This is a genomic window from Rhizobium sp. YAF28, from assembly GCF_052113285.1.
In the GTDB taxonomy this organism is placed as follows: Bacteria; Pseudomonadota; Alphaproteobacteria; order Rhizobiales; family Rhizobiaceae; genus Rhizobium.
Genome location: NZ_JBFRCX010000008.1, coordinates 115,344 through 230,686 on the forward strand (window position 1 = coordinate 115,344; position 115,343 = coordinate 230,686).

The window sequence follows — 115,343 nt, forward strand, 5'->3', positions numbered from 1 at the left end:
CCGGATCCTTGCTCGCAGACGCATTAAGCAAGTCGTAGAAACCTTGCGGCGTGGAGACCGCAAAAACAGGCGGATCGATCAGAGCCATCCGCCAGACGTTGCCGTCGGGCGCTGCGATCTGCACGCCAATGCCCCGAACTCTAACTGTCGGATCGGCAGCATTCGGGTCCGGCGTTGCGAGGTTGAAGCGGCCAAGGACGGGGTACTGTCCGGCGGCAAGCATTGACGCCCGTGAAATCGCAGTACCGTTCCCGTTCGCTTCGAATGTGCCAGTGAAGCAAACGCCCTTTGCGTGGTTTCTCCGATGTCCGAGAGCCGGTCCGCCAGGAGGCGCCAACGCATTTACGAGCTTCGTCGACGTAAGGCGGTCAGGGCTGAGCCATCCGGCAGTGTAGGCAAACGCGCCGACGCCGAAACCTATGACGGCCGCTATCAATACGAGGGATCCTAGGGCGGAACGCTGCGGGCCAGGCATCCAAGACTCTCCCTTCGTGCCAGTTCAACGCGGTGCGGGGGCTTCGATTTCAGTACACAATGAGAAGTAGCCGGATTCTATGCGCAGGGCGCACAGGGAAGATGCCACCGTCGAGCTGCCAGGTCAAACCCTCGCCGCGAACAGCGCAGGAGCTCGGCCGGCGTGCCGAGGATTTGCATCAAGATTGCGGTGCATCTTCGGCAAACCATTCGGGCTTTCGCGTCGGACTGGCTTCCGAGAATGCCTTTCGAACCCCCTGGAGATCGAGATTTGCCCCGTATACCGCTCCTCCGACTATGACCGCGCTTCCCAGTACCCATCCCCAAAAGGAATGGGCGCCTATTTTGGCCGCCTGACGAAATTCCATGTTCGTATAATCTTGTGTCGCCTTGGCACGTGCAGGCTCTACTCTCGATGCACCAGCATCGGGGTGCACGACCCGCCATCGGGCCAAAACTGTCGGCGCCGTAGCGCCTTTCGGTTGGTGGCATTTGCGACAACATTCGGGTACGTGCGGCCGAAGGGGTGGAAGGGCACACGTTCCACATTCCACCTACCATGCTCAAACCCTGCGCGCCCGCCGGTCGCCTCCCATTACGCAGGCACACACCTCACCTCATCCGCCCGCCAGCAACGCCCTTGCGCTCTCCTCATCCGTGATCAGCGCGGTTGCGAGGCCGGCGCGTACGGTGGCGGTGAGGATGGCGTGTTTGTGGATACCGCCCGAGGCGACGATGCGGCAGGGGATCCTGCGGTAGTCGGTGAGGTCGGGGGCTAGCACCTGTGCGTTCAGCGGGTGGGCGACGGGGCGGCCCTCGGCATCGATATAGCGGCCCAGCAGGTCGCCGACGGCGCCGACGGCGATGAGGTCACCGATGTCGGTTCCGGCCGGCAGGCCGTAGCGTACCTGCAGGGATTGCCTGGTCACGTCGCCGACACTCAGGTAGGAAATATCCACTTCGCAGGTCTGGCGGAAAATGCGCTCGAAGACCGATTGCGTGATGATCGCCTCGCGCGATTGCGGGCTCTCGGCATAGATCGGTGCCGCGAAATAGTGGCATTGCGCCTTCAGGACCTGCGCGAAGGCTCGCACGATCTCGAACGTGTTAATCTCCGAGCCGCGTGTCAGCCCGCCCATCATCGAGCGCAGCTCGATCCCGGGCTCGCTTGCCGGCGTCATGTTGGTGACGGTCTCGCGCAGCGTCGCGCCCCAGCCGACCCCGATGGAGCGGGGCTTGCGGGCCTGGATCAGCCGGTCGAGATAGGCGGCCGCGCCGCGGCCGAGCGCCTGGTGCAGAAGCTGCGGATCGGCAGGGGTGGGCACGACGACTGCCGCCTCCAGGCCGAAACGTCCCTGCAGGCGCGATTCCAGCTCCATGCCGGCGGCAAGCGGCGAGGCGAAGCTCACCCTGACGATGCCTTCCTCAAGGGCTGAGGCCAGGAACTCGTTCACCCGGCGACGGGTGAGGTACATGCGCTCGGCGATCTGTGCCTGCGTCAGCCCCTCCACGTGATAGAGCCAGGCCGCCCGAATTTTCAGTTCATGCGATTCCATCAATCCCCATCCCGAAACGCCTCGGCGTTACATATTTCACATTGGTGTAACATATGTAACGTAATGCCGTCTGCATGACGATAGAACTTCTGATCTTCTATTGCGACGGCGTATTGATCGACAGCGAGCCGGTGGCGAGCGGCACGCTGGCGCAGGCCCTGCAGCGCGCCGGCGTTCCCTTGAGCCACGCTGAGGTTCACCGTCGCTTCACCGGACTTTCGAGGGAGGCGGCCGGCCGCCTCTGTCGCGAGGAACTCGGCCTTGCCGATCCGGATCGTGTCTTCGCCGATGCCAAAAGCGCGCTCTACGCGGAGTTTTCCCGTTCGCTGCGGCCGATGGCCGGCATGGAAGAGCTGGTGCGGAAGGTGAAGCAGCGTAAATGCGTCGCGTCCAACAGCGACATGGAGAGGCTGCGCCGCAGCCTCGGTCTTCTGGATCTGTGGACGGAATTTGCACCGCATATCTACAGCGCCGAGATGGTGGCGAGGCCCAAGCCTGCGCCTGACCTTTTCCTTCTCTGCTCCGAAAGTCTCGACGTGGCGCCGCACCGCTGCCTTGTCATCGACGACAGCGCGCTCGGGATTACGGGTGCCGTGGCGGCCGGCATGGCGGCGATCGGCTTCGTCGATCCGGCCGATCCGCGCAGCGGACGGCACGCGGCGCTGAAGGCGGCAGGCGCTCTGCAAACGGTGGAGGGAGCGGGTGAACTGGCGCGCGCGCTCGAAGCGTTTTCGGCGGGAACCGCCGCTTCGCCTGCAAGCAAACCGGTGGTTCCTGTCGCCGGCTGATCTCGTCGCGCGGGGGCCTTGCCTCACGCGCTGGAACGGCTCTTCGCGGCATCCGCGACGGGCGCCTTTATTGAAAAATTCATGAAGCCGTCAATGCGGCGACATCTAGCTGATTTTAACAACACAGACCACGAGCGGGGGCTCGTCGGTCAAGACACAAGGAGTTTCCGATGATTTCGATCAATCGACGCGGCGCGCTCGGCCTTATCGGCGCCACCGCCGGCACGCTCGTTCTGCCGCGCCTCGCTTTCAGCCAGGGCAAGCGCCCGTCCATCACCATCGCGGTGCAGAAGATCACCAACAACAACTCGCTCGACGTCTATCACGAGCAGTCCAACGTCGGCGAGCGCATCTTCTTCCCCAACCTCTGGGAAGGCCTGATCCTGCGTGACTGGATGGGCAATCAGGGTCCGGTTCCGGGTCTTGCCACCGAGTGGAAGCGTATCGACGACAAGACGCTCGAGCTGAAGCTGCGCCAGGGCGTCAAGTTCCACAACGGCGATGAAATGACCGCCGAGGACGTCGCCTTCTCCTTCTCCAAGGAACGCGTGTTCGGTAACACGGAGCCCGCCGGTGGCAAGACCATTTTCGAAGCTGACCACAAGCCTGCGACCGCCAAGGAACTGCCGGCAACCGTTCCCGGCGTCGGACGTCGCCTGTGGCCGGCGCTCGCCGGCATCGAGATCGTCGACAAGTACACCGTGCGCCTGCACAACACGACGCCCGACGTGACGCTGGAAGGGCGCCTCTATTCCGGCGGCAGCCAGATCACCAACCGCCGCGCCTGGGATGAGGCCGCGAGCTTCACCGAATGGTCGCGCAAGCCGATCACGACCGGCCCCTATATGGTCGGCGAATACAAGCCGGACGTTTCGCTGACCCTCGTCGCCTTCGACGAATATTGGGGCGGCCGCCCGCCGCTCGAGCAGATCCGCTTCGTGGAAGTTCCGGAAGTCGCCTCGCGCGTCAACGGCCTCTTGTCTGGCGAATACGACTTCGCCTGCGACCTGCCGCCGGATCAGATCGCCGCCGTTCAGGCCGCTCCGGGCTACGAGATCCAGAACTCGACGATCTGGAACCACCGCATTTCGGTCTTCAACACCCAGAACGAGATCCTCGCCAACCCGCTGGTTCGCCGTGCGATGACCCATGCCATCGACCGCCAGGCGATCGTCGATGCGCTCTGGGCCGGCAAGACGGTCATCCCGGCCGGCCTGCAGTTCGAATCCTTCCGCAACAGCGACATGTTCATCGATGGCTGGGCGCCCCCGGCCTACGATCCCAATCTCGCCAAGGACCTTCTGAAGCAGGCCAATTACAAGGGCGATGCGATCCCCTACCGCCTGCTCAACAACTACTACACGAACCAGACGGCCAACGGCCAGATCATGGTCGAGATGTGGAAACAGGTCGGCCTCAACGTCGAGATCGAGATGAAGGAGAACTGGGCGCAGATCCACGATCCCCAGGGCATCAAGGGCGTGCGCGACTGGTCGGCTGGCAACTCGATCAACGACCCGATCACGCCGATGGTCGTGCAATTCGGCCCGAACGGCGAAGTGCAGCAGAAGAAGGACTGGACGAACGCAGAGATGAACAAGCTCGCCGTCGTCATGGAAACCTCCACCGACCGGGCGCAGCGCAAGAAGGCCATCGCCCGCATGCTGGAAATCGCCGAGCGCGAAGACCCGGTCTATCAGGTCCTGCATCAGAATGCCGTCTTCACCGGCATGAAGTCGTCGCTGAAGTGGAAGGCCGCTCCGGCCTTCGCCATGGACTTCCGCGCCACCAACTGGTCGATCTGATCGGTCCGTCACTCCGGTCTCCGGCGGCTGAAGGGCTGCCGGAGATCCTGTTTTTGATGCAAACGAAGAGCGGGGATGAAAGATGGGCTCGACCGGCTCCAATCTCGTGGAACTGCGTGACCTGAGGGTCGCCTTCGACGGGGTGCAGGTTCTCCACGGCATCGATCTCGATGTCGCCAGAGGCGAGGCGCTCGGCCTCGTCGGCGAATCCGGCTGCGGCAAGTCGGTCACGTGGCTTGCGGCCCTCGGCCTGCTGCCCGGCAAGGCGGGCGTTTCCGGCTCGGTGCAAATCGAAGGCCGCGAACTCATCGGCGGATCGCGCACGGTGCTCGAAAGCGTGCGCGGCAGCCGCATAGCCATGATCTTCCAGGATCCGTCCAGCTCGCTCAACCCGGTGCTGCGCATCGGCCGGCAGATCGCGGAAGCGCTGTGGGTCCATCGTGGGCTCGGCGGCGGGGCGGCAAAGGCCGAGGCGCTGCGGCTGATCGACATGGTCGGCATTCCCGATTCGCGCCGCCGCTTCGATCTCTATCCGCACGAGTTTTCCGGCGGCCAGTGCCAGCGCCTGATGATCGCCATGGCGCTGGCCGGTCAGCCCGATCTTCTGATTGCCGACGAACCGACCACCGCGCTCGATGCGACGATCCAGGCGCAGATCCTCGATCTCTTGATCCGCCTGCGTGCCGAAACCGGCATGGCGACCGTTTTCATCAGCCATGATCTCGGCGCAGTCAGCCAGGTCTGCGAGCGCGTCTGCGTCATGTATGCCGGACGCATCGTGGAGGAGGGCAGTGTCGAACAGCTATTCTCCGAGCCGCGCCACCCCTATACGCGCGGCCTGTTCGATGCCATTCCGCGCCTCGACGGCGGCCGCGAACGGCTGATCCCTATTCCCGGCACCGTTCCCAATCCCAAACATCTGCCGGAGGGCTGTTCCTTCTCGCCGCGCTGTCCGCGCGCCGTCGAGTCCTGTCGCAGCGAGCGCCCGCCGCTCGTTTCCCTCGATGGCGGCCGCAAGCTCGCCTGCACGCGCCCGGTGCCCGTCGCGGGTGCCGTCGAGACCCGGTCGTCCCGTATCGCCGAAGGCCTGCTGCAATGACGCCGCTCATCGAAGTCCATGATCTCGTCCGCATTTATCAGATCCGTCGCGGCCTCTTCGGCCGCCCGACGCCGGTGCGCGCCGTCGACGGCGTTTCGCTCTCGGTCATGCCGGGCGAAACACTCGGGATCGTCGGCGAATCCGGCTCCGGCAAATCGACGCTTGGGCGCATGCTGCTCGGCATAGATGACGCACAGCAAGGAAGTGTGCGCTTCCAGGGGCAGCCGATGCCGGCGCGCCATACCGCGGAATGGCGGGCACTGCGCGCCAACATGCAGCTCGTCTTCCAGGACCCGCTCGCAGCGCTCGACCGCCGCGTAACGATTGCGAAGCAGATCGCCGAGCCGCTTGATATCCACAAGCTCATTCCTAGGGAGCATCAGGGGTCGCGCGTGACGGAACTGATGCGGGCCGTCGGCCTACGCGATGACCAGGCCGACCGCTATCCCCACGAACTTTCGGGCGGCCAGCGCCAGCGCGCCGTGATCGCCCGGGCGCTGGCTTCGCGGCCAAAACTGCTCGTCTGCGACGAGCCGGTTTCGGCGCTCGACGTCTCCATCCAGGCACAGGTCGTCAACATGATGCGCGACCTGCAGGAAAAGAACGGCATTGCCATGGTCTTCATCAGCCACGACCTGAAGGTGGTGCGCAACATCGCCGACCGTGTCGCGGTCATGTATCTCGGCCGCATCGTCGAGGAGGCTTCTTCCGACGTCATCTTCCGCGCCCCGCAGCATCCCTACACGAAGGCGCTGGTATCCAGCGTGCCCATTCCCGGCAAGCCGCTGGAAGGCCGCGTCATCCTGCAGGGCGAGCCGCCGAACCCGGCCAAGCGCCCCTCTGGTTGCGCCTTCCATCCGCGCTGTCCGCTGGCCCGCGACATCTGCCGTTCCGTCGTGCCGGAGCTCCAAGGGATCGGCGAGTACCGCACCGCCGCCTGCCATGTCGTGGCGGGCGAGACCACGCCGGTGGCGGCATAGGGGAGGGTTCCATGATCCGTTTTGTTCTCGTCCGCCTGTTCCGTGCGATGGTGACCATCATGGCGGTCGTCACCTTCGCCTTCGTGGTCCTGCGCATGTCAGGCGATCCCGCCATGGTGATGCTCGGGCCTGACGTGCCGCGGGAGGCGGTCGATGCCTTCCGCAAGGCATGGGGCCTCGACCAGCCGCTCTGGATCCAATATCTCGCCTATATCAAGTCGATCTTCACCGGTGATTTCGGCGTCTCGATGCGTGACAAGGCATCCGCAATCCAGCTGGTGCTGGAACGTGTGCCGGCGACACTGCAGCTGACGGTGCCGGCCCTCATCCTGAAGCTCGTCTTCGGCATTCCGGCCGGCGTCTACGCGGCGCTGCACCGGCAAAGCTTCTCCGATCGCGGTGTCATCCTGCTAGCCGTCCTCGGCTTCACCATTCCCTCCTTCGTGATGGGACTGCTGCTCGTGCTGCTCTTCTCGGTCATCCTCGGCTGGCTGCCCTCGGGCGGGCAGGATACCTGGGTGCACGGCATTCTGCCGACGCTGACCATGAGCATCGGCGGCATCGGCATCCTCGCCCGCTTTTCGCGCAGTGCCATGATCGAGGTGATGGGCCAGCCCTATATCCGCACCGCCTCGGCCAAGGGGCTGACATGGCGCGACGTGGTCTGGAACCACGCATTGCCCAATGCGGCGGTGCCGATCGTCACGATCGTCGGCTTCATGGTCGGCTCGCTGATAGCAGGCGCGGTCGTCGTGGAATCGATCTTTTCCTGGCCCGGCATCGGCCGCCTGCTGGTGGTCTCCGTCAGCAATCGTGACCTCGCCGTCGTTCAATGCATTCTGCTGATCATCGCCGCCGTCATGGTCCTGTCGAACCTCGTTGTCGACCTGCTCTACGGTTGGCTCGATCCGCGGCTTCGCTCGCACGCGGCCGGACATTGAGGAGAAAGCCGATGGCAACTGTCGATCTCGCCGGTACGCCGGCTTCCGGAAAGCCGAACCGTCTCGTCTCCTTCCTGCGCCGCAACGTGCCGCTCTCGGTGGCGTTCGGCCTGCTGTGGCTTGCGGCAAGGGTGCTGACGGCCATTTTCGCCGATACCATCCGCCCGTTCAACATCACGGCCATGGATCTCAGCAGCCGGCTTTCGGCGCCGGGCGGGCTCAAGCATCTGCTTGGCACGGACGAACTCGGCCGCGACGTGCTTTCGCGCCTCATCCAGTCGATCCGCGTCTCGCTCGTCATCGCCTTCGGCGCGACGATCCTGTCGGCACTCTTCGGCACGCTGCTCGGGTTCCTAGCGGCGCAGCTGCGCGGCTTTGTGGAGCATCTGGTCCTGATGCTCGCCGATTTCCAGGCGGCACTTCCCTTCCTCATCATGTCGCTCGCGGTTCTCGCCTTCTTCGGCTCCTCGATGCTGCTGCTCGTCTGCCTCATGGGTTTCTACGGCTGGGAGCGCTATGCGCGCATCGCCCGCGGCCTCGCCATTGCCGCCGGCGCGCAGGGTTATGCGGCGGCGGTGGTGCAGCTTGGTGCCACACCTTCGCGCGTCTACCTGCATCATATCCTGCCGAACGTCGCCTCGACGCTGATCGTTTCCATGACCCTCACTTTCCCGGAAATCATCCTGATGGAAAGCGGGCTCTCCTTCCTTGGCCTCGGCGTGCAGCCGCCAGAAACCAGCCTCGGCAACATGGTGGGCTTCGGGCGTGAATATCTGACGCGCGCACCCTGGATCATGCTGGCGCCCGCCGCCGTCATCATGCTGACGACGCTTTCGATCTCGCTCGTCGGCGACTGGCTGCGCGACAAGCTCGACCCGACGATCCGCTAATGCTTATGAAATCAACAGGTTGAAGGATATTTCATGACGCTTATCACCGGCCACCGCGGTGCCCGCAACCTCTGGCCCGAAAACTCGCTCGCCGGCTTCCGCAACGCGACCGCGCTCGGGGTCGACGCCATCGAATTCGACGTGCACCTGACGCGCTCGGGCGAACTCGTCGTCATCCACGACGCGACGCTGGAACGCACCGCCGAAGGTGTTGGCCCGGTGCAGGACCTGTCGGTGGAAGCCGGCAAGTCCGTCAGGTTGAGAGGCACGGACGAGGCCATTCCGATGCTCGCCGATGTGCTCGACGTGCTTGCCGTCAACAAGGGCATCGACCTACATGTCGAGATCAAGATCGACGAGACCGGTACGCCTTATCCTGACATTGCCGCGCGCGTCGCAGCCGAGCTTTTTCGCTTCGGTGTCGGCGAACGTTCCTACCTGACCTCCTTCGATCCGTCGGTACTGGAGGAGTGCCGTCTTCACGCGCCTGATGTTTCCCGCCTCGTCTCCGTCAACGCCGCCTGGGCCGACAAGCAGGGCGGGCTCGCCGCCTTCATCGACCGCCTGGACGGGCTGGTGGAGATCGTTGCCATTCATCACGAGCTGATGGAAGCCGAATGGGACTTGATCCGCGGCCGGCTGCCGCTCGACCGCCTCTGTGTCTGGACCCTCAACGACGAGCCCGGCATCCGCCACTGGCTGGAGCGCGGCATCGGCAGCCTGACCTCGGACAGCCCGGATCTGGCGCTGAAACTGCGCGCCGGCATTGCTGCGTGAGCTATGGCTTTGCCACTTCGCCCTAGCGGGGAACGGCCCGCTAAGCCTGTGCCATTGGATCAATGACGCGGTCATGGCGCTGTGCTTTCGGCTGGTCGGCTTGGACATCATGCGAAATGGTCGACGGCCAGCTTTCGTCCACATATCGAAAGCGGCACCACCGGTGACGCATCCGCCGTATCGAGGCAGGCCGTATCAATCTCGGCTTCATACGGCCAGTGGAGCTACTGGCTCGAGCGGCGGTTCCCTGCGTCCAGAGTGGGATACAATAACGCCGAAGACCAACACCGCGAAGATAACTGCCGGAGTCGATTTCGATGTCGTCTTGTGCCGGCGTTTTCGCGCCATACCAACTTCCGATGGAATGCCCGCGATTATGACATTCTTGCCATTGCACCCTCAAGCCGATCGGAGAGTCGGACTTTTTTGGTGGATTGGCGTCCGCATCCACAGCTTTAGGTAGTCCGGTCGCCGGGCCGGAACCGTTTATCCGCCGCCTGGAAGGATGTTCTTGCCGACACAGATTAACCGTGGTGAGCGATTAAATTCCGCTCGTTGACGCAGCTGCTGGACCGATCACAACCTCTGAGCTACGCATTACAAGTTAGGATTTCCGCAACCATGTTTCCGATGAGGACGCATTGCCGTTTGAAGCACTAAACAAGCTCTGGACCAGTGTTCGCGAATCCAGTCACGACTTCCGCGCATCCACGGAGATTTTCGCGTCACTCGATACGGACAAACTGGTCCAGACGCTGGAAGTCCGGGAGAAGGGTGCTGAAAACGGAAAGGCTAACCGTCCCGCACCGTCGGCACAGTCGCTGGACGAGGTCGAGCAGCGTATCGTCGGCCGCATCGAGCAGGAAAAGGCATCGGCCTATCAAGTGCTGGAGGATCAATTCCAGACCTTCGACGGACGGCTTCGCAATCTCGATTTCGAGGGGCAGTTCGGGCTCATCCGGCAGGCGAACGCGTCCAGTCTTTCCGATTTCAAGGCCGAGATCGCAAGCGGCGTCGACGAACTCCATGGCTTGCGCCGCGATCTCAAGATCGCCGAAGACGAGATGACGTCTTTCAAGAGGCAGCATCGGCTGGATCGGGCGGCGAAGGTACCGAGCGCCGGAGCAACAAGCGTCAAGATCGCGTTGCTCGTCGTCTTGGTGCTCATCGAGATCGTCATGAACGGCAACTTCCTGGCCAAGGGCAGCGAACAGGGCATCATTGGCGGCATCACCGAAGCGGTAGTCTTCGCGGTGCTCAATATCGGCGCTGCGCTGTTGTTCGCCTTCTTCTGCGTTCGAAATCTCGTCCACCGGTCATGGCTACTGAAGCTCGGGGGATTGCTTGGCCTTGCAGCCTATATTGTCGTTGCGCTGGCCGTGAACCTTGCTCTAGCCCATTATCGCGAGGTGTCGGCCACCATTCTGGAAGGGGCGGGGACCGAGGTTATCAGACGAATACAAGAGAATCCGCTCGGTTTGACCGAGTTGAATTCCTGGATGCTTTTCGCCATCGGGATTTTCTTCTCGATCCTGGCATTTATCGACGGCTGCATGTTGACCGATCCGTATCCGGGTTTTGCCGGCGTCCAGCGCCGTCTGGACGATGCGCGGCAAAATTACATTTCCGGGAAGCTGGACCTGATCGACAACCTTCGTAAGATTCGCGACGACCACAACGACAAGATCGAAGAGATCGTCAGGGATTTGAGCTCGCGCCGCCAGGAATCTGCTGCCATCATCGCCCATCGTGCGCGGAGCACGGGACTTTTCGCGGAGTACCAGAGCCATCTCGAGCGCACGGCAAATGCTGTTCTCACGGCCTACCGCGAGGCGAACCGGGCTGCGAGAACAGAGCCGGAGCCTCAATATTTTACGAGCGCGTACAAGCTGGAGCGAATAACGCCCGTCCTGAAAACGAGCGAAGAATGGGACGATCGCGTTCTGTCCGAACGCATCCAGGTCGCCCAAGCAGAACTCAGCGATCAGATCAGAAAGATCGGTTCCGCGTTCGAGATGGCCGTCGAGCAGTACCACAGACTGGACAATCTATTCCCGGAGGCAGGCGTTGGCGCGGAACAGGCGGCGTAGCAGTCGTTCCAGAAAAGGCGGCTTTTCGACGGGCGCTGTGGTGGCGACGATTGCACTTTCGGCAGTCGCGCTTGCCATGATCGGAGCCTTTGGTTGGCTCAAGTACCAGGCGATGTCCAGTGTTTCGCTCGATAAGGCATCTCTATGCCCGACGACGGGTCCGACCAGCGAGACGGCCATCCTGCTCGATGTCACTGACCCGATTTCGGGCACGACATCGCTTGACCTCAAGAACCAGTTCCAGCGCTTGGTTTCCGGCGTTCCGGTCAACGGAGCGATCGACGTCTACGCGCTGACCGAGAAGGAAGGTGAGCTTGAAAGAACCTTCCACGGCTGCAATCCGGGCAGCGGCGATCTGGCCAACGAGTGGACCAGCAATCCGAAGCTGGTGCAGCAACGCTGGGAGAAGGGTTTCCAGAAGCCCCTGGATGAAATCGCGGGCAAACTCGGGTCTGGCGCTTCGGGTGAATTCTCGCCGATCATGGCGGGTATCCAGCGCATAAACCTCGAAGCCTTCCAGCCCTTGCCTGCAGGCATTCCGAAGACCTTGTATGTTGCCTCGGATATGGTCGAACATACTGCGGCGTTTTCCAGCTATCGCGACGGCGTTTCGATCGCCAAATTCGAAAGCAGTCCTGCACGGGAGAAATTCCGGACGTCTTTGGATGGGGTGCAGGTCAAAGTCCTAGCTTTCCAGCGGCCGGGCCAGAAGTTCAAGATGGAGGACTTGGCTGCGTTCTGGAAATCCTGGGTAGAGAAGAATAACGGCGAGTTCGCGGGTTTCACCCGTCTGGAGGGACTGGAGTGATGGCATCAAACGACACGGGAAGAACTGCGTTTCGGGACTGGGCTCCTATCGTGCTGTTCGCGGCGGTGACGATCGGGGGAATGATCTTCATCTGGTCGGCGAAACTCGCCGCCTGGTCGACATTTGTTGTGACGGCAGTGCCCCTGGTGCTAATGGCGATCTACTTTCTGGCGTCGATAGCGCTGGCTGGCTTCCGGCTGCACAATGAGCAGGCGGGCGACAACCTCTACTACATGGGGTTCCTGTTTACGCTCTCGAGCCTTGGTGTATCCCTCTACCTGTTCGCCGGGGAGACTTCGATCGAGACAATCGTCCGGAACTTCGGTATCGCGGTGACATCGACAATCGCGGGCGTGACGCTACGCATCCTCTTCAACCAGATGCGCCGGGACCCGATCGACATCGAACGCAGCGCCCGCCACGAGCTTGCGGAGATGACGCGGCGGGTCCGAACCGAGCTGGACACGTCCGCTCGCGAGTTCTCGAACTACCGCAGGGTCAGCAATCAGATGCTGACGGAGGGCTTTGAGGAGATCGGTCGTCAGGCGGAAAAGAACGGCGAGGAAATCCGCAAGGTCATCGAGTCGATCTCCAAGGAGGCCATTATCCCGATCCAGGAGGCCGCGACCAAGCTTTCATCGATCATCGAGGACCACAACAGGTCGGTGACAGATCAAGCAGCGGAAGCTACCCGCAAACTGAGTGAGACGACGGATAAGCTCTCGACGATCATCGACAAGTTCGGTGTCGCCGTGGAGGGCGTCGGTACCCGTCTCGGAGAGATCAGGTCACCCGAGGATGTCATCCGTTTCGAGCTGACACCGACAATCGACGCGATCAAGGATATGACCGCTGCCCATCTCAGGCGGATGGAGGAGGGGATCGCGGAAACACGCTCGCAGTCCGCCAAGGTGGATGATGCATTGAAGCCCCTGACCAGTATAGACAATAAGCTGGATCGCATCGCGGAAGCGCTTGAGCGTGACAGGGAAAATCCGCCATCGTCCATCTCTTTGAAAACGGCAGACGTTGTCGAGGCGGTCGGGGCGAGCGAGAGTACGACGGTGGATGCCGAAGCGGTTGTCCTGGATGGTGAGAAGACGGAGACCAGCCCGGCACTAGACGAGCCGAAACGGCGGTTGTTCAGATGGTGACCCAGGCAAGCGGAAGCCCAAGGCTGGAGCACAAGGGCTATAACCGCGGCCTCATCCTCGGGCTGACGATGGCGGAATCCATGCTTCTGCTGGTGTTCTGCCTGCTGCTGGTTGCCGCCGCCATGATCACGGCCGAGCGGAAACAACGGATGGACGCCGAGCAGCGCCTCGCGCAACTGGAACAGCAGAATAAGGAACTGTCCGCCCAGCTCGTAGAGGTGCAGTCGAAACTCGGCTCGAACATGTCGGCGACCGATCGCGCGAAATTCGAGAGCGAATGGCGCGAGCTGGTCTCTGCCCGGCAGATCATCGACAGGTTGAAAATGAACGACGCCAGCCCCGCTGATCTGGCCAAGCTGGCGGCGGTCGCAAAGGTACTGGCAGCGAACAACATCCCACTCGACAAAGCTCCGGACCAGCTCGCGCAACTGCTGCACGGGGACATCAAACCCCATGAATGGCCGCCTATCATTAGCCTCTCCGAAGCCGGCGGATATTACTTCACGTCAGGCAGCGCCGCGTTGACGCGGGAATTCGAGGACAAGCTTGAGACCTCGATCGCGGACCAGATTGCCGACAACCTCGAGCGTTACCAGGTCGACGTGGTCGAGGTGATCGGACACACGGACGAGCAGCGCGTTGCCAGAAGCACATCCAATCTCGACAATGCGTCGATCGGCGTCATCGACGGCCAGTTACCTGTCGATTTCCTCCAGCCTGCCGATAATGCCGGGCTTGGACTCGCGCGGGCGATCGCGGTTGCGAATATTCTGAAGGAAAATCCGAAGCTGAAGGACGTGACCGTGTTGCCGATGTCAGCTGCCCAGCTGGTTATTCCGGGTGATACGCTCACCAGCGGGCAGGCGGGAGACGTCAAGGAACGTCGCCGCATCGAGATCAGGATCAGGCGTCGGGCCGAGTCCCTGCAGCCCTGACCGGGAGCGCAGCTAGCAGCTTGCACGTATGGTGAGTGACCATAGTGGCTCCAACGGAAGCCTGTTGCTAGCCCGTCCGATTGCACCGCGGGACGGGCGGGTCTGGTCGCTGAACGTGCCATTCAGGATATAGCGCCACCGTTTATATCGTTAGCGGCTTAGAACGTGGTCTCCTGCACCAACCACCAAACCGGGAGAAATCCCAGCGCAATAGCAGCCAACCATACGGACGCGAACTTGATCAGGTACCGCCTGCGTGCCTTCGCCTCGCTCCACTCGTAATACATCGCTGCCTACTCCCTCTCAGCAGCGGAAATTGAACCATTGAGTACCACGGGAGTCGAGTGCGAAACTGCAACACCGAATTAGCGAAAGCGATCGGATGAGGGCGGCACTTGTCTGAGCAGGTTGAGGGGAGACGGGCCGGAGGTTGGGCGACTGTCCGTTTCAAGTCACAGCTCTTTAAGAGAGCCGCCCGTGCGAACCAAACTCGACGCCATGTTGTCGCAAGCGCCTACCTTACGGACATATCGGGAGGCTCCGAGACCAGGAAATTTCCGTTGACCATGGCCGCTGACCATGGCCGCTCCGGGCCAGCGTCATTCGCTCTACCACAGCGCCTGGACGGCGATGACGACGAGAAAAGCAACTACCACCACGGAAACCATCCGTAAAACCGTGCGATTGGCCTGGGCGAGTACCTGTGGCTTCGGGTCTCGCTTGGGATGGAATTTGTGGCGACGTTTCTGTGGCGCTCCCGCTTGGGACGATTTGTTTGCTGCGGCCATGGCTGTTTCGCTCGACGTGGTGGATTTCCGGAACGCCAATCTAGCATGAAAGCTGTCTGGCGCTTAGTGCAGCGACACTGCGCTCACGCTCCACGAAGGCTTGGTAGTGGTGTGGGCCTTCTGGCCAGAACAGCTTGCGTTGTACGGGATGAGATTCATTGAGAAGGAGGGTGCCGCCATCCGCCGCAAGCTCTCGCATCACTCCAAAAAAGCGGTCCAAGTCTTGTGGTGGCGCAAAGGGCCCCGCGGACCGTACTGTCTGATTTGACGCGTTCAGTCAGGCGTAAGCAGCAACAGCGACGTTGGAATATGCTGGGAAAGTCTAGGCTTGGTTCGAGACATCCCGATGCTCTTCGGATTGACGTATTTGAGGGTCGGCGGCGCTGGATGCACCGTCCGTGTCCGTCGTCGCTTTGGCCGTCCGGGAAGCGCGCCATTGGGCGGGGGTCAATCCGAGATGCTGCTTAAAGGCCCGCTGGAAGGCAGCTTCAGATCGATACCCGGCCAGATCGGCCGCCGTAGCGGTCGACGTCGTCGGCATCCGCAGCGCATTGGCTGCCAGGGTGATGCGAACGTCTTGAAGAAGTTCGCTAGCGGAGCGACCCAAACTGCTCTCGAAGTAGCGGGCCAAAGTCGCCCGAGACAAGTTGCAAAGGCTTGCCAGTTTTGAAAGCGTCCATGGGCGGGCAGGTTCGAAGAAGATCGCGTTGAGCGCGGGAGCGAGCCTGACGTGGCTCGCAAGGGCGACCAGCCCTAGTGGCGCATCGTGGGATTGACTTGCCAGTCGCAGCGCCAGCGTGAACAACGCTGCCGAAAACGCGTTGAGCATCGCCTGACCGCCAATCCCCTCGACATTTGCCTCAGCCCGCATGAGGCCAACAAGGGCCTCCATCTGTTGGCGCGTCACGGATTGTGGCGATATCGCTGATTTTGATGTTCCTCGTACGATCATCCGTGAACGCAGATAAGTCCCCAGCAGACGGTCGTGAGGAGGGGCAAGCACAAAGCGGCCGCAAAGCATGTCCAGCCGTTCGCCCTGACCGGAGTTCTCGCTGATCACGACGTTCAGCCCTTGCCTTTGCGTCGCCTTCACCGGCTCGGTGCCGCTGCCATCGGTGAGGACGTGCGGTGCTCCAGCGGGGACCAGGAGGATGTCGCCAGACGTGAGACGCTGTGCTTTGTTGCCATGGCGATCATTCAGCCATGCCTCGCCGCTCAATATCACGTGATAAACGATGTCCTGGGCGGCCCCCTGCTCATACGCAACCCGCCAAGGTGCACCATAAAGGCAATGAAGCTCCAGCTTGCCGGTGACCGGCATCATTTCGAGCAGACGGCTAAGCCAATCGATGCGCTGCGACATGTCGATCTTTCCAGAATGAGCTGATCAAGCATGAATATGAGCTAAATTGGCATTAATCAAATCATGCTGCCGTTATAGCCTCCTCCCATTGTCATCGCAGAGGCAGATCGCATTCGACGCGCTGGGCTTCTGCCAGCCGAAGGGGAATTCCTATGCACGATATTGAGAATTTCGACACACTGATCCTTGGTAGCGGCCAGGGCGGCAAATTGCTTGCTTGGCACCTGGCTCGTTCCGGTGAGAAAGTTGCGGTCGTCGAACGAAGATGGGTCGGCGGTTCCTGCCCGGCGGTCGCCTGCCTGCCGAGCAAAAACGAGATCTGGAGTGCGCGGGTCGCTCATCTGGCTCGCCATGCGGCAGAATTTGGTACTGCGACTGGATCGGTGACCACCGATATGGCGGCCGTCCGCCGGCGCAAGCAAGCGATGGTCGATCGGGAGAGTGCGTTTCACCTTGATGCCTACAAGGCGAGCGGTGCCGAACTCATCATGGGGGAGGGAAAATTCGTCGGGCCGAAGACCATCGAAGTCAGCTTGAATGACGGCGGCCAGCGCAGGCTTTCCGGTAACCAGGTCGTGGTGAATGTCGGCAGTCATGCTGCGATACCGGATATCTCTGGCCTGTCGGCAGCGCGCGCAATGACCCATATCGAGGCGCTGGAGCTCGACTACCTGCCGTCGCATCTGATTGTGCTCGGAGGCGGCTATGTGGGTATCGAAATGGCGCAAGCGTACCGCCGCTTCGGCAGTCGCGTGACCATTGTCGAACCCTCGCAGCGATTGATGGGTCGGGAGGACGCCGATGTTGCCGAGGAGATACAGCGTATACTTGTTTCAGAGGGTATCGAGGTCCTTTTGGGTGCAAAACCGACACAAGTGTGGGGCTTGTCGGGGGACGCTGTTGTCGTCGAAGTTCATACCGACGCCGGAAACCGAACCGTCGAGGGTAGCGACTTGCTGGTGGCGGCTGGCCGGGTTCCAAATACTGCGGACATCGGACTTGAGAAGACCGGCGTCGAGCTGGATGATCGCGGGGTCATTCGCGTCAGTGAGCGTCTGGAAACTACAGAAGAAGGCGTTTGGGCGATCGGTGAGTGCGCCGGCAGTCCGCAGTTTACGCATGTGTCCGTTGACGATTTCAGGATCGTTCGTGACAACATGGCGGGAGGCAACCGTCGCACAGACGCGCGCCAGATCCCCTATGTAATGTTTACAGATCCTCCGCTTGCTCGTGTTGGCATGGGCGAAAGCGAGGCCCAGCACCTGGGCATTGCCTATCGTGCCGCGACGCTGCCAATGGGAAATGTGTTGCGCACCGAAGCGACCGAGGAGACCCAAGGCTTCATGAAAGCCGTGGTAAGCGCGAATGATGATCGCATCCTGGGCTTTACGATGATCGGCTCCGAGGCTGGAGAGGTCATGGCTGTGGTTCAAACGGCAATGATGGCCGGACTGCCATACACCCAGCTTCGCGAAGCGGTGATCGTGCACCTGGCGATGGCGGAAGGACTCGGCCCGCTTTTTGCTCGTATTCCCCCACTGCGATAGTTGCTCAGGGCGTTTTGGGCGCACAGAGAATACGCCGTCAGGCTTTCACCAACCGACATCGATAAGGTGAGCATTCGGCCAGGTGGTACATCTACGATTTTCCAGGTCGATCGAGCATTCAAAGAGGAATGACCTATCGCCGCCCTAGAGTTCGACGTGTCAGAAACCTTTTTTCCTGGGCCGGGACGTTTCCCGGTCCAGGCAAGCTGTCACGCGTGCTGATCGCTTCAATCCTGAATGGAGGGGGCGCTTCCCGGCTTGAGTTTGGCGTCGATGACGGGGACCACGACCTTGGGTCGGCGCACCGGCAGGACGAATGTCAATTGATCGTCGGCGACGGGGAATTGGGTATTCGACCATAAGGTATTGGCGGACGGCTGCAGCCAGGTGACCTCGCTGCCGTCATGCAGGAATTGCGCATATTCGATCTTGCCCGCCAGCGCATCGAAATGCAGATGGCGATAGGGCCAGTTGAGGAGGTGGATGTAGAGGCGATCGCCATTCTGGGTCAGCCGGCAATCGAGCGGCGCGGAGAAATCGGACTGGATGCAGCAGACGATGCTGCGCTCGTGCAGCGCCATCCACTCCTCATAAGTGGCAAGGCTGCAATCGCGCGGTGGTCGAGCGTGCCGCGCGCCGTCGGCCCGACATTCATCAGGAGATTGCCGTCCATGGCAACGGTGCCGACCAGCATCTGCACCAATTGTTCCGCGCTCCAAGTATCCTCGTCGCGGTGGTAACCCCAGGAGCCGCTCAGCGTATGACAAGCTTCCCAGACGCGCATGCCGCAATTGCGCGGCGGTGCCGTGCAAAAGGGTATTGAACTCTTCGATCTGTCCGGCAAACGTGCTCTGATTACCGGATCCAGCCAAGGCATCGGGTTTAGCCTGGCTCAGGCCCTGGCCGCGGCGGGTGCCGAAATCGTGCTCAATGGCCGCGATGCCGAAAAGCTCGCTACCGCGGCCGGGCTCCTGAGCGCGGCCGGCACGCCGGCGCAAACGCTGCTGTTCGACACGACCGACGCCAGGGCCGTACGTGCAGCCATCGACGCGTTCGAGCAATCCACAGGACCGATCGATATTCTCGTCAACAATGCCGGCATGCAGCATCGCGCCCCGCTAGAGGAGTTCGAGCCCGACATGTTCGAACTGCTGATGCGAACGAATGTCTCCGGCGCCTTCAACGTCGGCCAGGCCGTCGCACGCCACATGATCGCACGCGGGCGCGGCAAGATCATCAACATCGCTTCGATCCAGACCGCGCTTGCCCGGCCCGGAATTGCGCCCTATACCGCAAGCAAGGGCGCGCTCGGCAATCTCACCAAAGGCATGGCGACCGACTGGGCCCGCCATGGGCTGGCAGTCAATGCCATCGCCCCCGGATATTTGATACGCCGCTCAACGCAGCGCTCGTGGCCGATACCGAGTTTTCGAGCTGGATCGGGCGGCGCACGCCGGCCGGCCGCTGGGGCAGACTGGGAGGAACTGACGGGCGCCTGTATTTTTCTTGCCTCGGACGCCTCAAGTTATGTCAATGGTCACATACTTTACGTGGATGGAGGCATGTCGGCATGTCTGTGAGAGCCAATAAGACACTGGCGATTGGGCCGGCAAGCCGCTGATCGGCATTCTATCCACCTGGTCCGATCTCGATCCGCGTCACGCCCATTTCAGGCATCTGCTGCCGATGCTGAAGGCGCTGCTGCCATCCCGATATTCCCACGCTCATTGACCAAAGCTGTTGATTGATATATGAGGTAGACAGGTCTGTCTCACTTGGATTTTCGCGATGCCACGCCGCGCCATTGCCATCGAGAAACGTCAGCACATCATTGAAACTGCCTATACCCTGTTCAAGCGCGACGGCTTCCACGCCACCGGCATAGACCGGATCATTGCCGAGGCGGAGGTCGCCAAGATGACGATGTATCGGCATTTTCCCAGCAAGGACGGCCTGATTGTGGAGGTTCTGAACTGGCGGACGGATCGGTTCAAACGCCAGCTCGACCGGCTTTCGGAAACCGCAATGACGCCAGATGAGAAGATCATGGCGGTTTTCGATTGGCATGAACGCTGGTTCGACAGTCCGGATTTTCACGGATGCCTGTTTCAGCATGCGCTTGCGGAGTTCGGCGAGCGGGATCATGTGGTATTCGGGGCCGTCATGCGCCAGAAGCGCGATCTTCAGGACCGCATTCGGGACATCCTGGCGCCGTCGATGCAGGAGGGTCGAGAGCCGCATATCGCCATGATCCTGTTCATGCTGATCGAGGGGGCAACGATGCTCGCTCAGATGGGCCAGGGGAAAGAGGCGATCGACAATGCCCGGAACGTCGCCGCCGATCTGCTGGCGACGAGGACGCGGCAATGAGCGCCGCCGTCATCGGCCTGGCGCTTTTCGCCGCAGTCCTTCACGCCACATGGAACGCCTTCCTGCGCAGCGGCGGCGACCGGCTCTGGACCGTCACCGTCATGAGCTTTGCGAGCACGGTTGTCGCGCTTCCATTCCTGTTCATTTATCCGCTGCCGCCGTCGGCCGCATGGTCCTATATCTTCCTCTCTGCCCTCCTCCAGGTCGGCTATAGCGTCTTCCTCGTCGCGGCCTATCGTTATGGGCAACTGGGGCAGGTCTATCCGATCGTTCGCGGAACGGTGCCGCTACTCGTGGCGCTCGGCGGATTCGTCATCGCTGGCGACCACCTGGACCCTTTCCAGATTGCAGGTGTCATTCTCATTACCCTCGGGATCATGAGCCTATCCTTTGGTAAGGGCAGATCCTCCACTTCGTCTATCCTGTTCGCTTTGGCGACAGGAGCGATCATCGCCGCCTACGCAACGGTCGACTCCATCGGCGTACGACTGGCCGGCCAGAGCGGCGCCTATACTGCCTGGGTGCTCGTCCTCTATGGCACGTTCCTGCCTGTTGCGTTCATTGGTATGCGCCGGCGGCTTCGGGTCGATTTTCGAGCGCCGGACACATGGAAGGCTCTCGGAGGTGGCTTGGTTGCAATGATCGCCTACGGTGTGGTGATTGCCGCCTTCTCACTCGGACCGGCCGGCCCAATCACGGCGCTACGGGAAACAAGCGTTGTATTCGCCGTTTTGATCGGCTGGCTATTCCTTGGCGAAATCTTGACCGCTCGGCGCATTCTCGCCTGCATTATTGTTACGGCAGGGGCGATCCTGCTCGGGAGTTGAACCCTGTCGCGAAAATCCCAAACCTCTCGCCAGCGCGCCTCGCTGGCATTTTTCGCCAATCTATTTCCTGAACACAAACTGCGCGAGGCAACGGGAGAGGCAGCACGCGGGCAATGCGCTTGCCGTCAATGATTTTGATCGACTGGCTGCTCCAAATCCGAGGGAGGTTCTGCGAGCATATCTCGCATGCAAAATCTGCACTAAGGTGCGATTGGTTCGGACCGCAAATCGACCTATGTTCAGCGTCTGACGTTTCTCATCGCGTCGCCCTTGACCGCGGCGTCAAAGCACACAGGCACCTTCCATGACCAAAGGCTCGGATCTCCTCATTGCGGCGCTTGAGAACGAAGGCGTGGAGCGTATCTTCGGCATTCCAGGCGAAGAAAACCTCGATGTCGTCGAATCCATTCGCAAATCGTCTATCCAGCTCGTGCTCACGCGACACGAGCAGGCAGCTGCGTTCATGGCAGCGACCTACGGACGGCTGACGGGTAAGCCTGGCGTATGCCTGACGACGCTCGGGCCAGGAGCGCTGAACCTGTCGACTGGAGCAGCCTATGCTCTTCTCGGCGCAATGCCCATGGTGATGATCACCGGCCAGAAGGGTATTCTTTCATCGCGCCAGGCCCGCTTCCAGATCGTTGACGTCGTCGCATCGATGAAGCCGTTGACGAAGCTGACGCGTCAGATCGTTTCGCCGCAGATGATCCCGACCCTGGTGAGGGAGGCGTTCAGGATCGCGCAGGAGGAACGGCCTGGTCCAGTTCATCTCGAACTGCCTGAAGACATCGCAGCAGAAGAGTGTGAAGACATCGCGCTGGTAGCGCCGCATCAGCTTGAACTACCGACCGCAAGCGACGCTGCGCTTGATCGTGCGGCTGCGCTGATTGCATCGGCCAAGCGTCCATTGCTCATGTTCGGAGCGGCAGCCTCGCGTCCTCGATCCACGTCGGACATCGCCCAGTTCGTTATTCGAACGCGCATCCCTTATTTCACGACCCAGATGGGGAAGGGGACGGTTCCAGGGGGAACTGAGCTCTATATGGGCACCGCGGCCCTCTCGGAGCGAGACTATGTCCACGAGGCCATCGAGCAGGCGGACCTGATCGTCACGATCGGCCATGACACGATCGAAAAACCTCCGTTCATCATGGGCAAGGGCGGCCCCAAGGTCGTCCATGTCGGATACCAGCCGGCGACGGTCGAGCAGGTCTATTTTCCTCAGACCGAGGTCATCGGCGACATCGGACCGTCACTCAAGGCGCTCGCCGATCGCCTGGAAGGCAAGCTCCCAAACGCGCAGGCGCTTCTTCACCTGCGAGAGCGAATTCTCAATCGCATTGCAGACCGGGCGACCGAGGAACGGTTTACGCCCCAGAGGCTCGTCCACGACATCCGAGAGGTCATGCCCCACGATGGCATTCTCGCTCTCGACAACGGCATGTACAAGATATGGTTCGCTCGCAATTATCGCACCAAAATGGCGAATACTCTGCTTCTCGACAACGCGCTTGCGACGATGGGGGCTGGCCTTCCGTCCGCGATGGTCGCGTCGATGCTTTACCCGCAACGGCGGGTCATGGCGATCTGCGGCGACGGCGGGTTCATGATGAATTCGCAGGAGCTGGAGACCGCCGTCCGGCTGAAATTGAACCTTGTCGTTCTCGTGATTGAAGACGATGCCTATGGGATGATCCGTTGGAAGCAGGCCGTCGACGAATTTCCGGACTTCGGCATGACATTCGGCAATCCGGATTTCGTCAAATATGCGCAATCCTACGGCGCCAAAGGAACGAGGGTCGATGATATCGGCCAGCTCAAGCAGGTTCTCGAGGATGCGTTCAAAGGTGGGGGCGTGCATCTGGTCAACGTCCCCGTCGACTATTCGGAAAATGAACGTGTGCTGGTGAAAGAGCTGCGCGAACGGCTCCCGGCAATTCTGGAGGCATGAGATGTCGCATAGCTTAACGGTTTATCAGGCGTTTGATCGAGCGATCATCACCGAGTTACCGACCGATGCCGCCGCCGCGCTTGATCGCAAGCTGGATACTGCCGCGAAAGCCTTTGCCGATCGCGATGGGTGGTTGCCTGCGTATCAGCGCATGGCGATCCTGAGAAAGGCGTCGGAACTGCTGCACGACAATAGGGATCGTTTCGCGATGATGATTGCGCGGGAAGGCGGCAAGCCTCTAGCGGACGCCATCGTCGAGGTCACACGGGCAATCGACGGGCTGATCAACGCCGCCGATGAAATCCGCAACTTCGGCGGCAAGGAAATCCCGATGGGGTTGACGGCCGCGAGCCTGAATCGCCTGGCGTTTACAACGAAAGAGCCGATCGGTGTCGTCGCGGCGATCTCGGCATTCAACCATCCCCTCAATCTCATCGTCCATCAAATTGCGCCTGCGATCGCCGTCGGGTGCCCCGTCATTGTAAAGCCCGCGGCAACAACGCCAATTTCATGCGTCGAAATCGTGAAGTTGATTTGGGAGGCCGGCCTGGACGAGCGCTGGTGCCAGACCTTCGTCACCGATGACAACGCGCTTGCTGAATCCTTTGCGACCGATCCCCGCGTCGCGTTTTTAAGCTTCATCGGATCTGCGAAAGTCGGCTGGTATCTCAAGAGCAAGCTGCCGCCAGGCACGAGATGCGCGCTTGAACATGGCGGTGCCGCACCTGTTATCGTTGATGGAAGTGCAGATGCGGCCGCAGTCGTCAGTCCCATCGTCAAAGGTGGCTACTATCATGCAGGCCAGGTCTGTGTGTCGGTCCAGCGGATATTCGTGCACGAAGATATCCTGGAGCCGTTCACCGAGAGCCTTGCCGCTGCGGTCGCGGCCCTTCGGGTCGGCGATCCGACCCTCAAGCAAACCGAGGTGGGGCCACTGATCCTGCCACGCGAAACGGAGCGGGTAGCGAACTGGATCCGGGAAGCCGTTGATGCCGGAACAAAACAGCTCGGAGGCGGGCGCCTGTCGGAAACGACGCTGCTGCCGTCGGTGCTGCTCAATCCGCCGGCGGACGCAAAGGTGTCGCAACTCGAAGTCTTCGGTCCGCTGACCTGCGTCTACGGTTACCGAAACCTCGACGATGCAATTCAGAGTGCCAACTCGCTGCCTTATGCGTTTCAGTCGAGCGTATTTTCCTCTGATATTGCCGTTGCACTCCGGGCGGCGAAGCGTCTGGATGCAGCCACCGTTCTCATCAACGACCACACTGCGTTTAGGACGGACTGGATGCCGTTTGCAGGTCGCCGCCAGTCCGGTTATGGCGTCGGCGGTATCCCTTGGACGATGCAGGAGATGGCCGATGACAAGATGGTCGTTCTCAATGGGGTAAGCTAGGCGCTTGCCTCTTGCGCGGAGGGGAGTGCCCAGCACCGGGGCAGCGTTTCCCTTTCTCCTTCGGATCGTTATGCCGAACTTGCTTCGGTTGACATTGTCGATGAGGCCGGCGCCATCTTCGATCTGGATGTTCGCCTGTAGGCTTTCAGCAGGAACTCAGCCGACGCGTGGCTGGGTTTCTGCTCTCAAGTCACGGTAATGCGCCGTCAGTCGCTCGAGGCCGAAAGCTCTGTTAAGCCCGCTGGGGTTCGGCAGAACCCAGGTGTTGGCGCCGGCGAATAGCTCGCTCTGCCTTCCCCAATCGCAGTCCGCCCGTGCGGTAATCGCTGCGAAGGCAGCCTTGCCGAGAAAGGCGAGGTTGGCCGGCGCGAACTTGGTTATCTTCGCTTCGAGCAGAGGTGCTGCCTTTTTATAGTCGTCCAGCCGCAATTCGCTGGCGCTCTTCGTGGCTCGCGAGACGGCGGCCGTGATGCCGCATCCGTACTGGAGCAGTTCCTGCTCTTCGTCGGCGCGCAAGAGGCGCGATGTAAAGCCGGAAAGGTGTAGCACCCTCCAGAAGCGGTTGCTGGGAGACGAGAAATTATGGCCGTCCCGGACTGCCGACAGTGCAGGGTTCAGCCCACAGAAAACGACGGACAGGCCCAAGCCGAGCACGTCCGAAAGCCCGGCTGGCGTTTGTTTCACATCCCCGCCGCGATCCATCTGCGCAGACACCAGCCGATCTCCCTTCAATTGATTGATCATACCCGGCGCGCTCCCTTTGCCCATAGCGTCGTTCTGACCACGAGGCAATCACGCTTCACCCCGTAGGCGTGGCACGTCAGGGTCTTGCACTGTTCGACATGCCGGCAATCTGCATCATGACGGGGTCGCTGACAGGACTGTGACGATTGTTACTTGCAATGTTTATAAAAATGTCTATCACTAAACATATTGCTAAACATGAGGGTTGAGGAGTTCATGTAGGCATTCTCTGAAATTGGTGGACTTGCATGTCGGCGGGGAGCCGGCTTTGGTTCTGGGAGGAACGTATGCAAAAGAAATCGAAAGCCCTTCTCGGGCTGGCATCGGCATTCATCATGTCGTCGGCGCTGCCCAATCTCGCAAAAGCTGATCAACTGACACTCTGCTGGGCGGCCTGGGACCCGGCCAACGCGCTTGTCGAACTCTCGAAAGATTTCACCGCCAAAACCGGCACCGAAATGAAGTTCGAGTTCGTGCCGTGGACCAGCTATGCGGACCGCTTTCTCAACGAACTGAACTCTCACGGAAAGCTCTGCGACCTGATCATCGGCGACAGCCAGTGGATCGGCGGCTCGGCTGAAAACGGCCACTACGTCAAGCTCAACGATTTCTTCGACAAGGAAGGCATCAAGATGGATGACTTCGTGCCGGCGACGGTGGTTGGCTACTCGGAATGGCCGAAGAATACGCCGAACTACTGGGCGCTGCCTGCCATGGGCGACGTGGTCGGCTGGACCTATCGCAAGGATTGGTTCGAGCGGCCGGAACTGCAGAAGGAATTCAAGGAAAAATATGGCCGCGATCTCACCGCGCCCAAGACCTATGACGAGCTGAAGCAGATCGCCGAGTTTTTCCAGAAGCGTGAGATCGACGGGAAGACAGTCTACGGCGCTTCGATCTACACCGAGCGCGGTTCCGAAGGCATCACGATGGGTGTGACCAACGTGCTGTATGACTGGGGTTTCCAGTACGACAGCCCTGAAAAGCCTTATGAAATGGAAGGATTCGTCAATTCACCCGATGCGGTGAAGGGGCTGGAATTCTACAAGTCGCTCTATGATTGCTGCACTCCGCCCGGCAGCTCCAACGTCTACATGGTCGAGTCGGCCGATGCCTTCAAATCCGGCCAGGTCGCGATGCAGATGAATTTCGCCTTCACTTGGCCTGGCCTCTACAAGGACGAGAAGGTGGGCGGCGACAAGATCGGTTTCTTCCCCAACCCGGCTGAAAAGAAGCACTTCGCTCAGCTCGGCGGACAGGGCATCTCGGTCGTTTCCTATTCCGACAAGAAGGACGCTGCCCTCCAGTATATCAAGTGGTTCGCTCAGCCCGAGGTGCAGGCGAAATGGTGGCAGCTCGGCGGCTATTCCTGCCTGAAATCGGTGGTGAACGCTCCTGACTTTGCTTCCAGCCAGCCCTATGCCCAGGCTTTCCTGGACTCGATGGCGATCGTGAAGGATTTCTGGGCCGAGCCGAGCTACGCGACCCTCCTCCAGGACATGCAGAAGCGCGTTCATAACTATGTCGTGGCCGGCAACGGCACCGCGCAAGAGGCGCTTGATGGCCTGGTGAAGGACTGGACCGAAGTCTTCAAGGACGATGGCAAGATCTAGTGTCCGGCTGGACGCACAACCTTCTTGTCAGAATGGCGGCCCGGCTCGCCAAGACTGCCGGGCCGCCACATGTCTCATATACGCAAAGACCAGGTGACACCTTGAACATTTCTTCTTCCTCTATGGTCGAGAAGGCTGCAGACGCAACTGCAAGGGCGACGCCGACATCGCTTGCCCGCCGCGTCCGCGGACTATCCGATCGAGCAATCGCCTGGGTATTTATCGCGCCCACCATTATCCTGCTTCTCGCCATCAACATCTTTCCGCTGATCTGGGCGATCTATCTGTCGTTCACGAATTATCGCGCCAACCGTCCGAATGCGCCGGTCCTGAACGTTGGATTGGGCAATTACGAGCGGGTGCTCAACGACCCCGACATCTGGCAGGCGATGCAGACGACGGCGCACTTCGTCTTCTGGACGATCCTGCTGCAGACCGTCATCGGTTTTACGCTCGCCTATCTGATCGACCGCAAGTTTCGCGGCCACGCCTTCTGGACGACGCTGATCCTGATCCCGATGATGCTGTCTCCAGCCGTCGTCGGCAACTTCTGGCGCTTCCTCTATGAGCCGCAGATCGGTCTCTTCGCCTATGCAGTTTCCCTGGTCACCGGCATCCCGACAGCCGACATACAGATGCTCGGTAGCGTTTCGCTTGCACCCTGGGCGATCATTATCGTCGACACCTGGATGTGGACGCCGTACGTCATGCTGATCTGCCTGGCAGGCCTGCGTTCCATCCCCGACTATATCTATGAGGCGGCCGAGGTGGACCGCGCCTCCGCCTGGCGGCAATTCTGGTCGATTACCGTGCCGATGGCGCTGCCCTTCATCATGCTTGCGGTGCTGTTTCGCGGCATCGAGAATTTCAAGATGTTCGACATGGTGACACTGCTGACAGGTGGTGGCCCGGGCTCGACCACCGAGGTTGCCTCCATCACCTTGAAGCGGGCCGCCTTCGAGAGCTGGGCAACCGGACGGGCGTCGGCCTTTGCCATCGTCCTCTTCGTTGCCGTGTTCGGTCTCGCAAACATCTACGTCAAGGCACTCAACAAGGTGAAGCAGCGATGAGCTCGGTTACCTCAGCCCATTCGGTCGTCGAGCCGAGCCCGACCAGCAAGAGGATCGCCGGTGCTATCGTGATCCTCTACGCCCTGATCACGATGATCCCGCTCGTGTGGATCTTCCTGACCAGCATCAAATCTCCGCCGGATTCCATCAGCTATCCTCCGAAGATCGTCTTCACGCCGACCTTGGAAGGCTACTGTAATCTGCTGACGACGAGAACGCGTCAGACGCCGGAATACATCACCTCCCTGCCTGCACCGACCGGCACCTGTGATGGGGTTACCCGCAAACGAAACATGGTCATTGCGGGTCCCTCGAATTTCCTGCCACGCTTTGCCAATTCTCTGGTGATTGCCTTCGGCTCGACATTTCTGGCCGTCTCGTTGGGCACCTTGGCCGCCTACGGTTTTTCCCGTTTCAGGATACCGCTCGCCGACGACCTTCTGTTCTTCATCCTGTCGACGCGCATGATGCCGCCCATCGCGGTCGCCATACCGATCTATCTGATGTACCGCGAGCTTGGCCTCTCCGACACGGCGCTGGGCATGATCCTGCTCTACACGGCAGTCAACGTGTCGCTCGCCGTCTGGCTGCTTAAAGGCTTCATCGACGAGATCCCGCGCGAATATGAAGAGGCTGCGATGATCGACGGCTACACCCGGCTGCAGGCCTTCTGGAAGGTCGTCCTGCCGCAGGCCACCACCGGCATCGCCGCCACTGCGATCTTCTGCCTGATCTTTGCCTGGAACGAATATGCCTTTGTCGCATTGCTGACCTCGGGTGAAGCCCAGACGGCACCGCCATTCATCCCGACCATCATCGGCGAAGGCGGCCAGGACTGGCCTGCCGTTGCTGCGGGAACAACGATCTTCCTGATCCCGATCCTCGTCTTCACCATTCTGCTGCGCAAGCAGCTCTTGCGCGGCATCACTTTCGGAGCGGTTCGCAAATGACCCATCTCATCGAGACCCCACGCCCATCCCGCCCGAAGCGCCCGTTCTTTTTGCGCCGAGGCCCCATGGAGAACATCGCGACCGCCTTGATCGCCATCGGTTTCCTCATGCTCTTCCAGCCGTTCCTTCTCGTGCTCTATACCTATTCGTTGGTGACGCTGCTCGCAGGCACCGCCATGTTCATCATCGTCTCGAAGTTTCCGGAGTGAGCCATGGCGGACATCAGGATAGAAAATCTCCGCAAGCAGTTCGGCGGCTTCGTGGCGGTGAAGGATTCGAGCTTCGTCATTCATGACGGCGAGTTCCTGGCGCTGCTCGGCCCCTCTGGCTGCGGCAAGACGACGACGCTTCGCATGATCGCCGGCCTGGAATTGCCGACCAGCGGCAAGATCTATCTTGATGGGGAGGATGTCACCTTCAACCGCGCCAGCGCCCGCGACATTGCCTTCGTCTTCCAGCTTTTTGCGCTCTATCCCCATATGAATGTGCGCAAGAACATCGGCTTCCCACTCCTGTCGCAAGGTATGCCGAAGGCGCAGGTCCGCCAGCGCGTCGAGGAGACCGCGCGGCTGCTGCAGATCGATCATATCTTGAACCGGTCCGTCTCAGGACTTGCGGGTGGCGACCGCCAGCGCGTGGCTCTCGGCCGCGCGATCGTGCGCCGTCCGAAGTGTTTCCTGATGGATGAACCGCTTGGCACGCTGGATGCCGAATTCCGCGAGGTGATGGTCCATGAGCTGCGCGAACTGCATAACCGCATCCACGCGACGACGGTTTACGTGACGCATGATCAGCATGAGGCGATGGCGATGGCCGACAAGATCGCGGTCATGAACCATGGCGTCATCGAGCAATTCGGCACACCGCAGGAAATCTACAGCAAGCCGGCCACCATGTATGTCGCAGATTTCATCGGCTCGCCGCCGATGAATTTCATGCGCTTCACGTCGGGTCTCAAGGCGGGAGCGCGGTCGATATCGCTTAACGGCGTCGACGTCAGCATTCCCGAGGTGCACCAGGATATGGCCGAGGCGGAGCTTGCGCTCGGCGTCAGGCCCGAACATATCCGCTTCAGCGACGCGTCACCCTTGCGCGGAGCCGTCTACGGCAGCGAATATCTCGGAACCAATCAGGTCGTGGCAATCGAGACATCGAGCGGCGTGATCAAGGCACGCGTTCCGGCAAACCGCGATTTCCGTATCGGCGAGACTGTTGGCCTTGAACTCAATCCGGGAAAGCTCGCGCTGTTCGACTGCAAGTCGGGCCGCGCCGTCGCCTCGGCACTCTACGCGGAGGCTCAGCATGGCTGACGTCGTTCTCAAGGGGCTCAATAAGCGTTTCGGTGACACTCAGGCTCTGGCCGATCTCAACCTGTCGATCCGAGACGGTGAATTCGTCGTTCTGCTCGGGCCGACGGGTGCTGGCAAGACGACCACGTTGCGTCTTATTGCGGGACTGGAGCACCCCGACGCTGGGCGTATCGAAATCGGCGGCCGCAATGTTGCAGGCGAAGCTCCCGCTGAACGGGATGTAGCCTTCGTCTTTCAACAATACTCGCTGTATCCGCATATGACGGTCTACGACAACCTTGCCTTTCCGCTGCGGGCCCCGGCGCACCGACTTGCAAGCGAAGAAATCGACCGCCGTGTCCGCGAAATTGCGCGCATGGTCAGGATCGACCACAAGCTGGAGAACCGTTCAACGCGTCTGTCGGGCGGCGAAATGCAGCGCGTTGCGATCGGCAGGGCGCTCGTGCGCCGACCCGCCATTTATCTGATGGACGAACCGCTCTCGTCGCTCGATGCGAAACTGCGCGCAGAACTGCGCCTGGAACTGAAGCGCATCCAGAAAGAACTCGGCTCGACCCTACTCTATGTAACCCACGACCAGGTCGAGGCGATGACCATGGCGGATCGGATCGGCATTGTCTCGGAAGGACGACTGTTGCAGGTCGGAACGCCGCGCGAAATCTATGGCAATCCGGCCAGCCTTCATGTCGCCGCGCGCCTTGGCCAGCCACATATCAACCTGTTGCCGGCCGATCTTCTTCCCGGTGCCAATCCGCCGCCGGGAACGAAGACGATCGGCGCGCGAACCGAGCATCTTGATATCATCGTCGATCAGAACGCCGATGCGAAGATCGATTGGATCGAACATCTGGGGGACCAGAACCACCTTCACATCAAGGTGCGGGACCACAAGCTGGTCACGCTTGCCGATCCATATCTCGCGATCCGGCCGGGTGATCGAATAAGCCTGACCCTGCGCGATCCACTCTATTTCGACGCCAGCGGTCAGCGTCTTTGATAAGCAACTGAAAGAAACGAACTCACTGGCATAAAAGACGGGTCTGTCTCCATGAAACATTTCTTCAATCGCCGGGAAACCATTGTCACCGAAGCCCTGGACGGCCTGATCCAGACAAGCAGTGCCGGTCGTCTTGCCCGTCTCGACACGTTCCCGGAAATCAAGGTGATACTGCGTGCCGATTGGGACAAGTCGAAGGTCGCCATTATCTCGGGCGGCGGGGCGGGACATGAGCCTTCGCATGCAGGCTTCGTCGGCAAGGGCATGCTTACCGCAGCCGTATCCGGCGAAATCTTCGCCTCGCCGAGCGTCGATGCGGTGCTGACGGCGATCCGCGCCGTAACCGGCCCCAAGGGCGTCCTGCTGGTTGTCAAGAACTATACGGGCGATCGCCTCAATTTTGGTCTCGCCGCCGAAAAGGCCCGTGCCGAAGGTTTCGACGTCGAGATGGTCATCGTTGCCGACGATATCGCGATCCCCGGCATCAATCAGCCCCGCGGCGTTGCCGGCACGCTGTTCGTACACAAGATCGCCGGCTACCATGCCGAAGCCGGCGCCGGGCTCAAGACGTTGGCGGGCCTGGCGACCGCCGCAGCGGGCAGCATCGTTTCGCTTGGCATGTCGCTTTCAACCTGCAGCGTGCCGGGCCAAACGCATGAGGATCGACTGGGCGCCAACGAAGGCGAACTCGGCCTTGGTATTCACGGCGAGCCCGGGGTCGAGCGTATTTCCTTGCAGCCGATTGCCGATCTGGTCGCGACGATGACCGGGCGACTGGCGGCCAAGCTCGATGGTGCGGGAGATCATGCGCTGCTGATCAACAATCTCGGCGCTGTGCCGCCGCTCGAAATGGGCGTCATCGCCAACACTGTGCTGTCGTCACCGATCGCCAACCGTGTTCGGTTGATCATTGGGCCGGCACCGATGATGACCGCTCTCAACATGAACGGCTTTTCCCTGTCGCTCATTCGACTGGACGCCGACCGTGAAGACGCCCTGAGGGCCGCCGTCGAACCCCATGCCTGGCCGCCCGCGACCGAACGACACGAGATCGCTATCCTTCCCGCGCCACAACGTGTCTCGGCGCAGAGCGAAGCGGCACCCGCCAGCGAAGATCGGGATAATCGTCGTCTCCTGACCGCACTTTGCGAGCACCTGATCTCGCTCGAAAGCGAGCTCAACCGCCTGGATGGCCGGGTTGGCGATGGCGATACCGGCTCCACCGTTGCGACCGGAGCCCGCAGCATTCTTGCCCGCATCGACACACTTCCCTTGAAAGATCCTGCCGCGACGATGGCCTCCATCGGCGAAATCCTGAGCACGAGCATGGGCGGCTCCAGCGGCGTTCTTCTCTCGATCTTCTTCACGGCCGCATCCAAGTCCGTGGCCGAAAAGGAGGATATCGCCGCTGCCCTGCTTGCCGGGCTTGATCGGATGACGTTCTATGGAGGCGCCGTTGTGGGTGACCGCACTATGGTCGACGCACTGGCTCCCGCGCTTGCGGCACTTTCATCGCAGGGGGTTGCAGCCGCGGCAAGAGCGGCGACGGCAGGTGCTGAGTCGACAAGAGCGATGCGACGGGCCAAGGCCGGTCGTGCCTCCTACGTTGGCGAAAGGGATCTGGAAGGTGTGCCCGATCCGGGTGCCGTGGCCGTGGCAGGCGTATTCGAGGTAATGGCAGCGCTCGTATGAGCTCTGCAGGCGGGAGGGTTTCGGGTGCTGGCTGAACCGGTTCTTCTCATGGGATTGATCGAAGCTTGCCGTGCGACGATCGCGGCAAACAGCGAGCACCTGTGTGCGCTTGATCGCGCCATTGGTGATGGCGATCATGGAACGAACATGCGCCGCGGCTGCGAAGCGGTGAGCGCCGAGGACGCCTTCGTTTCTGCCCTTCCCTTGCCTGACGCGCTTGAGAAAATTGGCCTGACGCTCGTGATGAACATCGGCGGAGCGGCAGGCCCGCTTTACGGGACGTTGCTCATGGAGATGGGCCGCGAGCTCCGTGCCCCGGACGAGGAGAAGGATTTTCCTTCGGCACTGAAACAGGCTATCAACGCCGTCGCGCGTCGTGGCCGCTCACATGCTGGGGACAAGACGCTTCTTGATGTTCTCTATCCCGTTCAGGACGCGCTCGCACATCGATTGCCTCTGACGGACATCGCGCGCCGGGCCGAACTTTCTGCCGAGCTGACGGCAGCGATGAGAGCCATGCGCGGGCGTGCCTCCTATCTCGGAGACCGGTCGATCGGTCATGTCGATCCGGGCGCCTCAAGTTGTGCACTGCTGACAACTGCGATCTGCCGCTACCTCGAGGAGTACCGACCTGCATGAATGGGAAGAGGCCCAACGTTGGGATTGTGATTGTTTCCCATTCGCCGCTGGTTGCGCGTGGTACTGCCGACATGGTGCGGCAGATGGTCGGCGACAGTGTGCCGCTTGCCTGGTCGGGCGGTAACAGTCACGGCGAACTCGGGACGGATGCCCGCGGCATTCTCAAAGCCATCGAGGAGGCTTGGTCGGACGCAGGCGTTGCCGTCTTCGTTGATCTTGGGGGAGCTGAAACCAACAGTGAAATGGCGGTCGAAATGCTCGGCCTGCCGCGGTCGAAGCTGGTATCGATCTGTAATGCACCCGTCGTGGAGGGAGCTGTTATCGCGGCGGCCGAGGCCTCCGGCGGCGCATCGCTGGGCAAGGTGATTGCGACGGCAGAGGAGCTATCACCCTGATGAGCAGCGGTTTGCGCGTGGGAGGCCGTGAGGGCGAACAGATGCATGCCAACTGCCAGACGGAGGTAGAGGTCAAGCATGGCGTTGGACTGCATGCTCGGCCCTCGGTGACATTCACGCGGCTTGCAAAGTCGTTTCCCTGCTCGATCGAAGTCGCGATCAACGGCAGCGATGTGTGGCTGAATGGCAAGAGCATCATCAAGATCATGGGTGCCAGGATCCGTAAGGGATCATTGCTCAAGATTCGCGCCGAGGGGATCCTCGCCGAGGAAGCGATTCGCGCATTGAAAGGCCTCGTCGAGCGTAACTTCGATGAGGAAAAGAAGCATGGCCGCACCGCCTAGTCTGAAAGCCATAGGTGCATCGCCGGGCGTTGCAACCGGGCCGGCCTATGTCGCGAGGCCGATGGCCGCCGCTTCGTTCCCGCCATCGAGCCTTTCGGGCCATGCCGAACTCGGCGATGCCATCAAGAAGGCCATACACGAATTACGCAACATTGCGGCCGGGACAGACCCTGAGAGCGGAGAAATCATCGAGTTTCAGATCGAAGTGCTCGAGGACCCGACGCTGATGGAGACGGCCGGCGCGCGGATCGACGCGGGCGAAAATATGGCGTTTGCCTGGGCCGGGACACTCGATGGCTATATCCGCGAACTGGAAGGCGCGGAGGAAGACCAAGTGCAGGCGCGTGCCGTCGACATTCTCGACGTCAAGAATCGCGTCCTGTCGATCCTGACCGGGGCGCCGATCGACGACTTTCCGGCCGGCTCCATCTATGTTGGAAAAGACATGGAGCCCAGTCGCTTCTTGGCACATGACTGGTCGGCCGGTGGGGGTATCGCCCTTTACGCGGGCAGCGCAGTCGGCCATGTGGCGCTGCTTGCCAGGTCTCGCTCGGTCCCGATGGTCATCGGCGCTGGTCGCTTCGCGACGGAGAAAGGACAATACATCGGGGTTGATGGCGATTCAGGTATCATCATGCTTCAGATAGCCAATCAGAGGGCGACGCCGGCTCCGCGCGACCATCGCCTGACAAGCATGGCATCGACAACCGACAACGGCACTTTGTACACGGCAGACGGCTCGCAGGTCCTGCTGGCCGTCAACGTCAACGCTCCCGACGAAGTCGATGCGATCGACGTTGCGACAACCGCCGGCATCGGGTTGATGCGCTCGGAATTCGCCCTGACATCGCTTGGAGATGCCGCAAACGAGGAAAAGCAGTTTGCAATCTACCGCCATCTGCTGGATTGGGCGGACGGTCGGTCAGTTACAATTCGCATGCTGGATATAGGCGGCGACAAGCCGCTCGCCGGACTTGCCGAAGTACCCTCGCTACGCGGTATCCGTCTTCTGCTGGCCCGGCAGGAGATCGCGCGTGTTCAAGCCCGCGCGCTTTTGCGTGCGGCAGTCTTCGGCAGTCTTCGCATCTTGCTGCCGATGGTGATGTTTCCATCCGACGTCGATGATATCAGGCAGATCTATCGCGAAGAATCCGACGCGCTCGCCCGACGCGGTGTGCCGCATCGCACGCCTCCCATCGGAATGATGGTAGAGGTCCCGGCCGCAGCCCTCATGCTGGACGAGTTCGAAAGCGCTGACTTTTTTTCGTTCGGGACGAACGACCTTGCGCAATATCTCGTCGCCTCGTCACGCGAGAATGCCGACTTTACGCTTTACCAGGCCAAGGCAGTGCCGGCCGTACTGCGCCTGCTGACCCAAACCATAAGACTCGCCGGACGCAAACCGGTCAGCATCTGCGGCGACATGGCCGGGGATCCATCCCTGACCGCGGATCTGCTTGCCGCAGGCATACGGCATTTTTCCGTGGCACCCACTCAACTTCCCGCGATAAGATCGGCAATCGTCGGCCTGAAGGCAGATGGGACAAAGGCAGCCGGAGAATAGGATGGCGCGCGAAGACACGGAAGACGCCATTATCGCCTACAAGTCCATTCTGGCGCAAATCATCGACAACAGGCCTTCTGGAACACGCCAGCGGCTTGCGACGGAACTTGGCAAACATCGCAGTTTCGTCACGCAGATAACGAGCCCGACCTATGCAACGCCGCTTCCTGCCCGGCATCTCGCGACGATCTTCCGGGTGTGCCATTTCAGCGCCGCTGAACAGGAGCGCTTTCTGGATGCCTATCAAGCTGCGCATCCAGGCAAGCTGCCGGAACTTGGCGCCTCGGAAAAACTGCGGCACATTTCCTTGATGGTGCCCGATTTCGGCGACGAGAGACGCAACCGGCTGCTGGAGGAAGCGATTGCCGATCTGGTGCAGAAGATTGCCGCAATTTCAGGGCCGCCGGATTAAGCAAGCCCTTGTGGCACATGCAAAAGGATTGGCATGATCATCGCCTTGGGAGGGGCTTGATGAAGAAATTCATGAACACAGCGGAGACCATGGTCGCCGAAAGCATCGAAGGCTTTGTGCGCGCCCATCAGGAGTTCGTTGTGTTTGGCGCCGACCGTAAATGTATACGCCGCCGTGAACTGGTTCCTGGCAAGGTCGCCATCATTTCTGGTGGTGGGGCTGGCCATGAGCCAATGCATATCGGCTTCATCGGTCGCGGCATGCTCGATGCTGCCTGCGTCGGATATATCTTCACATCGCCCACGCCCAGCCAGATCGTCAGCGCGATTGAGGAAGCAGACACCGGCGCCGGTTGCTTGCTCGTCGTCAAGAACTACGATGGCGACGTCATGAACTTCGAAATGGCGTCGGAGATGGCGTCGGACCGGCATAAAATTGAAATTGTCCTTGCCTGCGACGACATCGAAACGACGAGGGCCGGCGACGGTCGTGCGCGACGTGGGGTTGCCGGCACGCTCATCACTGAAAAGCTGCTCGGAGCGGCGGCCGAGCAGGGTCGCTCCCTTTCGGAACTAAAAGCCTTTGGCGACAACCTCGCTTCACGCATCCGGTCGATGGGCGTTGCCCTGACCGGTGTCGCCGTGCCGGACACCCAGCGCACAACCTTCGCGCTCGGGCCGAACGAGGTAGAAATGGGCGTCGGCATTCATGGGGAGCCGGGTCATTCGAGAGAGCGTTTCTCCAACGCTGACACTATCGTCAGGTATCTCAGCGAGACGATCCTCAACGATACCAGCCGAAGCACAGACAGAGCATTGCTTCTGGTGAACGGACTTGGCGGCACGCCGCCTGCTGAACTCTATCTCGCCTACAACTCTGCCCTTCGCATCATGTCGGAGTACGGGCTGCGGGTCGAGCGCTCGCTTGTTGGCACCTACGCCACTTCGCTCGACATGCAGGGCCTTTCCATCACGCTCGCCTTTCTCACGGACGAGGAGCTTTCTCTATGGGATTCGCCCGTTGCTACCGCTGCATTGCGCTGGAGGTGCTAGGCAGCTCGTGATCAGCCGGTTTTGCAATGGTGAAGTTTTCGCGGAAGATCCGCAAACCGTACTGTGCCTCTCGAGCCAAAATCATCGGCGATTTACGGAAGCGTCTAGTCGAGGCACGAGCCGGTGGCAGGTTCGAATTCCATCAAGGCGACCAAGCGTCTGGCATTGGCCGATGCGTTGTCCCAACTCTGCTCGGGTAGCAATCGGATCGTTGCGGGTGGACTAGGCCCTCCTGGCCGGCGCTATGAAAGCGGCGATCGCAGCCTCAGCATGCCCGGCTTCCTGAAGGAGGCGTCTGGCAAGTTCCGTCGCCGGCCCGCTCAAAGGTCCGTCGGCCCGCACGAGATGAAACGAGACGTGATAGTCCAACGCTCTTTCGGAGACCGCGACCAGTCGACCCGACGCAATGGCTGCGTCCGATAACGGTGGGCGGGCGAGCGCGATGCCGACGCCCTGGACGCAGGCGTCGATGACGAGGTTGTAATCCTCGAAACGACGATCCTGCCCGCGCGGCAGATAGTCGATGTCTTCGGCGGCGAGCCAGCGCCGCCAGCCCTCGATGGTCGAATCATGCAGGATCGGCATCTTAAGGAGCGATCGGGCGTCGCAGTTCCCGGCCAGTTGGCCTGCAAGCGACGGTGCAGCGACCGGAAAGGATTTCTCCTGCCAGAGTGGTGTCGCACGAACGCCGGCCCAGGGACCTCTTCCGCACCGAATGGCAAGATCCGTTCCCTCGCCGAGATCCGCAAGCCTGTGCTCCAGGAAGAGTTCGATGTGAATGTCGTCGAGTTCCAGCTTTCCTAATCGGGGAAATAGCCACAAGGACGCGACGGACGGCGTGAGTGAAAGGCGCACCGTCGTCTTGTGCCGTCGCGGGATCCATCGCTCGTCAGCCCCACTGAGTAGGGCAAGGGCCTCCTCGGCGCGGGCAAAGAAGCGGATGCCTTCCGGTGTAAGAGCGACGCCCCGCGCCTGACGGGCAAAGAGCCGAACGCCCAGCCACCGCTCCAGGCGCGAGATCTGTCTGGAAACCGCCCCGTGGGTGATGCCGGCTTCTTCGGCAGCAGCGGAGAAGGATCCAAGGCGCGCGGCCCGGGAAAAGGCTTCGAGCGTATCGAGTGGCGGGAGGCTTTGCGAGCTGTGAACCATGGACACACCAGATCATCGATTGCGGTGCTTTTCAAGCCGGAAAGGAGACGCTTAATTCGGCGCACGCAAGCCTGGAGGCAAACATGGCGACGGTGGTTGGAGATCCGGAAGATAAGGCAGGGTTCGATCTTGTTGCCTTTTTGGCGATTGTCGTGACGATCGCCTTTTGGGCATCCTCTTTTGTCGTCATCCGCGTCTGTCTCGGGCCGTTGACGCCTGTCGAGCTCGCGACTGCCCGTTATGTGACGGCCGGCCTGATTGCTGTTTGCTATCTGGCATTTCGCTGGACCCCACTGAAAGGGACCGATCTTGCCCGGATTTCCGTTGCTGGCGTCTTGTTCATTGCCGCTTACGCGGTGCTCCTCAATACCGGTGAACAAACCGTGCCGGCGGGACCGGCAAGTTTCATTATCAACACCATGCCGATCTTTACCGCGTTGATCGCCACCCTCTTCCTTGGCGAGCGCTTCGGTCTGTGGGGATGGGTCGGTACCGCCGTATCGTTTGCAGGCGTGGCATTGATCGCCGCTTCCGCCGCCGGCGGCCTCGGCCTCGACCTCAACGCTGTTCTAATTCTTGGGGCTGCCCTCTGTTCGGCAGTTGCAAGCGTCTTGCAAAAGCCTGTTCTCGCCCGCTTGCCGGCGTTGACGGTGACCGCCTGGGTTCTATTTCTCGGTTCGCTTCCACTCCTCCCGGCGATGCCCGCCACCGTCAAGGCTCTGGCTGTTGCCCCGACGATCGTCATTTCAATCGTTGCCTATCTGGTGGTTTTCCCGACGGTGGTTGCCTATGTGACCTGGGCGGTTGCCCTGAAGCGGCTTCCGGCCGCGCGTGCCACGAATTTCCTCTATGGCGTGCCGCCGACAGCAACATTGATCGGGTTTACCTGGCTGGGCGAAACGCCAACGACAATTGGTGCGGCTGGTGGAATGTTGGCGATCGCAGGTGTTCTCATCGTCAATGTCATGCGGCGGAGGTAGCCCTCCATTTGCGGGCGCCGGCGCCGCCTATGGACGGGTCGAAGCATTGCCTCGCTCACCGAGAGTTGCGGCGGCCTTGTCCCTGTCTTCGCAGCGAGCCGTTACGCCAGGCGCAAATCAAGCAGCGGGTGCAATTTTTTCAGATTCGGAAGCGATTTCGCCTGCCAGGGATATTGGTTGGTGCCTTTCACAACGAGCTGCAGCTCGCCCATTTTCCTGGCCTCGATGGTCAGTTTGGCAAGTAGGTTTATGCCGGAGGAGTTGAGGAATTCGAGACCCGTCAAATTGAACGTGACTTGTTTGTGTCCTTCATGGAGCAGCCCCAGTACCATCGAATGAATGGGCGCGTAGGCGTCGGGTCCTGCCAGCCGAAATATACCATCGAAATATACCTCGGTATTTTCTGCCCACACGCGGAAATTTTCGTCGCTGATTTCCATTTTTCGCTCACAGCTTGGAGGAGGGCGGCAACGCCACCAATGCAGTCGTCGTCAGTTTGAAATGGTGGTCGTTGGCTTGTTCGAATGCCCATGCCATTTTTGCATCGTAATCGCTTAGGAGGGTGAGCAATCCCAGACCCGATCCGCTCCCTTCCGATATTGCATTGCTTTCGATCCGTTCGAGAAGAAGCTCGCCGGGTTCCCTCGACCGAAGTCGGTGCAGCAGCTGCTGAAGACGAGATGACGATGCGCTATCGATACTGTTCGTTGTCCTCATGAAAAAACAATCGTCCGATATCCCGGCTTCGATGAGGATTTCTCCGGGTTGTCGAAATTTGACGGCATTTTCGATTAGCTCATTGCTGAGATATCCGATGTCGTGATGCGCTTGCGTGTACGCTCTCTTTGAGTGGGAATACGGAAGGGCCATTACTTCTGCGATGAAGTCCGATGTCATCCCCGAATGCTTCCACCCGAGTTGAAGCGGTCCATCGCGCAACGTCAGACGCGTGCTTGCATCCAGGTTCTCATTTGCCAGAGATTCGATCCCATATAACGTTGGTGTCATGCGTCACCTATGTCTTATTGCGAGAAGTGTGATGTCGTCGTGGATCTTTTGTGACCCGATAAAATGCATTAATGCCGCAACGATTTCGGAGACGACTTTGTCGGCACTTTCGTTCCTGAGCCGAAGTGCCTCGAGGCAGAGACGGTCAATGCCAAACAGTTCTCCAGCGTCGTTTTCGGCTTCCGTCACGCCGTCTGTGTGGAGAAGAATGAGGTCGCCCTTCTCAAACACTATCCTGCGGGTATTGATGAACGTGGAAATATCGGCCTGCAGTCCGATCGGTATTCCCAAATCCATCGTATCGATACGTTCGATCTCGCCGCTCGCCCGTATTACGATCACCTCTTCGTGCTGGCCAGACAGGATCATCTCTTTCCCGTCGTAGTCGAGGAATGCCAAAGTGAGGTGCTTGTCGATCTTGGTTCTCACGATATTCTTGAAAAGAGCGCTATTCAGGTCAGTGAGGAATTTCACCGCATCGACATTGCCTGCCTCCTGCAAAGCGCGAGCGACCGACTGAACCATCAACATCAACACTCCGCTTTCGAGCCCGTGCCCGGCGACGTCGCCAATGCCGATTTTCAAACGATTGCCGCTTTTCAAGACATCGTAATAGTCGCCGCCGACCTCCTCGGCGGGTCTCATGTATGCCGCTATTTCCAGCGTCTGCAGTTCGTCAAGTTCCTGATGCAATGGCAGCACCATCAACTGGATTCTCTCGGCGACGGCCAGTTCTGTCCCAAGCCGTCGATTTTCGCGCTGAAGCTGCGCGTTCAACGTTGAGATCTCTTCCTTTGCATCTTCGATCTGGGCCGTTCGCTCTTCAACAAGTTGCTCGAGATTTTCCGTGTGGAAGCTAATCTCTTCCGCCATCCTGTTGAATGCTTCTCCGGCCTCGCCAACCTCGTCTTTGCTGGCGATGGCAACCCGTACCGAGTAGTCCTTCGTCTGGATCCTTCTCGCGGCATCTGCGAGGGCACTGATACCACTTGTTATTCGCTTTGAGGCGGCAAGCACCGCGAGGGTCACGATTGCCAGCGACATTGCGATTGCCAGGATCTGATAGAGTACGATGCGGTTCGTGGCTTCGGAAATCTTGGCTTGCGCCGCGTATAGGGAAGCATCGATTTCCCGCTCGGGTACAGCCAGCACGAGGGACATCGCCTCTTGACGGACCGGGCCGCTGGACCAGAGATTGGTCGCTGGTAGTTTCTTCACGATCACGATGTAGGGGACTTTTTGCCCGTCCCGTTCCAACAACAGGTGTTGGATGCCCTGTTCGCGGTCCAGCGCCATTTTTGCAATTTCGGGTTGGGAGCTTCCCTTCAACGACCGCTCCAGTCCGGTCACGCCTGTTCCGCTCGCATCGCTCGCGGATCGCAGGCCGAGGGTCTCTTCGCCTGTATGGTTGATCGCGACGACATTTCCGTCGGACATTGCGAGGAAGCCAAACCCGGATTGGGCCACTTTAACATTTTCAACAGTCTGCGCGAGTTGGTCGAGCGTGATGTCCGCGCCAGCCGTGCCGGCGACGTCCTTCCTGTCGGCTGTCCATAGAGGATGAAAGAAACTCACGATGAGTTTCCCGGTAATCGCATCGGTATATGGAGCTGTCTGTGTGATATCGTCTGCGACCGGCCGCGCATTCCGATTTGTGGCCCAGCTCTCCCAAGACTCGTAGAGCCCTGGAAAAAAGAAGTCCCAGAAATTTGCATCGTTGTGACCGGGATAAAGACGGTCGAAAGTCTGAGCCTGATCCGTATACGGTGCGGTTCTGAAAATTGGCCTTTCTTTCGGGCCAATGTAATACATCTGGAGCTTGGAAGAACCGTGTTGCAGCAAACTCGGCGCTACGATGTCCAGAACCGCGCTCGCCTGGATGTCGGCCTCGACGTCAGGTCTTGGACTATGGTCAGGCCTCAGCAGGTAGCCCCAAACGCTCACTACGGAGACAGAGCCCGGAACGTTTTGAGACCAATTGCCCTTCTGGTCATAAGCGAGGCGGACGCTGTCGGGAGAGGTTCGAGCGATCGCCGCACCGACGTCTAAATTGCGCTCGGGATCATCGATTTGTGCCTGAAGCACGCCTGCCAGCGTGCCAACATCGTTGTGCACCTGCCGTAACAGCAAACTGACCTGGGCAGCGGTGGAATCGGCATATGTCCCGATGTATTCCTGGCTTGCTGCCTCGAGGCCTTGCCCGACCTCCAGCGTCGCGTCGCGTGATAGCCGTTGGACGTTCCAGAGTGCCAATCCTCCGCTCACCAGCAGATCAAAGAGGACTGCTCCGCCGACAACCAAAATGAACTTTGCGCGGAATGAACCCAGCTTGATCGGCCTTTTCGAAGATATCCTGTCCATCATAGCGGCTTTCGGCCGGACGCCGCCCAGATCGGCCAGCCCGCGTAACCCTTCGGATGAAGGGCCGCGAAAACGTGGTCTTTGAATCCCTGCCTGAACCTGCGAATGAACTCCGGTGTGTCCCCCCGTCGGACAGCCATCTGGCCCGCGTAGACGTTTTCCCAGGCTTCGATGATGTCGGCGAAGTCTTGGGGATCGCCGTCAAGGTTTGTCACCATGAAAGCATCGACCTTGATCGCCTCGAAGCCTGCGTCGGCGAGCAGGTGACGGCTTTTCGGCCCCATCTCGACGTCCATGTCGAAGTGCCTGAACAATTTGGCGACTTCTTCATATGTCCACTTGATCGTCTCCGCATGTGGCTCGCCCAGGCAATGCGAGTTTTTCTCGTTTGTAATGTAGACCCGGCCGCCGGGCTTGCAGATACGGTAGAGCTCCCGCAGCAGCATCTCGGGACGGTCGAAAATCTGGAGGGAATGCCGGCAAGTCACAAAGTCGAATTGATTGTCCCGAAGCAGCATCTGGGACGCATCGCCATAGGTGTATTCGATTTCCTTCAAATCGAAGTCCGCAGCCACTCTACGAGCGTAGTCCAGGCTACGCACCGAGTGATCCAGGGCGACAAGGCGGGAGGGCTTAAATTCCCGTTGAACCAAGGCTGCGAAATCACCAATCCCGCAGCAGATGTCCGCAACGACAAGACCACTCCGAAGACCGTGACGAGGCAATAGTTCTCTCTCGTGCCTCCATGTCATTTTAGTCTGAGTACGGAGAATGGGAATGAACTGCTCGTCTTCCACAAAGCTCTGACCCGGATAAAAGGCCGAGTCGTAAACTTCCACCGTCAGGTTGGGGTAGCGTTTGGCCAGCTTTTCAAAAACCGGAGCCGACCAGGCCATCACGCTCGAGGTCACAATGACGATTTTCCGCTCCGGTCTCGTCCGGCAGCTTTCCATGAGGATATCGGCCAGGGCGGAAAAGGCCGTCATGTTGATATGCGTCAGACGTTTGACATTGAGGTAGACAACCCCGCTATACCTTTCCAGGCTTTGCTGCATCAGCGATAGGGCATCGGCGATTTCTGCGGCACCTTTTGGCCGTATCTTGCCAGACAAAACCAGCTCTTGGTTTGTCGGATCAAAACGAACTGCGAAGGATGCGTCGTGGCTCATTGAAAGTCCTCGGCCAAGGGGAAATCCGCGACGATCTTCGTGCTCTCCACACCGTCTGTCTCAATCCGGATCGCTGAGCGGAATATTGTCGCCAAATCTCCGAGCAGCGCCGTCGTATCGGCCGTGAACGCCTTCCCGTCTCCTGCTTCTCCTGCCTCACCCGCGAGGGGAGGCCGGAGCTCGATCAGGCTCGCACTTTTGTGACGACCACCGGACAGGTCCTGATAGGGGAGTTCAATCGTCAGGCGATTTGTTGTGGCGTTTCGATGGAGACTGAAACTCATCAAACCTGATTGACCCGACCAGCGGAAAGCAAGTTCAACGAGCTCGTTTGCCGCGACTGAAAGAAAATTCGAATATCGGGCGGGGTCGGTATGTCCTTGGCCGAGAATGTCGGAGAGATACTCGGTAATCCTGTCGCAAAATCTCCATTCGGATTTCACCAATGCGACATCCATTTCCAGCGACAACATGAGGGTGAATGCACGGCGATCGATGCTGGTTGCTATCTCTTCCAATACATCCTCCGTTGGTACATGGGTGGCGCATGCCATCTTTTAGAACACGTTGTAACGTTCGCACTCACAATTGCGTGGCGCGGCCTTGGGATGTGTTCGCATGATCGATAAACTCCCCAATCGTCGCGATCGGGAGCGGTCTGCTCACCAAATAGCCTTGTAGCCTGTCGCATCCCGCCTTGCGCAACCAGTCCGCCTGCTGTGCCGTTTCAACCCCTTCGGCGGTGACGCGCATGTGGAGGCCATGTGCAAGCTCAATGACACAGCGCACGATTGCCTGGCTTTTGAAATCGCTTTCGAGATCGGTAATAAAATATCGATCGATTTTTATCGTGTCGAAAGGGAATGTTTTCAGATAGCTGAGGGATGAATATTCTGTCCCGAAGTCGTCGAGGGCGATTTTGATGCCCAGCACGTTGAGAGTATTGAGGGTGTCGATGTTGTTGACAGTCCGCTCGAGCAGCACGCTCTCGGTTATTTCAAGCTCCAGGCGATCCGATGGAAATCCGACAAGATCCAGCGTTTGCGAAATCCGATCGGTAAGGCCGTTTGTCAGGAATTCAGCCGCCGACACATTGACGGCGACGATGTAGTTCTGTGGCCAGTTCATCGCTTCCCGACATGCCTGTTCCAAAACCCATGCGCCTATTTCCGGCATCAAACCATCTGCTTCGGCCATCGGAATGAAGGTGCTTGGAGGAATACTTCCGAGCAGGGGGTGGTGCCATCTCAGAAGCGCTTCGAAGCCGACGATGGAACCGACCTCCGCGATCGGTTGATACTCCATTGAGAATTGGTGGTTTGCCAGGGCTATTCGAAGGCTCCGGCGCAGTAGCTCGCGCTGCTCCAGCAATTCAAGCATTGAAGGATCAAACGATTTTGCGCGACGGCGACCTTCTTTCTTCGCGGCGTAGAGTGCGACGTCAGACGCCTTCATGAGTTGCTCCGGACTGGCGCCGTCCGGTGGCGCACTTGACACGCCAACGCTGCTGCCGACAAACACCGCGATGCCGTCGATCATGAAGGGCTTTTGGAATGCCGCAACTAGGGCTTCCGCCAGTTGGTGACCCTTGGCCGGATGTCCCAGGCCCATGGAGATGACCATGAATTCGTCACCCGCGAGGCGATAAGCCCTGTCGTCTTCTGCAAGGCATCCTTGAATGCGGCTAGCAGCAAGCTGAAGAAGCTTGTCTCCCGCCGGATGACCCAACGTGTCGTTCACAGGCTTGAAGTCGTCGAGGTCAAGCTGCATCAGAGACAAGGTCTCGCCCGAGGCAGCTATTTCCGTCAACGACACAGCGAGATCCTCGCTAAACTGGCGTCGATTTGGCAGGCCCGTCAACGGATCGTGAGTTGCCAGATGCAATAGGGTTGCTCGTTCGTCGTCAAGGCGATCGCCCGATCGAACAACGGCGTACATATTTCCGATCTGAAAGATCGTCAGTCTTTGCGAACCAGGTTTCCTGATATTGATCGACAATCGCAAGGACTGGACGCCTTCGCCCATTGAGCGGAGTGCTTGCATGGTCGCCGATTTGTCCAGCTCTGGAAAATGCTCCCATAGCGACATCGCGGGCGCAAGCGCAGCGGGCAGTTCATCGCCCAGCAAGTTTTTGATCGGATTGAAGTGGTGGTCGAAGAATAAGAGCCGATCGATCGGGCTCGGGGCATGTTCCCGTCTATCTTCAGGGGTCGCGCGTGTGGCACGAGCTTTACGCATGTCTGAGCTCTCCATGGTCGAGTTTCCCTGAGAACGATCACCGCAACTCAAAGCCGCCACAACTTAGGTATGCATTATCTAATTTAGATAGTCCGGATTAAAAATGTTCAAACCTCTTTTCCGCACAGGCAATTGCAACTTTCGGCTGGCGTGCCGATTGCTGGGCCTTCTCCTTATATAGCTAAAAGTGTGGGTCGGGGACTAGGTCGTGGTGACGATTTAACGTTTTGGAATTCGCGGCTTGGGCAAATCGGATTCAAGACTGGCGATTCGAGGCTTGTCATGGATATCGAAACACCCAGCGCTGACCGATGGTCTCGGATCGGACCTTTTTGCGCGGAGGGCGAAGGAGCAACGACGGCCACGCTCTAAACAATCGTAGCTTTGTCGATGCGTTGATCTGGATGGCCCGGTCAGGCACACGCGGCCGCGATTTGCGTGCGCAATATGACGACCATCTGGCGTCAAGCGGGCGCTAATATGGCTGGACCGAGATGGGTGCGTTTGAGAACTCCGCTCCCTTCCGCATCGGATGCCGGTTACGGCAATCGCGTGCACAATGCCGCGCGATCCTCGGGGAGTTCGTTCCACGCCTTCGGCCAAAAATAGAATACAAATTCTATATACTAAATGATGATAGGGCTAGCTTGATCCCGTATCAATTTCGGGGCTTTTCAAAATGGGCATCAAAGCCAAACGTACTGCCGCAACATTCCTGGCCGCATGGATGTCGCTTGCGGCACCCGCGTTCTCTGCCGATCAGCCGGTCAAAGGCGGGACGCTGATCTATCTGGAGCAGCAGGCGCATACCAATCTCTATTCGCCGGCCGGTGGCTTCTATCCGAACGGCGGTATTCTCAACCAGATCACGGACAAGCTGACCTACCAGAACCCAAAGACGCTCGAAATCGAGCCGTGGATCGCTGAATCCTGGACGGTCAATGACGATGCGACGCAATACACGTTCAAGATCCGGCAGGGCGTGACATTCTCGGACGGTTCGCCGCTCGAAGCCAATGCGGTTGCCAAAAACTATGACGTCTACGGTCTGGGCGACAAGGGTCTCAAGCTTCCGGTATCGGAAGTGATCAACAATTATGATCACAGCGAAGTCGTCGATCCCTACACGGTGAAGTTCTACTTCAAGCGGCCATCGCCGGGCTTCCTGCAGGGTACCTCGGTCATTGGCTCCGGCCTGGTCTCCCTGAAGACGCTTTCCTTGCCATTTGAACAGCTGGGCGATGCGACGAAGATTATCGGTTCCGGACCGTTCGTCGTCGAAAGCGAAACCCTGGGCAAGGAATTATCGCTGAAAGCCCGTGACGACTATAGCTGGGGACCAGCCAAGCTGGAGCACCAGGGCAGGGCGTATCTCGACGGTATCAAATATATCGTCACTGGCGAAGACAGTGTCCGAATTGGAGCTCTTCTATCGGGTCAAGCTGACTTTATCCGCCAGGTACAGGCCTATGACGAGGAGCAGGTCGAAGCCCAAGATTACAAGATCTATGCCGCCCCGACACGCGGTGTGAACAACAGTGTTGTGTTCCGGCCTGACAATCCGCTCGTTGCGGACCTTCACGTTCGCCAAGCTCTTCTTCACGGAACCAACGCGCAGGAAATCGTAACGACGCTGTTTTCCGACCATTACCCTCAGGCAAAATCGATCATCGCCTCGACCGCCCAGGGCTATGTCGATCTCTCTTCCAAGCTGAACTACGATCCCGAGCAGGCCGCCAAGCTTCTGGACCAGGCCGGTTGGAAGCTCGGCGCGGATGGGCAGCGCGAGAAGGATGGGCAGAAGCTCGTCCTGACCGCTTATGAATCGCTGCCGCAGCCACAGAACAAGGCGACGCTTCAGCTGGTCGCCCAGCAATGGGCAAAGCTTGGCGTGACGCTGAACGTGTTGGCTGGCGACGCAGGCAGCAAGACGTTGGACGATCTCGATCCGGCAAAAACCCCGGTAGCACCAGCGATGGTCGGCCGCGCCGATCCGGACGTGATCAAGAGCAACTACTATCCGAAAAACCGGGACGTTCTGCGCCAGAAGGGCGGTCAGAGCGACAAGGTGAAGAGCTTCGTCGACGACAAGCTCAACCACCTGTTAGAGGGCCTCTCCTCTGAACCCAATCGTGATAAGCGCCTCGCCATCGCCGCCGACATCCAGAACTACGTCCTCGACCAGGCCTATGCCATTCCAATCTTCGAGGAGCCGCAGGCCTTTGCGGGTGCTCCCTACGTCAACGGCGTTGCCTTCGAAGCCGTTGGTCGACCCTCCTTCTACAGCACCTGGCTTGCCGAACATTGAGGAGTACAAGCTGGCCCGGCGTGGCCGGGCCAGGTTTGGAGATCGTCATGGCTAAATATTTCTTCTCGAGGATCGGACAGGCATTGCTCGTTTTATGGGCTGCCTTTACCGTTTCATTCGTCCTGCTCCAGGCCTTGCCCGGTGACGCGGTCCTGATCAAGTTTCAGAACCCGGACTACGGACTGAGCCCCGAACAGATTGCCGACATCCGCGCCGCCTATGCGGCGGACGGGACGATCTTTTCGCAATATCTCCATGCCATCGGCAATTTTCTCACCGGAAACTTCGGCTATTCGCTGCAGGCTGGCGTCGCGGTGCGGGATCAAATCGCGACCAATCTTCCGCCAACCCTTTGGCTTGCCGGACTGGGTCTTCTTGGCGCCATCCTGCTGTCAGTCTTGATTGCGATACTTGCAAACCTGCCGCCCTTGAGATGGCTTCGATCGCTGGCGCACTCGATCCCTTCTCTCTTCATCTCGGTTCCGACCTTCTGGCTCGGAATCATGCTGATCCAGATTTTTTCGTTCCGCTTCCGGCTTGTCCCGGTCATCAATCCAGGTCCGTGGCAAGGCTTGATCCTGCCTGTCCTGACCGTTGCCGTTCCAATTTCCGCGCCTCTCGCCCAGATCCTCCTGCGCAACATCGATGAGGTGCTCACTCGCCCGTTCGTTCCGGTCGCCCGCGCCAAGGGGGCTTCACATGTCTGGGTCCTGTGGCGGCATGTGGCCAAAAACGCCCTGCTTCCCGTGATGACCGTGGCAGGCCTCCTCTTCGGAGAGTTGATTGCCGGAGCGGTCATCACGGAAACCGTATTTGGTCGTAACGGCATCGGAAGCCTCGCAGAGCAGGCTGTCAATTTCCAGGATGTCGCTATCTTGCAGGCGATCGTCGTTATCTCCGCTGCAGCCTTCGTCGCTATCAATCTGGCCGTGGACCTCCTCTATCCGGTCTTCGATCCGCGCCTGAGAACAAAGCTGGGGGACGCCTGATGAGCCACGTCGAAGCGCCCGAACGTCATTTCAATATCGATAGCCCTGATCCGGTCGACTGGACGGCACCGGCGAGCCGGGATGCTCTTTGCGATACAAAGTCGATCAACCGAAAGCGGCGTCTTGCTATTGAACCAGGCCTGTTGCTTGCCTCATTAGTGCTCGCAATCGTTCTGCTTTGGGCCATCGCGCCCGGCCTGTTCACGTCCTACAATCCGATCGAGGGAATTCCACGTCAGCAGTTGAAGCCACCAAGTGCGCTCCATCTGCTTGGCACCGATTCTCTGGGTCGTGATCTCTATGCCAGGCTTGTCTACGGGGCGGTCCATTCGTTGTCGGGGGCACTCGCTGCGGTTGGCATCGGGCTGGTTGTCGGAACAACACTTGGGCTTCTTGCCGGATCCTTGGGTGGATGGGTTGAAACTATCGTCATGCGGATCGTCGATGTCCTGCTCTCCGTTCCCGTGCTCCTGTTGTCGCTCAGCATCATCATTCTCCTGGGCTTCGGCACGATAAACGCTGCGATAGCAGTCGGCGTGACCTCGATCGCGAGCTTTGCCCGTCTGGTTCGGTCGGAAGTCGTCACCGTCAGACGAAGCGACTATGTCGAGGCGGCCTTCGGCAGTGGTGGAAGCTTCCTGAAAGTGCTCTGGCGGCACATCCTCCCCAACTCCCTGACCTCCGTCATTGCCTACACCGCCCTGCAGATCGGTTGGGCGATCCTGCAACTGTCGACGCTCGGTTTCCTCGGCTACGGTGCACCGCCGCCGACCCCAGAATGGGGCCTGTTGATTGCCGAAGGACGAAACTATGTCGCGACCGCCTGGTGGCTGACGGCCGCCCCGGGGATCGTCGTTGTCATCGTGGTGTTATCGGTAAACCGCATCAGCCAAGCCATCGGAAAGGGATCTCGATGAACCGCCCTCTCTCCAACCCTGTCGACGGCAGCGCCCGATCGGAACCTGTCCTCGACATATCGGGGCTGACAGTCGGATATCAAGATGGTGACCAGGTCCGTGTGGCCGTCCATGAGATCGATTTCAAAGTGGCTGCCGGTGAAGTGGTCGCGCTGGTCGGTGAGTCCGGCTCTGGGAAAACCTCTTCGGCTCAGGCGATCATCGGTCTGCTCGCCGACAATGGCCGCATCATCAGCGGTACGATCCGGCTCAATGGAACGGATGTTACCGCCTGGCCGCAAAAGCGCCTCGACGCGATCCGTGGCTCGATTGTGAGCCTGATCCCGCAGGATCCCGGAAACGCGCTGAACCCGGTCAAGACAATCGGCAAGCAGGTTGCGGAGATCCTTGCCATTCATGGCCATGCAACCGGGCCCGTCGCCTATTCGCAGGCGATCGAGCTATTGGAACGGGTCGGCTTGTCGGAGCCCAGGCTTCGCGCGCAGCAATATCCCCATGAGCTTTCCGGCGGCATGAAACAACGCGTTCTCATTGCAATCGCGATCGCATTGAAGCCGGCTCTGATCATCGCCGATGAGCCGACCAGCGCACTCGATGTCACAGTGCAGAAGCATATCCTTGATCTCATCGACGAATTGCGCAGCGAGTTCGGGACGGCGGTGCTTCTGGTCACCCACGATCTCGGTGTGGCGGCCGATCGTTCGAACCGGCTCATCGTCCTGAAGCAAGGCCGCATTCAGGAACAGGGCCGCACAGCCGACATCCTCGCAAACCCGAAAAGCGCCTACACAAGACAGCTTCTTGCGGATGTCCCGTCCTTGAACTTGAAAACGCGTCGCACAGAAGCCAGGCACCTGAGCGGGCCCGCAACCGACGACGTTCTTGTTGTCGAGAACCTTGTCCAAGACTTCGGTCTCAGCAAGAGCGATAGCTTTCGTGCAGTTGATGACATCTCCTTCCGGGTTCGCCGTGGAACCACTCACGCGGTTGTCGGCGAGTCTGGCTCAGGCAAGACCACCACGATCCGGATTGTTTCGGCCTTTCAGAAGCCGACATCGGGGAGGGTGATTGTCGATGGTCTCGACCTTGCCACTCTGCGCGGGGAGACCCTGCGACAATTCCGCAAGAAGATACAGCTGGTTTACCAAAACCCGTTTGGATCCCTCGATCCCCGCCAGAGCATCTTCCGTATTGTTGAAGAGCCGCTTTTAAACTTCGAGCCTTTGTCCAAAGACGAAAGGGCAAGACGCGTGGCAACGACAATCGAGAGGGTTGGCTTGCCCCTCGACGTCCTGCAGCGCCGGCCTCGAGCATTATCGGGTGGACAGCGCCAACGCGTTGCAATTGCCCGCGCCTTGGTGCTGAAACCGGAAATTCTTGTACTCGACGAAGCCGTATCGGCCCTCGACGTGACCGTGCAAGCGCAGATCCTTGCCTTGCTCGACGAGCTCCAGCGCGACCTCGGTCTGACCTATCTCTTCGTTTCCCATGATCTCGCTGTGGTCAGGCAGATCGCCGACACCGTCTCGGTCCTGAACAGCGGACGTGTCGTTGATAGCGGACCCGTAGAGGAGGTCTTCCGCAATCCGAAGAGCACCTATACGCGCGAGTTGATCGACGCGATCCCAGGCAAGAAACTTGTTCACCGTGCCATTCAGCCAACGACGTCTAATGCAGGAAAATAGCATGACCCGGACAGATATCCCGAAAAAGCTCGGCTTCTTCAGCCGAGTGCTTGATCAGGCGGACCCTGCCACCCGTTACCGGCTTGTGGCCGAGCAGATTATTCACGCCGAGGCATTCGGTTTCGACACTGCCTGGGTGGCGCAACATCATTTCAATGGCGATGAAGGCGGTTTGCCAGCCCCCCTGGTGTTTCTGGCCGATGTTGCCGCAAGGACCTCGCGCATCCGCTTGGGCACAGGTGTCATAACCCTACCTATGGAAGACCCGGTTCGTGTTGCAGAAGACACGGCCGTTCTCGACCTGCTTTCCAACGGTCGCCTCGAGGTCGGCTTCGGCACTGGCGGGACGCCTCAATCCTTCCTGCCGTTCGGACTGGAAAGCAGTAATCGCGGATCCGTCTACGCCAGGCATCTGGCAACGGTTCGTGACGCTTGGGCGGGCAGGGCGCTTGCCGGCGATAATTATCTCTATCCCGCCGGCGGGGACCTCGGCGATCGTGTCTGGCAGGCAACATTTTCTGTGGGCGGCGGTGAGCGAGCAGGGCGAGATGGCGATGGTCTGATGTTGTCACGCACCCAACCCCGGCCGGCCGAGACGCCGAAAGCGGAACTTTGGGAGTTGCAGAACCCGATCATCGACACCTATCTGGCTGCCCTCCCAAAGGGGCGTGCGCCGCGCATCCTGGGCTCTCGAAGCCTGTTCGTCGCAGACGACCGCAAAGAGGCACTTCATTTCGCCGAGATCGGTCTCAACCGCAGCGTCGAGCGCTTCATCGCCAACGGACACAAGGTCAACGCATCGACGACCGCAGAGCTCATCAAGGCCTTCGACGTCCACGTCGGGACGCCTGATGAGGTGATTGCCTCTTTAAAGGCCGATCAGTCGCTCGCACGGGTCACCGATCTCGTTTTCCAGGTCCATTCGGTCGATCCGCCTCATTCCTACATCCTGCGCTCACTGGAATTGATCGCAACTGAGGTCGCACCGGCGCTCGGATGGCTGGGCGCCACGCGCAATTCTCAACCGCAGCGTCACGCTGTTACAGCCTAATTCATTGGAGGGAAATTCCATGTCGTCATCGAAGTCATCGTCAAAGGATGTGATCGAACTTCTGGCCGGGATAGAACCTGGCTCATTCGTGGATCGAATTCGTGCCGAGCGGCCGGAAACCAGGCTCAATGCGCAGAAGAGCTATCTGGCGCTGTTCGAGCCCCGCGAAGAAGGCGATGTTACGCGTGGAGAGCGACTGGCACTCGCCACTTTCGTCGCGAGGCTCCACCAGGCCGACGAAGCGAGCGGGTTTTACGATGCTGGTCTTAACGAATTGGCCGGCGGATCTTCCCTCTCCGCCGCGGTGAGGGCCGAAGTGGATCATGGCGTGACCAATGGTCCCTATGGTTCCTATCCCGAGGGTCCTTTATCCCCCGAAAACAAGGAAGGGCTTGTCTTTGCCGTGTCCGATTTTGGCCGCGCGGTATTGGGAAAGAAACTGAGCGCAGGATTGGAGCACACCCATCTCTTGGTGTTTCGTCCACGCGACGCCAGTCCGAATGCACTTCAGAGCCTGTTGGATGCAGGCTGGTCGACGACCGGGATCGTCACGCTCTCGCAGATCGTCGCGTTTCTCTCGTTCCAGATCAGGGTGATCAAGGGGCTCAAGGCGCTTGGCGCCGCTGGCGCCGGACAGGCTGCCTCCTCGGCAGCTGCAGAATAGGAAGCTTGATATGACTGAATCGGTTATTCGTCCGAACGTCGAAAATTCTCCCAACGTCTTCACGCAAGATGAAATCGGCTGGACGCCTTGGCTTGAACCTCTCTTCGAGTCCGATCTTACAGACCGGCATTGGGCAGGTCTTGTGGATGCTGCGCGGTCCAAGTCTCCATACTTCATGCTGCTCGTCCGAGATCCGGACACGCTGGAGGCGCGCACGAAGACGGACAAGGACATATTTTATAATACGACATCCGGCCTGCCTCGTGCGGAAAGGGAACTTGCCGCAACGGCCGCCTCGCGTACGAATGGCTGCATCTTCTGTGCATCCGTTCACTCGCGGTTTGCCTCCTATCACTCCAAGCGGACCGAAGACGTGGAACGGCTTCTGAAGGAAGGCACAGAAGTGGATCTCGGCAGCCGTCGCTGGAACGCGGTGGTCGCGGCATCGGTCGCGATCACTGCAACGCCCACGACGTTCGACGTCGAGGATATTGTGGGTCTTCGGGAGGAGGGGCTGTCGGACCTGGAGATTGCCGACGTTATTCACGGGGCAGCCTTCTTCAATTGGGCGAACCGACTGATGCTCTCGCTCGGTGAGCCGACGCCCGCGGGCCGCTAACGTCCATCCCGAAGGTTGAGGCGGGACCCGAAAAGTCCCGCCCGCTTCGCACCTGTCTGATCTGACAGGTTCGGCTGGGCGTAAGCAGCGCCAGTGACGGTTGGCGAAGGCTTCCCGACGATAAGCGTCCGCCGGCGATCGCCAACAAAAGAATTTTATTCCGGCATTGCCTTGAAAACGCAACGGTCGCCTTTTGTCTATTAAGCCGACAATTTTTTACCGCCTCGACCGCTGCAAGCCGGACCTATTTTTGCGTCAGCCAGGCCTTCACCTTGCGGCTGAAGGCATCCGATAGCCTACCCCAGCTGCACAAACTCTGAAACCGGAGTACCCCGTTTGGCGGCATCTCCTTGCGCTTGTGCTCAGGTCCGCTTGCCGTCCCGGCCCATCACGTCATATAGACGCCACCGGTAACGTTGATGCCCTGGCCGGTCATAAAGCGGGCGCTGTCAGAGCATAGGAAGACAACGACGTCGGCGACGTCCTCAGGTGTTTCGATGCGACCGAGCGGTGTTTGCCCGACATATTCGTTGAAAACCTGCTCCGGCGTGATGCTTCGCAAGGTGGCTTCCCACTCGATCTCGCGGCTCTGCATGCCGGTCTTGACGAAGCCAGGGCAAACAGCATTCACCCGGATCCCCTGGGGAGCAAGCTCGCGCGCCAGCGCCTGCGTCCAGCCGAGCACCGCAAACTTGCTCGCGGAATAGTGCGCGAGAAGCGGGGCGCCGACCTTGGCGGCCAGCGATGCAGTGTTGACGATGCAGCCGCGGCCCTGTTCCGAGAAATGACGCCCGGTGATCTGGTTGGTCAGGAATATGCCGCGAGTGTTCACATCGAAGTTGAAATCCCATTCCTCGTCGGTCAGTTCCAGCGCCTTCTGCATGGTCGAAACCCCGGCATTGGCGATCAGGATATCAATGCTGCCCAGTTTCTCCAGCGCGGTCGAAAAAGCCGCCTGCACCGACGCGCGCTTGCGCACATCGACCTCGAGGGCAATCGCGCCGTTTCCGATTTCCTGCGCCGCCTTTTCAGCAGATCGCACATCGATATCCGCAATGGCGATCGTTACGCCCTGCCGTGCGAGCGCCTTTGCGATGGCAAGACCGATGCCGGTACCGCCTCCGGTAAGGAAGGCACGGCGCTCGCGTAGTTCTGGGAAACTCGGATGAGTCATGACTGCTCCTTATTATGCTGCACCACGATAAGAAACAAAATCGAACTTATCAAATGTTTTTTTTGTTTGCTTGCGTTCGTTTCTCTGTCTATGCTTTCGACATCTCACACCGGACGGGTCGTTTCGCCCGGAAATGTCTGACGCCGCTAAAGGATCTGGAAATGGTTTTTGACTGCTTTGGAGCCCGCAAGAAAGTCGTGATCTCCATGGCCCATATAGGGGCGCTGCCGGGTTCTCCGCTCTATGATGCCGATGGCGGCGTCCAGAAACTGATCGATGGTGTAATGTCGGATGTGGAGAAGCTCCAGGCCGGCGGCGTGGACGCCATCATGTTCGGCAATGAAAACGACCGCCCGTATGTGTTCAAGGGCTCGCCGGAAGGCATCGCGGCCATGACGGCTATCGTGCAGGCGATCAAGCCGTCGCTGAAAGTACCGTTCGGCGTCAACTACCTGTGGGATCCGCTGGCCAGCGTCGCTATCGGGGCCGTCACCGGCGCAAGCTTCGTACGCGAGATCTTCACGGGCCTGTTCGCCTCAGACATGGGACTGTGGCAGCCGGATTGCGCCGGCGCCGCGCGCCTGCGCGCCACTCTCGGCCGCAAGGACATGAAGATGCTGTTCAACATCAACGCGGAATTTGCCCATTCTCTCGACCAGCGCCCGATCGCTCTTCGCGCCCGGAGCGCCGTATTCTCCTCGCTTGCCGATGCGATTCTCGTTTCGGGCCCGATTACCGGCCAGCCGGCCAATCAGTCGGACTTGCGCGATGTCTGCGACGTCATAAAGGACGTCCCGGTCTTCGCCAATACCGGCGTCAACATCGACAACGTCCGGGATATTCTCGGCATGGCGCAGGGTGTCGTCATCGGCACCCATTTCAAGGTCGACGGCAACACCTGGAATGCGGTTGACGCAAGTCGCGTCAAACGCTTCATGGACGTAGTCGAAACATTGCGCTGAGACGGAACCGCTTTATGACCGTTGTTCTTGGCCTGGATATCGGGACGACCTCGACCATCGGCATCCTGGTCGGGCTACCCGACCGCATATTGGCGACCGCTACCCGACCGGTCACGCTTTCCTCCCCCCACGCCGGATGGGCCGAGGAGGACCCGGCCGAATGGTGGGCCAATGTGCGCGCCATCGTGACCGAACTCCTGAACGCGAGCGGCATCGAAGCGTCCGAGGTCAAGGCCGTCGGCGTCACCGGCATGTTGCCGGCGGTGGTGCTGCTTGACGGCGAGGGTAACGTGCTGCGTCCGAGCATCCAGCAGAGCGATGGCCGCTGCGGGGCGGAGGTTGCCGAACTTCGGCAGGAATGGAACGAGCCCGATTTTCTGAAGCGAGCCGGCAATGGCATCAACCAACAACTCGTCACGGCCAAGCTGCGCTGGATCGAGCGGCATGAGCCGGACGTCTTCTCCTGCATTGCAACTGTGTTTGGCTCCTACGACTACATCAACTATCGCCTGACAGGCAGCCGGGCCATGGAGCAGAACTGGGCGCTCGAAGCAGGTTTCGTGGATATTTCGATGGGCCTTGTCGACGAGGACCTGATCCGCCTTGCCCATGTCAGGCCAAACGTCCTTCCGCCCAAGCGGGCTTCGCACGAGATCATGGGCTTGATCGATGCCCGCGGCGCGAGCGAGACTGGCCTGGCGGCCGGCACGCCAGTCGTCGGCGGCGCGGCGGACATGATCGCCTCGGCGCTCGGGGCAGGTGTCATTGATGCGGGCGACGTGCTCCTGAAATTCGGCGGAGCGGTCGACATTCTCACAGCAACCGATCTCGTCAAGCCCGATCCGCGCCTGTTTCTGGACTACCATCTCGTGCCGGGCCTGTTCATGCCGAATGGCTGCATGTCGACTGGCGGTTCGGCCCTCAACTGGTTCGTCGAGACATTTGCCGGAGGCGAGCGGGAAGCGGCGCGGGCCGCGGGGCGAAGCCTTCATCAGCATCTTGATGTCCTGGCTTCTGCCAAACCTGCAGGCGCGGACGGGCTGACCATTCTGCCATATCTGCTCGGGGAGAAGACCCCAATACATGATCCCGCAGCGCGCGGCGTCATTGAGGGGCTCACGCTTTCGCACGATATCGGCCATCTCTGGCGAGCCCTCCTGGAGGCCTATGCCTATGCGATTCGCCACCATATCGAGGTTCTGGTCGATATGGGCCACCATCTCAGGCGCTTCCTCGTGTCTGATGGCGGATCGCAGAGTACCGTCTGGATGCAGATCGTTGCGGATGTGCTGAATGCGCCGGTACAGCGCCTGTCCGGTCATCCTGGCTCCTGCATCGGGGCGGCATGGACGGCAGCGATCGGCGTCGGCCTTGAAAACGACTGGCGGGGCGTGACCCGCTTCGTCACCTTCTCCGAAGTCCTGCAGCCGCAGGCCGAGAACGTTGCTTCATACCGGGAGGGTTACCTCCGCTACCGTGACCTCTACGAACGGCTCGCGCCGCGCTGGAGAGCCGGCTCGTGAGTGATGCTGGCTTTCTGGCCGTTGCGTGGGATATCGACGGAACGCTGGTCGACAGCGAGCCGTTGCACCATCGCGCACTTGTGGCGGCATCGCGGGGTTTCGGCGTCGACCTGTCCGATCTTCCGGATATGGCGTTTCGCGGCGTCCACATGGGCGACGTCTGGAAGCTGTTGCGCTCCCGCCTGCCGCAAGGGCTCGCAGAACAGGAATGGCTGGACGCGATCAATCGGTACTATATTGAAAACCGGCACAGCCTGCAGGCCGTGCCAGGAGCGGTCGAAACCATCCGGATGCTCGCCGATATCGGCATTCCGCAAGTATGCGTTTCCAATTCCTGCAGGCCCGTCGTCGACGCCAATCTCGATGCCATGGGCATTTCCTCCTGCATCCGTTTTTCGATCAGCCTCGATGATGTAGCGGAAGGCAAACCCTCGCCCATGCCGTATCGCAACGCGGCAGAACGCCTGAGGGTTTCGCCTGCATCGATCGTGGCTGTCGAAGACAGTCTCACCGGTCTCGTCTCCGCCAGGGCCGCAGGTCTCTATTCTGTGCTTTTCACTATGCAGGACGGCGGTCTCGAGGAAGAGGACACGGACCGACGACCGGATCTGACGATCGACGCGCTGGCCGGCGTCGCAGCGCTCTTTTCGACAGGCAATGCAACCAGTCATACGCGTTAGGCAAAATGTGCAGCCTGTACTTCCGCACAGAGGTGATCATAATCGCCTGTGCATGGCGTGTTTGATTCGAACAAGCTTTGTTTGAAACGCTTTCCCTTTCGGCTAAGCTAGCTTTTATCTTCGTCGCAACGGACATTGGCGACAAACGAAAGACAAGAGGCAGATGGCGAGGGAACAGTCGGCGTTGAAAACGAATGAACGGCCCAAATTCCTGGCGCAGGTCAGGCAGGCCGCAATTGTCGAAGCGATCGGCCGCTTCGGCTCAGTGACCGTAAGCGACCTGGCCCAGCAGCTCTCGGTGTCGGAAATGACCGTCCGCCGCGATCTCGTAGAACTCGAAAAGGACGGCAAGCTTATTCGCACCCATGGCGGCGCGGTGAAGCCAGATCGTGCGCCGGCGATGCCGGTCAGCGAAAGTGCCGACAGCGAAGAGCCAGCCTTCGAAACTCGCCTTGTTCGAAACGAGAACCTGAAGAAGCGGATTGCTTCTGCCGCCGTCGATCTTGCCGCGGGAGCTCGCAGCATCGCGCTCGACGTTGGAACGACCACCTATTTCGTATCGGAAACCCTGACGGTACGTCCGCATACGAAGATCTTCACCAACAGCATTCGCAGCGCCGCACATCTGGCCGGAAGGGGAGCGGAGATCTATCTCGCCGGCGGTCGAATCCGCGGCGAGGAAATGTCCACGAGCGGTTCTTCCGCCGTCAGTCAGTTCGAATCCCTGTGGTTCGACGTGGCCTTCGTCGGTGTTTCCGGCCTGACGCCAGAAGGGATCTTCGACTATTCGTTCGAAGAAACGGACATGAAGCGTATCTATCTTTCACGAGCGTCCCGGCGTGTGGTGTTGTGCGATTCAACCAAATTCAACAACATGTCTCTGGTGTATGTGGCCGCGTTGACGGAGTTCAATACGCTTATCTGTGACGAAATGCCGACGGGCGATCTCTACAAGGCGCTGACCAACGCAAACGTGGAAATTATCGTCGCCAATTGACCGGGCCAGTTCCGCATATCCACGACGCAGTGTCTCTAAATTCGGATCACGATTGCTTGCTGAGAACGTGCTTGTCCTTTGAAGACGTAAATGCGCATTGCATGTATTGATGGTGCGAAGGATAATCCGCTGGAAATTCCCCCGGAGCAGGGGAGGGAAGGTTGCTATTTGTTGTTTTTTGTTAGAGATTGTTCTTTATTCGTGAATTGAGCCCTATGGCTCATTTCCGATGGGCAGAAGTCTCCGGACAGAAAAACGGTGCGCGCGATCATGTTCACTTCCTTGAAAGCCATTTATCCCGATCCGTCGGCCGGGGAGCGGCTGCCCTCGTTGATCGCCGATATCGGCCGTCACAGCGGCGAGTTTCCGGTCCTGCTTGCCAACCATCTTCCCATGGTGCTCGAAGCCATGGGAAGGCTCGGCGCTTCACCCGCGCGGCTGGAGGAATATGCGGAGCATTACACGCGCATTCATGCCGTTCCCTTTCCGGCGGCGCCGGTCAGGCAGCTCGATGCCTCGAACTGGGAAACGGTGCTGGGGCAGCGCGAGCATGAGGGCGACCTGCGGCGCTTCTTCCAGGGGGTCGTTGCCGAGATAGGCGGGCACGCAGCCATCCGGCGCTACCTGCCACGCCTCTTTCCCGGCGTTGCCGCTTCCGCCACCCATGGATTGATGAGGCTCGCCTATGCGGTGCTTCGCAGCGACGATACCGAAATCGCCGTCGCGCTCGGTTACTGGGCGGCCACCTACCTGTCTTACGACGCCATTCCGGCCGATCGCCGGCGCGACGTCATCGATCCGGTCGCTCTTTTGCTCGACATGCATGCCGATCCACGGCTTCGCAATATCGACGCGCCGACCTATCTGCTCTGGAAATGGATCGAGGCCATGGGCAAGGTGCCGGCGTTTCAGGAGCGGCTCGGGCGTTTGGCGCCGTCGCCGGATCTGCTGGGCCGGATGCGTCCCGCATCCCTTGCGCTGTTTGCGGCGACAATGAGTTTCGAGGCCCTGCATGCCGTCACCGGCTGTCATTGGCTGCGGCTCGTCAGTCCCCATCTGGATGAGCCGCAACGCCTCGCCATGCATTTCTGGGAAGTCGTCATGGCGCTCTATACCAAGATTAACATGCCGGCGTTGCCCTCGCCGGAGGTCCTCGACCAATGGCGGACTGTGCCGGTGCCGCCGGATGAGATCATTGCCGCCGCTGCCGTCGCCTCAAATGACGAACACGACCATTCGCTGGTGTTTTCGGCATTCGAGGAGTTTCGCGATACCGGCGATCCGCTCTACAAGGTCGTCGCCGCGCGCCGCATGGGCTTGATCGATTTCCATGCGAATGCCCTTCAGGGGTAAGTCACGGGCTGAACGTCGGGAATATTCTTAGCGCCCTGAGGACAGATGACGGGCCGGCGCCTCAGGCAGCGTCGCCGTCGAAGCAATATTCCGGCTGGAAATGGATCTTGTCGTAGCCGTCGAGCGACCGGTAGAAATGCTCGATATCGGCCTTGAAGAGGCCGCGGCAGATGCCGGCAACGAGTTTCGGCACGCCGGATTTCAGTCCGGTGATGCCGTTGCATACAGGCCCAAGACTCGGGACCGCCGCATTGTTGAAGACATGGATGTTGGTGAGCATCGGCAAAGAGCCCGGCGTCTTCTCGAGGAATTCGAAAGCCGGGCCCAGATAGGGATAGGCCAGGAGATCGCGGTCATCCTCTCCCTCGTTCGGGATGAAGCGGTCCTCCCATGTCGCAACCGAACCGATCAGGTTGGAAAGCTCCGGCCGGCATGAAAGATCGACGCGATAGCCCGTACCGAGCAGGAGGTGATCGAACCGAAAATCGCCGGCCGCGGTTTCTATGCAAATCTTCTCGCCCTCCATGGCGACCGACCGCACATGGGCGCCCGTCACCAGCCGGCACGCCTCATGTGCCATGGCGCGGTTGAACATCTCGTTGGTCGGCGGTGTCTTGAAGGCAAACATCCGCCGGGTAAATCTGTAGCGGCTGTGATCATCGAGATCGGCGAAATGGTTGAGAAAGCCGGGGAAATTCGACCAATCAAGCAGTTCCGTGCGAGGCAGGACAGTCGAGCGCGCCAGAACCGTCACGGATACAGCGCCAGCCTCGAGAGCCGCGACCGCCCAGTCGAAGCTGGATGCGGCCGCACCGAGCACGCCGATCCGTTTGCCGACAAAGAAGCCGGCATCGATCTCATCACCGCTATGGGTCCAGTGCTGACGTGGAAGGTTTTCGCGGATTGCGCCCGGCACGTTCAGGCTGCCGGCCCCTTCGAGGCCGGTGGCCAGCACGACCTTGCGGCAGGAAAGCTCTCCTAGCACCCCTTCTCGTTCCACAAGGAGGCGCAGATGCCCTTCATCGGGCTCGATCCGGATCAGTTTTGTATCGTTGTAAACATTCAGTGCAAGGACCGATCTGAACCAGCCGAGATATGCCATCCAGTCGATCCGATCGATCTTATCCAGCGTCTCCCAATGTTGCGGCCCATATGTGGCCTCGTGCCAGGCCCGATAGGTCAATGACGGAATTCCGAGATCCGGCCCGGTGAGGGTCTTGGGTGAACGCAATGTGCGCATGCGCGCCGTGGTGATCCAGGGTCCTTCGCGGCCCTCCGGTGCAGCATCAATGAGGAGTATGCGCTGGACGCCCTGCCGCTTCAGCCCAAAGGCAACCGACAGGCCAGAGAGACCTGCTCCCACGATGACGACATCTGATATCGCCTCGCCGGATGTGCGGCGTCGTTCCGGCACCCACTCGCGCAGGCACGCTTCTATCGTTGTGAGGTCGCGCGCAACCTGCGCTTCAAGTGCGGCAACGGCCGCGGCACCAAATGCGGGGCGGTGTGGGGCTGAAACATCCATCGATGGCTGCATGGCGACATTTCTCCGGGAAACGACACCAAGGTATCGAGAGGGGGAAAGTTGTAAAGTGTTTGATTGTGTTGTTTTCATTTTTTTCGCACACGCACTCTTCTTCGCAACACAAACGGCGGCTCCCTTCTGAGAACGAAACGGGGAAATATAGAGTGCAAAAAATATCTTAGCAAAAACAATAGGATGAAAAATTAGACGCTACTGCCTTAAAATAAATCAGATCGCGGCTGCGCATTGGTCATCCTGCAAAAGGATTAATCAGAGAGATAGACTTCGGTATGTTTTTTGTGATAGATGTGAATTTTTGTTTGACTTGAGTGCGGTCATAGCTAACCTGCCTTCATCCGGTTCAAAAACAGAAGGGGTTGGCGATCCATGATGAAACTATCCTCACCATGCATGACCATTAAAGCAGGCAGGCTGGCGGTATCGGTGCTCGCGCTCATGGCTTCTACTGCCTATGCCGAGGCGAAGTCGCTCGATGGCGTAACGCTGACGATTGCCTCCATGAACGACGGCTTCGCGAACGTCCTTCAGGCGCTCGCCCCCGCCTTCAAGGAGGAGACGGGCGCGGACGTCAAGGTCGAGATCATGGACTATGGCACGCTGCTGACCAAGACGACCGCCGACTTCATTGGCGACACCAAGGGCTACGACCTCGTCACCATGGACATCGTTTGGGCCGGCGCCTATGCGGAGAACAAGTATACAGTTGACCTGACCGACAGGGTAAAGCGCGACGCGGCGGAACTCGATCTCGACGATATCTATCCGGTGATCCTTGAATCCCTCGGGCAATATGACGGCAAATATGTTGCCTATCCGCTTGCGGCCTATGCCAACGTTCTGGCTTATCGCAAGGACTTGTTGGAAGCGGCCGGTCTGAAGCCGCCGGCGAACATGGAAGAACTTGTTCAGGACGCCCTGAAACTCAACGACCCGTCCAAGAAGCAGTATGGCTTTGTCGCCAATGGCCAGAAGGGGCCTGCGGTCGCACAGGACTGGATGCAGTATAACAATCAGCTTGGCGGCTCCATTCTCAACAAGGATGGCCAACCGGCGCTGAACTCCGAAGCCAATATCAAGAGCCTCGAGGTTTACAAGCAGCTCTTCACGGAGGCTGCACCTCCCGGCGCAATCGAATATGACTGGGGCGGTCGCGAAGAAAGTTTCCGTCAGGGGCTTGCAGCCTTCATGCAGACATGGTCCGTCGGTGCGACGTCCTATTCCGATCCGAAGGTCTCCAACGTGGTCGGCAAGGTTGGTATTTCGGTCGCTCCGGTCGCAACGGGCATGACGCCGCAATACGGCGTCGGCGGGTGGGGCCTGTCGATCAATGCCGACATCGACGCCTCCAAGCAGGACGCTGCCTGGACCTTTATCAAGTGGATCAGCAGCAAGAAGGTCCACAAGGAGTTCAACATGCTCGGGGCAGGTGGCTTCATCCGCAAGAGCGAGCTCGACGACCCCGATCTCAACGCGAAATTCGACTTCCTGCCGGTTCTGAAGGAAACTTATGAGCACGGCAATGGCGAATTCCGCCCGCGCATTCCCCAGTATCCGGAAATCCAGGATCTGCTTGGCACTGCCGTGAACTCGGCGCTCTCTGGCTCGGTTACGCCGAAGGATGCGCTGGACAAAGCCCAGGCGGCAGCCGAAAAACTGTTCTGACAGACTTTGACGCCCGCCAGCCGAGGAAAGGGTGGCGGGCCGACCTTCAATGCAACCTGAGTAAAGTTGCGAGCCATATGACAGGCGCTGGCTGTTCCCCCGACCTGCCGAATTTAGAGTGGAGCGTTGACCTGTGCGTTACAGCTTCTCAGACCGCCGCAGGTTTTTCCTATCTCTCATGGCAGCGCCGGCCGTCATATATGTCGCAGCTGTAGGGTTGTGGCCCCTTGGACAGGGCATCTGGTACAGCTTCTATAAATACCATCTTCTGCGCCCGGCCCGCACCCAGTTCGTTGGCCTCCAGAACTACTTCGACATCTTCTCGGATCCATCGGCCCGCAAGGCCATTCTCAATACCTTTCAGTTCACGATCTTCAGCGTCGGGTTGCAGCTGGTTTTCGGCTTCTGCCTTGCGCTGCTGCTGTGGCGCGACAGTCGCTTCAATCGCATCGTCCTTGCCTTCCTGCTCATTCCCGCCACGATCACCCCGCTGGTGGTCGGCCTGATCTTCAAGGCGCTGCTCGGTGCGGACTACGGCATGATCGGCTACTTCCTGTCAGAGGCCGGGATCGGGCCGCGTAGCGGCCTTCTGACGGACGGCAGCACGGCGCTCTGGGTGCTGATCCTTATCGATTGCTGGGAATGGACGCCCCTGATGGCGCTGATCCTGCTCGCAGGATTGAAAGCGCTGCCGGCAGACGTGCTGGAGGCGGGGCTGGTCGATGGCGCAACGGCCTGGCAGCGCTTTCGGATGCTTATCCTGCCTTTGATGCTGCCATCGGTCTTCCTGGCGCTCACGCTGAGAAGCATGGACGCCTTCCGCGTGTTCGATTCCGTCTTCGTCACGACCGGGGGTGGACCCGACGACGCTACGAACACGTTGATGATGCTCGGCGTCAAGGAAGGGCTGCAATTCTTCAATGTCGGCTATGCGTCGGCGGTCGGCAACGTCACACTGCTGTTTATAGCGCTGATGGCGACCGCGCTGATGCTAGTGGTGCGCCGCGCCGATGTACGGATCAATGGGAAGTAATGCGATGGCCATGGTTTCCAAACGACGCGTCTTTCTCGAGCGGACCACCATTCTCACCATTACCGTGCTCTTCCTGCTGCCGGTATGCTGGCTGATTTCCACGGCTTACAAGCCCTCGAACCAGATCTTCTCCGTGCCGCCGCGGTTGTTCTTCGAGCCAACGCTCGACCAGTTCCGCAAGGCCTTTGCGGCTTTCGACGTGTTCTCGCTGGTGCGCTCGTCGCTTGTCATCAGCGTCGGTACGACGCTTCTGTCGCTGCTGCTCGGCACTCCCGCGGGCTATGCACTGGCAAGGTCGAAGTCCAGGTATGCCGCGGGCTTTGCCTATTTCTTCCTGGCGATCCGCATGATCCCGGCAATCGCCGCCCTGATCCCCTTCTATCTGCTCATGCGGGACATCGGCCTGCTCGGAAGCTGGTGGGCGGTCATCGTTTTCAACACCATGCTCAACTGTGCCTTCGTGACCTGGATGATGTTCTCCTATTTCAAGTCGCTGCCTCCCGATATGGAAGAGGCGGCGTTGACCGATGGCTGCACGCAGATGGGTGCCTTCCTCAAGGTCGCTGTGCCGACCACCCGTTCAGGCATGATCGCCTGCGCCTTGTTCTGCATGATGTTTTCCTGGAACGACTTCCTTCATCCCATGTTCCTCACGACACTCGATTCCAAGCCGATATCGGTCGCGTTGCTGACCGCCTACGGTACCAAGGACATCACCTGGGGCACGCTCGGCGCGCTCGCCCACTTCTCAACAATTCCGATTGTCCTGATGGCGCTGTTCATGAATCGCTACTTCGTTCAGGGCGCAACGAACGGCGTACAGTAGGACCCAGATCCATGGCCCAGATTTCGTTTCAGAACGTGTCCAAAACCTATGCGGGCGGCAAGTCCGCAGCACTGACGGACTTTAACCTCTCGATCAACGACGGTGAATTCATGGTGCTTGTCGGTCCGTCGGGCTGTGGCAAGACCACGGCGCTGCGCATGATCGCGGGCCTTGAGGAGATCACCGGCGGCACGCTCAGGATCAACGATACCGTCGCCAATGATCTTGCCCCGCGCGAGCGCAATATCGCCATGGTGTTCCAGTCCTACGCGCTCTATCCGCATCTGACCGTAGGCGAAAATATCGCATTCGGACTGAAGGTTCGCGGCGCCAAGCCCGAGGAGGTGGCGGAGAAGGTTCGCGAAACGGCTGCGCTGCTCGAACTGACGGAATTCCTCGACCGGAAGCCGGCGCGCCTCTCTGGTGGCCAGCGCCAGCGCGTGGCCATGGGACGGGCGTTGGTTCGCTCGCCCAACGCCTTCCTCATGGACGAACCGCTTTCGAACCTCGATGCTCGACTGCGTGGCCAGATGCGGACAGAGATTTCGAGGCTGCAGCGTATGCGGGCGGTCACCACGGTCTACGTGACGCACGACCAGGTGGAGGCGATGACGATGGGTCATCGCGTCGCCGTGATGAACAAGGGAACACTGCAGCAACTCGATGCCCCTCGCAGGCTCTACGACAATCCGCTGAATATGTTCGTCGCGAGCTTCATAGGCTCGCCGCCGATCAATTTCATGGAGGCGACCCTCGTCGGTCACGATGGCGCGCCGGCCCTGCAGATCGGTCCCTTCCTGCTCCCGCTTCTGGCCTCGGCGGACCGGCTGGCCCGGCGTATTGGCGGCAAGGTTGTCGCCGGCATCCGCCCCGAAGCCTTCAAAGTGACCACGGGCTCGACGGGACCCGGAACCCTCTCCGCAAGGGTCCTGTTCGTCGAGGATCTGGGAGCCGACCTGCTACTGCATCTGGATTCTGGCGAGATCGCGATGGGCCATGCCGACATGATCGAGGACGAGCGCGATGTGATGAAGTCGTCGCCGAAGCTGAAAGCCATGATCGACGGCAGCCATCGCATCAGCCGCGACGAGAGCGTGTCCTTCGCCATCGATCCGGCGTCCATCCTCGTTTTTGATGCGCAAACGGGAGTAACCTTGTGACGAGTCCGGCAACCGGCGGCTTCTGGCCGCTCGGCGGTCCCGTCTCAAGGGCGGAGATCGCGCTCATCATCATCGACATGCAGGTGGATTTCTGCGCCCCCGGCGGCTGGGTCGACCAACTCGGCGAGGATGTCTCCAACACCCGCTCCGTCATCGCGCCGATCCGCGATGTCCTCGAGGCTGCCCGGGCGGCGGAGATCACCGTTATTCACACCCGAGAGGGACACCGACCCGATCTTTTGGACCTGCATGCCAACAAGCAATGGCGCACCCGCGTCCATGGGCTCGGTATCGGCGATCAGGGCAAGACTGGCCGTATCCTGGTGCATGGCGAGCCGGGCTGGCAGATCATTCCCGAACTAAGTCCCGTCGAGGGAGAACTGGTGATCGACAAGCCGGGCAAGTCGTCATTCCACCGCACCGAACTGGCGGGCGAACTGAAAAAGCGCGGCATCTCTCGCCTTGTCGTCACCGGTGTCACCTCGGATTGTTGCGTGCAATCCACCCTGCGAGACGGTTTCGAATACGGCATCGAGTGCGTGCTTCTCGAAGACTGCACGGCGGCGGTCGAAACACCCAATCACGAGGCGACCCTCGAAATCCTTGGGGCATTCGGCGGGCGCTGGGGCGGCGTCTCCGACCGGGCTGCGTTCAAGGCCATGCTGGAGATGCTCGATGGCTGAGCGCGACATGAAAAACTTCGGCGCCATTGCCGCCAATCCCTATTCCTGGCCCTTTGACGGGGTCTGGTCGGCGATCGACACCGCGCTTCTGCTCCTCGGCTTCCAGAACGGCAACATTGCCGCGCTGTCGGCCGGGCCGGAGCTCGAAGCCGCCATGGAACTGCTCGAAGGGGCCAAGAAAGCCGGCCTTACCGTCGTTGCCGCCCGCCGTGGAGCAGACCCGTCCGAAAGCGCGATAGCGGCTCGCCGTCGTCTCCTCGGCGACCATGTTCCCGCTAGACATTCTGCCGAATGGGCGCTGAGCGACAGGCTGGAGCTGCCCGATAACGCAATCCTCGTCGATCATGGTGGCGACAACGCATTCTTCCGCACGGGGCTCGAGGATGAGCTGCGCCAGCGCGGCGTGCGCAACCTGCTCGTGACCGGCCTTCCGACCGAAGGTATCGTTCACGCCACACAGCGCGCGGCCAACGACATGGGTTTCGAGTGCCTGACGGTGGCGGATGCCTGCAAGGGCACCTCGCCCCTGCGCCACAGCGCGCAATTGCGTATCACAACTTTCGGCAACGGCCTTTTCGGCACGGTTGCCGCCACCGCCGACGTCCTGGCGGCACTAACGACAATTCAGGAGTAGCATCATGTCAGAATTCACCTGGTCCGACGCCACAGGCAGCCTCGATCTCACCACGCTCGGCAAGGCTTATGCTACCGGTGGCCTGACGCCGACCCGCGTCGTCAACGCCATCTACGACCGCATAGAAGCACGCGGCGACGACCACGTCTGGACCTATCTCGTGTCGCGCGCGACCGCGCTCAAGGCCGCAGCCGAGCTGGAGGCCGCCGGCCATGATGGACGACCGCTCTGGGGAATCCCCTTCTCGGTGAAGGACTGCAACGATATCGTCGGCCTGCCGACGACGAACGCGCTCAAGGAAGCCGCCTATGTTGCCCGCTCCTCCGGCCAGGCGCTCGACCGCCTTTTCGAGGCCGGCGCGCTTCTCATCGGCAAGACCAATATGGACCAGTTCGGCATCGGTCTGGTGGGCATGCGCACACCCTATGGCGCCTGCTCCTCCGTCTTCGACGAGCGTTACATTTCCGGGGGGTCGAGCTCGGGCTCGGGCGTTTCCGTGGCCGCCGGTCTTTCGAGTTTTTCCATCGCCAACGATGCCGCCGGCTCGGGACGCGTACCGGCAGGCTTCAACAACATCGTGGGCGTCAAGCCGACGCCCGGTCTGGTCAGCAATGCCTGTGTTTCCGGCGGCGGCTGCGTAAAGACCATCGAAACGCTCTCCGTATTCTCGCTGACGGTCGAGGACGGCATGAGCGTGCTGAAGCTGATGGCGGGCTATGACCCGTCCTATCCCTTCTCGAAGCCGGAAGCCGACGAGGTGCAGCTCACTCCCGTCGCGCCGCCGCCGCACTTCCGTTTCGGCGTGCCGGCTGGCGATGCGCTTCGTTTCTTCGGTGACGCCGAAGCCGAGCGCCTGTTCGGCGAAGCTGTCGAACGGCTGATCGCCTTGGGCGGCGAGAAGGTCGAGGTGGATTTCACGCCCTTCGAGGAAACGCAACGCATTCTCTATGACGGCCCCTGGATTTCCGAACGCGCGCTCAGCCTCGACAGCGTGCTGGAGAAGTATCGGGATGCAATCCATCCGGTAACGCGGCAGATCCTCTCGAAATCCGGCAGCTTCAACGCCATCGACACCTTCGCGGCAATCCATCGCATCGCCGAACTCAAGCGCGACACTCGGGCCGTATGGAAGGACATCGCCGTTCTGATGGTGCCCACGACGCCGACGATCTACACAAAGGAGGAGATCGCCGCGAACCCGATCGAGCTGAACAGCAAGCTCGGCATCTATACGAACTTCGTCAACCTCATGGGGCTTTGCGGCATTGCCGTTCCCAACGGCTTCCGCAAGGACGGCCTGCCGCTCGGCGTCACGTTCCTGGCGCCTGGCTTCGAGGAGGCGCGCACAGCCGGCATAGCTGCCACCTTCCACAAGGCAACGGGCCTCAAGCTGGCCAAGTTCGACAACCCGTATCCGGAAGTCGTCGCACAACCGCTGCCGGAAGGCTATCGGGAGATCGCCGTGGTTGGCGCCCATCTTTCCGGCATGCCGCTCAACCACGAACTCGTCGAACGCGGCGGCTTTTTCCGCCGGTCCACCGCCACCAGCAGCGACTACAGGCTCTACGCGCTGACGGCAGCTGTTCCGGCCAAGCCGGGCCTGATCCGGGCCGAAAGCGGCGCTCCGATCGCCGTCGAAATTTGGGCGCTGCCGGTTGCCGGTTTCGGCGATTTCATCAGTCGCATTCCCGCGCCGCTCGGGGTCGGCAAGCTGACGCTCGACGATGGTTCAAAGGTGACCGGCTTTCTCTGTGAAAGTGCGGCCATCGGCGGCCAGCCGGATATCACTGGTTATGGCGGCTGGCGTGCCTATTGCGCGCAAAGCGCCTGAAAACGATCCAGCGACCTGTTCGCCGGGTCCATAATGATGCGAACGTCGGATCCATCGCACATCGAGCTTCGATGAAGCGTATGAAAAGGGCGAAAGAAGCGTTTGCGCCGAGCACGGCATCGAGCCCGAGAAGACTGCCGGGCAGGTGGGGCCGGCGTCCGGTTGCCAAGGGAACGATGTTTGCGAGCCCGACCGTGTTGCTGCCACCGGCATGTCAACGCCGGTGGCATTTGTGATCATATGCCGATTGCGACCGCGTCGCTTATCTTGCGCTTTCGGGCAAGGCCGGCAGGCGCGAAATATGGGTGGGATCGTGTTGGATGACGAGCGTTGCGTTCAGCCCGGCTGCGACCGCTTCGAGGCGTTCCATCGATGCGAGTGTGTCGGCACGGTTTTCATTGAAACTCGGCACGCCGTGGGTGGCCAGATTATCCTCGAAATGCACGACATCGCCGGACAACAGGACCGGCCCCATCTTTGCAAGCTTTACCAGGAGGGCGGCTTCCCCTTTCGTATGACCAGGCATCGACAGCATCATCACTGAACCGTCGCCGAAGACGTCACGGTCACCCGTCACGAGGTCGAGTTTCGCCTTGCCATCGAGCCAGGGTTTGACGAGATCCGGTACGACCGCGAAGGGCGGAGGATTGTCGTGAAAAGTCTGCCAATCGGCAGCGCCGATCATAAGCGTGGCTTTCGAAAAGGTCGCAGCCTGCCCGAGATGGTCGAAATGGTTGTGGCTGATGCCGACGGTTGCGATTTGCTCCGGTTTGATGCCGATCTGTTTCAACTGGGTCGGGATGTCGGTTTTGAGCGAGACGCCGATCGGCGCATTCTGATCGGGTGCCTTGCCGATGATGCCGGCAGGAAGCCCGGTGTCCCAAAGAAGGTAGTCGCCGCCGTGGCGGATAACGTAGCAGCTATCCGTCAGCTCGCCCTTCTTGCCGGCAAAAGCGAAGGTGTCGGAAAACATCGATAAATCCTTGACGATGACGTCGCCGCAGTCGAGACGCCAGAGTTCAAGGTCTGGAGCAGCGCGTGTCGGCGTGGAAGCGAAGGACAGCGATGCGACCGTTGCCCCGATGGCAAGCGCAAATTTGAAGGTCTTCATGAAGGTCTCCTTGTCTTGAAGATCCTTCTTGTGCCGCCGCTCGCCACAAGGCATGCGCCAGATTTGTGATCACTTGGGCCCGAAACGCTCACCGGCGGTATTTTTTCTTGCCGCGCCTTCTCATAGATTGCGCTTATGAACATGATGATCCGCGACCGACGTTCCGAGCTTTCCCAACGCCTGCTCGATCGACTCCGCCCCATGGTGGCGGGAAAGCTCGATGTTGGGATGCATCCCTATGGCGGGCAGCTTTTCGCCTATTGCTGCTTCGACCGCGAACGGGTGGCAGCTCTTCGACTTGATTGTCCGATGATCTGCGTCGTGCTCTATGGCCAAAAGGACGTGTGGCTTGGCGATCGCACCCGGTCCTTTTCGGCCGGCTCGCTCTTCGTGTTGCCCGGTGGCGTGCCGATGGACGTGGTCAACATTCCAGACGATAAAACCGGCGTCTACGCAGCGTTGCGGCTCGATGTGCCGTTCCTGCCGGAGGGCATTCCACCGCTCTCCGTTGCGGAGCGCGCCCATAATGCAGTCGATCTCGACGCCGTGCCGCTGAGCATCGATCTCGTCGAGACGATTTGCCACGCAGCATCCACGATCGCCGATGTCAGCGTCGGCGAAACAATCAAACGGCTGAGGCTGACAGAGGTACTGGCGCTATTGCGGCCACTTGCCGAGGCGCGACCGCTCTTCAGACAAAGCCTGTCCGACGATATCGCCTGGCTGATCGCAACGGCCCCTTCGGAGGCTTGGAACGTTTCTGATGTCGCAGGAAAACTCGGAATTGGAGCGTCCACGCTACGACGTCGATTGGCCGCGGACGGCACGTCCTTCCGCGTAATCTTGCGGCGCGAGCGACTAAAGGCCGCGCAACATGCAATCACAGCCGGCGCTACGGCAGTCGCCGCCGCCGAGGCTGCGGGCTACGTGTCGCGCTCGCATTTCTCCCGCCGGTTCCGCGAGAGTTTTGGGACGAGCCCAACAGGGCGAGCATAGCTTCGCGCAGGTCGATGAGCTTCGGCAAATCACAATATCTTGGCCTTCTCATTCCGGTTGTCGCGAAGAGATGCGTGGGCAGTTTCGCCTTCATTCGAAACATCCCGATGCATTTCCGATCGATGCCTTTTGGATCGTCCCAACCATTTTCGCTGCCGCGGTCGGCGCCCTGATGGCAATTGTGGAAGCGGTTCGACGGGAGCGGGATTGCGAGGGGCGCATGGGCGGTGGACCTCGGTAACCGGATAGATCCTGAGGATACCTAGGCGGTGATCAGTCGTGATCGCAGCAATACCCGCTTCATATGCAGCGCGGACGATTGCCTCGTGCAAGTTCTCGGGTTCGGTATTTCCGGTAAGGACCTCCAAACAGATTCTCACCGCCGTGAAGAATTCCTCGCCATCGTCGGTGGGCCATTCATTCAGCAGCAGTGGCGCAGCCTCGCGAGCGGTACGGATCACCTTGCGATCTTTACCTCCCGCAAAAGCAAGAATTATCGTTGGGAAATTTGTCATCATATCGAATCTCATTGTTCCTGAACTTCGTCAGACAGATTCGTTTCGACCTTACGGGCTGCTGTCTCCAGGAGTTGCTTCAATTCTTCGCTGGTTACGCCGTCGGCCCGCATCACCATGGCGATCAGCGGATCACGAAGAGCTTCTGATATCGTCAGCTCACCATTCATTCCGCCAGTTTCGCCAGCATCGTAGATGAGCGAACATGGCGCGAGTGACCACATCAGTGAATGCGGCGCCGCCGGATTGATGGCATCAGCGATTTCGACAGGTTCCTTCTTGGCGCCTCCAGGAGCGACGAACTGGCCTCCGCTTGCGAGGTTTTTGGAAGGAGAACGGAGCTCGCCCTGATCGGTTTTGAGGTTGGCAATCCATCGGCGTCCTGGCGAGGCAGAGTGTTTCGAAAGGCATTGTTGAGCGATCTGCGAGACGGCATGCACCACGACAGCGGAACTGGTGGTGCGATAGCCTCCGTAGCGGCTCGCTTGCAAATAGGGGGGCATGCCGGCTGCCGATGCGCGACCGGCTGCCACGAACTTCCCTACCGAAGGGGAATCCTCGCCGGCGAGAATGACGAACGGGTTATGGGCATAGTCTGCGATCAACCGAAGCGCAGCAGCCCCTTCAGCAGTTTCCGGCAGTGCAAAGACCTTGGCAGAAAACCGGGCAGCCAGATAAGTCGCCAGCTTGTCTGTCTTCAGACAGCCGAGGTCAGCTTTTCCCGCCCAAGGGAGGTCGCTTAAGTTATTCTCGCCGATATGATCCGCATCCGCGAGAAGGAAATGGCGCGCGCCGAGGGTCGCAAGCTGGATGGCAATCTGCGAGCCGACGCCGCCGCATCCGATGATGACGAAGTCAATTTCGCGAAACCGCGCGAAGTCGCGTTGCCGATGGCAAAGAGGCGTCAGGAAGGTGTCGTGGTGATCGATTGCTGCGGAGACATATTCGTTCTCCGCCGGCATATCGGATGCCCACGACGACGCGCCGAATGCAGCACTGGTAACATTGGGGCTCTGTTCCTCGACAGCATCAGCACTATTGCCGGTGAACAGAGCCCCTCTGCCGCCCCGCCCAAAGCTGTGGGCGAAGAGGTTCGGGAAATCGACGGACGCGCTAGCCGCCGCTGACAATCGTTTAGACCGAGAATTGACCATCACATCGCCTCCATCTCGCTGGGCGCAGTTACACGGGTCGTCTCGGCGCAGCGACCGTAATCCTTGCTCATTGCATGGTCGGCAGCCTTCGTGATCACGTGAAATCTGCCATCGTACCAGAGGCAGACATTGTCGCCGCTGTCATCGATCTCTCGCTGACCCATCCGCGGATCGATCGGCTCCTTGCCGCGCAGAAGCACCTGTCCGATGTTCCAGGCTTGGCGATCGAGAACTCGTTGGCGCTCGGCGAGGTGAGCCTGGCGGTGTACAATGGGCTCTTCGGCAAGCAACTGGCTCACGAGGAATAGGATCCGGCCACTCCAGGAAGGAATGGCGGCGATGTCTGGGAGGTCGAGGAGGACATCGCCGCCGAGACGTTCGATTCCTTTCCGAGCGATATCGATGAGCGGGATTTGCCGCGCAGCATAGGCGATTATGAATGCCGTCTTCAGGGCGCGGTGCTCAGGATCCACCTCGGCGGATAGGCATGCCATGCGGAAGGCACACTCCCAGGGAATGGCGTAGGCCGTATGCAGGATGCTCTCGAGCGTCTGTAGGTCGTTCTCGTATGGGGAGATATACCGGAACTCGCCAGGCAGGGATGCCGCCGCCGAGGTCGTATAAAACCCCAGCAGGACATGCCCCGCCTCGTGAAGCAGTTGGGCCGCTGTCGCGGCATGATCGCCGTCGCGCAATCTTTCTCTTGAAAGGGCGATCATCGCGCTGCCCGGCAATTCGTTCGAACTTGAGAAGGAACACGACGGTTCACGCCGCACGCCAACGTGAAGCGTGTGCAGGCAGGCGATCAAACGCTGATAGCCGTACACGTCCAGTTCCGCGATCAAGGCGAAGGCCTTCTCCAGATGGTCGGCGACGCGGTCCAATTCCGCATCGCCCGTGATGGGGTCGTCGGTACCGGGGTAGTCCGGCATAGATTGGCGGAGGAGGGCTTGCATGACATGGCTCCACGCCGGGCTCTCGATGCGGACGAGGCCAATGCCGCAGGAAAGCCGGCGCGCCGGCTGACGTTCTAGTTCAAGATCGGATGCGATCAGATCCGTCCGCAGATAGCGGCGGACTATCTGCTCATTGGGGCTGCCCGCCTGCCATTCCAGACTGCGCGCGAGCCCACCCATCCAGGCTGCAAGCACGGATGAACGGTAAGGGTCGGTGCTGACCGATCCGGCGACCGCTGGCGAAAGCTCGAGCAGGCGAGCGTATCCATCATCTGCAAGGCCGGGGAAATAGCCTGCCAGCGCCTGTACCCCGACCGAACAATCGGCGAGCTTCGAAGCCGCCGCGAGCGTACGGCCATATTGGAAGCGTCGCTTCAAAAGGTTGCGAGTTGCGACGCGCTGCCGGGAGACGGTACTTGCCATCAAGGGATTGCCCTTGAGCAGGTGGCGCGCCTCATCTGCCAATTGTTGAATGCGGGTCGCGGACATCAACAGCCTCCGTGAGTTTGTCTTCGGGCGGATCAGGTTGCATCTCGGGTGAAGATGCCCCGGTTGGGGCCGCTTCGTCCGGCATCGGAACGGTGTGCGTCGTCTGTTGAGAGGCACTATTGCCCAAGGGCGTCATTTGCCCGCCAGTACCGCGTTAAAAATCCGTAAAAAGGCGCAAACAAAGAAAAAGCCCCCTCGATAGAGGAGGCTTGGAATTATGGAAAAGCATCCCCGGGGGTCAGATGGCAAGAGCTGCCTGTACTGCCGCCCGCGCGTTCGGCAGGCCTGACCCAAAGAAATAGGCCATATCGAGTGCGTCCTCGCTTTCGGCATTCATGCAATCCGCCGTCAGTTTCCTCGTTCCGGGCGCGACAATGGCGTCCAGGCGGGATGCGGCCTTCAGAATTGACTTCACATGGGGCCCCGAGAGGCGCTCAGCGGGATTGTGGCGGCTCTTGTAGGCCCGCTGTATCAGGGCGCATAGCCCACCCACCTGCGCCGACGCGCCTGAGGTGCCCCCGAAAGTGGTGTAGTATCCGCCCCCGATGCCCGGATTGATTCCGAACGGCACGATGGCAGACCACGGATCGGAGCCATGATTATAGCCGAAAATCCCCGACAGGTCCGTCGTCAGCAGCGAGAAGTGCGAATAGTAGTATTCCCGCGCTCGAAAAGCGCCGTAGTCGTGCTGCGCCGCAAATGGAGAAAGCCGGTCGAGGCGCAACTGATGCCTGTTGAAGACCTCACCATCGTCAGAGGGGGAGACAACCGTCAATCCTTCGCCGTAATTGCTGTAGCCCGAACGGAAACCTTCGACGGTAACGGCCCCAACAGCAATGATGCCGTTGTTATCGGCGGCAAGACTTGCCGGATAGATCAACTGGCTTTCGCCACTATTTCCTGCGGCGCAGACAATCGGGATGTGCCGGCTGATGGCGAGGATGAGTTGCTTGAGGATATGCCATGGGCGATCCGGATTAGATCCTTCCTGCGCGGCTTTCGGCTCCAGTTCAGGCCCACCCTGATCAGCAACGGCAATGCGCGTGAACAAGTTGGCGGCATCCTGGTTTTTCCATAGCTCCAGGTCCGCCTTCAGCTCGTTCTTCGGATCAACAATGCTGCGTTTGGGGTCAGGCAGACCGCGCGGCAAGACGATCACGTCAGCTTTCTGATGATAGGCATAAAGAAAGGCCGCAATGAACTGCCTGACATCGTCTTCGAAGGACGTCCTGATCGAGATGAGCCTTGAGAAAGGATCAACGCCAAAATAGGGGATGACATTGCGATTGCCGCTCGTACGCAGCTCGTCACCATTCCCGTAGAAGGCTCCTTCCGGCGGGAGGCTTGGTGTGCCTTCTTCCGCAACAACGGCGGGTTCGCCGACAATCAGCCCCGCGCAGCAGGTACCATGCGATGCGAACAGCGATTCCGGATTGTAGAGCCGCCGGAGAACCCCCTCCGACGCGGCATATTCGGCAACCAGGTCACTGAGATAGTCCCGGTCGTCATTCGAAAGGCCGATATTGCCAAGCGGAGCGATGTTGAGCCCGGCGAAGAAGGCATGTCTTTCCTCACGGTCAAAGGACGTGGTCGTATCGAGAATTTCGAGCACGCGCGCGCCGTAACGATGGGTCGTCAAATCGATTGACGCTTCCCGGTCAAGCCGGGTTGCCAGATTGGGATGATCCGGAGATACGCCGACATCGATCAGCGCGACCCGCGCGGGTCGCAACGGGCCGGCGGAAGCGATGGCATCCCAGACCGTGCCTGTGATAAGGGGATCGGGGCGCGCGCGTGCGGCGCTCGCATCGAGTGCCGGTGGAGCAGGCGGAGCCGAGCCATATTCCGCGTCGACGACGCCAAGGGCAGTCAGGTGCCAGAGATAATAGTAGTCGATCGGCGCGGGCTCAGGCATTTGTGTTTGATCCGTCATGGTTATCATCCTGTTGAGCAGCAGCTGGCGAATTCAGACCCATTCGTCGTGTACGGCCTGGAACAGAGGACCGAACGCGTCGTGGAGGTATGGAGCGAAGCGTCGGGCGAGATCTCGCCCCGCCTGTGTGTCGCTCGGATAGTGCAGGCCGGCCCATTCGCGGTTTTCGGCGACGTTCTGGGCGATGCGGGCAAGCTCGTCGGTGGCCGGATGTTCCGGCAGGATCGTCGAGAACGCGAAGGCGATAGAAAAGCACTGGAACGAGTGGTTGCTGGGATAGGACTCGTGGGCAGGCACGGCCAGTAACGGCCGCAGCATGGGCTCGAACTGGTTTGGCCGCAGCCGGTTAAACTGGCTTTTGTAGATCAGCCCGACATATTCGCAGGCCGTCAGGATCGCCTGGAAAAGGCCTTCCGTCTGCTCGAAGCCGCCGAGATCCTCGATATGCAGTGCGCGGGTGAATTCCGCCACGGAGATCGTCGCTTCGATCTGGATGTCGGGCAGGCGCCGCACACGTTCGCGGTCGCGGCGCTGCATGGAAAGCAGCACCGTCGTCTCGAGGCGGGTATAATCCGGGCCGGGCGGCGGAAGTATATCCAGCATTTCCCAGGTGAAGCGTCGCGCCGCGGTATAGGCGTTGCGTGACGGCTGCTGGTGCAGCCTGCGCAGTTCGAAGGAGGGGATAAGTTGCGACACGCCGAGACTGGCGCCGTCCATCGTCGACTTGTTCTTGTTTTTGTTCTTATTTTTATTCTTGTTTTTGTTCAGCGATGCCTTGTTGAGCACCGACTTGTTCGCGACGCTCTTGTTGAGGACCGAGGCTACGGCCATCGTCGCCATCACGGGCCCGGCCATGGGAGATGCATCTTCATCCGTGCCGAAGAGAAGCGCAGGTTCGGAGGTTGCATCAGGCGCAGCCGGCTTTGCACCGGCGAAGGGATTAGCGCTCGCATCGCCCCTCGGTTCGCATGGAAGAACCGTATCCGGCTCAATCCTGAATTTATAACTGTCTAGAAATGAAACAATTTTTGATTGTAGGTCCGGGGTAGTGTCCGCTTCCATTGCAGCCTCCTTGCGCGAAGTTCTGAAGAAATTGTCCGGGGTTCAGCGCAGCTTAGCGCCCGCCTTGAGCAGGCCGTCGATCAAGATCTGTCCGCCACCTGTGTTGAGCAGCGGATAGCCGCTGCCGCGAAAGGCATTGATGGAGAAGCCGCCCTCGGCCGCCTCAAGCCGCTGCAGGTAATGGCGCGCGCCGCCGAGATCGTCGGAATGGGCATGGCTGGAGGCAAGATAGCGCAGCAGGCTGTTGAAGTTCGGCCGCGCCCGCAGAGCTTCTTCGCCTGCAGCTATGGCCGTGGCATGATCGCTTGCAAGCGCCGCTGCAATGCACTTGGTCGTATCGAAGTAATATTTATGCGGGCTGTAGACGCCGAGCTCTTGCACCCAACGCGCCATGGCCACAGCCTTGTCGGGCTGGCCTGCATAGCAATGAAGCATGGCGTAGAGATCCCAGCTGAGCGGCAGGGCAGGGTTCAGGCGGATCGATTTTTCGAACAGGTTGGCCGCGTAGTCATATTCGCAGAACAGGAACGAATGGACGTGGCCGACGAGCGCGAGCGACACCGAATTCTGCGGATCGAGTTCCAGCGCCTTGCGCGCATAGGCCTGAGCCTCCTCGATCAGATGCGCGTCGAGCGCGTTGAAACGTTGGCCGACCTGGAAAGTCCGGATGAATGACAGCCAGGCAAAAGCCGATGACCGCGGTTGATACTGGATCTGTTCTTCCAGGCGCCGCTCGGCGTTATCAAGATCGCTGCGCGACAGCCGAAAGATCGCATTGACAGCGTCGATCAGGAGACCGTCTTGCGACAATCGGCTGTCGTTTGCCTGGGTCTCCTGGAAATAGGCCAACTGATCGATGGCCTGGCTGATCAGCGCAGCGGCGGTGCCGAATTCGCCCCGCTCGAACTGCGTGCGGTTGATTGCCTGACTGCCCAGCCAATGAATGCGGTTGTTGATCAGGTGCTTCATCACCAGTTCGACCAGCACCATGTCACCGTCAAACGTCACGCGAAGCTGTAGGCATATCGGAAGGCTGATTTGCTGTTCGCTCTCTTCAATATCCGGCAGGGTGAAGGAGAGGTCGGTGACGCCAATGGCCAGCCCGTCGATGACGGCTTTTGCAATGAGATTCTGGAACCGTGCCGCAGCAATTTGTCCACCCTCTCCAGCGCCCACCACGATGGGTGACTGAAGGGCCATCACCCATCGCCAGTCACCGGAAGCCCGCCGCGGATTTGGGTCGCTGCCGGTGGTTCCCGTGGGTTTGCCTGGCCTCGGCACATCCGGGGCGCCTGTCAGCGGCAGCAGCGCTGAATGTTTGGCGATATCGCGGCTCGGCTGCTGTCGCGGCTCGAATACATCATGGACTTGTCCTTCATCGAGCCGGCGATACCAGTTCTGCCGTTCCAGCGCTAACCAGTCCTCGAATTCCGGATCGCGGATGTCGATACCTTCGAGCAATTCATCGGTGATTTGATCCGCGGACCGCTCCGCCCGAACCACCAGGTCGGTGTCGAGTACGAGTCGGTCCATATCCAGCCAAACGGTATTTTTATCCGTAATCAAGAGATTGCGTGCTGGCCCCAGAGTCTTATGAATGTCGAAAAGAGCCTGGCGCAGACTAGCTGCAGCCTGGTCGTCGGAGCGATCGCTCCACAATTTGTCCCTAAGCCAGATTCTCGAGCGCGAGCCACGGGCGGACAATGCAAGCATCGCCAGAAGAGCCTGGGCCTTTTTTGATTTCGGAGTAACCGACCGACCTCCGGCGTCCACAAGGGCGAAAGGCCCGAGTAGGAACATCCGAAACGGATTTTGCTCCTTGTCCATGCAATCCACCGGCCCCGCCCCCGTTGCCTCCGATGTGCTGGTTGGGCAGCTCGAAGACCTAGCATGCGGAGGCCAGTCTGCCACAACTGCGGCGTCTGGCAAGCAACCGATAAGGGAAACCGGAACTCCAAAAGGCAAATCGATACTTCGGCGATGGTTGAACTGAAGCATAACCGGCTGAAATCCCTCTGCATAACTTCGCAAACTGGCCGTAGCACCCCACCGTCAAAGCAGCGTCAAAGGAATGTTGTTTAGGCGACGTCACTTTGCAGGCGTCGCCAAAGGCTGCCAACTATTCACAGAGAATAGTGGGATCGATCTTGGGAAAAATACGATTATGTTCCGCTCTGTCGGATTGAGATGCGCAGGTGCAGGCAGCGGCCAAGAAGGTTTGTGAAGCGGTGCGCGATTTGAAGAGCGATTGCGCTCTATGATCATTTCAACAGGGTCGAAACAAACGGTTGACCACCGGGATGCCACACACCGAAGCGGAGCGCATCAATCTTCGCGGGAGATGGCACGTGTTAACATCGGTTTGCCGTTGCGCCTTCGCAGGCTGGACCGATGCGAGCCGCAGGCGGAATCCCTGTTGCAGGCGACGGCAATCTGGACCTCTTCTGCGGAGGCAGAAACCATTGTCGTTTAGCGCGAGTTCTTAAATCCCCGACCCGTCGAGCTGCTCAGTGTCGTCGCCTTCCCAGGGCGAGGGCATCGAGCTGCGGCTGAGGTTTGCCGCGGGCATCGGCATCCAACACTTCAATTCCGGCTCAGCATATTCGATGATGTGTCCGGGGGAGGAATCAGAGGCGCGCCAGCCCTCTCCACCGAACTGATCGCCGTTCGACCAATACGCGAGGTCAACTTCTGCCGGTCCCTGTTCGGACGAGCGGATCGTGACCAAGATCCGACTCCCGTCTTTCGGGGCGCTTTCCATATGGCGCCACCGGTCTGGCTCGTCCATCGCATTTCCTCCTGCCTTGCTGCGAGTTACAACTGTCGTCTAGCGATCGAGGTCGGTCAACTCAAACTACGTGCAAACATCCTCTCTCGATCGATGACCGGCCGCGATGGTTGACCCGTAGCCGGTATTGGCGGGACGGTCGCCAATTTCGGCTTCCATTGGACATCGACCGCCGACCCTCGCCTCGGGCGGTTAGGACGCCTCGCATACCCGATTCAGAGTTCTGGCAGTAAGCGCGGCTTTGCGAGAGTGCCGCCGCGTGTGCTCGAGCGTCCTTATCCAAATTTGCAGTGGCATCGCCAGTGCGTTGACGAACGCTGCGACCAATACAGCACCGACGAAAGCTCGCTCGAGGCGGCGTCGCTGCGCCCAGCCTTGCAAAAAATACGCGCTGGGCGCTTTTTATAGAGTGTTCTGTGGCAGACGAAAGCGCCTGCGACGGTCGCAAATGCCGATAAGGTTGTGAGCATGGCACTGGATACTGAATTGTTCTGAAATGTGCACTGGGAGGAGGGCCCAATGACGACGATCCATCAGAGGCTGTATCGCGAACGGCTGACATCTGCAAACACGGCGGTCACGATGGTCCCGTCCGGCGCGAAGGTCGCAATGCCACTGGCTGCCGGTCAGCCACCCGCTATCCTTGCGGCGCTTGCTGAACGGGCCCGTGTGGGAGCCGTCGAGAATGTGCGGCTCTACTATCTTCTTTGCACTGGCGTCGCTGGCACGAGTGTATTCGAATTCGAGCTGCGCGACCTGATCGTCCCAATGAGCTACTTTCATGGAGGCGTCGAGCGTGCGCTCGACAAGAGGAGATTGGCGGAGGCGCTGCCCGCGGTCGACCTGGTACCCTGCCATTTCAGCCAGGTGCCGCGCTCGATGGTCGAGCATGTCGGTGTGGACACGTTGATTGCAACCGTCTCGCCGATGGACGCCGATGGCAATTTCAGCCTTGGTGCCAGTACCGACTATGCGCTCACGGTATCGCGAAAGCCCGGACTTCGCCTGATCCTCGAGGTCAACAGCAATATGCCCTATGTGCGGGGTGATTGCATGATCCCTGTTTCAAGCGTGACAGCGCTGGTTGAAAACGATGTCAGCCTGCCTGTGTTGCTCGCCGCTGAGCGCAATGAGGTGGATGATGCCATCGGGGCGATCATTGCGGACCTGGTGGAAGATGGCGACTGCCTGCAAATGGGTATCGGTGCTTTGCCTGATGCGGTGTGCTCGGGGCTTTCACAGCATCGCCACCTCGGCATTCATACGGAAATGATGACGCCGGGCCTCGCAAGGCTGGTCACAGCGGGCGTGGTCGACAACAGTCGCAAGCAGATACATGCCGGGCGGTCCATCTTCACTTTTGCGCTCGGAGATCAAGCCCTTTACGACTTCCTGAATAACAACCCGGCAGTTGAGGCCTACCCAGTCGATTATGTGAACAATCCCTTCATCATCGCGCAGAATGATCGGGTCGTGTCGGTCAACGCGACGCTGCAGGTCGATTTGAACGGCGCGTGCAATTCCGAGTTCGTGAACGGCAGGCAGTTCAGTGCATCCGGCGGTCAGGTTGATTTCGTGCGCGGCGCGTATGCCTCTCGCGGGGGACGATCGATCATCGCCTGTCATTCCACCGCGGCGAAGGGCACGCTCTCGCGCATCGTTCCGACGCTGACCGGACCAGTGACAACATCGCGTAACGACACGCACATCGTCGTTACGGAGTATGGATGGGCGAACCTAAAGGGCAAGTCCGTGGCGGAGCGGGCAAGGGCGTTGATCGGGCTGGCCCACCCCGATTTTCGAGGGGAGCTGGACCGGGCAGCGCGCGGGGCAGGGCTCTCCTGATTCTAACGTCGTTCGGCGGCTAGAAACTGATCCACCTCGTCAGCGATGCTTGAGGCGCGTTACCAATGTTTTCGAGCGGCGGATCGCTGTAAGGGCTGCTCCCACGGCTACTACGCAGAGACCGATCGTCAGGATCTGGTTCTGCCCGCCCCATAATGGCTCGAGAAGGGATGCTAGTCCCGCCGCCGTGATCGTCGCCATCCGGTGCTGCTTGGCCATCGGGCCGGAGAAATCGCTGGGATTGCCGGTGGCGCGACCGAGCTCCCGGACATAGGCTGTCAGCACGGCGAAGGCTCCGGCCGCCCAGCCCAGTCCTGGCATACCGATACCATACCCGACGCCGGCGAATATCATCAGGTCGGCGATGCGATCCGGAAACTCGTTCCAGAAAGGGCCGTCAGCCTCTCCCTTTCCGCCTTCGACTGCGACCATGCCGTCGAACAGATTGCAAAGAAGGCGTGCCTGGCAGAATAGAACAGCCAGCAGCAGGTAGCCGGCACGCGGCAGGCCTGTCGTCTGTCCCGCCAGATAGAAAGTGCTGCCGGCGATTGCTGCCGCCAGCATACTGGCTTGCGAGATCTGGTTCGGCGTTATGGCCCGCGCGGCCATCCATCGGGCAATTGCGCCCGCCCAGCGGGTATTGCGGCTCGCCAGAGGTCTCCTGTCTCCTGTCTCCATCATGTGTCGAAACCTCGTCTTGCGGAGATCGAATAATTGTAGATCGCTGCATAAGTCGTCGACACCAGCAGCGGAAGCGCGATGGTTCGGAGTATCTCCGGTGTGCCGCTTACCGCATGGATCGCCACGAGAATGCTGGCCGAACCAAGGCAGGCAATCAGCGGCGGCGCCCAAAATCGTGTTGAACCGCTGAAGCGGCTGGAAAGCCAGTCGATTACCGATTTCAGGAAAAGCGTCAGGCAGGCCGATATCGTCCCCTGCACAAGACCGGCAACGAGCGGCGCCGGCATGAGATGAGCGCGGTTGGCGAAAATGGCCCAGCTGCCCATCGCCAGAAAAGCGAACAGGACATGAACCACGCCGCTGCGCAAAAGACGTTGCAGCACAGCAGGCATCACAATGACCACCAATAGCGCGTGAGGTGGAAGAAGATAGGCGCCGAGAAGACGACGGAATCCAGTCTGTCGATCAACCCGCCGTGGCCCTCGATAAGATGGCCCCAGTCCTTGACACCTCGGTCGCGTTTGATCGCCGACATCACCAGGCCTCCGAAGAAGCCCATCAGCGTGATGACCAAGGCGAGAAGCCCTGCCTGAAGCGGTGCGAATGGTGTAATCCACCAGAGGCCCGTTCCAATCAGCGTCGCGCTGATGATCCCGCCGACGAAGCCCTCGACCGTTTTCGAGGGCGACAGTCTTGGCGCAATCTTCGTGCGTCCGAACAGTTTGCCCCAGACATATTGCAGGACATCGCTGAGCTGGACGACGATCACCAGAAAGGCGATCAACAGCACATTGCGGCCCTCATATCCCGGTATCTTTAAGGTCAGCAGAGCCGGCACATGGGAAGCGCAGAAGACGCAGATCATCAGGGCCCACTGTACTTCCGCGATGCGAACGAGAAAGCGCTCCGTGTCGCCTCGGAGTACCGAGATGATCGGCATTAGCAGGAAGGCATAGACCGGGATGAAGATCGAAAAGACGCCGTATTGTTCAGCCCAGAGCAGAAAATACTGGATCGGAACGACGACGAAGAAGGCTGCCGCAAGCGCCCAATGATCCGCCCTTCTTGTATTGATGAGGGTTACGAATTCGCGAAGCGCGGCAAATGAACAAAAGCCAAACAGGATCAAGACGCCGATACGGCCCGCTATGAAAGCAATGCCAATCAGGATGACCATGACCCACCACGCCTTGATCCGCGCGTTGAGGTTTTCGACAGCCGCATTCGAACCGTTCGGCGAGAGGCGTTGCTGCAATATGTAACCGATGACTGACGCAACGATAAGCACGCCGAAGATCCCGGCTACGAGCGTCATAAGATCGGAATTCGCGCCACTCATTCCCCACCGCCTATAGTGTTCGGAGACAGGGCCAGGAGAGCAGCCTGTATCCGTTCGAGAAAAACATCCTTGTCTTCGCCCGGCGCGATCTGCAAAGCGCGGCCGAAGGTAACTGTGCAGATCAGCGGTATCGGAACGATCTCACCCTTTGGCATGACGCGGTTCAGATTACTGATCCAGACCGGCACGAGATCGACATCAGGGCGCGCCACAGCCAGATGGAAAATGCCGCTTTTGAACGGGAGGAGCCTTGCATCGGACTGGTTTCGTGTTCCCTCCGGGAAGAGAATGAGGGACGAACCGGCATCGATGGCCGAGGCCATCTGAGTGACGGGATCTTCCGTCCGCTTGTCCCGATCCCTCGCGATCAGCACCGCATTGAAGACATCTCTGCCGATGAAGCGATTGAGCCAGGACTTCAACCAGTATTCGGCTCCGGCGACCGGACGGGCCCGATGGCGCAGTCTGGGCGGCAATACCGTCCAGACCAGAACGAAATCACCATGGCTGGAGTGGTTGGCATAATAAACGCAGGGTCGGGAAGGCAGCCCTCCCTCGGGCCACACGGCGCGGACCGCCGTGACCGCGCGCGCGAACAGTACGATTACCGTCGCCGCGGCCTTTGTAGGCAAAGCCTTCATTCATCACTCTGTTGATGTTAGCCGGATCACTAACCGAAACTCTAGCATTATCATCGGCGGAAGGAAGGAGCTTCGCGGATTTTCAGCCGAAAGGCGTAGACAGGTCGTCCGGCTCCAGCCGAACGTGCAATCTCCATGGACGACAAAGATTGGATTTCGAATTGAGCCCATGGCGCGGAAAGCCTGATGAATCTGACGCCGACCTATCTGATGAAGCCGGATCAGGTGGGCTGGTCGTGCGCATCACCGCCGGTGGCAAGTCGTCAAGCGGCTGTCAGAAAAACCGGCATCGAAGCTGTGTGCTTCACAGATCACGGTATTGCGGAAGCGCGACCATCCTGCGGTCGCCCGCGGAAAGCCATGGGCGGGGCGCCGATGATGCGTTTGAACGCCCGGCTGAATGATGCCTCCGATTCATAGCCGAGGCGCTCGGCAATCGCGGCCACGCGCTGTCCTTCACGCAGCCACTGATGCGCCTGGTGCATGCGCATGCGAGCGACGTAGCGAGCGGGTGTTTCACCAACGGCCCTGGCAAAGCGCTCCGCGAACCCAGAACGGGAAGCGCCCATCTTGCGAGCGAGTTCTTCGACCGTCCAGCCATGGGAAGGGTCGAGATGGATCGCCGCCAGGACCCCCCCGACCTCGGGATTGCGAACGGCCGTCAACCACCCGGAAGCATCGCCGCAGCCGTGTTCCACCCAGGCGCGGATGATCGTCGCGGTCAGAACATCAGCAAGCCGGGCCAGGATACCGCCAGCGCCGACGCGGTTCATATCGACCTCGTGCATCATCGCATCGAGCAGGGCAGGGATGGAGGGCTCACTGGCTGCGAGATCGCTTGTCCGCATCACATTGGGCATCAATTGCAGCAAGGGATGCCGCTTGTCGACATTGAAGCGCATGACCGCGAAGAACAGCAGGTTCTTGCTATCGGCGCAGGGGCATTGCAGATCGACGATCCCATCGCAGACGGCCTTGCGCGGCATGGATTCGACGGGCGTCGGCACTATACCGGGCGCGCTTGCAAGGACATGGGCATCGCCCCGCGGCAGCAGGACCGCGTCCCCCGGTCGCATTTCCATCCATTCCCCGTCCGGCGTCTGCACAAATGCCTCTCCGGCTGCCAGAAAGTGAAACTGCGCTTCATCCTTGGTCGGAAACGCCGTCGCCCATGGGGCAGACGGCTGGCAGCGGCCGTAGTCGACGCCATCCAGACGAAGCCCTCGCATCATTTCCGTCAGTGCATCGCTCATCGTGTCCTCGTCATTTGGACGAACAGTCATGTCTTGTGGATTTTCTAGCATAGAAACACCAGCGTGAGCCGTCTAGCCTTGTCATCACAATCTTTGGAGATGGCGTATGAACATCAATCCCGAAGCCAATGGCTTCCACGCGAACAGGAAGGAGGCCGATCCGGCCTGGGCAGGCGTGGTATCGCTTTCGCTCGGCGTCTTCGGTCTCGTGACGGCCGAGTTTCTTCCAGCCAGCTTGCTCACGCCAATTTCACAAGATCTGCATGTCAGCATCGGTGCCGCCGGCCAGTCGGTCACGATGACCGCCGTCATCGGCGCGATCGCAGGCCCTGCAATTGTCATTGGCACCAGCCGATTTGACCGTCGTCTCACATTGCTCGGATTGACAGCCCTGCTCGTTGTTTCCAGTCTCCTGGCAGCATTCTCTGATGGGCTCGCGACGCTTCTCGTTGCTCGCGGGTTGCTCGGGATCGCGCTGGGCGGCTTCTGGGCCATGTCGCTGGCGCTCGCCATGCGGCTTGTTCCAGAGCGGTTGATGCCGCGGGCGATGGCGATCATCATGACTGGCGTGTCCGTTGCAACGGTTTGCGCTGCACCTATCGGCGCCTGGGTCGGAGAAGCCTATGGCTGGCGTTCTGCATTCATCATCGCGGCTGCAGTCGGCGGCCTTGCCTTCATCGCCCAACTCCTCACCCTGCCTGCGATGCCGTCGACCGGCACCGCAGGATTGGGCACGATGGCCACGGTGCTGCGTCGCCCGGCAATCCGGCTGGGCCTTCTGACCGTCTTGCTGGTGGTCGCCGGCCATTTCGCGGGTTTTACCTTCATTCGGCCCTTCCTCGAAACTGTGCCACATTTTGGGGTTGAGGGGATATCTGTAGTTCTGCTGGCCTTCGGGATCGGCGGGTTTCTCGGCAATCTGTTCGGAGGCTTTGTTTCCGAGCGCAGTACGGCGCTGTCCATCGTCATCGCGGCTACCGGGATTGCTGCGACAACATTGGCGTTAGCGCTTGCCGGAAACCTTGCAAGCGTCGCGTTTGTCGCGACCGCGCTGTGGGGATTTGCCTTCGGAGCCCTGCCGGTAAGCGTTCAGAGCTTCGTCACGCAGGCAGCATCGGATGAAGCGGAAAGCGCCGGTGCGTTGATGTTGACCACTTTCCAGGTCGCCATTTCCAGTGGGGCGGCCATTGGTGGCTTCATCGTCGAGGCGCAGGGGCTGGCAGGGGTGTTCGGCTTTGCAGCTATTGCCGCACTTTGCGGGGCCCTGGTGATCGGTATCCTGAACCGAAGGACGGTAGCGACGGCGTCTTAAGGAAAGATCATGCGAAGCGCGTCAACGCGCGCAAGAATAGCTACGATCAGGGGCGCACCGGACGTGCGTCCCTCCTGACGGATGGAACAGTAAGGACGACGTTCCCCGGACGGCCGCCATCACATCATGCGCCAAATTGCTCTGTGACTCACCCCTATTGGTCACTCGATGCAAAGGGTTTCGGTGTTCCAGCCGTCTGGCAGAGGCTCCGGACGCTGGATTTCGATATCGTCGAGCGTGAGGCCAGCGATATTATGCGCAAAGAGCGCCGGCATGCCTGCAGGATAATCGATAAGGCCGACAATTTTTCCGTCCGCTCCCCGCAACCAGGCATTGCCACGACCCTCGTGGTCCTTGGGCGGGGAGAGATCGGCACTTGTGGGGCGCAGGTCATATTGCCTGGCTGTTCCCAGTAAGCCTTCCTCGATCGTCAACTGAATATTGCTGAGGCTCATTCCGGCAATCCCGCCGTTTCTCGCCGCAAAGAGATTGATCGGACCCTGGCAGCGCCCCGTCACGTTCTCGACGCGGACATTGGTGACGAGGCCAGCCGGTATCTCCGGCCTGCGATCGAGCTGGGTAATTGTGAGCGGCTCACCCGAGCCCCAGAAACCATCGGGCGTTTCATGGCAATCGATCTCTATGTCCGAGAAGGCGACGTCTTGGATCACTCCGCCGTCACGCGAGAAAATGCCGAGGGCGCGATTGGAATCTTGGACCTTGCAACGCGTGAAGGCGACGTTGCGGATGTCACCAAAACTCTCCGTGCCGATCTTCAATGCACAACTGTTGCTCTCGACGAGGCAATCCGAAACCTCGATTTCCACGCAGCGTGCGATGCCCTTGTCGCTTCGGCTGGTCTTGAGGCAGACGCCGTCGTCCGCCGTTTTGATTATGACGCGGCGCACTGCGACCTTTGCGCAGCTGTCGATGACGATCCCATCCGTATTCGGGAGTTGTCGGTTGTTGAATACCGTTATGCCCTCGACGATCACGTCACGGCAGCGCACCAGGTGGACCGTCCACATCGGCGAATCTTCGATGACAAAGCCTTCCAGCCTGATCTTGCTGCAGTCTTCGAACACCAGGACCCTCGGGCGCTTTTCGCTCGGCGTGTAGGTGCCGACCGTCGCGTCGAAGCCGGTGCTGAAGGCGCCGCCTGAAGCAAGGATCTTGCCTTCGCCTGTGATCGCGACGTCATGGGCCTCCTGCGCGACGATATAGGCGCGATCGGATCCCTCGGCGATTACGCTCACCGAATTTCCGGCATAGAGCGCGTAGTCGGGGACGAACTCTAGCGTGGCACCCGGCCCGATTGACAGCGTAATACCGCTGAACAGGCGGATGGGTCCCGTAATGTGCCTGCCCGCCTGCAGGAGAAGCGTTCCTCCGCCGGCGCTAACCAGCCTGTCGATAGATTGCTGCAGCTCAGCGCCATTCGGCTCGACTGAAATATCCATTGCTTCTCCTCTGGCTCTCGGGATGATTAAGCTACGCCATTTTATTCGTCAACAGGACGAACTAATTGATGCCGTCAATCTTGTTTGTGTTGACACCATCGAAAACTCGTATTTAATTCGTCATGGTTACGAACAAACGATCGGCCAAAGGGAGATTTGGAGGCCGGTTGTTGCCAGAGTTTGAGGAGCAAAGAAGGGGAACCCTATGAAACCGCTCAAGACATTGATTATGACGGCAAGCGCCCTGGTGATGACGATTTCGCTCGCGGCAGCATCCGAACTGAAGATCGTCTGGTATGTCGACAATGATCAGGAAGAGGCGAACACGCGCGCCTTGCTCGATCAGTACACGAAACTGCACCCGGACACGACCTTCGACCTTGAGATCACCCCTTATGACGGGATGGTCCAGAAATTCCAGCAATATGCGGCCTCCGGCATCATGCCGGATTTGTCGCTCACTTCGTCGATGGAGCCGGTTATCCGTCCGTTCCTCGTCGATCTCAACAAGGAGATCGGCCCCGAATGGATCAACGACTTCGTCAAGGGCTGGGGCGATGGCGCCAAGCTCGACGACAAGGTTATCGCCGCGCCGCTGCGCGTAACCTCCACGGGCATCTTCCTGAATGTCGATGCCTTCAAGAAGGCCGGCATTGCCATCCCGGACCACGCGACCGGTTGGACCTGGGATGAATTCGTTCCGAAGATCAAGGAAGTCGCCGAAAAGTCGGGTACACGCTATCCGCTTGTCTGGGACGTTTCGGCAAGCCGCTGGATCGTTCACGAGTATCAGTACGGAAACCACATCTATACGGAAAAAGAACCTGTGAAGGTCGTCATGGACGAGGCAGCGTGGACGAGCGCGCTCGACAAGTTCATCGACATCACGAAGGCCGCAATGCCGCCCGGGCTCTGGTCCGGTGCGAGTTCGGACAATCCGAAGGAAATCTTCACAGCCGGTCAGGCCGTAGCCTATATGTCAGGAAGCTGGCAAATCGCCGGACTGGCGGACAACGCGCATTTTGCATGGCAGGCTGGTCCAACGCCGCGGGGCACCGTCGCGTCGTCGATCTACGGAGGCGACTATATCGTGGCCTTCAACACGAGCCAGCATCTTCCGGAAGCGATCGATTTCATCAAATGGATCACCTCGCCGGATATTCAGGCACAGTACGCCAAGACCTTCGGCATGATCCCGGCCAACCTGAAGGCGGCAGCCGTCAAGTACGATAATCCGGCCGCGACCGATGCGATCAAAGCAATGCAGGCCGAGTTGAACGCCAGCCCTGCTTACGCTGCGACCGACCAGGCCTGGCCGCAGATGCAGGCTGTTTGGGGCACCGTGAAGACAGCCGTCACGCAGGCTGTTGCCGGTCAGATCTCCTCTGCCGAGGCCATTTCGCAGATCAAGAAGGCTGCCGATGCCTCGCTTGAGGCTGGCAAGTGACGACGGACATAATGGAAGATAGCCGTTCGGCACTGGGTCCCCACCCAGTGCCGAAAGGTCTGCGAGGCAGCCTGGCAAGCCTCGGCTGGCCCTACCTGCTCATGGTGCCGACAATGGCGCTCCTCGTTACCTTCACCCTCTACCCGCTGGTCCAGGGCCTCTTCATGGCCTTTTTCAAGCGGGGTGTGGTCGTCGTTCCGCAGGTGCCCAGCACCTTGCCGCAATATGTCGGCCTGGATAACTTCATCGGGCTCCTGAGCAATGCCGATTTTCAGGTTTCATTGCTCAAGACCGTTCTCTTCGTTATCGTCGCGGTTCCGCTGAACATCGTCGTCTCGTTGGCGCTGGCTCTCCTGCTGGCGCCACAGACCAGGCTGTTTGCCATCGTACGCACAATCGTCTTCTTCCCGTCCATGATCAGCCTGCTGATCATCGGCGTCGCCTGGCGCTGGCTGTTCGGCCTCAACAACGGCCTCGTCAATTACCTGCTCTCGCTGACCGGCATCGCTCCGATCCCGTGGCTGGAACAGGACACGATGGCTCAGATCGCCGTCATCATCGCCTGGGTGTGGGCGCAAGCCGGTTTCAACATGATGATCTTCATTGCAGGTCTGACCGCGATTTCCACCGACTATTACGAGGCGGCTTCGATCGACGGGACCAGCAAGTGGCGGCAATTCACCCATATCACCTTGCCGCTTCTCAAGCCGACGCTCGCCGTCGTCCTGGTCCTGTCCTCGATCGAGGCCTTCAAGGTCTACGAACTCGTCGTATCCCTGACGGGCGGCGGTCCGGGCAAGGCGACCGTCTACCTCATACAGACGATCTACGACACTGCGTTCCAGAAACCGATGCAGGCTGGCGTTGCGGCCGCCCAATCCATGGTGCTGTTCATCATCCTGCTGTTCCTCACGATCTTCCAGTTGCGCATATCGCGGAGTGAGAAATGACACGTATCTACTCTCCCTGGCGACTGGCCTTTGTCGTGCTGACACTGTTCGTCTTCCTGATGCCGCCGATCTGGCTCTTCCTGTCTTCGTTGAAATCACAACAGGAGATCTTCCAGTGGCCGCCGACCATTTTGCCGGCGCAACCGACGTTGCAGAACTTCATCGACACGGTGTCGCGCGCGAAGTTCCTCATCTTCTTCCGCAATTCGGCCATTGTCTCCGTGCTCTCGGCGCTGCTGTCCGTCACCATCAGCGTCATGGCCGGCTACGCACTTGCGAAGTTTCGGTTTAAAGGAGACACGCTCTTCTTCCTGCTCATCATGTCGTCGTTGATGGTGCCGCTGCAGATCATCATGATCCCGGTCTTTCTGGTGCTGCGGGATCTCAATCTTCTCGATACGCTGGCAGGCATCATCATCGCGCCGGCGGCAACCCCGACCGGGGTCTTCCTCATGCGCCAGTACATCACCAACATTCCTGACAGCCTTTTAGAGGCGGCGCGCCTCGATGGTACGCCGGAATGGCGGATCCTGTGGCGGATCATCGTTCCGCTCGCCATACCCGCAATCGGCACGCTGCTCGCCTTCAATCTCGTATGGCGCTGGAACGACTATCTTTGGCCGTTCCTGATCATCAGCGACCAGGACAAGTGGACGGTCCAGGTCGCGCTTGCCAATACGGTGGGTCGCTTCGGTATCAACTGGCCCAGGCTGCTGTCCATGTCGGTGCTTTCGGTGCTGCCCGTGCTCGTCATGTTTACAGCCCTGCAGCGCATGTTGATGAACGGCCTGATGGCGGGCGCAACGAAGGAATAGTGCTGCAACATATCGTGCAAAAAGGGCCGCCTCTCCGGCGGCCCTTTGCATTTTCTCTTTCAAACGCCGTCTCCGTGGCGACCGGTCGGAAAACCTCTAGCGGATCGCCGCCGGCAGTTTGTCCTTGTGGGCGAGGGCGGCGGCGGCCGGCATGCTGCTCCATCCCTGAAGCAGCGAGCCACGCCCCCAGGGTGGCGAGAAATATTCGACGGCACCCATCCAGCCCTCTTCGAGGCAGGTCTTCCACCAGCGCAGGAGCGGGTAGTCCGCGCCGTCCAGGCCGTAGGCAAGCCGTTGCTCGGCATAAAGGCCCGAAAGATAGGGCCAGTCCGACCCATTGTGGTAGCGATACGCGAAATAGGACTTCTCACGCGTATCCTTGGGGCGCTTGAACGGCGGATAGGCGCAAAGCACGCCCCAGTCGCCATAAGGCTGGCCGTCGTTGTTGCGACTTTCCAAGATCTCCTGGACCTTGGCGAGAACGCTTTTCGCTCGCTCGGGAGAAACCGCCTTGAAGCGAAGCAGCGTCAGGCTGTCCAGCGTCAGGTGGTCTTCGACGAAATCTGTCTTTGTCCCGTAGTCCGCATAAGTGCCACCCGGTTGCAGAAGCGCCTCGTCCAGCGAAGCGCGCGCCTTTTGCGCCACGGCTGCCGCCTTCGATGCAACGGCTTTGTCGAGCGAGGCGCCGTGCTGTGCGATGACGTCGAGGGCGCCGATCCACAGGCCGAGATCATAGGCCACGTAACCGTGACGATAGACATTGTCGGCCCAATCGCGGTCATGCCGCGGCTTGATCGGCAAGCCGGTTCCCTTCTCGTCGAAGCCGCAGTAACGATTGAAGATCGCCACCACCTTATCCCAGTACAGGGACAGCGGTGAGCCGTCGCCGGTCGCATTGATATAGTCGCCGATCGTCAGAATGAAGAAGAGCGGGCTGTCGAAGTGATCGCTCCACCAGTCGCCGGGTCGAAGGTGCTCCTCCTTGATCCGTGGATCTGTCAGACGCACCTTTTCCCATTCCTCGGCCTGCCCAGGTCCCGTCAGGATGACGCCGCTCGGCGCCTCGCCGTTTTCCTGCACACCCCGCGCAAGAAGATCGATCTGGGCGCGGACTGCCTCCGGTTCCCGATCCAGGAGAGCCTGGAGCGTCCAATAACCGTCACGGTAATAGGTGCGAGCCGGCGCGCTGTAGGCCTGGCCGGCGGCGAGGCCGGCAAAGGCACCATGCTCGTCCCGCCTTATGCTGGAAAGAGCGGCATGCAGGCTTTGCGAGATCATGCTGCGCATCAGGGCAGGCGCCCCCGGCATCGCATCGCAACGCGTGACGTAGGCATTGGCCTCGGCAATCAGTTTCGTCTGGTCGAGCTCGAGCGCTGCAAGCGCTTCCTCGATCGTCGCGCCGGCGGTCACGAAAATGCCGTCGGGCCTCTGCTCTGCGATGGCGACGCCCCAACCGGTGCGGGCAATGCGGCGACCCTCTTGCCGTTCGACCGGTTCGCGTTTCGCCATCGTGCCCCACCAGGCGCAGCGCCGGGCAGGGATGAAGGTCCGCAGCTTTGCGCCCTTCAAGAAGAGCGCCGGCGCCGACTGCGCCACGTAAAGCCCTCCGCCATGCGCTTCCACCCGGTTCGGGGAATAGGTGAAAGGGGCGCTCCAGCCGGTGAAGGTCAGATTGACCAGCTTGCCGGCGCCCCATAGCGAAAGTTCAATCCTGCCTTCCGGCCGACAATCGCCCTGCAGGCGCGGAGCCATGAACGGGACAAGCACCGGTGTCGCAGAGCGAAGCTGTCCGTCATCAAGTGGTATCAGAACTTGCGGTTTTGCTGATGCGGCGCTCATTGGATGGCTTCCTGTTTTCCTGCATTCTCAGTTGCCGCAAGATCGGTCAGGCCAAGCATAAGCGCCCCGAGCATGCCAGCTTCGGGGCCAATCCCGGTTGCCTCTATCCGTGTCTCAAACGGCAGCAGCGTCGACATGTGACGCCTGACGGCGTCGACAAACTCGCCGCGCGACCCGATGCCCCCACCGAGCACGATGAGAGCGGGGTCGAAGAGGGCTTGCACGGAGGCCAGGCCGACCGATGCCGATTTTGCGAGTGTTTCGATGGCCGCGACAGCTTCCCCGTCTCCGGCAGCAGCGCGAGCGAATATCTCGGCGACCGACAGCGTCCCATCGCCATACAGGCTGCGCACCGCAGGCGAATCAACCTGATCCTCGAAGAGACCGGCGCGGGCCTGCGGCGCCGCCTGATGAGGATTGGGACCTAGCGGCAGAAAACCCAGTTCGCCTGCCCGCCCGTGCTGGCCGCGGAAGAGCGTTCCACCGATGACCAGCCCCATGCCGACACCGGTTCCGAAAGCGATAAATGCAAGCGAGTCCTGATCCTGTCCTTTGCCGAGAGTGGCCTCGGCGAAAGCTGCGAGATTCACGTCGTTTTCAACCACGACGGGGCAGGGCAGGGCTCGTGCGAGCAGCGCGGCGAGCGGCTGATCGGCTGGAATGGCCAGGTGAGGGGAAAGTGACGCAAGCCCGGTCAACGGCGATACCGCACCCGGTACGCCGACAACAGCCTTGCACAACGGGCCCCGATCGCGATTGTCCTGCACCAGGGACAAAATCATCCGTGGAATTTGCCGCAATACAGGGGCTCCCGCGCCGTGTTCGGTCGGCTCTTCGGCCTTTGCCACAATACGCCCCTGCAGATCGGCAAGCCCTACCAGGACCTTGGTACCGCCGAGGTCGACACCGGCGACCATGCCTTCAGATCCGCCCGCTTCGTCCGAACGATGGACGCTGTTCGCCTGTCGCAAGCCAGACGCAATGGTTGAAATATTTGACAAATGCAGTCCTTTTGCGATATTTGTTCGGCAGGTTGACGAATTTATTATGGCCGCGCCCGCGAACTGTCAACAAGCTGTTTGAAATCGGGGGGCTTTCATGGAAAAAGCAAAACACCGGTGCAACGATGAAGACGGATCTGGCGGGGTAGCTCGACGATGGTATTGACCGAAAACGCGCCACCCGTGCTGCGACAGATCTCCGTGCGCGCGGTCATGGACGTGCTGCTCCATGCCGGACCTACCTCGCGAGCCGAGCTTTCAAAGATCACAGGCCTTTCGAAGCAGACGATGTCCGAGGTCATCAGGGCACTGGAGGAAGGTGGCTGGGTTCGGGAAAAAGGCGTCACGAGCGGTCGCATCGGCCGCACGGCCATTACCTATGAGGTCAATGGCGATGCCGGCTATGCTGTCGGTATCGACATGGGCGCAACGACGACGCGTATCGTGCTTGGCAATATCGTCGGAAGCGTTGTCGGCGAAATCGACTATCCGTCCGACCGCCGGGGCGGCTATCATCTGATCGATCAAGTCGAGGCAATGCTGTCCAAGATGCTGTTGCAGCTCGGGATTGCCAGGGAGTTCCTCCTCGTGGCGGCGATAGCCACGCCAGGGGTCGTCGATCCTGCGACGGGTGCACTCTCGATGGCGCCGAACCTCGCCGATATCGCCGGCATTGATATCGGCAGGACGCTCAGCCAGAGGCTCGGCTGTCCCGTCGTCCTGGAAAACGATGTCAACGCAGCCGTTATCGGCGAGTCCTGGCAGGGATGCGCGACCGCAATCGATACCGTGGCGTTCATTTCGCTCGGGACGGGTATCGGGCTCGGCGTGCTCCAGGACGGCAAGCTGATGCGTGGCGCAAACGGAGCGGGCGGCGAGATTTCCTACATGCCGTTCGGTGCCGATCCATACACGAAGGACAGTCTTGAAAGGGGCGCGCTGGAATGCGCGATCGCGGCTCGGGGAATTAGCGAGCTCTACGAACGTTCGGGGGGTGAGAAGGACACCTCGGTCCGGGACATCCTGGAACTTGCCGAAAAGAACGACCCGATCGCGGTCGAGGTGATCGGCAAGGTGTCGGACATTGCCGCGCTGCTTGTCGTGTCCGTCAATGCGATCGTCGATCCGAAGATCGTCGTTCTCGGCGGCAGTATCGGTCGCCACCCCCTGATAGCCGAAGGCGTTCGGCGAGGTATCGTGAAGGCGAGCCGCCGTGCCATCGATGTCGAGGCAAGTGTTCTTGGCGGTCGGGCAACGCTGATCGGGGCTCTCGCAATTGGACTGAACCACGTTCACAACCTGCTTTTTTCTCCCCAGACCTTGCCGGAGCAGCGGCGCTTGCCGCCACCGCCGCTGTGATTGTCACGCAGATCTCCGTGTCGCACGACAATGGTCGCGGTACCGGAATGGCTGGGCGCAATGACGGTCCCGCCACCGGTGAAGGCGACGGCGGCTGCACATCGCTAAAGGCCAGATAGCCGGGAAGAATGACCGCCAGGACCTGCGCAGGCGCGAGCCGCCCAGGATGGGGTTCATTGAAAATCCTGTCTGCAGGCGGGAGGAAACTGATGATCGCTGATAGAAAAATACGTTCGTCATCTTGACGAACTAATTGCTTCCACGCAGACTGAACCGAGATATGAGGAGATCCGATTGCCTCGGTGTGGCTGCGGCCACCTCCGGAAGACTCGGTGTGGCTGCGGCCACCTCCGGAAGAAACGTCAAAGGAATGGATTCATGGCCGGTCTCAAATTGAACGATGTCAGGAAGAGCTTCGGCCATCATTCGATTCTCCATGGTGTCGATCTCGATGTGGGTGAGGGCGAATTCGTCGTGTTGGTCGGCCCTTCAGGGTGTGGCAAGTCGACATTGCTTCGTCTGATCGCTGGCCTCGAAAGTGTGAGCGCGGGAAAGATCATCATTGGCGACGATGACGTGACGGCGTCGCCTCCGGGGGATCGCGGGATCGCGATGGTGTTTCAGTCCTATGCGTTGTACCCGCATATGACCGTTGCCAAGAATCTGTCCTTCGGCCTCGAAAACCTCACGATGAGCCGGGCCGAAATCGATCGGCGTGTGATGGAGGCGGCAAGAATGCTTGCGATCGAGCCTCTCCTCGATCGACGCCCGAAACAGCTCTCGGGGGGCCAGCGGCAACGTGTGGCGATCGGTCGTGCGATTGTGAGGAACCCCAAGCTCTTCCTGTTCGATGAACCGCTGTCCAATCTGGATGCCGCACTTCGCGTGCAGACACGAGGCGAGATCAGTCGCCTCCACAAGCGGCTTGGCGCCACCATGATCTATGTGACGCATGATCAGGTCGAGGCCATGACGATGGCGGACCGCATCGTCGTCCTCAATGCCGGACGCGTCGAGCAGGTCGGTACTCCGCTGGAGCTGTTCGAGGCCCCGGCCAACAAGTTTGTCGCGGGCTTCATCGGCTCGCCGCAGATGAACTTCTTCGATGGAATGCTTGCCGGGACCGGTCCGGGTCATGTTGCTGTCGACGTACCGGGCTTCGGCCGTCTGGACATTCCAGCGCAGGCGGGGGATGCGACCGTCGGCGAACCTGTGATCCTCGGCGTACGGCCGAGCCATTTCGAACTCGCCAAGGGCAATGGCGCCGACGGATATCCGATCCGCTTCGAAGTCGATTACGCCGAAAGCATCGGCACGGATACCTATGTGTATGGCGTGGTGGAGGGCAGCGGGACTGCAACGATCGTCCACCTGCCTGATCATGTAGCGGTCAAGGACCGTGCAACCCTGCAGCTTGCGGTCCGGCCCGCGCGCCTTCATCTCTTTCGAGCCAAGACCGGCAGTTCCATCACAAAACCGCCTATCGGCGCCGCGGCTCTCGTTCATGCCGGCGATGTCGAGGCCTGAAGCGCCTACCGCTCCCGAGGCTGCGCCGATGCGGCGACCAGCGGGTCGTTGTAATTCTATCCTTACGGGGATCGGCGATCGACCGCTCCGATGAACCTATAAATTGCTGGGACCATTATGGCGGTGCTCGCCGCCCTGCTGATCATCACAAACATCGGCGGGTTTGTGCCCTGATGGCTGCATGCGACTTGCCGCGCAAAGCGGTGCATGGTCCCGAAATTCGTTTGCAAACCACATTAAATTGCATTAGCTTTCAATACACTAGAAAGTTATAACTTTAGCATTGCATTTCGGCTTTTACTTCCTCTTCCGTCGCCTCGGCGCGTCAATCGGATAGGCCTTCATGCATCCAGACAGTCAATACATCCACGCCGACAATGCGGCGCTCATTTTCGATGAGCTTAAGTTTCGATCGCTGACGGTGAAGAACCGTCTTTTCCGATCCAATATATCCGGCCAGTTCGACGACTATAACGGTCACGGCGGGAATGCCCGGCTGAACTGGGAGGAGAAGTTCGCGCGCGGCGGGATCGGCTGCATCATTTCCTCCTTTACGCCGGTCTCCGTGCGTGGCCGCATCCTCGTGCGTTATGCGATGATCGACGACGACGATAAGATCCCCTTCTGGCGGGAAGTCGGCCGCCGTGTCCACGCCCATGACTGTCGGTTCATCATGCAGCTCAGCCATTCCGGTCGCCAGCAGGACATGGGCGGCGTCGAGAACCTGTTCAACAAGGGCCTGAGTTCGACCGACAAGAGCGACTACTTCCATGGGCTGCTCGCCCAGGCGATGACGAAACCCGAAATCGCGGAAGTGGTGGAGCAGTTCGCGCAAGGGGCGCGGCGTGCCCGGGAGGCGGGGCTCGACGGTGTCGAGCTTCACGGCGCCAACGGCTATCTGCTGACGCAGTTCCTGAGTTCCGGCATCAACGACCGGACGGATGAATATGGCGGCGGCTGGGAGGGCAGGGCGCGTTTCGTGCTCGAGATCGTCAGGGCGATCCGCCGCGAGGTCGGCCAGGACTTCCATCTGCAGATGAAGATCAACGGCGTCGACCACAATGACTGGCTCTATCCCTGGATCAAGAAGGGCAACACGCTCGACGAGACGATCAAGATCTGCACGATGCTGCTCGACGGCGGCAAGGGCGTCGACTCCTTCCATGTTTCGAGCGGCTCGACCTTTCCGCATCCGCGCAATCCGGCCGGAGACCTGCCGCTAAACGATCTGCATCGCTGGTACGACGGCATGCTCTCGCAGGGCACGCGTGCGCCGATGAATTATGCGATCTTTTCCAATCCCCTGCTGGGGCGCGCCTTCCAGGCGCTCTGGCGCTGGCGCAGGGGCAAGGTCATCGAGGGCATCAATCTCGATTATGCGCGCGCGGTTTCCGAAGCGATCGGCAAGATCGATCCCGACATCAAGGTGCTCTGTACCGGCGGGTTCCAGCATGCCGACAGGATCGCCGAAGCCATCCGCTCGAAAGCCTGCGACGGCGTCACCATGGCCCGTCCGCTGATCGCCAATAACGATCTGCCGAAGATCCTCGCCGAGGCCAACGGCCCGGAGAAGGAATGCACCTATTGCAACAAGTGTCTGCTCAACGATCTCGAAAACCCACTCGGTTGTTACGACCTCAGCCGGTTTGACGGAACGAGCTTCGAGGATCGCTACGGCAAGATGATCAAGCAGGTCATGTCGGTTTTCGAGCCGCCGACCTTCCATTGACACGCGCCATCACCCGCGCATTCGGAGTGGATCTATGAGCAGCGACAACGACCGCAAGACGCCCGTCGAGATCGCCGTCGCCCGCCACCGCCGCTGGTGGCTGGCGGTTGTTGTGCTGCTGTTGCTCGCGCTCGTCTATTACCTCGTGTTCGTCAACCAGTATGTCGTCGCCTTCAAAAGCCAGAGCGAGCATTTCATGCACGGCTCGATCGGCAGCGAGACGGCGACGGGACCGCCTTACTGGGTCTTCAAGGCCTTGCCGGTCATGTATGCCGACAAGCTCGGGCCGGAAGGCTGGGCCCGCTTCGGCTTCCTCTACGAAAAGCCGGGCGACGACCTTCCGATCGGGGTGTCGCGCCGCGTGGTCTCAGGCGTCGAGCGGGTTTGGCTCAACTGTTCCGTCTGCCATGTCGGCACCTATCATCTTTCTGGCGACGCGGTTCGCCATCTCATCCCCGGCGCGCCTTCCAATAATCTGCGCCTGCAGGAATTCATTCGCTTCTTCATCGATGTCGGCCGCGATCCCGGTTTTACTGCCGACGCGCTGATCGAGACGATCGATAGCCCCAAGGTCGGCGGCGATCTCAATGTCTTCGAGCGGCTGGTCTATCGCTACGTGGTCTTCCCACGGGTCAAGAACGCCTTCCTCGATCTCGGTACCCAGCTCGATTTCGTCAAGCGCCAGGAGGATTGGGGGCCGGGCCGCGTGGACACGTTCAATCCCTACAAGGCGCTGCAGTTCAACTTTCCCATGGGCGAGGCCCATATATCAGGTGCTGCGCTGAACGGCTCTTCCGACTATCCCGCCATCTGGCGCCAGCGCCCGCGTGAGGGCATGAACCTCCATTGGGACGGCAACAATGATTCCGTGGCCGAACGAAACCTGAGCGCGGCACTCGGCGCCGGCGTGACGCCCGTGACGGTCGACCGGGCGTCGATCGCGCGCATCGAGGACTGGATGTGGGATCTGCCTTCGCCACCGTTCCCCATCGCTGCCAAGATCGATCAGGCGAAGGCGGCAGAGGGCAAGACGCTGTTCCTGCATTATTGCGCCGATTGCCACGGCTTCAAGGATGCGAAGGACTACAGCTATGACAGGCAGCGTTTCACGCGCCTCGGCAAGACGGTTCCGCTCGCCGATATCGGCACCGATGCGGGACGCTGGACCTCCTATACGGCAAATTTCGCCGCCGAGCAGAACCTGCTCTATGCCGGCTATCCCTGGCGCTTCAGCCGCTTCCACAAGACGGACGGCTATGCCAATCACCCGCTCGACGGCATCTGGGCGCGATCGCCCTATCTGCACAACGGCTCGGTGCCGACCTTGCGCGATCTGCTTGAACCGAGCGCCAAGCGGCCGTCCGTCTGGTTCCGCGGCAGCGACGAGTTCGATCTCGCCAAAGTGGGCTATCGGTCGGATCAGTCTGCCGGCGGCGATCTCTTTCGCTACGACACGGCGCGGCCCGGAAATGGCAATGCCGGCCACGAAGGATATCGCTACGGCACGGAACTGCCGGCGGCGGCAAAAGACGCCCTCGTCGAATATATGAAGACGCTATGACCCAGTCGCGATCGCTCAGCAAATGGAAGGCACGGCATGCGGTCCTCGTCTGGATCGGCATCCTTTTGAACTTCGCCTTCGTCCTGCCGCTCATCTTCTGTCCGGAATGGATCCTTGGCCTCTTCGGCATCACCGTCAACCAGCTGATCTGGCCGCGCTTTGCCGGACTGCTGCTCGGGATCCTGTCGATCTTCTACATTCCGGCGACGCTCGATATCGACCGTTACCGCGTCTTCGCCTGGCTCGCGGTCTTCCCTTCCCGCACGCTCGGCACGGTTTTCTTCTTTCTCGCCGTCTTCGTCTTCGACCAGCCGATCGGCTATCTCGCCGGCGTCTTCCTCGACGGGTCGGTCGGCATTGCGACGCTTTTCTGTCTCCTGCGCATCCTGCGGCTCGAACAGAACATCGCCGAAGGGAGACAGGCATGAGGCGCGTCTTCTGGAAATGGCTTTTCGCCGTTCTGGTCCTGCTCGTCGTCGGCGCTTTTGCGCTGTTCTTCCTGCTCTTCCGGCCGGTCGCCCAGCCGAGGACGAACGATCTGGCTGAGGTCTTCAATCACGGCTCGATCGGCAATGAAGAGGCGCAGGGAATTCCCTACTGGATCTGGCGCGTCCTGCCGCAGCTCTTTCCCGAACATCTGCCGGCAAACGCGGACGGTTATGGCGCCTTCGGCCTCTATTGGCGCGCCGGCGACGAGGTTCCGGTCGGCCTGTCGGTCAAGACGCTCGGCGTCATAGAGCGCGTTGCGCCGAATTGCGCCTTCTGCCACCAGGGCAGCTATCGGCTCCATGCCGCCGAGCCGGCGCGGCTGGTCGAGGCAGGCCCTGGGACGCGGGTCAATCCGCAGGCCTATATCCGCTTTCTGATCGATGTCGGCGCCGATCCCAGGTTTACCGCCGACCGGGTGATGACGGAGATCGGTAGGATCTATGACATGCCCGTCTGGGAGCGGGCGCTCTATCGCTTCGTCCTGGTGCCGGCGACCCGGGCAGCCCTCCGGGAACAGGGGCGGCAGTTTGCCTGGATGAAGGATCGGCCGGACTGGGGGCCGGGCCGGATCGATCCTTTCAATCCCGTCAAGTTCCAGAACCTCCAACTTGCCGACGACCACACTATCGGCAATTCCGACATGATGCCCCTATGGTCGCTTGCCAACCTCGCCGCCACCAATACGCGCCGCTTCTCGCTCCATTGGGACGGACTGCAGACCGATCTCTACGAGACGGTGGTCTCGGGCGCGATCGGCGACGGCATGACCTACAAATCCTATGGGGGAAGCGAAGAGGGTCTTCGCCGCATTATGGATTTCATCCGCCTGCAGGCGCCGCCGCCGTCGCCGTTTTCTCCCCTCAAGCCGGCAGACGATCTTTATCATGTCGATGCGGCGGCAGTAGACGCCGGCCGTGCGATCTATACCGCGCTATGCGCCGTCTGCCATGATGCCAAGGGCGCACGCTACAGGACGCCGATCCCAATCGTCGAGCTCGGCACGGACCGCCATCGCCTCGACATGTGGACATCAGCAGCCCGCGACCGTTATGCGGCCTACGAGCCGCGCTATGCCTGGGGTTTTGCCAATTTCCAGAAGACCGACGGTTATGTGGCGACGGGCCTTGCTGGCCTGTGGCTGCGCGGTCCCTACCTGCATAATGGCAGCGTCCCGACATTGCGCGCCCTGCTGCTTCCGCATGCCGAGCGGCCGGGGCAGTTCTACCGCGGCTCCGATCTTGTGGATGCCGACAATGGCGGCTTCGTGAGCATGCCGGATACGCCGGGGGAGCAATACGGCACGCTCTACGATACCGGCCTTCCGGGCAACGGCAATGGCGGTCATCTCTGGGGCACGGATTTGCCGCCGGAGGCGAAGGAGCAACTGCTTTCCTATCTCAAGACACTTTGACCATCAGGAGGGGGCAATGGCAAACGTCAGACAGCGCATCGTGCGGTTTCTCGCCTGGATGGTGGCAGCCGTCGTCGCGCTCGCCGTCATCGCCATCGCTGCGGTTGCGCTCATCGTCTGGTGGCTAATCGAGCCGGATGCGAGCCAGTTCGGCAATGTTGAGGACGAGGCGAAGACAGTCCATCGCAAGGTCGAGGAATTTCCCGGAGCCGGCGAGCCTTACTTCGCGGCAATGGACAAGGGCTTGCTGCTGCCGCCGGCAGCCGGCGCCGATTATCCCGACGAGATCAAGGAGGTCGCAACCGCCACCGGGCTCGATCCGGAGGCCGTCCGCAAGGCGGCGATCCGCGGACAGAATGCCTGGATCGTCTGGACCGGCGGCAACGACCGTTTCTGGGACTTCGCTGCCAGCGCGACGATCGGCGCCTTCGATCTCCTGAAGACCATCTCGTCTCATCCGACGATGGCCTATGGCCGCGACAACCGCTTCCGCTATCTCGGGCTCGTCAACGAACCCTGCTTCGACACTCCGAAGAGCGCTGATCCCGATCATTGGGGGCTGTGGATCGATCAGCGCAAAAAGGACTGCGCGGCCGACAGTTTCGGCGGCAACGCCGACGCGGATGCCCGCTATCCCGGCGTGCAGATCGGCTCGCGCGGCACCACGGTCAAGGTGAAGAACGAAGAGAAGAAAATCCCGGTCGGCTCTTATTATGGCGAACCGACGGGCGTGATGGGCCTGCGTCTCTTCCCCAATCCTGATTTCGACAGCAAGGCCGCCGAACATTGGGATGCGGTGCGCTATTACACCGATCCCTCCTATTACAACGACAAGGATCTCGTGCGTCCCTATCGCGTCGGCATGTCCTGCGCCTTCTGTCATGTCGGTCCCAATCCGATCAATCCGCCGAAGAATGTCGAGAGCCCGGCATTCCCTGAAATCTCGTCCAATCCCGGCGCCCAATATTTCTGGGTCGACCGCATTTTCTTCTGGAACACCAAACCGCGCGCGACGCCTGGGGAACCGGCCGAGAACGAGAGGAATTTCCTCTTCCAGCTGTTCCATACGAACCCGCCGGGTTCGCTCGACACATCGCTGGTCTCTTCCGATTACATGAACAATCCCCGCACGATGAATGCCGTCTACGACGTCCTGGAGCGGCTGCGCATCGGGGCAAAGACCGGCAAGGAGATCATCAAGGGGGACGAGAAGGACAACAAGCAGGCGCAGGACTATCCGCAGACCGCAGCCTTCGGTTCCCTCTACGACAAGGCGACCGGCACGGTCGCCTCGATGCGCGTCCTGAAGGACGGCGCCGATTCCGTCGGCACGCTCGGTGCGCTCAATCGCGTCTATCTCAATATCGGCCTTTTCAGCGAAGAATGGCTGCTGCACTTCCGCCCCTTCCTCGGAGGGCAGAAGATCTCGCCGATCCGTATCGCCGACGCCGAGAAGAACTCGGTCTACTGGCAGGCCACCGAGGCGATGACGCCTGACATGGCGATATTCTTCCTGGTCGCAGCCCGCGCCGATCACCTGAAGGATACGCCGGTCGGAGAAAAGGTGCTCGAAGCGCGCGATCCGGCCGAGGTCGAGCGCGGAAAGATCGTCTTTGCCGAAAACTGTGCCGCCTGCCATTCGAGCAAGCAGCCGGTGCCGGCGCCGGACCTCGGCGTCGATCAGGGCATCTGCGCAGGCGGCGGTGCCGGCCCGCATTATCGCGAATGCTGGGACCGCTACTGGGCCTGGGCGCAGTCGGATGCCTTCAAGCACGGCATGGTCAAACTCGTCACGCAAAAGGATGAGAACGGAAAGGATTTCCTCGACGGCAATTACCTGTCGACGGAACGGCGCGTGCCGATGGATGTCGTGCGCACCAATGCCTGCAGTGCGATCGCCACCAACGGTCTTTCGGGTGACATCTGGGACAATTTCACCTCCTCCACCTACAAGTCGCTGCCGCCTCCGCATGAGGTGACGGTCAATCATCCGGTTTCGGGGGCGGCAACGCCGCTACAGGCGGCAGGCAACGGGCGCGGCTATCTAAGGCCGCCATCGCTCGTCAGCCTCTGGTCGACCGCGCCCTTCCTGCTCAACAATTCCGTTGGCCACGAGGACAGCTATTACGGGACGGACTATTACAATCAGGACTATGCCGGCGGCTACGGCGCCGGTCGCGGCAGCGCCTGCCCGGCGGCGGATGCGGGCGATCCCTATCTGCCCTGCGTCGAAAACAGGCTTGCGGTCTTCGACCGGTCGATCCGCCAGATGCTCTCGCCGCAAACGCGCCGGATGGATAAGATGACCGAGGCGCCGGTGCCGGGCTATATCTACCGCACCAGCGCTCCCTCATGCCTCATCGTGCCGCCGGGCTTCGTGCCCGACAAGGTGAAGCCCTTCACCGGCCTGCTGAACAAGGTCGCCGGCTGGGCCTTCAAGAAGGACGGCTCGATCACCGTCGGCCCCTTCCCAGCCGGTTTCCCTGTTAATGCGCTGACCAACACCGAGCTGTTGCCCGACAATGATGAGGAGAGCAAATTCGCCAATTACAAGCGCCTGATCGCCAACGGCCCGGCGCTGATCGGAGCCTTCTCCGAGCTCGGCGGGCAATGCACGCCGGAGGAACTCGCAGATCCCGCCGTGCTCGCCAAAGCCGAGAAGGCGGTGCGCGACACCAAGCTCATCGATCGCCTGGTGGGCTTGAGCAAATGCCCTGACTATGTGGTCAATGGTGGGCACACATTCGGCGCCGATCTCCCGCAATCGGACAAGAATGCCCTGATTTCCTATCTGAAGCAGTTCTGACGATGTCCGGCGGGCCGACTCACGATTATATCGTTATCGGCAGCGGTGCCGGCGGCGCCGTCCTCGCCGCGCGGCTGGCCGAAGAGGGGCGGACGGTGCTCGTCATCGAGGCCGGCGGCGATCCGCTGGCGAAGGCCGACGACGGCTCCGACATGCCGCTTGCCGATGCCTGTCGCGTGCCTGCCTTTCATGCCTTTGCCTCGGAACATCCCGGCATGGCCGAGAACCATTGGGTGCGCCACTACGAAAATCAGGAAATGCAGGAGCGCGACTGGCGCTACAGCAAAGAAAAGGACGGTGTGCTTTATCCACGCGTGCGCGGGCTCGGCGGCTGCACCGCCCATCATGCGATGATCATCGTGCGGCCCAATCATTGCGACTGGAACCACATCTTTGCGATTACCGGCGACGAAAGCTGGAAGGCTTCGCACATGCAGGGCTATTTCGAGCGCATCGAGCGCTGCCGCTACCGCTTCTTCCTGTGGCGGTGGCTCGCCGCGGCAACAGGCCTCAATCCGACGGGCCACGGATGGTGGGGGTGGATGACGACGGAGCGGGCCCTGCCACTGCGGGCTCTGCGCGACTGGCCGCTGTGGCGGGCGCTGCTGCGCTGCGTCGGCGCGGCCGCCGATGCCTTCGGCAAGCGGGGTTCCGACTGGGAGACGACCGAGATCGACCCCAACGACCACCGCAATTGGAACGTCGGCGCCTGCGGCGTGCGCGTCACACCGCTTTCGACGCGACGCCACACCAGGCAGGGGCCGCGCGAGCGGCTGCTCGACGTGATGAAGCGGCACCCCGACCGCCTGACGCTTCGTCTGAACACTCTGGTCACGCGCATCGAATTTGACGGCAAGCGCGCGGTCGCGGTTCGCTGCATTAACGGGGAGGGGCGCGAGGAAATCATTCGGGCCGGCCGCGAGATCATCCTGTCAGGCGGCGCCTTCGCCTCGCCCCAGCTTCTGATGCTCTCCGGCATTGGCGATCCCGGCCATCTCGACGAGCACAATATTCCCGTCGTCGAGGCGCTTCCCGGCGTCGGGCGGAACCTGCAGGACCGCTACGAGGTCGGTGTCGTCAGCCGGATGAACGAACCCTGGTCGGCCCTCAAGGGCGTCACCTATACGACGGGCGACGCCCACTACCAGCGGTGGCGCAGATTTCGCATCGGCAACTATACGAGCAACGGTGTCATGTTTTCCCTGACGCTTAAATCCCGCGACACGCTGAGCGAACCAGACCTGCATTGCTTTTCGCTGCTGGCCGATTTCCGCGGCTATTATCCTCGCTATTCCGAGCGCATCCGCAAGCCTGATTACATGACCTGGGCGATCCTCAAGGCCTATACCGAAAACCAGGGCGGAACGGTGCGGTTGAGAAGCGCCGATCCCGCGGCCCTGCCTGCTGTCATGTTTCATTCCTTCTTCGAGGGAACAGGCAATTACGACCTCGATCTCGACGCCGTCGTCCATGCCATCCGTTTCGTAAGAAAGGTCAACGATGCGATGGACGCTCCGATCGCAAGCGAAGAGGAGCCCGGCCGGCAGAACGAGAGCGACGAGGCGCTTCGCCGCTATGTCGCGGAAAACGCCTGGGGCCACCATGCCTGCGGCACCTGCGCCATCGGCCCCCGCGAAGATGGCGGCGTGCTCGACAGCCGCTTCAGGGTGCACGGCTTCGAAGGCCTGCGCGTCGTTGACGCTTCGGTCTTTCCCCGCATTCCCGGCTACTTCCTTGCCACTGCCGTCTACATGGTCGCCGAGAAGGCGGCCGATGTCATTCTCACCGACAGCTGACTGGAAACACGCTGATGAGCGAACACCCCATCCATCGGGAAGCCAGCATCTACAATTGGCTCGGCGAACGCGTCCGGGGCTTCGTTCGATGGTGGCGGGAATTCGATGCCTGGCTGAACCAGCCGCTGCCGAAGGGGCGGCGCCTCGCGTGGCGATGGCTCGCGCCCGACGGCTATGCCTGGTTTGTGCCGCTGCTCGCGGGCATTCTGACCCTTGCCATGGCGCTCGGTCCGACCGTCGAGATGCGCTGGGGCAATCTCGGTCTGCTTGCGATCGGGTTCGCGCTTCTTTTCCTGCTGCATGCGGCAGCTAGCCGGCGAGCGGTCTTCAACCAGTATCTGCTTGCCGGACAGCTGGTGATCCTTGCGGCCCTCGCCGCGCTTCTCATCATCAATTCGCGCCCGGAAACCTACGGTATGATGACGGCGCGGCCCCGCCTGCATATCGGCGCCGCGATCGTCTGCGCACTCGTGCTTGCGCTGCCGGCGGCCTGGATGCTCTCGCGGTGCCTATTCCGCTCCAATGCAGGCGGCGGCCTTGCCGACAGCCTGCCTAAAGTGGAGCTTTTCTTGCCCAAGAATCGCTACGATTTCATGGGCCGCGGACCGATTGCCGCTCTGGTGTCGGCCCTTGTCATCGCCCCAATCCGCTATCCGGTCGAATTGCTTCTGCCCGGATCGCTGCTCACCCTGTTCGTGCCCGATCACTATCTCTGGTACGCTTTCTTGGTGACCGGTGTTGCCGCATGGATCGCCCTTTTCCTCGGCATCCTGTTCGATCGGTTGATGGAAATCCTGCAGACGATCGGGCGTCTTTTCTTCATTGGCCCGCAGCGGGTCATCAGCGTTCTCGTCATTGTCGTCGCAGTGCTTCGCCTCGCTGACGTCCATTACATCACCTATCTCTTCAATGCCGGCTCCGAAGGCTACGGCAATACGACGCTCATGCGCTATATCGCCTTCGCCTATGCCGTCGCCTGGTACTATGCCTTCTGGTGCGATCACTTCGTCGCGCGCCGGCTCATGCGTCTCATGGACAGGGAGCAGCAAGCGATCACTCCGGTCGAAATCGCTTACGACTATGAAGGCAGCGAGACCTTGAGCACGGTCCGCAACCAAGGCCGCGCGATCGCGCTGCATGGCGCGGGGCGCCTGAAGATCGAGGGCCGCTATGAGGATCAGTATCAGCGGCAGACCAAGGCCGCGTCTGACCGGGCGATCCAGTTCATGACGCCGGCGGAAGTGCTCGCGCAGTTTCGTGCCCAGCTGGAGCGCCTGCCCGCCGAGCAGGCGCCGGCCGGGGATCTGCTTGCGAGCCTGCGCAATTTCCAGCGCTCGACGCTCGTCTATCCCGCCCTCGTCGGCGCGCTGGCTTATGGCCTCATCGGCGGTCCTGCTGTCTTCAGTTTCCTGCGGGCGATCCAGCCTCCGGAACTTGCAATCCGCTCCGAACGACATGTGGGCAAGCAGCCCGCATCATTCCTATTCGAAAGCGGCCAACCCAACGGCGGCTGCGGTCCGCTCCAGCCCACAACGCCGAGAGTTGCAGTTATCGCCTCCGGTGGCGGCACGCGTGCGGCGATCTACACGGCCTCGCTGCTGCGGGGGCTGGCCGAGCACGACCAGATCTGCAACGTTGTGCTTGTCAGTGGCGTCTCTGGTGGCAGCGCTGCGCTCGGCTATTTCGCGCTTCATGAGCAGGAGCTTCGTCGGCCACGTGACAGCATGGACGTCAAGGCATGGGATGATTTTTCGCAAGCCATGGCGCTGCCCTTCATCGAACAGGTGATCGACAGTGCGAGCGATATGCGCTTCGCCTTCGGGCGCTGGCATTGGGCGTCCTCGGCCTGCCGTGAAGCTCAAAGGCCGGAGGAGGACGTGACGGGCTGGATACCGGCACGCTCGAGATTGGGCGCGATTCTCGCTGAATCCTTCGTCTGTCATATGGGTGCCGGGACGATGGGAGCGCCGTCCTTCGGCCTGATGCTCAACACCGCGATCGTCGGATCTTTTTCCGATGACAGCCCCTCCTGCCAAGCCGATCGGAGCCTTTCGCTTCCCGAGAGAGCGACGCGCTGCCGCCAATTTCTGGATGCCGCCCAGGCGGGCGGGCGGCTGGTGCTGACCAATCTTGCCGCGCCTGCGTCTCCGCCTGACGACGGATCGCTGCACATGCAGCTCGTCACACTCGACAATGCGGACATGTCGATCGCGCGCGCCGCAGCCCTGAGCGCAAACTTTCCGCCGGTCTTTCCCGATGCTGCAATCGACATCGAAGTATCCGGAGAAGCAAGGACACGATACTGGGTGACCGATGGCGGAGCGGTCGAAAACCGTGGCGCCATGACGCTCTACTACGCCATCCGCAATGCGTTCCACTCAGCGCCGCAATCACCGCAGACGCTGCCGCCGCTGCACGTCGTCATCGCCGATGTTTCAGCACCTGCCGGCCGCTATAGCGAGAGCTTCGGTTTTGGCTCGGTGCTTGGCGCCGGGGGCCAGTTGGGCCTCGGCCTCGAGACGGAGCTTCGCACGGCGATCGAGAAGCTCTATTGCGATCATAATTCTGAAGTCAGCATCCACGAGATCACCATGCCGCGTGTTTTACGAGATGGCGGAATCGGGACGCATTGGCTGCTTCCCAACTCGCTCTCGTTCACCAATCCCAAGAGCTTATCGGAGACCGAGATCCTGTCTGCCCGAGACGTCGAAACGCTGGTTCTGGCGCTGCATAGCGATGTCGCGGAAACCTATCAGGACGAGGCCGCAACCAAGAAAGTCAAACTTTGGGCTCAGCAGGACGACGTCACAAAGCATGACGAGCGGTGGAGGGATCTTCTGGCCAGTCTCGCGGAAGCAGGAGGCAAACACGGTTGCCGGGACATTCAGGGAGGAATGACGGGGCAATAGAAAAGGCAAGCCGGTGTCGCTGGCTCTCGGTTTGATCTAACACAGTGCTCGACAAAAATGTGGTTGTCCGTAGTTACGGCGAAGACATAGGTAGCGGAACCCACCTTCCGAGAGATCGTCCGCAGCATGCTTCATCCGGCGAGTTGCAGCACAACCTTTCCGAAACGGGAAGCGGCTGAGAAATAGCGCATCGAATTTGCAACGTCTGTCCAATCGAATACACGATCAATTACCGGCTTGAGGTCGAGGGCTTCTATGGCCCGGTTCATGGCTTCGAAGGATTCACGCGATCCGACAGGAATGCCGCGAACGTCTATTTGTTTTCGAAAGATATCGAGAGGATTGATCGTGCCCTGTATGCCACCAAGGTAGCCGATCACATTGATCTGGCCGCGACGGGATGCCGCCTTTAGCGACTGCTCAAAGCTTTTTGGTCCTCCGACCTCGATGATGTGGTCGACGCCACGACCGTCAGTCATATCGAGAACGGCGGCAGACCATTCCGGTGTGCGTCGATAGTTGATCCCACCAAATGCACCGAGACCCTTTGCGCGTTCCAGCTTTTCGTCGCTGCTGGAGGTGACGATCACACGAGCGCCGCTCGCGCGGGCGAACTGCAGTGCAAAAAGCGATACCGCACCGGTTCCCTGGACAAGAACGGTTTCTCCAGCCCTGATGTGCCCCTCCGTTACAAGGGCTTGCCACGCCGTAACGGCGGCGCACGGCAAGGTCGACGCTTCAATATCGCTCAGATTGCGCGGCGCGAAAACGGCTGCTTGTTCATCGAGAATTGCATATTCCGAAAGAAGCCCGTCGAGCGGGCCGCCGCGTTGGTAGGACGGTTCTGCCATCCGAAAGGAACCGCCGGTCCAGCGTTGCCAGAACGTGCTGCAGACCCTGTCGCCGATTTTGAAACGAGTTACGTCACGACCGACGGCAATCACCTCGCCGACGCCGTCCGACAAGGGGATGAGCGGCAGCCTGAATGCCGTATGATAATGTCCCTGCGCAATTTCGAGATCCCGATAGTTGAGTGCCGTTGCCTTGACGCGGATCAGGATTTCCTGGCGCTGGGGCTGTGGCATCGGGCGCTCTTGCAGTGTCAGATTGTCGAGGCTGCCTGCCTCGGTGAGGACGATCGCTTTCATCATATTTCTCCGGGTTGATTTATCCGTGCCCGCAAAATGACCTTGATATCCGTGATACTCAAATTCATAATATGCAAAATAAGTATGTGGAATGAACATGTTTGACGAGATGCGGACATTCGTGATGTTTGCCGATGAAGGATCGGTTCAAAGGGTCGCGCAACGTTTGCCGCTGACCCAGCCAGCCGTCAGTCGTCAGATCCAGAGATTTGAACAGGCACTCGGCGTCACGCTGCTCGACCGTCGGCAGAAGCCGCCGGTTCTGACGCCGGCAGGACGTGAAGTGCTGGCTCGTAGTCGCGATATTCTGACTGCTTTCGAGAACATGAAGGCCGTTGTGGCGGCGCCGGAGGCGCATGGCCTTTTCCGGCTCGGCGTGGCCAAGGGCCTTGCGCATGACAGTCTCGCCGGAGAACTCGGCTCGGTGACGGCATGTTTTCCTAAGGTGTCGATGCGGCTGAAATCGCAATGGAGCCAGGAACTTGTCGAGCAGTTCCGGTTGGGGCATCTCGATGCCGCCATCGTGTTATCCGAGCGATCCCGATATCCGCACGCCGAAAATATCGGCGACGAAAAACTGATCGTCATCGGTGCCAGCGGAACCAGCAGAGCCGATGATCCAGCGAACAGGACGTGGATATTGAGCCCAGAACCCTGCGACGCTCGCCGTTGTCTCGCAGAGTTGTTGGCCGGCCAGCGCCAGCCCCTGACGATTGCGGCCGAAATTGAGGATGCAGGTATGCAGCTCGCGCTGGTGCGCAGGGGCTTCGGTCTCGGGTTGATGCCCAGACGCCTGTTTGAAAGCTCGCCGCCACATGGCATCGAGAGGGTCAACATAAGCGACCAGGATATGCATCTGGACGTCGTGATGCTGCGCTCTCCGCATCTTGGATCCATGTCGAAGGTTGCCGATGCGATTTCGGCCGTTGCGCGCAGTTTTATCACTGGCACGCAACCCGAAATCAGCTAGACCTACGTTCTGAGGAAGCCCCCCGAGCTCACCGGATCTTCCGCCTCACGCATCATCATCCGGGCAAGCGGCGTCAACCGCTTCAGCAGCGTCCATCCGGAAAAAGCGTAATAAGATTTGATCGTCTGGAGACCGGAGTCAGATGGGGCCGCCTTCAGACTCTAGAATGGCCTAAAGTAAAAAAGGGCCGCCCTCAGCCGGATCAACCCTTCGCAGCGGCGCCAGCTTCGCCAGCACGGCGCATGAGGAGATCACGCTCCCTCTTATTTTCGGCAAGCGCGGCTGCCGCTTCAAAGGCTCGCCCCGCTTCGTCGTATCGGCCAAGCTTATAAAGAAGATCGCCGCGGACGCTGGGCAGAAGATGATAGTTCTTCAATGCAGGCTCATCGCGCAGGCTTTCAATAATGTCCAGTGCCGCCTCGGGGCCTTCGACCATGCCGATGGCCACGGCTCGATTGAGTTCGACGATCGGCGAATGCAGAAGCCCGGCAAGTTCCGCATAGAGATCGGCGATCCGCCTCCAATCGGTTTCATCGGCGCTCATCGCTTTTGCGTGACATGCGATGATCGCGGCCTGCAGGGCATAGATCCCGCCAGCACCGTCAAGCTCCTGAGCCCGCATCAACGCCTTCAACCCGCGCTGAATCTGCAAGCGATCCCAGCGGCCGCGATTTTGTTCGAGCAGCAGGATCGGATTGCCGGCCGCATCCGTGCGCGCCGCAGCACGGGACGCGTTCAGCTCCATCAAAGCCAGCAAAGCGTGCGCCTCCGGCTCCTGCGGCGCCACTGACGTTAGGACGCGGCCCAACCGCAGCGCCTCATTGCACAATTGCAGCCGAAACCAGTTGTCGCCGCGGGCGGCCGTGTAACCCTCGTTGAAGATCAGGTAGATGACCTCAAGCACCGAGGCGAGACGTTGCGACAGCTGCTCGCCATGCGGTGTCTCATAGCCCAGCCCCGATTCAGACAATGTCTTCTTGGCGCGGACGATGCGTTGGGCGATCGCCGCTTCCGTCACCAGAAATGCCCGGGCGATTTCTGATGTCGTCAGGCCGCAGATCATCCGCAAGGCCAGGGCCACACGCGCCTCGCGCGAGATCAGCGGATGGCACGCCGTGAATATCAGGCGCAACATTTCATCGCCGATATCGTCATCCAGAGGCGTGTCTAGATCTGGCATGATCTGCTCTTCTGCTTCCATTTCCCGGATAATCATCTCGTGCTTCTGATCCAGCATCCGGCGATGCCGCAGATGATCGAGCGCCCGACGCTTGGCAGTGGTCATGAGCCATGCGCCGGGCCGCTCGGGGATTCCCGTCTTCGGCCATCGTTCCAGGGCGACAGTCAGCGTTTCCTGGGTCAGATCCTCGGCCAGCGGCACGTCACGCAGCAATCGTGCCAGGCTGGTGATAAGCCGCGGCTGTTCGATCCGCCAGACCGCCAGGATCGTTTGATGGGTGCCGGCGGCCGTCACGGCCGTCCGTCCCGATTACAGGTCGAGAGGATCATGCCCTTGCTTCGGCAAGAGGGT

The 115,343-nt window shown here is 60.2% G+C and carries 97 protein-coding genes and 3 pseudogenes (2 of these 100 cut by a window edge); 67 read left to right on the forward strand and 33 right to left on the reverse strand.

All coding sequences use genetic code 11. From position 1 onward, the window contains the following. A protein-coding gene (locus tag AB4Z13_RS19400) for a catalase family peroxidase (protein ID WP_113320736.1) crosses the window boundary here: on the reverse strand, positions 1-475 show its beginning. The gene continues 572 nt to the left of window position 1, outside the view; the window shows 475 of its 1,047 coding nt (coding positions 1-475); the start codon lies at positions 473-475; the stop codon falls past the left edge of the window. Between the two features lie 616 nt (positions 476-1,091). After that, on the reverse strand, positions 1,092-2,030 hold the full coding sequence (locus AB4Z13_RS19405; RefSeq protein WP_442206531.1) for a sugar-binding transcriptional regulator: 939 nt from the start codon (positions 2,028-2,030) through the stop codon (positions 1,092-1,094). Between the two features lie 74 nt (positions 2,031-2,104). Between AB4Z13_RS19405 and AB4Z13_RS19410 the strand changes: the two genes are divergently transcribed. The 12 genes and pseudogenes from AB4Z13_RS19410 (at position 2,105) to AB4Z13_RS19465 (ending at position 14,297) form a co-directional block, all read left to right on the forward strand. Then, positions 2,105-2,818, forward strand: a complete 714-nt coding sequence (locus tag AB4Z13_RS19410; RefSeq protein WP_442206532.1) for an HAD family hydrolase — start codon at positions 2,105-2,107, stop codon at positions 2,816-2,818. Positions 2,819-2,988: 170 nt separating this feature from the next. Beyond that, positions 2,989-4,623, forward strand: coding sequence for an ABC transporter substrate-binding protein (locus tag AB4Z13_RS19415; RefSeq protein WP_113320739.1), 1,635 nt, complete (start codon positions 2,989-2,991; stop codon positions 4,621-4,623). Positions 4,624-4,705: 82 nt separating this feature from the next. Continuing rightward, positions 4,706-5,722: an ABC transporter ATP-binding protein gene (locus AB4Z13_RS19420; RefSeq protein WP_439018366.1), complete on the forward strand. Its 1,017-nt coding sequence runs from the start codon at positions 4,706-4,708 to the stop codon at positions 5,720-5,722. After that, on the forward strand, positions 5,719-6,702 hold the full coding sequence (locus AB4Z13_RS19425) for an ABC transporter ATP-binding protein (RefSeq protein ID WP_442206533.1): 984 nt from the start codon (positions 5,719-5,721) through the stop codon (positions 6,700-6,702). The genes AB4Z13_RS19420 and AB4Z13_RS19425 overlap by 4 nt, the downstream gene beginning before the upstream one ends. An 11-nt stretch (positions 6,703-6,713) precedes the next feature. Then, positions 6,714-7,643: an ABC transporter permease gene (locus AB4Z13_RS19430; RefSeq protein WP_113320742.1), complete on the forward strand. Its 930-nt coding sequence runs from the start codon at positions 6,714-6,716 to the stop codon at positions 7,641-7,643. Positions 7,644-7,654: 11 nt separating this feature from the next. Beyond that, positions 7,655-8,533 (forward strand): ABC transporter permease, encoded by an 879-nt coding sequence (locus AB4Z13_RS19435; protein ID WP_442206534.1) that lies wholly within the window; start codon positions 7,655-7,657, stop codon positions 8,531-8,533. Between the two features lie 33 nt (positions 8,534-8,566). After that, positions 8,567-9,310, forward strand: coding sequence for a glycerophosphodiester phosphodiesterase family protein (locus AB4Z13_RS19440; protein ID WP_442206535.1), 744 nt, complete (start codon positions 8,567-8,569; stop codon positions 9,308-9,310). Positions 9,311-9,344: 34 nt separating this feature from the next. Then, a pseudogene (locus tag AB4Z13_RS19445) lies at positions 9,345-9,462 on the forward strand (Na+/H+ antiporter NhaA); the annotation flags it as partial. A 489-nt stretch (positions 9,463-9,951) separates the two neighbouring features. Beyond that, positions 9,952-11,400 (forward strand): hypothetical protein, encoded by a 1,449-nt coding sequence (locus AB4Z13_RS19450; RefSeq protein WP_442206536.1) that lies wholly within the window; start codon positions 9,952-9,954, stop codon positions 11,398-11,400. Beyond that, positions 11,378-12,208 carry a hypothetical protein gene (locus tag AB4Z13_RS19455; protein WP_442206537.1) on the forward strand — a complete coding sequence of 277 codons (831 nt, stop codon included), beginning with the start codon at positions 11,378-11,380 and terminating at the stop codon, positions 12,206-12,208. The genes AB4Z13_RS19450 and AB4Z13_RS19455 overlap by 23 nt, the downstream gene beginning before the upstream one ends. Then, the gene (locus AB4Z13_RS19460) at positions 12,208-13,362 is read left to right on the forward strand and encodes a hypothetical protein (RefSeq protein WP_442206538.1); all 1,155 of its coding nucleotides are present in this window, start codon (positions 12,208-12,210) and stop codon (positions 13,360-13,362) included. Before AB4Z13_RS19455 ends, AB4Z13_RS19460 begins: the two co-directional genes overlap by 1 nt. Further along, positions 13,356-14,297 carry a hypothetical protein gene (locus tag AB4Z13_RS19465; protein ID WP_442206539.1) on the forward strand — a complete coding sequence of 314 codons (942 nt, stop codon included), beginning with the start codon at positions 13,356-13,358 and terminating at the stop codon, positions 14,295-14,297. Before AB4Z13_RS19460 ends, AB4Z13_RS19465 begins: the two co-directional genes overlap by 7 nt. A 1,110-nt stretch (positions 14,298-15,407) precedes the next feature. Here AB4Z13_RS19465 and AB4Z13_RS19470 read toward each other — a convergent pair. Next, positions 15,408-16,448, reverse strand: coding sequence for an AraC family transcriptional regulator (locus tag AB4Z13_RS19470; protein WP_113320751.1), 1,041 nt, complete (start codon positions 16,446-16,448; stop codon positions 15,408-15,410). Between the two features lie 152 nt (positions 16,449-16,600). On the opposite strand from AB4Z13_RS19470, the gene AB4Z13_RS19475 reads away from it, so the two are divergent. Beyond that, a complete protein-coding gene (locus tag AB4Z13_RS19475; protein ID WP_442206540.1) occupies positions 16,601-17,995 on the forward strand; it encodes an FAD-dependent oxidoreductase in 1,395 nt (464 codons plus the stop codon). Positions 17,996-18,222: 227 nt separating this feature from the next. Here AB4Z13_RS19475 and AB4Z13_RS19480 read toward each other — a convergent pair. Then, positions 18,223-18,782, reverse strand: a pseudogene (locus tag AB4Z13_RS19480) (alpha-L-fucosidase); the annotation flags it as partial. Between the two features lie 4 nt (positions 18,783-18,786). On the opposite strand from AB4Z13_RS19480, the gene AB4Z13_RS19485 reads away from it, so the two are divergent. The 5 genes from AB4Z13_RS19485 (at position 18,787) to AB4Z13_RS19505 (ending at position 24,536) form a co-directional block, all read left to right on the forward strand. Beyond that, the gene (locus AB4Z13_RS19485) at positions 18,787-19,575 is read left to right on the forward strand and encodes an SDR family NAD(P)-dependent oxidoreductase (RefSeq protein WP_442206647.1); all 789 of its coding nucleotides are present in this window, start codon (positions 18,787-18,789) and stop codon (positions 19,573-19,575) included. Between the two features lie 208 nt (positions 19,576-19,783). Further along, positions 19,784-20,365 carry a TetR/AcrR family transcriptional regulator gene (locus AB4Z13_RS19490; protein WP_442206541.1) on the forward strand — a complete coding sequence of 194 codons (582 nt, stop codon included), beginning with the start codon at positions 19,784-19,786 and terminating at the stop codon, positions 20,363-20,365. Then, on the forward strand, positions 20,362-21,192 hold the full coding sequence (locus AB4Z13_RS19495) for an EamA family transporter (protein WP_442206542.1): 831 nt from the start codon (positions 20,362-20,364) through the stop codon (positions 21,190-21,192). The genes AB4Z13_RS19490 and AB4Z13_RS19495 overlap by 4 nt, the downstream gene beginning before the upstream one ends. Positions 21,193-21,496: 304 nt before the next feature. Next, positions 21,497-23,143 (forward strand): acetolactate synthase large subunit, encoded by a 1,647-nt coding sequence (locus AB4Z13_RS19500; protein ID WP_442206543.1) that lies wholly within the window; start codon positions 21,497-21,499, stop codon positions 23,141-23,143. Position 23,144: 1 nt separating this feature from the next. After that, positions 23,145-24,536, forward strand: coding sequence for an aldehyde dehydrogenase family protein (locus AB4Z13_RS19505; protein WP_442206544.1), 1,392 nt, complete (start codon positions 23,145-23,147; stop codon positions 24,534-24,536). A gap of 156 nt (positions 24,537-24,692) precedes the next feature. Here AB4Z13_RS19505 and mug read toward each other — a convergent pair whose 3' ends face one another. Beyond that, the gene (gene mug, locus AB4Z13_RS19510) at positions 24,693-25,238 is read right to left on the reverse strand and encodes a G/U mismatch-specific DNA glycosylase (protein ID WP_442206648.1); all 546 of its coding nucleotides are present in this window, start codon (positions 25,236-25,238) and stop codon (positions 24,693-24,695) included. Positions 25,239-25,567: 329 nt separating this feature from the next. Here mug and AB4Z13_RS19515 point away from each other — a divergent pair, with 329 nt between their 5' ends. From AB4Z13_RS19515 to AB4Z13_RS19575, 13 genes are all read left to right on the forward strand, one after another. Further along, the gene (locus AB4Z13_RS19515) at positions 25,568-26,893 is read left to right on the forward strand and encodes an ABC transporter substrate-binding protein (RefSeq protein WP_442206545.1); all 1,326 of its coding nucleotides are present in this window, start codon (positions 25,568-25,570) and stop codon (positions 26,891-26,893) included. A 101-nt stretch (positions 26,894-26,994) separates the two neighbouring features. After that, complete coding sequence (locus AB4Z13_RS19520; protein ID WP_183800803.1) at positions 26,995-27,963, forward strand: carbohydrate ABC transporter permease; 969 nt, start codon at positions 26,995-26,997, stop codon at positions 27,961-27,963. Beyond that, positions 27,960-28,913, forward strand: a complete 954-nt coding sequence (locus tag AB4Z13_RS19525; RefSeq protein WP_442206546.1) for a carbohydrate ABC transporter permease — start codon at positions 27,960-27,962, stop codon at positions 28,911-28,913. Before AB4Z13_RS19520 ends, AB4Z13_RS19525 begins: the two co-directional genes overlap by 4 nt. Next, positions 28,910-29,122, forward strand: a complete 213-nt coding sequence (locus AB4Z13_RS19530; RefSeq protein WP_007814759.1) for a hypothetical protein — start codon at positions 28,910-28,912, stop codon at positions 29,120-29,122. Before AB4Z13_RS19525 ends, AB4Z13_RS19530 begins: the two co-directional genes overlap by 4 nt. Positions 29,123-29,125: 3 nt before the next feature. Further along, complete coding sequence (locus AB4Z13_RS19535) at positions 29,126-30,223, forward strand: ABC transporter ATP-binding protein (RefSeq protein ID WP_442206547.1); 1,098 nt, start codon at positions 29,126-29,128, stop codon at positions 30,221-30,223. Then, positions 30,216-31,220, forward strand: a complete 1,005-nt coding sequence (locus tag AB4Z13_RS19540) for an ABC transporter ATP-binding protein (protein ID WP_439018354.1) — start codon at positions 30,216-30,218, stop codon at positions 31,218-31,220. Before AB4Z13_RS19535 ends, AB4Z13_RS19540 begins: the two co-directional genes overlap by 8 nt. A 51-nt stretch (positions 31,221-31,271) precedes the next feature. Then, positions 31,272-32,912: a dihydroxyacetone kinase subunit DhaK gene (locus tag AB4Z13_RS19545; RefSeq protein WP_442206548.1), complete on the forward strand. Its 1,641-nt coding sequence runs from the start codon at positions 31,272-31,274 to the stop codon at positions 32,910-32,912. Between the two features lie 48 nt (positions 32,913-32,960). Beyond that, positions 32,961-33,551 (forward strand): dihydroxyacetone kinase subunit DhaL, encoded by a 591-nt coding sequence (gene dhaL, locus AB4Z13_RS19550; RefSeq protein WP_442206649.1) that lies wholly within the window; start codon positions 32,961-32,963, stop codon positions 33,549-33,551. Beyond that, positions 33,548-33,946, forward strand: a complete 399-nt coding sequence (gene dhaM, locus AB4Z13_RS19555; RefSeq protein WP_310381490.1) for a dihydroxyacetone kinase phosphoryl donor subunit DhaM — start codon at positions 33,548-33,550, stop codon at positions 33,944-33,946. The genes dhaL and dhaM overlap by 4 nt, the downstream gene beginning before the upstream one ends. Continuing rightward, on the forward strand, positions 33,946-34,290 hold the full coding sequence (locus AB4Z13_RS19560; RefSeq protein WP_442206549.1) for an HPr family phosphocarrier protein: 345 nt from the start codon (positions 33,946-33,948) through the stop codon (positions 34,288-34,290). The genes dhaM and AB4Z13_RS19560 overlap by 1 nt, the downstream gene beginning before the upstream one ends. Beyond that, on the forward strand, positions 34,274-35,854 hold the full coding sequence (locus AB4Z13_RS19565) for a putative PEP-binding protein (RefSeq protein WP_442206550.1): 1,581 nt from the start codon (positions 34,274-34,276) through the stop codon (positions 35,852-35,854). Before AB4Z13_RS19560 ends, AB4Z13_RS19565 begins: the two co-directional genes overlap by 17 nt. A 1-nt stretch (position 35,855) precedes the next feature. Continuing rightward, positions 35,856-36,266: a hypothetical protein gene (locus AB4Z13_RS19570; RefSeq protein WP_442206551.1), complete on the forward strand. Its 411-nt coding sequence runs from the start codon at positions 35,856-35,858 to the stop codon at positions 36,264-36,266. A gap of 59 nt (positions 36,267-36,325) precedes the next feature. Next, positions 36,326-37,318, forward strand: a complete 993-nt coding sequence (locus tag AB4Z13_RS19575; protein ID WP_442206552.1) for a dihydroxyacetone kinase subunit DhaK — start codon at positions 36,326-36,328, stop codon at positions 37,316-37,318. A 222-nt stretch (positions 37,319-37,540) separates the two neighbouring features. On the opposite strand, the gene AB4Z13_RS19580 is transcribed toward AB4Z13_RS19575, so the two are convergent. Then, entirely contained in the window at positions 37,541-38,467 is a 927-nt protein-coding gene (locus AB4Z13_RS19580) for a LysR family transcriptional regulator (RefSeq protein WP_113320769.1), read from the reverse strand. 83 nt (positions 38,468-38,550) lie between these two features. Here AB4Z13_RS19580 and AB4Z13_RS19585 point away from each other — a divergent pair, with 83 nt between their 5' ends. Continuing rightward, a complete protein-coding gene (locus AB4Z13_RS19585) occupies positions 38,551-39,447 on the forward strand; it encodes a DMT family transporter (protein ID WP_113320770.1) in 897 nt (298 codons plus the stop codon). A 101-nt stretch (positions 39,448-39,548) separates the two neighbouring features. Here the strand turns inward: AB4Z13_RS19585 and AB4Z13_RS19590 are convergent, their stop codons facing one another. From AB4Z13_RS19590 to AB4Z13_RS19615, 6 genes are all read right to left on the reverse strand, one after another. Beyond that, positions 39,549-39,887, reverse strand: a complete 339-nt coding sequence (locus AB4Z13_RS19590) for a slr1659 superfamily regulator (RefSeq protein WP_007814738.1) — start codon at positions 39,885-39,887, stop codon at positions 39,549-39,551. 7 nt (positions 39,888-39,894) lie between these two features. Further along, positions 39,895-40,455 (reverse strand): slr1658 superfamily regulator, encoded by a 561-nt coding sequence (locus AB4Z13_RS19595; RefSeq protein ID WP_113320771.1) that lies wholly within the window; start codon positions 40,453-40,455, stop codon positions 39,895-39,897. A gap of 3 nt (positions 40,456-40,458) precedes the next feature. Further along, positions 40,459-42,819 (reverse strand): SpoIIE family protein phosphatase, encoded by a 2,361-nt coding sequence (locus AB4Z13_RS19600; protein ID WP_113320772.1) that lies wholly within the window; start codon positions 42,817-42,819, stop codon positions 40,459-40,461. Next, on the reverse strand, positions 42,816-43,985 hold the full coding sequence (locus tag AB4Z13_RS19605; protein WP_113320773.1) for a class I SAM-dependent methyltransferase: 1,170 nt from the start codon (positions 43,983-43,985) through the stop codon (positions 42,816-42,818). Before AB4Z13_RS19605 ends, AB4Z13_RS19600 begins: the two co-directional genes overlap by 4 nt. Continuing rightward, a complete protein-coding gene (locus AB4Z13_RS19610) occupies positions 43,982-44,503 on the reverse strand; it encodes a hypothetical protein (RefSeq protein WP_442206553.1) in 522 nt (173 codons plus the stop codon). Before AB4Z13_RS19610 ends, AB4Z13_RS19605 begins: the two co-directional genes overlap by 4 nt. A gap of 64 nt (positions 44,504-44,567) precedes the next feature. After that, positions 44,568-46,223, reverse strand: a complete 1,656-nt coding sequence (locus tag AB4Z13_RS19615) for a putative bifunctional diguanylate cyclase/phosphodiesterase (RefSeq protein WP_442206554.1) — start codon at positions 46,221-46,223, stop codon at positions 44,568-44,570. 679 nt (positions 46,224-46,902) lie between these two features. On the opposite strand from AB4Z13_RS19615, the gene AB4Z13_RS19620 reads away from it, so the two are divergent. The 7 genes from AB4Z13_RS19620 to AB4Z13_RS19650 are packed head-to-tail and all read left to right on the forward strand — an operon-like array spanning position 46,903 to position 54,456. Then, positions 46,903-48,531, forward strand: coding sequence for a TIGR04028 family ABC transporter substrate-binding protein (locus tag AB4Z13_RS19620; protein ID WP_442206555.1), 1,629 nt, complete (start codon positions 46,903-46,905; stop codon positions 48,529-48,531). Between the two features lie 47 nt (positions 48,532-48,578). Beyond that, entirely contained in the window at positions 48,579-49,520 is a 942-nt protein-coding gene (locus tag AB4Z13_RS19625; RefSeq protein ID WP_113320775.1) for an ABC transporter permease, read from the forward strand. Further along, positions 49,520-50,437 carry an ABC transporter permease gene (locus AB4Z13_RS19630; RefSeq protein WP_113320776.1) on the forward strand — a complete coding sequence of 306 codons (918 nt, stop codon included), beginning with the start codon at positions 49,520-49,522 and terminating at the stop codon, positions 50,435-50,437. The genes AB4Z13_RS19625 and AB4Z13_RS19630 overlap by 1 nt, the downstream gene beginning before the upstream one ends. Then, the gene (locus AB4Z13_RS19635) at positions 50,434-52,122 is read left to right on the forward strand and encodes an ABC transporter ATP-binding protein (RefSeq protein WP_113320777.1); all 1,689 of its coding nucleotides are present in this window, start codon (positions 50,434-50,436) and stop codon (positions 52,120-52,122) included. Before AB4Z13_RS19630 ends, AB4Z13_RS19635 begins: the two co-directional genes overlap by 4 nt. A 1-nt stretch (position 52,123) precedes the next feature. After that, entirely contained in the window at positions 52,124-53,173 is a 1,050-nt protein-coding gene (locus tag AB4Z13_RS19640) for a putative FMN-dependent luciferase-like monooxygenase (protein WP_442206556.1), read from the forward strand. Positions 53,174-53,192: 19 nt separating this feature from the next. Beyond that, the gene (locus AB4Z13_RS19645; protein ID WP_113320779.1) at positions 53,193-53,837 is read left to right on the forward strand and encodes a CMD domain protein; all 645 of its coding nucleotides are present in this window, start codon (positions 53,193-53,195) and stop codon (positions 53,835-53,837) included. A 10-nt stretch (positions 53,838-53,847) separates the two neighbouring features. Then, positions 53,848-54,456 (forward strand): alkylhydroperoxidase domain protein, encoded by a 609-nt coding sequence (locus AB4Z13_RS19650; RefSeq protein ID WP_442206557.1) that lies wholly within the window; start codon positions 53,848-53,850, stop codon positions 54,454-54,456. A gap of 388 nt (positions 54,457-54,844) precedes the next feature. On the opposite strand, the gene AB4Z13_RS19655 is transcribed toward AB4Z13_RS19650, so the two are convergent. Beyond that, the gene (locus tag AB4Z13_RS19655) at positions 54,845-55,630 is read right to left on the reverse strand and encodes an SDR family NAD(P)-dependent oxidoreductase (RefSeq protein WP_442206558.1); all 786 of its coding nucleotides are present in this window, start codon (positions 55,628-55,630) and stop codon (positions 54,845-54,847) included. A 161-nt stretch (positions 55,631-55,791) separates the two neighbouring features. On the opposite strand from AB4Z13_RS19655, the gene AB4Z13_RS19660 reads away from it, so the two are divergent. The 5 genes from AB4Z13_RS19660 (at position 55,792) to AB4Z13_RS19680 (ending at position 61,145) form a co-directional block, all read left to right on the forward strand. Continuing rightward, complete coding sequence (locus tag AB4Z13_RS19660) at positions 55,792-56,592, forward strand: BtpA/SgcQ family protein (RefSeq protein WP_442206559.1); 801 nt, start codon at positions 55,792-55,794, stop codon at positions 56,590-56,592. A gap of 14 nt (positions 56,593-56,606) precedes the next feature. Further along, positions 56,607-58,115 (forward strand): FGGY-family carbohydrate kinase, encoded by a 1,509-nt coding sequence (locus tag AB4Z13_RS19665; protein ID WP_442206560.1) that lies wholly within the window; start codon positions 56,607-56,609, stop codon positions 58,113-58,115. Continuing rightward, complete coding sequence (locus AB4Z13_RS19670) at positions 58,112-58,795, forward strand: HAD family hydrolase (RefSeq protein ID WP_113320783.1); 684 nt, start codon at positions 58,112-58,114, stop codon at positions 58,793-58,795. Before AB4Z13_RS19665 ends, AB4Z13_RS19670 begins: the two co-directional genes overlap by 4 nt. A gap of 163 nt (positions 58,796-58,958) precedes the next feature. After that, on the forward strand, positions 58,959-59,792 hold the full coding sequence (locus AB4Z13_RS19675; protein WP_113320784.1) for a DeoR/GlpR family DNA-binding transcription regulator: 834 nt from the start codon (positions 58,959-58,961) through the stop codon (positions 59,790-59,792). 270 nt (positions 59,793-60,062) lie between these two features. Next, the gene (locus tag AB4Z13_RS19680; protein WP_442206561.1) at positions 60,063-61,145 is read left to right on the forward strand and encodes a questin oxidase family protein; all 1,083 of its coding nucleotides are present in this window, start codon (positions 60,063-60,065) and stop codon (positions 61,143-61,145) included. A gap of 61 nt (positions 61,146-61,206) precedes the next feature. Here the strand turns inward: AB4Z13_RS19680 and AB4Z13_RS19685 are convergent, their stop codons facing one another. Beyond that, positions 61,207-62,682 (reverse strand): FAD-dependent oxidoreductase, encoded by a 1,476-nt coding sequence (locus AB4Z13_RS19685; protein ID WP_442206562.1) that lies wholly within the window; start codon positions 62,680-62,682, stop codon positions 61,207-61,209. A 444-nt stretch (positions 62,683-63,126) separates the two neighbouring features. On the opposite strand from AB4Z13_RS19685, the gene AB4Z13_RS19690 reads away from it, so the two are divergent. The 7 genes from AB4Z13_RS19690 (at position 63,127) to atzF (ending at position 70,520) form a co-directional block, all read left to right on the forward strand. Beyond that, positions 63,127-64,353: an ABC transporter substrate-binding protein gene (locus tag AB4Z13_RS19690; RefSeq protein WP_439018898.1), complete on the forward strand. Its 1,227-nt coding sequence runs from the start codon at positions 63,127-63,129 to the stop codon at positions 64,351-64,353. Positions 64,354-64,486: 133 nt separating this feature from the next. After that, positions 64,487-65,386, forward strand: a complete 900-nt coding sequence (locus AB4Z13_RS19695; protein WP_439018334.1) for a carbohydrate ABC transporter permease — start codon at positions 64,487-64,489, stop codon at positions 65,384-65,386. Between the two features lie 4 nt (positions 65,387-65,390). Next, the gene (locus AB4Z13_RS19700; RefSeq protein WP_007814701.1) at positions 65,391-66,212 is read left to right on the forward strand and encodes a carbohydrate ABC transporter permease; all 822 of its coding nucleotides are present in this window, start codon (positions 65,391-65,393) and stop codon (positions 66,210-66,212) included. A gap of 11 nt (positions 66,213-66,223) precedes the next feature. Beyond that, a complete protein-coding gene (locus AB4Z13_RS19705; RefSeq protein ID WP_113320789.1) occupies positions 66,224-67,372 on the forward strand; it encodes an ABC transporter ATP-binding protein in 1,149 nt (382 codons plus the stop codon). Then, positions 67,369-68,055, forward strand: coding sequence for a cysteine hydrolase family protein (locus AB4Z13_RS19710; protein ID WP_442206563.1), 687 nt, complete (start codon positions 67,369-67,371; stop codon positions 68,053-68,055). Before AB4Z13_RS19705 ends, AB4Z13_RS19710 begins: the two co-directional genes overlap by 4 nt. After that, positions 68,048-68,689 carry a cysteine hydrolase gene (locus AB4Z13_RS19715; RefSeq protein WP_442206564.1) on the forward strand — a complete coding sequence of 214 codons (642 nt, stop codon included), beginning with the start codon at positions 68,048-68,050 and terminating at the stop codon, positions 68,687-68,689. Before AB4Z13_RS19710 ends, AB4Z13_RS19715 begins: the two co-directional genes overlap by 8 nt. A 4-nt stretch (positions 68,690-68,693) precedes the next feature. Continuing rightward, on the forward strand, positions 68,694-70,520 hold the full coding sequence (atzF, locus tag AB4Z13_RS19720) for an allophanate hydrolase (protein WP_442206565.1): 1,827 nt from the start codon (positions 68,694-68,696) through the stop codon (positions 70,518-70,520). Positions 70,521-70,782: 262 nt separating this feature from the next. Here the strand turns inward: atzF and AB4Z13_RS19725 are convergent, their stop codons facing one another. After that, positions 70,783-71,631, reverse strand: a complete 849-nt coding sequence (locus AB4Z13_RS19725; RefSeq protein WP_113320793.1) for an N-acyl homoserine lactonase family protein — start codon at positions 71,629-71,631, stop codon at positions 70,783-70,785. A 135-nt stretch (positions 71,632-71,766) separates the two neighbouring features. Here AB4Z13_RS19725 and AB4Z13_RS19730 point away from each other — a divergent pair, with 135 nt between their 5' ends. Next, entirely contained in the window at positions 71,767-72,627 is an 861-nt protein-coding gene (locus AB4Z13_RS19730) for a helix-turn-helix domain-containing protein (protein ID WP_442206566.1), read from the forward strand. A 29-nt stretch (positions 72,628-72,656) separates the two neighbouring features. Here AB4Z13_RS19730 and AB4Z13_RS19735 read toward each other — a convergent pair whose 3' ends face one another. The 7 genes and pseudogenes from AB4Z13_RS19735 to AB4Z13_RS19765 form a co-directional block, all read right to left on the reverse strand. Further along, positions 72,657-73,145 (reverse strand): DUF982 domain-containing protein, encoded by a 489-nt coding sequence (locus tag AB4Z13_RS19735; RefSeq protein WP_442206567.1) that lies wholly within the window; start codon positions 73,143-73,145, stop codon positions 72,657-72,659. A gap of 329 nt (positions 73,146-73,474) precedes the next feature. Further along, positions 73,475-74,296: pseudogene (locus tag AB4Z13_RS19740) on the reverse strand (ThiF family adenylyltransferase); the annotation flags it as partial. Continuing rightward, complete coding sequence (locus AB4Z13_RS19745; RefSeq protein ID WP_442206568.1) at positions 74,296-75,741, reverse strand: aKG-HExxH-type peptide beta-hydroxylase; 1,446 nt, start codon at positions 75,739-75,741, stop codon at positions 74,296-74,298. The pseudogene AB4Z13_RS19740 and the gene AB4Z13_RS19745, both read right to left, overlap by 1 nt. Positions 75,742-75,979: 238 nt before the next feature. Then, positions 75,980-77,674 carry a S8 family serine peptidase gene (locus AB4Z13_RS19750; protein ID WP_113320795.1) on the reverse strand — a complete coding sequence of 565 codons (1,695 nt, stop codon included), beginning with the start codon at positions 77,672-77,674 and terminating at the stop codon, positions 75,980-75,982. A gap of 33 nt (positions 77,675-77,707) precedes the next feature. Next, positions 77,708-78,736: a phosphatase PAP2 family protein gene (locus tag AB4Z13_RS19755; RefSeq protein WP_442206569.1), complete on the reverse strand. Its 1,029-nt coding sequence runs from the start codon at positions 78,734-78,736 to the stop codon at positions 77,708-77,710. Positions 78,737-78,778: 42 nt separating this feature from the next. Next, on the reverse strand, positions 78,779-80,734 hold the full coding sequence (locus tag AB4Z13_RS19760) for an SARP family transcriptional regulator (protein WP_442206570.1): 1,956 nt from the start codon (positions 80,732-80,734) through the stop codon (positions 78,779-78,781). A 484-nt stretch (positions 80,735-81,218) separates the two neighbouring features. Continuing rightward, positions 81,219-81,524 (reverse strand): hypothetical protein, encoded by a 306-nt coding sequence (locus AB4Z13_RS19765; protein ID WP_113320798.1) that lies wholly within the window; start codon positions 81,522-81,524, stop codon positions 81,219-81,221. A gap of 519 nt (positions 81,525-82,043) precedes the next feature. On the opposite strand from AB4Z13_RS19765, the gene AB4Z13_RS19770 reads away from it, so the two are divergent. Beyond that, entirely contained in the window at positions 82,044-83,369 is a 1,326-nt protein-coding gene (locus AB4Z13_RS19770; RefSeq protein WP_113320799.1) for an acetyl-CoA hydrolase/transferase family protein, read from the forward strand. A gap of 39 nt (positions 83,370-83,408) precedes the next feature. Here the strand turns inward: AB4Z13_RS19770 and AB4Z13_RS19775 are convergent, their stop codons facing one another. The 5 genes from AB4Z13_RS19775 to AB4Z13_RS19795 all read right to left on the reverse strand — a co-directional run bounded on the left by AB4Z13_RS19775 (position 83,409) and on the right by AB4Z13_RS19795 (position 87,283). Beyond that, positions 83,409-84,050, reverse strand: coding sequence for a CDP-alcohol phosphatidyltransferase family protein (locus AB4Z13_RS19775; RefSeq protein WP_113320800.1), 642 nt, complete (start codon positions 84,048-84,050; stop codon positions 83,409-83,411). After that, positions 84,047-84,442 (reverse strand): hypothetical protein, encoded by a 396-nt coding sequence (locus AB4Z13_RS19780; protein ID WP_113320801.1) that lies wholly within the window; start codon positions 84,440-84,442, stop codon positions 84,047-84,049. Before AB4Z13_RS19780 ends, AB4Z13_RS19775 begins: the two co-directional genes overlap by 4 nt. Further along, a complete protein-coding gene (locus tag AB4Z13_RS19785; protein ID WP_442206571.1) occupies positions 84,442-85,389 on the reverse strand; it encodes a phosphatidate cytidylyltransferase in 948 nt (315 codons plus the stop codon). Before AB4Z13_RS19785 ends, AB4Z13_RS19780 begins: the two co-directional genes overlap by 1 nt. Beyond that, complete coding sequence (locus tag AB4Z13_RS19790; RefSeq protein WP_442206572.1) at positions 85,386-86,030, reverse strand: lysophospholipid acyltransferase family protein; 645 nt, start codon at positions 86,028-86,030, stop codon at positions 85,386-85,388. Before AB4Z13_RS19790 ends, AB4Z13_RS19785 begins: the two co-directional genes overlap by 4 nt. 311 nt (positions 86,031-86,341) lie before the next feature. Next, positions 86,342-87,283, reverse strand: a complete 942-nt coding sequence (locus tag AB4Z13_RS19795) for an AraC family transcriptional regulator (protein ID WP_442206650.1) — start codon at positions 87,281-87,283, stop codon at positions 86,342-86,344. A gap of 106 nt (positions 87,284-87,389) precedes the next feature. Here AB4Z13_RS19795 and AB4Z13_RS19800 point away from each other — a divergent pair, with 106 nt between their 5' ends. Beyond that, positions 87,390-88,595, forward strand: a complete 1,206-nt coding sequence (locus AB4Z13_RS19800; RefSeq protein ID WP_442206573.1) for an MFS transporter — start codon at positions 87,390-87,392, stop codon at positions 88,593-88,595. Positions 88,596-88,756: 161 nt separating this feature from the next. Here the strand turns inward: AB4Z13_RS19800 and pglB are convergent, their stop codons facing one another. Beyond that, positions 88,757-90,055 carry a polygalacturonase PglB gene (pglB, locus tag AB4Z13_RS19805; RefSeq protein WP_442206574.1) on the reverse strand — a complete coding sequence of 433 codons (1,299 nt, stop codon included), beginning with the start codon at positions 90,053-90,055 and terminating at the stop codon, positions 88,757-88,759. Between the two features lie 205 nt (positions 90,056-90,260). Between pglB and AB4Z13_RS19810 the strand changes: the two genes are divergently transcribed. The 3 genes from AB4Z13_RS19810 to AB4Z13_RS19820 are packed head-to-tail and all read left to right on the forward strand — an operon-like array spanning position 90,261 to position 93,267. Beyond that, on the forward strand, positions 90,261-91,502 hold the full coding sequence (locus AB4Z13_RS19810) for an ABC transporter substrate-binding protein (protein WP_442206575.1): 1,242 nt from the start codon (positions 90,261-90,263) through the stop codon (positions 91,500-91,502). Continuing rightward, complete coding sequence (locus AB4Z13_RS19815; RefSeq protein ID WP_442206576.1) at positions 91,499-92,452, forward strand: carbohydrate ABC transporter permease; 954 nt, start codon at positions 91,499-91,501, stop codon at positions 92,450-92,452. Before AB4Z13_RS19810 ends, AB4Z13_RS19815 begins: the two co-directional genes overlap by 4 nt. Beyond that, positions 92,449-93,267, forward strand: a complete 819-nt coding sequence (locus tag AB4Z13_RS19820; protein ID WP_007814669.1) for a carbohydrate ABC transporter permease — start codon at positions 92,449-92,451, stop codon at positions 93,265-93,267. Before AB4Z13_RS19815 ends, AB4Z13_RS19820 begins: the two co-directional genes overlap by 4 nt. Positions 93,268-93,363: 96 nt before the next feature. On the opposite strand, the gene AB4Z13_RS19825 is transcribed toward AB4Z13_RS19820, so the two are convergent. Further along, the gene (locus AB4Z13_RS19825) at positions 93,364-95,106 is read right to left on the reverse strand and encodes a GH116 family glycosyl hydrolase (RefSeq protein WP_442206577.1); all 1,743 of its coding nucleotides are present in this window, start codon (positions 95,104-95,106) and stop codon (positions 93,364-93,366) included. Next, positions 95,103-96,107 carry an ROK family protein gene (locus tag AB4Z13_RS19830; protein ID WP_439018314.1) on the reverse strand — a complete coding sequence of 335 codons (1,005 nt, stop codon included), beginning with the start codon at positions 96,105-96,107 and terminating at the stop codon, positions 95,103-95,105. The genes AB4Z13_RS19825 and AB4Z13_RS19830 overlap by 4 nt, the downstream gene beginning before the upstream one ends. A 156-nt stretch (positions 96,108-96,263) precedes the next feature. Here AB4Z13_RS19830 and AB4Z13_RS19835 point away from each other — a divergent pair, with 156 nt between their 5' ends. From AB4Z13_RS19835 to AB4Z13_RS19875, 9 genes are all read left to right on the forward strand, one after another. Then, the gene (locus AB4Z13_RS19835) at positions 96,264-97,466 is read left to right on the forward strand and encodes an ROK family protein (RefSeq protein WP_442206578.1); all 1,203 of its coding nucleotides are present in this window, start codon (positions 96,264-96,266) and stop codon (positions 97,464-97,466) included. A gap of 378 nt (positions 97,467-97,844) precedes the next feature. Continuing rightward, positions 97,845-98,993, forward strand: coding sequence for an ABC transporter ATP-binding protein (locus AB4Z13_RS19840; protein ID WP_442206579.1), 1,149 nt, complete (start codon positions 97,845-97,847; stop codon positions 98,991-98,993). 343 nt (positions 98,994-99,336) lie between these two features. Next, positions 99,337-100,722 carry an NADH:flavin oxidoreductase gene (locus AB4Z13_RS19845; RefSeq protein WP_442206580.1) on the forward strand — a complete coding sequence of 462 codons (1,386 nt, stop codon included), beginning with the start codon at positions 99,337-99,339 and terminating at the stop codon, positions 100,720-100,722. Positions 100,723-100,756: 34 nt separating this feature from the next. Then, positions 100,757-102,283, forward strand: coding sequence for a cytochrome c (locus tag AB4Z13_RS19850; protein ID WP_442206581.1), 1,527 nt, complete (start codon positions 100,757-100,759; stop codon positions 102,281-102,283). Then, complete coding sequence (locus AB4Z13_RS19855) at positions 102,280-102,711, forward strand: hypothetical protein (protein WP_007814655.1); 432 nt, start codon at positions 102,280-102,282, stop codon at positions 102,709-102,711. The genes AB4Z13_RS19850 and AB4Z13_RS19855 overlap by 4 nt, the downstream gene beginning before the upstream one ends. Further along, positions 102,708-104,183, forward strand: a complete 1,476-nt coding sequence (locus AB4Z13_RS19860) for a cytochrome c (RefSeq protein WP_442206582.1) — start codon at positions 102,708-102,710, stop codon at positions 104,181-104,183. The genes AB4Z13_RS19855 and AB4Z13_RS19860 overlap by 4 nt, the downstream gene beginning before the upstream one ends. Before the next feature lie 16 nt (positions 104,184-104,199). Beyond that, a complete protein-coding gene (locus AB4Z13_RS19865; RefSeq protein WP_442206583.1) occupies positions 104,200-106,989 on the forward strand; it encodes a hypothetical protein in 2,790 nt (929 codons plus the stop codon). A 2-nt stretch (positions 106,990-106,991) separates the two neighbouring features. Further along, positions 106,992-108,785, forward strand: coding sequence for a GMC family oxidoreductase (locus AB4Z13_RS19870; protein WP_442206584.1), 1,794 nt, complete (start codon positions 106,992-106,994; stop codon positions 108,783-108,785). 14 nt (positions 108,786-108,799) lie between these two features. After that, on the forward strand, positions 108,800-111,694 hold the full coding sequence (locus tag AB4Z13_RS19875) for a hypothetical protein (protein ID WP_442206585.1): 2,895 nt from the start codon (positions 108,800-108,802) through the stop codon (positions 111,692-111,694). Positions 111,695-111,825: 131 nt separating this feature from the next. Here the strand turns inward: AB4Z13_RS19875 and AB4Z13_RS19880 are convergent, their stop codons facing one another. After that, positions 111,826-112,941 (reverse strand): zinc-dependent alcohol dehydrogenase family protein, encoded by a 1,116-nt coding sequence (locus AB4Z13_RS19880; RefSeq protein ID WP_442206586.1) that lies wholly within the window; start codon positions 112,939-112,941, stop codon positions 111,826-111,828. Between AB4Z13_RS19880 and AB4Z13_RS19885 the strand changes: the two genes are divergently transcribed. Continuing rightward, positions 112,940-113,812 (forward strand): LysR family transcriptional regulator, encoded by an 873-nt coding sequence (locus AB4Z13_RS19885; RefSeq protein WP_162747928.1) that lies wholly within the window; start codon positions 112,940-112,942, stop codon positions 113,810-113,812. The two genes, AB4Z13_RS19880 and AB4Z13_RS19885, sit on opposite strands and share 2 nt — an antisense overlap. 202 nt (positions 113,813-114,014) lie before the next feature. Here the strand turns inward: AB4Z13_RS19885 and AB4Z13_RS19890 are convergent, their stop codons facing one another. Then, positions 114,015-115,286 carry an RNA polymerase sigma factor gene (locus tag AB4Z13_RS19890; RefSeq protein ID WP_442206587.1) on the reverse strand — a complete coding sequence of 424 codons (1,272 nt, stop codon included), beginning with the start codon at positions 115,284-115,286 and terminating at the stop codon, positions 114,015-114,017. A gap of 31 nt (positions 115,287-115,317) precedes the next feature. Then, positions 115,318-115,343 carry the final stretch of a YciI family protein gene (locus tag AB4Z13_RS19895; RefSeq protein WP_113320821.1) on the reverse strand. The gene runs 367 nt beyond the window's last position, so the window shows 26 of its 393 coding nt (coding positions 368-393); the start codon falls outside the window, past its right edge — the gene reads right to left on this strand; it ends in the stop codon at positions 115,318-115,320.

Bases quoted from the DNA above. Each gene is read 5' to 3' on its own strand.
- AB4Z13_RS19615 (WP_442206554.1), bottom strand. From the start codon at position 46,223: ATGCGTAAAGCTCGTGCCACACGCGCGACCCCTGAAGATAGACGGGAA.
- AB4Z13_RS19540 (WP_439018354.1), top strand. From the start codon at position 30,216: ATGGCTGACGTCGTTCTCAAGGGGCTCAATAAGCGTTTCGGTGACACT.
- AB4Z13_RS19845 (WP_442206580.1), top strand. From the start codon at position 99,337: ATGCATCCAGACAGTCAATACATCCACGCCGACAATGCGGCGCTCATT.
- AB4Z13_RS19530 (WP_007814759.1), top strand. From the start codon at position 28,910: ATGACCCATCTCATCGAGACCCCACGCCCATCCCGCCCGAAGCGCCCG.
- AB4Z13_RS19440 (WP_442206535.1), top strand. From the start codon at position 8,567: ATGACGCTTATCACCGGCCACCGCGGTGCCCGCAACCTCTGGCCCGAA.
- AB4Z13_RS19840 (WP_442206579.1), top strand. From the start codon at position 97,845: ATGGCCGGTCTCAAATTGAACGATGTCAGGAAGAGCTTCGGCCATCAT.
- AB4Z13_RS19420 (WP_439018366.1), top strand. From the start codon at position 4,706: ATGGGCTCGACCGGCTCCAATCTCGTGGAACTGCGTGACCTGAGGGTC.
- AB4Z13_RS19475 (WP_442206540.1), top strand. From the start codon at position 16,601: ATGCACGATATTGAGAATTTCGACACACTGATCCTTGGTAGCGGCCAG.
- AB4Z13_RS19470 (WP_113320751.1), bottom strand. From the start codon at position 16,448: ATGTCGCAGCGCATCGATTGGCTTAGCCGTCTGCTCGAAATGATGCCG.
- AB4Z13_RS19650 (WP_442206557.1), top strand. From the start codon at position 53,848: ATGACTGAATCGGTTATTCGTCCGAACGTCGAAAATTCTCCCAACGTC.
- AB4Z13_RS19705 (WP_113320789.1), top strand. From the start codon at position 66,224: ATGGCCCAGATTTCGTTTCAGAACGTGTCCAAAACCTATGCGGGCGGC.
- AB4Z13_RS19425 (WP_442206533.1), top strand. From the start codon at position 5,719: ATGACGCCGCTCATCGAAGTCCATGATCTCGTCCGCATTTATCAGATC.
- AB4Z13_RS19625 (WP_113320775.1), top strand. From the start codon at position 48,579: ATGGCTAAATATTTCTTCTCGAGGATCGGACAGGCATTGCTCGTTTTA.
- AB4Z13_RS19560 (WP_442206549.1), top strand. From the start codon at position 33,946: ATGAGCAGCGGTTTGCGCGTGGGAGGCCGTGAGGGCGAACAGATGCAT.
- AB4Z13_RS19675 (WP_113320784.1), top strand. From the start codon at position 58,959: ATGGCGAGGGAACAGTCGGCGTTGAAAACGAATGAACGGCCCAAATTC.
- AB4Z13_RS19810 (WP_442206575.1), top strand. From the start codon at position 90,261: ATGAAACCGCTCAAGACATTGATTATGACGGCAAGCGCCCTGGTGATG.
- AB4Z13_RS19575 (WP_442206552.1), top strand. From the start codon at position 36,326: ATGAAGAAATTCATGAACACAGCGGAGACCATGGTCGCCGAAAGCATC.
- AB4Z13_RS19700 (WP_007814701.1), top strand. From the start codon at position 65,391: ATGGCCATGGTTTCCAAACGACGCGTCTTTCTCGAGCGGACCACCATT.
- AB4Z13_RS19645 (WP_113320779.1), top strand. From the start codon at position 53,193: ATGTCGTCATCGAAGTCATCGTCAAAGGATGTGATCGAACTTCTGGCC.
- AB4Z13_RS19665 (WP_442206560.1), top strand. From the start codon at position 56,607: ATGACCGTTGTTCTTGGCCTGGATATCGGGACGACCTCGACCATCGGC.
- AB4Z13_RS19545 (WP_442206548.1), top strand. From the start codon at position 31,272: ATGAAACATTTCTTCAATCGCCGGGAAACCATTGTCACCGAAGCCCTG.
- AB4Z13_RS19850 (WP_442206581.1), top strand. From the start codon at position 100,757: ATGAGCAGCGACAACGACCGCAAGACGCCCGTCGAGATCGCCGTCGCC.
- AB4Z13_RS19780 (WP_113320801.1), bottom strand. From the start codon at position 84,442: ATGCCTGCTGTGCTGCAACGTCTTTTGCGCAGCGGCGTGGTTCATGTC.
- AB4Z13_RS19570 (WP_442206551.1), top strand. From the start codon at position 35,856: ATGGCGCGCGAAGACACGGAAGACGCCATTATCGCCTACAAGTCCATT.
- AB4Z13_RS19410 (WP_442206532.1), top strand. From the start codon at position 2,105: ATGACGATAGAACTTCTGATCTTCTATTGCGACGGCGTATTGATCGAC.
- AB4Z13_RS19585 (WP_113320770.1), top strand. From the start codon at position 38,551: ATGGCGACGGTGGTTGGAGATCCGGAAGATAAGGCAGGGTTCGATCTT.
- AB4Z13_RS19875 (WP_442206585.1), top strand. From the start codon at position 108,800: ATGAGCGAACACCCCATCCATCGGGAAGCCAGCATCTACAATTGGCTC.
- AB4Z13_RS19460 (WP_442206538.1), top strand. From the start codon at position 12,208: ATGGCATCAAACGACACGGGAAGAACTGCGTTTCGGGACTGGGCTCCT.
- AB4Z13_RS19790 (WP_442206572.1), bottom strand. From the start codon at position 86,030: ATGAAGGCTTTGCCTACAAAGGCCGCGGCGACGGTAATCGTACTGTTC.
- pglB (WP_442206574.1), bottom strand. From the start codon at position 90,055: ATGGATATTTCAGTCGAGCCGAATGGCGCTGAGCTGCAGCAATCTATC.
- AB4Z13_RS19515 (WP_442206545.1), top strand. From the start codon at position 25,568: ATGCAAAAGAAATCGAAAGCCCTTCTCGGGCTGGCATCGGCATTCATC.
- AB4Z13_RS19860 (WP_442206582.1), top strand. From the start codon at position 102,708: ATGAGGCGCGTCTTCTGGAAATGGCTTTTCGCCGTTCTGGTCCTGCTC.
- AB4Z13_RS19795 (WP_442206650.1), bottom strand. From the start codon at position 87,283: ATGAGCGATGCACTGACGGAAATGATGCGAGGGCTTCGTCTGGATGGC.
- AB4Z13_RS19495 (WP_442206542.1), top strand. From the start codon at position 20,362: ATGAGCGCCGCCGTCATCGGCCTGGCGCTTTTCGCCGCAGTCCTTCAC.
- AB4Z13_RS19765 (WP_113320798.1), bottom strand. From the start codon at position 81,524: ATGGACGAGCCAGACCGGTGGCGCCATATGGAAAGCGCCCCGAAAGAC.
- AB4Z13_RS19880 (WP_442206586.1), bottom strand. From the start codon at position 112,941: ATGTTCATTCCACATACTTATTTTGCATATTATGAATTTGAGTATCAC.
- AB4Z13_RS19820 (WP_007814669.1), top strand. From the start codon at position 92,449: ATGACACGTATCTACTCTCCCTGGCGACTGGCCTTTGTCGTGCTGACA.
- AB4Z13_RS19680 (WP_442206561.1), top strand. From the start codon at position 60,063: ATGTTCACTTCCTTGAAAGCCATTTATCCCGATCCGTCGGCCGGGGAG.
- AB4Z13_RS19690 (WP_439018898.1), top strand. From the start codon at position 63,127: ATGGCTTCTACTGCCTATGCCGAGGCGAAGTCGCTCGATGGCGTAACG.
- AB4Z13_RS19465 (WP_442206539.1), top strand. From the start codon at position 13,356: ATGGTGACCCAGGCAAGCGGAAGCCCAAGGCTGGAGCACAAGGGCTAT.
- AB4Z13_RS19565 (WP_442206550.1), top strand. From the start codon at position 34,274: ATGGCCGCACCGCCTAGTCTGAAAGCCATAGGTGCATCGCCGGGCGTT.
- AB4Z13_RS19430 (WP_113320742.1), top strand. From the start codon at position 6,714: ATGATCCGTTTTGTTCTCGTCCGCCTGTTCCGTGCGATGGTGACCATC.
- AB4Z13_RS19490 (WP_442206541.1), top strand. From the start codon at position 19,784: ATGCCACGCCGCGCCATTGCCATCGAGAAACGTCAGCACATCATTGAA.
- AB4Z13_RS19600 (WP_113320772.1), bottom strand. From the start codon at position 42,819: ATGATGGACAGGATATCTTCGAAAAGGCCGATCAAGCTGGGTTCATTC.
- AB4Z13_RS19885 (WP_162747928.1), top strand. From the start codon at position 112,940: ATGTTTGACGAGATGCGGACATTCGTGATGTTTGCCGATGAAGGATCG.
- AB4Z13_RS19660 (WP_442206559.1), top strand. From the start codon at position 55,792: ATGGTTTTTGACTGCTTTGGAGCCCGCAAGAAAGTCGTGATCTCCATG.
- AB4Z13_RS19580 (WP_113320769.1), bottom strand. From the start codon at position 38,467: ATGGTTCACAGCTCGCAAAGCCTCCCGCCACTCGATACGCTCGAAGCC.
- AB4Z13_RS19405 (WP_442206531.1), bottom strand. From the start codon at position 2,030: ATGGAATCGCATGAACTGAAAATTCGGGCGGCCTGGCTCTATCACGTG.
- AB4Z13_RS19800 (WP_442206573.1), top strand. From the start codon at position 87,390: ATGAACATCAATCCCGAAGCCAATGGCTTCCACGCGAACAGGAAGGAG.
- AB4Z13_RS19685 (WP_442206562.1), bottom strand. From the start codon at position 62,682: ATGCAGCCATCGATGGATGTTTCAGCCCCACACCGCCCCGCATTTGGT.
- AB4Z13_RS19525 (WP_442206546.1), top strand. From the start codon at position 27,960: ATGAGCTCGGTTACCTCAGCCCATTCGGTCGTCGAGCCGAGCCCGACC.
- dhaL (WP_442206649.1), top strand. From the start codon at position 32,961: ATGGGATTGATCGAAGCTTGCCGTGCGACGATCGCGGCAAACAGCGAG.
- AB4Z13_RS19730 (WP_442206566.1), top strand. From the start codon at position 71,767: ATGAACATGATGATCCGCGACCGACGTTCCGAGCTTTCCCAACGCCTG.
- AB4Z13_RS19760 (WP_442206570.1), bottom strand. From the start codon at position 80,734: ATGCTTCAGTTCAACCATCGCCGAAGTATCGATTTGCCTTTTGGAGTT.
- AB4Z13_RS19785 (WP_442206571.1), bottom strand. From the start codon at position 85,389: ATGAGTGGCGCGAATTCCGATCTTATGACGCTCGTAGCCGGGATCTTC.
- mug (WP_442206648.1), bottom strand. From the start codon at position 25,238: ATGGATCGCGGCGGGGATGTGAAACAAACGCCAGCCGGGCTTTCGGAC.
- atzF (WP_442206565.1), top strand. From the start codon at position 68,694: ATGTCAGAATTCACCTGGTCCGACGCCACAGGCAGCCTCGATCTCACC.
- AB4Z13_RS19655 (WP_442206558.1), bottom strand. From the start codon at position 55,630: ATGACTCATCCGAGTTTCCCAGAACTACGCGAGCGCCGTGCCTTCCTT.
- AB4Z13_RS19750 (WP_113320795.1), bottom strand. From the start codon at position 77,674: ATGACGGATCAAACACAAATGCCTGAGCCCGCGCCGATCGACTACTAT.
- AB4Z13_RS19635 (WP_113320777.1), top strand. From the start codon at position 50,434: ATGAACCGCCCTCTCTCCAACCCTGTCGACGGCAGCGCCCGATCGGAA.
- AB4Z13_RS19775 (WP_113320800.1), bottom strand. From the start codon at position 84,050: ATGATGGAGACAGGAGACAGGAGACCTCTGGCGAGCCGCAATACCCGC.
- AB4Z13_RS19745 (WP_442206568.1), bottom strand. From the start codon at position 75,741: ATGTCCGCGACCCGCATTCAACAATTGGCAGATGAGGCGCGCCACCTG.
- AB4Z13_RS19500 (WP_442206543.1), top strand. From the start codon at position 21,497: ATGACCAAAGGCTCGGATCTCCTCATTGCGGCGCTTGAGAACGAAGGC.
- AB4Z13_RS19835 (WP_442206578.1), top strand. From the start codon at position 96,264: ATGGTATTGACCGAAAACGCGCCACCCGTGCTGCGACAGATCTCCGTG.
- AB4Z13_RS19505 (WP_442206544.1), top strand. From the start codon at position 23,145: ATGTCGCATAGCTTAACGGTTTATCAGGCGTTTGATCGAGCGATCATC.
- AB4Z13_RS19735 (WP_442206567.1), bottom strand. From the start codon at position 73,145: ATGATGACAAATTTCCCAACGATAATTCTTGCTTTTGCGGGAGGTAAA.
- AB4Z13_RS19855 (WP_007814655.1), top strand. From the start codon at position 102,280: ATGACCCAGTCGCGATCGCTCAGCAAATGGAAGGCACGGCATGCGGTC.
- AB4Z13_RS19770 (WP_113320799.1), top strand. From the start codon at position 82,044: ATGACGACGATCCATCAGAGGCTGTATCGCGAACGGCTGACATCTGCA.
- dhaM (WP_310381490.1), top strand. From the start codon at position 33,548: ATGAATGGGAAGAGGCCCAACGTTGGGATTGTGATTGTTTCCCATTCG.
- AB4Z13_RS19725 (WP_113320793.1), bottom strand. From the start codon at position 71,631: ATGAAGACCTTCAAATTTGCGCTTGCCATCGGGGCAACGGTCGCATCG.
- AB4Z13_RS19595 (WP_113320771.1), bottom strand. From the start codon at position 40,455: ATGACACCAACGTTATATGGGATCGAATCTCTGGCAAATGAGAACCTG.
- AB4Z13_RS19755 (WP_442206569.1), bottom strand. From the start codon at position 78,736: ATGGAAGCGGACACTACCCCGGACCTACAATCAAAAATTGTTTCATTT.
- AB4Z13_RS19590 (WP_007814738.1), bottom strand. From the start codon at position 39,887: ATGGAAATCAGCGACGAAAATTTCCGCGTGTGGGCAGAAAATACCGAG.
- AB4Z13_RS19630 (WP_113320776.1), top strand. From the start codon at position 49,520: ATGAGCCACGTCGAAGCGCCCGAACGTCATTTCAATATCGATAGCCCT.
- AB4Z13_RS19640 (WP_442206556.1), top strand. From the start codon at position 52,124: ATGACCCGGACAGATATCCCGAAAAAGCTCGGCTTCTTCAGCCGAGTG.
- AB4Z13_RS19865 (WP_442206583.1), top strand. From the start codon at position 104,200: ATGGCAAACGTCAGACAGCGCATCGTGCGGTTTCTCGCCTGGATGGTG.
- AB4Z13_RS19715 (WP_442206564.1), top strand. From the start codon at position 68,048: ATGGCTGAGCGCGACATGAAAAACTTCGGCGCCATTGCCGCCAATCCC.
- AB4Z13_RS19435 (WP_442206534.1), top strand. From the start codon at position 7,655: ATGGCAACTGTCGATCTCGCCGGTACGCCGGCTTCCGGAAAGCCGAAC.
- AB4Z13_RS19620 (WP_442206555.1), top strand. From the start codon at position 46,903: ATGGGCATCAAAGCCAAACGTACTGCCGCAACATTCCTGGCCGCATGG.
- AB4Z13_RS19825 (WP_442206577.1), bottom strand. From the start codon at position 95,106: ATGAGCGCCGCATCAGCAAAACCGCAAGTTCTGATACCACTTGATGAC.
- AB4Z13_RS19535 (WP_442206547.1), top strand. From the start codon at position 29,126: ATGGCGGACATCAGGATAGAAAATCTCCGCAAGCAGTTCGGCGGCTTC.
- AB4Z13_RS19870 (WP_442206584.1), top strand. From the start codon at position 106,992: ATGTCCGGCGGGCCGACTCACGATTATATCGTTATCGGCAGCGGTGCC.
- AB4Z13_RS19415 (WP_113320739.1), top strand. From the start codon at position 2,989: ATGATTTCGATCAATCGACGCGGCGCGCTCGGCCTTATCGGCGCCACC.
- AB4Z13_RS19605 (WP_113320773.1), bottom strand. From the start codon at position 43,985: ATGAGCCACGACGCATCCTTCGCAGTTCGTTTTGATCCGACAAACCAA.